Origin of the sequence: Denitrificimonas caeni, from assembly GCF_905120345.1 — a bacterium.
Lineage (GTDB): Bacteria > Pseudomonadota > Gammaproteobacteria > Pseudomonadales > Pseudomonadaceae > Denitrificimonas > Denitrificimonas caeni_A.
Genome location: NZ_CAJHOA010000002.1, coordinates 216,787 through 332,129, shown reverse-complemented (window position 1 = coordinate 332,129; position 115,343 = coordinate 216,787). Strand labels below are relative to the sequence as shown.

The 115,343-nt window shown below is 48.5% G+C and carries 102 protein-coding genes, 1 other RNA gene and 1 riboswitch (2 of these 104 only partly in view); of the genes, 60 read left to right on the top strand and 43 right to left on the bottom strand.

Annotation, left to right across the window (positions count from 1 at the left end; all coding sequences use genetic code 11):
* The 4 genes from JYJ62_RS05135 to JYJ62_RS05120 all read left to right on the top strand — a co-directional run.
* Positions 1-885 carry the 3' portion of a fatty acid--CoA ligase gene (locus JYJ62_RS05135; protein ID WP_205341121.1) on the top strand. The gene continues 798 nt to the left of window position 1, outside the view, so the window shows 885 of its 1,683 coding nt (coding positions 799-1,683); its start codon lies off the left edge, out of view; the stop codon is at positions 883-885.
* Positions 886-1,096: 211 nt separating this feature from the next.
* Positions 1,097-3,064: a DUF1302 domain-containing protein gene (locus JYJ62_RS05130; RefSeq protein WP_205341120.1), complete on the top strand. Its 1,968-nt coding sequence runs from the start codon at positions 1,097-1,099 to the stop codon at positions 3,062-3,064.
* A gap of 81 nt (positions 3,065-3,145) precedes the next feature.
* Positions 3,146-4,516 carry a DUF1329 domain-containing protein gene (locus tag JYJ62_RS05125; protein ID WP_205341119.1) on the top strand — a complete coding sequence of 457 codons (1,371 nt, stop codon included), beginning with the start codon at positions 3,146-3,148 and terminating at the stop codon, positions 4,514-4,516.
* 424 nt (positions 4,517-4,940) lie between these two features.
* Positions 4,941-5,264 carry a DUF1820 family protein gene (locus tag JYJ62_RS05120; protein WP_205341118.1) on the top strand — a complete coding sequence of 108 codons (324 nt, stop codon included), beginning with the start codon at positions 4,941-4,943 and terminating at the stop codon, positions 5,262-5,264.
* Positions 5,265-5,334: 70 nt separating this feature from the next.
* Here JYJ62_RS05120 and JYJ62_RS05115 read toward each other — a convergent pair whose 3' ends face one another.
* Positions 5,335-5,820, bottom strand: coding sequence for a phosphate-starvation-inducible protein PsiE (locus tag JYJ62_RS05115; RefSeq protein WP_205341117.1), 486 nt, complete (start codon positions 5,818-5,820; stop codon positions 5,335-5,337).
* A gap of 70 nt (positions 5,821-5,890) precedes the next feature.
* A complete protein-coding gene (locus tag JYJ62_RS05110; protein WP_205341116.1) occupies positions 5,891-8,557 on the bottom strand; it encodes a DEAD/DEAH box helicase in 2,667 nt (888 codons plus the stop codon).
* Between the two features lie 146 nt (positions 8,558-8,703).
* On the opposite strand from JYJ62_RS05110, the gene JYJ62_RS05105 reads away from it, so the two are divergent.
* Together JYJ62_RS05105 and tldD are read left to right on the top strand one after the other, a co-directional pair.
* Complete coding sequence (locus tag JYJ62_RS05105; RefSeq protein ID WP_205341115.1) at positions 8,704-9,558, top strand: carbon-nitrogen hydrolase family protein; 855 nt, start codon at positions 8,704-8,706, stop codon at positions 9,556-9,558.
* Complete coding sequence (gene tldD, locus JYJ62_RS05100; RefSeq protein WP_205341114.1) at positions 9,555-10,997, top strand: metalloprotease TldD; 1,443 nt, start codon at positions 9,555-9,557, stop codon at positions 10,995-10,997. The genes JYJ62_RS05105 and tldD overlap by 4 nt, the downstream gene beginning before the upstream one ends.
* 55 nt (positions 10,998-11,052) lie before the next feature.
* Here the strand turns inward: tldD and yjgA are convergent, their stop codons facing one another.
* Positions 11,053-11,580, bottom strand: a complete 528-nt coding sequence (gene yjgA, locus JYJ62_RS05095) for a ribosome biogenesis factor YjgA (RefSeq protein WP_205341113.1) — start codon at positions 11,578-11,580, stop codon at positions 11,053-11,055.
* 87 nt (positions 11,581-11,667) lie between these two features.
* Between yjgA and pmbA the strand changes: the two genes are divergently transcribed.
* Positions 11,668-13,014 (top strand): metalloprotease PmbA, encoded by a 1,347-nt coding sequence (gene pmbA, locus JYJ62_RS05090; RefSeq protein WP_205341112.1) that lies wholly within the window; start codon positions 11,668-11,670, stop codon positions 13,012-13,014.
* Positions 13,015-13,064: 50 nt separating this feature from the next.
* Here pmbA and JYJ62_RS15805 read toward each other — a convergent pair whose 3' ends face one another.
* From JYJ62_RS15805 to JYJ62_RS05070, 3 genes are all read right to left on the bottom strand, one after another.
* On the bottom strand, positions 13,065-14,201 hold the full coding sequence (locus JYJ62_RS15805) for a DUF3426 domain-containing protein (protein WP_232365718.1): 1,137 nt from the start codon (positions 14,199-14,201) through the stop codon (positions 13,065-13,067).
* A gap of 88 nt (positions 14,202-14,289) precedes the next feature.
* Positions 14,290-15,168, bottom strand: a complete 879-nt coding sequence (gene prmA, locus JYJ62_RS05075) for a 50S ribosomal protein L11 methyltransferase (RefSeq protein WP_205341111.1) — start codon at positions 15,166-15,168, stop codon at positions 14,290-14,292.
* A gap of 35 nt (positions 15,169-15,203) precedes the next feature.
* Complete coding sequence (locus JYJ62_RS05070; protein WP_205341110.1) at positions 15,204-16,364, bottom strand: 1-acyl-sn-glycerol-3-phosphate acyltransferase; 1,161 nt, start codon at positions 16,362-16,364, stop codon at positions 15,204-15,206.
* Between the two features lie 104 nt (positions 16,365-16,468).
* Here JYJ62_RS05070 and JYJ62_RS05065 point away from each other — a divergent pair, with 104 nt between their 5' ends.
* Positions 16,469-16,741 (top strand): putative signal transducing protein, encoded by a 273-nt coding sequence (locus JYJ62_RS05065; RefSeq protein ID WP_205341109.1) that lies wholly within the window; start codon positions 16,469-16,471, stop codon positions 16,739-16,741.
* 13 nt (positions 16,742-16,754) lie between these two features.
* Positions 16,755-17,372, top strand: a complete 618-nt coding sequence (locus JYJ62_RS05060) for an SOS response-associated peptidase (protein WP_205341108.1) — start codon at positions 16,755-16,757, stop codon at positions 17,370-17,372.
* Between the two features lie 29 nt (positions 17,373-17,401).
* On the opposite strand, the gene JYJ62_RS05055 is transcribed toward JYJ62_RS05060, so the two are convergent.
* The 10 genes from JYJ62_RS05055 to JYJ62_RS05010 form a co-directional block, all read right to left on the bottom strand.
* Positions 17,402-17,674, bottom strand: coding sequence for an HPr family phosphocarrier protein (locus JYJ62_RS05055; protein ID WP_205341324.1), 273 nt, complete (start codon positions 17,672-17,674; stop codon positions 17,402-17,404).
* Positions 17,667-18,548, bottom strand: a complete 882-nt coding sequence (gene rapZ, locus JYJ62_RS05050; protein WP_205341107.1) for an RNase adapter RapZ — start codon at positions 18,546-18,548, stop codon at positions 17,667-17,669. Before rapZ ends, JYJ62_RS05055 begins: the two co-directional genes overlap by 8 nt.
* A 12-nt stretch (positions 18,549-18,560) precedes the next feature.
* Positions 18,561-19,019 carry a PTS IIA-like nitrogen regulatory protein PtsN gene (gene ptsN / locus JYJ62_RS05045; RefSeq protein WP_205341106.1) on the bottom strand — a complete coding sequence of 153 codons (459 nt, stop codon included), beginning with the start codon at positions 19,017-19,019 and terminating at the stop codon, positions 18,561-18,563.
* A gap of 7 nt (positions 19,020-19,026) precedes the next feature.
* Entirely contained in the window at positions 19,027-19,335 is a 309-nt protein-coding gene (hpf, locus tag JYJ62_RS05040) for a ribosome hibernation promoting factor (RefSeq protein WP_205341105.1), read from the bottom strand.
* Between the two features lie 82 nt (positions 19,336-19,417).
* The gene (locus tag JYJ62_RS05035) at positions 19,418-20,911 is read right to left on the bottom strand and encodes an RNA polymerase factor sigma-54 (protein WP_205341104.1); all 1,494 of its coding nucleotides are present in this window, start codon (positions 20,909-20,911) and stop codon (positions 19,418-19,420) included.
* Positions 20,912-21,088: 177 nt separating this feature from the next.
* The gene (lptB, locus tag JYJ62_RS05030) at positions 21,089-21,817 is read right to left on the bottom strand and encodes an LPS export ABC transporter ATP-binding protein (RefSeq protein WP_205341103.1); all 729 of its coding nucleotides are present in this window, start codon (positions 21,815-21,817) and stop codon (positions 21,089-21,091) included.
* Positions 21,814-22,362, bottom strand: a complete 549-nt coding sequence (gene lptA / locus JYJ62_RS05025; RefSeq protein ID WP_205341102.1) for a lipopolysaccharide transport periplasmic protein LptA — start codon at positions 22,360-22,362, stop codon at positions 21,814-21,816. The genes lptB and lptA overlap by 4 nt, the downstream gene beginning before the upstream one ends.
* Positions 22,349-22,918, bottom strand: a complete 570-nt coding sequence (gene lptC, locus JYJ62_RS05020) for an LPS export ABC transporter periplasmic protein LptC (RefSeq protein WP_205341101.1) — start codon at positions 22,916-22,918, stop codon at positions 22,349-22,351. The genes lptA and lptC overlap by 14 nt, the downstream gene beginning before the upstream one ends.
* Positions 22,919-22,933: 15 nt before the next feature.
* Positions 22,934-23,470: a KdsC family phosphatase gene (locus JYJ62_RS05015; protein ID WP_205341100.1), complete on the bottom strand. Its 537-nt coding sequence runs from the start codon at positions 23,468-23,470 to the stop codon at positions 22,934-22,936.
* Positions 23,470-24,444 carry a KpsF/GutQ family sugar-phosphate isomerase gene (locus tag JYJ62_RS05010; protein WP_205341099.1) on the bottom strand — a complete coding sequence of 325 codons (975 nt, stop codon included), beginning with the start codon at positions 24,442-24,444 and terminating at the stop codon, positions 23,470-23,472. The genes JYJ62_RS05015 and JYJ62_RS05010 overlap by 1 nt, the downstream gene beginning before the upstream one ends.
* A 300-nt stretch (positions 24,445-24,744) precedes the next feature.
* Between JYJ62_RS05010 and JYJ62_RS05005 the strand changes: the two genes are divergently transcribed.
* Positions 24,745-26,091, top strand: coding sequence for a DEAD/DEAH box helicase (locus tag JYJ62_RS05005; protein WP_205341098.1), 1,347 nt, complete (start codon positions 24,745-24,747; stop codon positions 26,089-26,091).
* 75 nt (positions 26,092-26,166) lie between these two features.
* Here JYJ62_RS05005 and JYJ62_RS05000 read toward each other — a convergent pair whose 3' ends face one another.
* Complete coding sequence (locus JYJ62_RS05000) at positions 26,167-26,766, bottom strand: HAD family hydrolase (RefSeq protein ID WP_205341097.1); 600 nt, start codon at positions 26,764-26,766, stop codon at positions 26,167-26,169.
* 4 nt (positions 26,767-26,770) lie between these two features.
* Positions 26,771-27,658, bottom strand: a complete 888-nt coding sequence (tesB, locus tag JYJ62_RS04995; protein WP_205341096.1) for an acyl-CoA thioesterase II — start codon at positions 27,656-27,658, stop codon at positions 26,771-26,773.
* 152 nt (positions 27,659-27,810) lie between these two features.
* Between tesB and JYJ62_RS04990 the strand changes: the two genes are divergently transcribed.
* From JYJ62_RS04990 to JYJ62_RS04900, 19 genes are all read left to right on the top strand, one after another.
* The gene (locus JYJ62_RS04990; RefSeq protein WP_205341095.1) at positions 27,811-29,073 is read left to right on the top strand and encodes a TIGR03862 family flavoprotein; all 1,263 of its coding nucleotides are present in this window, start codon (positions 27,811-27,813) and stop codon (positions 29,071-29,073) included.
* 56 nt (positions 29,074-29,129) lie between these two features.
* Positions 29,130-29,485, top strand: an RNA gene (rnpB, locus tag JYJ62_RS04985) — RNase P RNA component class A.
* Positions 29,486-29,777: 292 nt separating this feature from the next.
* Entirely contained in the window at positions 29,778-30,233 is a 456-nt protein-coding gene (mraZ, locus tag JYJ62_RS04980) for a division/cell wall cluster transcriptional repressor MraZ (protein ID WP_205341094.1), read from the top strand.
* A 2-nt stretch (positions 30,234-30,235) separates the two neighbouring features.
* Positions 30,236-31,177, top strand: a complete 942-nt coding sequence (gene rsmH / locus JYJ62_RS04975) for a 16S rRNA (cytosine(1402)-N(4))-methyltransferase RsmH (protein ID WP_205341093.1) — start codon at positions 30,236-30,238, stop codon at positions 31,175-31,177.
* Positions 31,174-31,467, top strand: coding sequence for a cell division protein FtsL (gene ftsL, locus JYJ62_RS04970; protein ID WP_205341092.1), 294 nt, complete (start codon positions 31,174-31,176; stop codon positions 31,465-31,467). Before rsmH ends, ftsL begins: the two co-directional genes overlap by 4 nt.
* Positions 31,464-33,191: a peptidoglycan D,D-transpeptidase FtsI family protein gene (locus tag JYJ62_RS04965; RefSeq protein ID WP_205341091.1), complete on the top strand. Its 1,728-nt coding sequence runs from the start codon at positions 31,464-31,466 to the stop codon at positions 33,189-33,191. Before ftsL ends, JYJ62_RS04965 begins: the two co-directional genes overlap by 4 nt.
* A complete protein-coding gene (locus tag JYJ62_RS04960) occupies positions 33,191-34,660 on the top strand; it encodes a UDP-N-acetylmuramoyl-L-alanyl-D-glutamate--2,6-diaminopimelate ligase (RefSeq protein WP_205341090.1) in 1,470 nt (489 codons plus the stop codon). The genes JYJ62_RS04965 and JYJ62_RS04960 overlap by 1 nt, the downstream gene beginning before the upstream one ends.
* On the top strand, positions 34,653-36,029 hold the full coding sequence (locus JYJ62_RS04955; protein ID WP_205341089.1) for a UDP-N-acetylmuramoyl-tripeptide--D-alanyl-D-alanine ligase: 1,377 nt from the start codon (positions 34,653-34,655) through the stop codon (positions 36,027-36,029). The genes JYJ62_RS04960 and JYJ62_RS04955 overlap by 8 nt, the downstream gene beginning before the upstream one ends.
* Positions 36,029-37,111 carry a phospho-N-acetylmuramoyl-pentapeptide-transferase gene (gene mraY, locus JYJ62_RS04950; RefSeq protein ID WP_205341088.1) on the top strand — a complete coding sequence of 361 codons (1,083 nt, stop codon included), beginning with the start codon at positions 36,029-36,031 and terminating at the stop codon, positions 37,109-37,111. Before JYJ62_RS04955 ends, mraY begins: the two co-directional genes overlap by 1 nt.
* A 5-nt stretch (positions 37,112-37,116) precedes the next feature.
* Entirely contained in the window at positions 37,117-38,457 is a 1,341-nt protein-coding gene (murD, locus tag JYJ62_RS04945; protein WP_205341087.1) for a UDP-N-acetylmuramoyl-L-alanine--D-glutamate ligase, read from the top strand.
* Entirely contained in the window at positions 38,454-39,674 is a 1,221-nt protein-coding gene (gene ftsW, locus JYJ62_RS04940; protein WP_205341086.1) for a putative lipid II flippase FtsW, read from the top strand. The genes murD and ftsW overlap by 4 nt, the downstream gene beginning before the upstream one ends.
* Positions 39,664-40,734 carry an undecaprenyldiphospho-muramoylpentapeptide beta-N-acetylglucosaminyltransferase gene (gene murG, locus JYJ62_RS04935; protein ID WP_205341085.1) on the top strand — a complete coding sequence of 357 codons (1,071 nt, stop codon included), beginning with the start codon at positions 39,664-39,666 and terminating at the stop codon, positions 40,732-40,734. The genes ftsW and murG overlap by 11 nt, the downstream gene beginning before the upstream one ends.
* Positions 40,735-40,759: 25 nt before the next feature.
* A complete protein-coding gene (murC, locus tag JYJ62_RS04930; protein WP_205341323.1) occupies positions 40,760-42,181 on the top strand; it encodes a UDP-N-acetylmuramate--L-alanine ligase in 1,422 nt (473 codons plus the stop codon).
* Complete coding sequence (locus tag JYJ62_RS04925; RefSeq protein ID WP_205341084.1) at positions 42,178-43,113, top strand: D-alanine--D-alanine ligase; 936 nt, start codon at positions 42,178-42,180, stop codon at positions 43,111-43,113. Before murC ends, JYJ62_RS04925 begins: the two co-directional genes overlap by 4 nt.
* A gap of 4 nt (positions 43,114-43,117) precedes the next feature.
* Positions 43,118-43,969, top strand: coding sequence for a cell division protein FtsQ/DivIB (locus JYJ62_RS04920; protein ID WP_232365717.1), 852 nt, complete (start codon positions 43,118-43,120; stop codon positions 43,967-43,969).
* 14 nt (positions 43,970-43,983) lie between these two features.
* On the top strand, positions 43,984-45,231 hold the full coding sequence (ftsA, locus tag JYJ62_RS04915; protein WP_205341083.1) for a cell division protein FtsA: 1,248 nt from the start codon (positions 43,984-43,986) through the stop codon (positions 45,229-45,231).
* 51 nt (positions 45,232-45,282) lie between these two features.
* Positions 45,283-46,473, top strand: a complete 1,191-nt coding sequence (gene ftsZ / locus JYJ62_RS04910; RefSeq protein WP_205341082.1) for a cell division protein FtsZ — start codon at positions 45,283-45,285, stop codon at positions 46,471-46,473.
* Positions 46,474-46,577: 104 nt separating this feature from the next.
* Positions 46,578-47,489 (top strand): UDP-3-O-acyl-N-acetylglucosamine deacetylase, encoded by a 912-nt coding sequence (lpxC, locus tag JYJ62_RS04905; RefSeq protein WP_205341081.1) that lies wholly within the window; start codon positions 46,578-46,580, stop codon positions 47,487-47,489.
* A 199-nt stretch (positions 47,490-47,688) separates the two neighbouring features.
* Positions 47,689-48,939: an acyl-CoA dehydrogenase family protein gene (locus JYJ62_RS04900; protein ID WP_205341080.1), complete on the top strand. Its 1,251-nt coding sequence runs from the start codon at positions 47,689-47,691 to the stop codon at positions 48,937-48,939.
* Positions 48,940-49,002: 63 nt separating this feature from the next.
* Here JYJ62_RS04900 and JYJ62_RS04895 read toward each other — a convergent pair whose 3' ends face one another.
* The gene (locus tag JYJ62_RS04895) at positions 49,003-50,295 is read right to left on the bottom strand and encodes a uracil-xanthine permease family protein (RefSeq protein ID WP_205341321.1); all 1,293 of its coding nucleotides are present in this window, start codon (positions 50,293-50,295) and stop codon (positions 49,003-49,005) included.
* A 6-nt stretch (positions 50,296-50,301) separates the two neighbouring features.
* Positions 50,302-50,940 carry a uracil phosphoribosyltransferase gene (gene upp / locus JYJ62_RS04890; protein ID WP_205341079.1) on the bottom strand — a complete coding sequence of 213 codons (639 nt, stop codon included), beginning with the start codon at positions 50,938-50,940 and terminating at the stop codon, positions 50,302-50,304.
* A 142-nt stretch (positions 50,941-51,082) separates the two neighbouring features.
* Here upp and JYJ62_RS04885 point away from each other — a divergent pair, with 142 nt between their 5' ends.
* Positions 51,083-51,640 carry a hypoxanthine-guanine phosphoribosyltransferase gene (locus JYJ62_RS04885; RefSeq protein ID WP_205341078.1) on the top strand — a complete coding sequence of 186 codons (558 nt, stop codon included), beginning with the start codon at positions 51,083-51,085 and terminating at the stop codon, positions 51,638-51,640.
* 8 nt (positions 51,641-51,648) lie between these two features.
* On the opposite strand, the gene JYJ62_RS04880 is transcribed toward JYJ62_RS04885, so the two are convergent.
* A complete protein-coding gene (locus tag JYJ62_RS04880) occupies positions 51,649-52,101 on the bottom strand; it encodes a DUF721 domain-containing protein (RefSeq protein ID WP_205341077.1) in 453 nt (150 codons plus the stop codon).
* Positions 52,102-52,384: 283 nt separating this feature from the next.
* On the opposite strand from JYJ62_RS04880, the gene secA reads away from it, so the two are divergent.
* The 3 genes from secA to JYJ62_RS04865 all read left to right on the top strand — a co-directional run bounded on the left by secA (position 52,385) and on the right by JYJ62_RS04865 (position 57,449).
* Positions 52,385-55,117: a preprotein translocase subunit SecA gene (gene secA, locus JYJ62_RS04875; RefSeq protein WP_205341076.1), complete on the top strand. Its 2,733-nt coding sequence runs from the start codon at positions 52,385-52,387 to the stop codon at positions 55,115-55,117.
* Positions 55,118-55,240: 123 nt separating this feature from the next.
* Complete coding sequence (argJ, locus tag JYJ62_RS04870; protein WP_205341075.1) at positions 55,241-56,458, top strand: bifunctional glutamate N-acetyltransferase/amino-acid acetyltransferase ArgJ; 1,218 nt, start codon at positions 55,241-55,243, stop codon at positions 56,456-56,458.
* 40 nt (positions 56,459-56,498) lie between these two features.
* Positions 56,499-57,449, top strand: a complete 951-nt coding sequence (locus JYJ62_RS04865) for a Nudix family hydrolase (RefSeq protein ID WP_205341074.1) — start codon at positions 56,499-56,501, stop codon at positions 57,447-57,449.
* Here JYJ62_RS04865 and JYJ62_RS04860 read toward each other — a convergent pair.
* Positions 57,444-58,022 carry a cob(I)yrinic acid a,c-diamide adenosyltransferase gene (locus JYJ62_RS04860; RefSeq protein WP_205341073.1) on the bottom strand — a complete coding sequence of 193 codons (579 nt, stop codon included), beginning with the start codon at positions 58,020-58,022 and terminating at the stop codon, positions 57,444-57,446. The two genes, JYJ62_RS04865 and JYJ62_RS04860, sit on opposite strands and share 6 nt — an antisense overlap.
* Positions 58,023-58,046: 24 nt before the next feature.
* Positions 58,047-58,973, bottom strand: coding sequence for a putative 2-dehydropantoate 2-reductase (locus JYJ62_RS04855; protein WP_205341072.1), 927 nt, complete (start codon positions 58,971-58,973; stop codon positions 58,047-58,049).
* Between the two features lie 276 nt (positions 58,974-59,249).
* Here JYJ62_RS04855 and JYJ62_RS04850 point away from each other — a divergent pair, with 276 nt between their 5' ends.
* The gene (locus tag JYJ62_RS04850) at positions 59,250-59,729 is read left to right on the top strand and encodes a YajQ family cyclic di-GMP-binding protein (protein WP_205341071.1); all 480 of its coding nucleotides are present in this window, start codon (positions 59,250-59,252) and stop codon (positions 59,727-59,729) included.
* A gap of 75 nt (positions 59,730-59,804) precedes the next feature.
* Here the strand turns inward: JYJ62_RS04850 and mqo are convergent, their stop codons facing one another.
* The gene (mqo, locus tag JYJ62_RS04845; RefSeq protein WP_205341070.1) at positions 59,805-61,292 is read right to left on the bottom strand and encodes a malate dehydrogenase (quinone); all 1,488 of its coding nucleotides are present in this window, start codon (positions 61,290-61,292) and stop codon (positions 59,805-59,807) included.
* Between the two features lie 621 nt (positions 61,293-61,913).
* On the opposite strand from mqo, the gene JYJ62_RS04840 reads away from it, so the two are divergent.
* From JYJ62_RS04840 to JYJ62_RS04805, 8 genes are all read left to right on the top strand, one after another.
* Positions 61,914-62,498 (top strand): YajG family lipoprotein, encoded by a 585-nt coding sequence (locus tag JYJ62_RS04840; RefSeq protein ID WP_205341069.1) that lies wholly within the window; start codon positions 61,914-61,916, stop codon positions 62,496-62,498.
* 89 nt (positions 62,499-62,587) lie between these two features.
* A complete protein-coding gene (gene miaA / locus JYJ62_RS04835) occupies positions 62,588-63,550 on the top strand; it encodes a tRNA (adenosine(37)-N6)-dimethylallyltransferase MiaA (RefSeq protein ID WP_205341320.1) in 963 nt (320 codons plus the stop codon).
* 70 nt (positions 63,551-63,620) lie between these two features.
* Entirely contained in the window at positions 63,621-63,872 is a 252-nt protein-coding gene (gene hfq / locus JYJ62_RS04830; RefSeq protein WP_205341068.1) for an RNA chaperone Hfq, read from the top strand.
* Between the two features lie 12 nt (positions 63,873-63,884).
* The gene (gene hflX / locus JYJ62_RS04825; RefSeq protein WP_232365716.1) at positions 63,885-65,180 is read left to right on the top strand and encodes a ribosome rescue GTPase HflX; all 1,296 of its coding nucleotides are present in this window, start codon (positions 63,885-63,887) and stop codon (positions 65,178-65,180) included.
* A gap of 102 nt (positions 65,181-65,282) precedes the next feature.
* Complete coding sequence (gene hflK, locus JYJ62_RS04820) at positions 65,283-66,443, top strand: FtsH protease activity modulator HflK (protein ID WP_205341067.1); 1,161 nt, start codon at positions 65,283-65,285, stop codon at positions 66,441-66,443.
* Positions 66,443-67,312 carry a protease modulator HflC gene (gene hflC, locus JYJ62_RS04815; protein ID WP_205341066.1) on the top strand — a complete coding sequence of 290 codons (870 nt, stop codon included), beginning with the start codon at positions 66,443-66,445 and terminating at the stop codon, positions 67,310-67,312. Before hflK ends, hflC begins: the two co-directional genes overlap by 1 nt.
* Before the next feature lie 210 nt (positions 67,313-67,522).
* Entirely contained in the window at positions 67,523-68,704 is a 1,182-nt protein-coding gene (locus JYJ62_RS04810; protein WP_205341065.1) for an ATP phosphoribosyltransferase regulatory subunit, read from the top strand.
* Between the two features lie 72 nt (positions 68,705-68,776).
* Entirely contained in the window at positions 68,777-70,069 is a 1,293-nt protein-coding gene (locus JYJ62_RS04805; RefSeq protein ID WP_205341064.1) for an adenylosuccinate synthase, read from the top strand.
* Between the two features lie 81 nt (positions 70,070-70,150).
* Here JYJ62_RS04805 and rfbC read toward each other — a convergent pair whose 3' ends face one another.
* The 4 genes from rfbC to JYJ62_RS04785 all read right to left on the bottom strand — a co-directional run bounded on the left by rfbC (position 70,151) and on the right by JYJ62_RS04785 (position 73,479).
* Positions 70,151-70,681, bottom strand: coding sequence for a dTDP-4-dehydrorhamnose 3,5-epimerase (rfbC, locus tag JYJ62_RS04800; RefSeq protein WP_205341063.1), 531 nt, complete (start codon positions 70,679-70,681; stop codon positions 70,151-70,153).
* 18 nt (positions 70,682-70,699) lie between these two features.
* Positions 70,700-71,599: a glucose-1-phosphate thymidylyltransferase RfbA gene (gene rfbA / locus JYJ62_RS04795; RefSeq protein WP_205341062.1), complete on the bottom strand. Its 900-nt coding sequence runs from the start codon at positions 71,597-71,599 to the stop codon at positions 70,700-70,702.
* The gene (rfbB, locus tag JYJ62_RS04790) at positions 71,596-72,726 is read right to left on the bottom strand and encodes a dTDP-glucose 4,6-dehydratase (RefSeq protein WP_205341061.1); all 1,131 of its coding nucleotides are present in this window, start codon (positions 72,724-72,726) and stop codon (positions 71,596-71,598) included. Before rfbB ends, rfbA begins: the two co-directional genes overlap by 4 nt.
* 66 nt (positions 72,727-72,792) lie before the next feature.
* Positions 72,793-73,479, bottom strand: a complete 687-nt coding sequence (locus JYJ62_RS04785) for an energy-coupling factor ABC transporter permease (RefSeq protein WP_205341060.1) — start codon at positions 73,477-73,479, stop codon at positions 72,793-72,795.
* 212 nt (positions 73,480-73,691) lie between these two features.
* On the opposite strand from JYJ62_RS04785, the gene dxs reads away from it, so the two are divergent.
* Together dxs and JYJ62_RS04775 are read left to right on the top strand one after the other, a co-directional pair.
* Entirely contained in the window at positions 73,692-75,560 is a 1,869-nt protein-coding gene (gene dxs / locus JYJ62_RS04780; protein ID WP_205341059.1) for a 1-deoxy-D-xylulose-5-phosphate synthase, read from the top strand.
* Positions 75,561-75,649: 89 nt separating this feature from the next.
* Positions 75,650-75,851, top strand: a riboswitch (cobalamin riboswitch).
* Between the two features lie 97 nt (positions 75,852-75,948).
* Positions 75,949-77,859: a TonB-dependent receptor gene (locus JYJ62_RS04775; RefSeq protein ID WP_205341058.1), complete on the top strand. Its 1,911-nt coding sequence runs from the start codon at positions 75,949-75,951 to the stop codon at positions 77,857-77,859.
* Between the two features lie 94 nt (positions 77,860-77,953).
* Here the strand turns inward: JYJ62_RS04775 and trmA are convergent, their stop codons facing one another.
* The 3 genes from trmA to JYJ62_RS04760 form a co-directional block, all read right to left on the bottom strand.
* Positions 77,954-79,042, bottom strand: a complete 1,089-nt coding sequence (gene trmA, locus JYJ62_RS04770; RefSeq protein ID WP_205341057.1) for a tRNA (uridine(54)-C5)-methyltransferase TrmA — start codon at positions 79,040-79,042, stop codon at positions 77,954-77,956.
* Positions 79,042-80,334 carry an NCS2 family permease gene (locus tag JYJ62_RS04765; protein WP_205341056.1) on the bottom strand — a complete coding sequence of 431 codons (1,293 nt, stop codon included), beginning with the start codon at positions 80,332-80,334 and terminating at the stop codon, positions 79,042-79,044. Before JYJ62_RS04765 ends, trmA begins: the two co-directional genes overlap by 1 nt.
* 65 nt (positions 80,335-80,399) lie before the next feature.
* Positions 80,400-80,753, bottom strand: a complete 354-nt coding sequence (locus tag JYJ62_RS04760; protein ID WP_205341055.1) for a pentapeptide repeat-containing protein — start codon at positions 80,751-80,753, stop codon at positions 80,400-80,402.
* 173 nt (positions 80,754-80,926) lie between these two features.
* Between JYJ62_RS04760 and cpdA the strand changes: the two genes are divergently transcribed.
* The 8 genes from cpdA (at position 80,927) to JYJ62_RS04720 (ending at position 90,326) form a co-directional block, all read left to right on the top strand.
* Complete coding sequence (gene cpdA, locus JYJ62_RS04755; RefSeq protein WP_205341054.1) at positions 80,927-81,733, top strand: 3',5'-cyclic-AMP phosphodiesterase; 807 nt, start codon at positions 80,927-80,929, stop codon at positions 81,731-81,733.
* 108 nt (positions 81,734-81,841) lie between these two features.
* Positions 81,842-82,462 (top strand): YqiA/YcfP family alpha/beta fold hydrolase, encoded by a 621-nt coding sequence (locus JYJ62_RS04750; RefSeq protein ID WP_205341053.1) that lies wholly within the window; start codon positions 81,842-81,844, stop codon positions 82,460-82,462.
* Positions 82,463-82,473: 11 nt separating this feature from the next.
* The gene (gene parE / locus JYJ62_RS04745) at positions 82,474-84,369 is read left to right on the top strand and encodes a DNA topoisomerase IV subunit B (protein WP_205341052.1); all 1,896 of its coding nucleotides are present in this window, start codon (positions 82,474-82,476) and stop codon (positions 84,367-84,369) included.
* Between the two features lie 61 nt (positions 84,370-84,430).
* Positions 84,431-86,683, top strand: coding sequence for a DNA topoisomerase IV subunit A (gene parC / locus JYJ62_RS04740; RefSeq protein WP_205341051.1), 2,253 nt, complete (start codon positions 84,431-84,433; stop codon positions 86,681-86,683).
* Between the two features lie 68 nt (positions 86,684-86,751).
* Positions 86,752-87,870, top strand: a complete 1,119-nt coding sequence (locus JYJ62_RS04735) for an ABC transporter permease (RefSeq protein WP_205341050.1) — start codon at positions 86,752-86,754, stop codon at positions 87,868-87,870.
* A 2-nt stretch (positions 87,871-87,872) separates the two neighbouring features.
* Complete coding sequence (locus JYJ62_RS04730) at positions 87,873-88,643, top strand: ABC transporter ATP-binding protein (protein ID WP_205341049.1); 771 nt, start codon at positions 87,873-87,875, stop codon at positions 88,641-88,643.
* Positions 88,640-89,596, top strand: a complete 957-nt coding sequence (locus JYJ62_RS04725) for an MlaD family protein (RefSeq protein ID WP_205341048.1) — start codon at positions 88,640-88,642, stop codon at positions 89,594-89,596. The genes JYJ62_RS04730 and JYJ62_RS04725 overlap by 4 nt, the downstream gene beginning before the upstream one ends.
* 4 nt (positions 89,597-89,600) lie before the next feature.
* Positions 89,601-90,326, top strand: a complete 726-nt coding sequence (locus tag JYJ62_RS04720) for a PqiC family protein (protein ID WP_232365715.1) — start codon at positions 89,601-89,603, stop codon at positions 90,324-90,326.
* Positions 90,327-90,429: 103 nt separating this feature from the next.
* On the opposite strand, the gene JYJ62_RS04715 is transcribed toward JYJ62_RS04720, so the two are convergent.
* Complete coding sequence (locus tag JYJ62_RS04715) at positions 90,430-91,821, bottom strand: histidine kinase (RefSeq protein ID WP_205341047.1); 1,392 nt, start codon at positions 91,819-91,821, stop codon at positions 90,430-90,432.
* A 178-nt stretch (positions 91,822-91,999) separates the two neighbouring features.
* Here JYJ62_RS04715 and serB point away from each other — a divergent pair, with 178 nt between their 5' ends.
* Positions 92,000-93,217, top strand: coding sequence for a phosphoserine phosphatase SerB (gene serB / locus JYJ62_RS04710; RefSeq protein WP_205341046.1), 1,218 nt, complete (start codon positions 92,000-92,002; stop codon positions 93,215-93,217).
* A gap of 61 nt (positions 93,218-93,278) precedes the next feature.
* Here the strand turns inward: serB and JYJ62_RS04705 are convergent, their stop codons facing one another.
* On the bottom strand, positions 93,279-94,388 hold the full coding sequence (locus JYJ62_RS04705) for an NADH:flavin oxidoreductase (RefSeq protein ID WP_205341045.1): 1,110 nt from the start codon (positions 94,386-94,388) through the stop codon (positions 93,279-93,281).
* Between the two features lie 69 nt (positions 94,389-94,457).
* Positions 94,458-95,564: a PilT/PilU family type 4a pilus ATPase gene (locus tag JYJ62_RS04700; protein ID WP_205341044.1), complete on the bottom strand. Its 1,107-nt coding sequence runs from the start codon at positions 95,562-95,564 to the stop codon at positions 94,458-94,460.
* Between the two features lie 340 nt (positions 95,565-95,904).
* Here JYJ62_RS04700 and JYJ62_RS04695 point away from each other — a divergent pair, with 340 nt between their 5' ends.
* On the top strand, positions 95,905-97,194 hold the full coding sequence (locus tag JYJ62_RS04695) for a Glu/Leu/Phe/Val family dehydrogenase (RefSeq protein WP_205341043.1): 1,290 nt from the start codon (positions 95,905-95,907) through the stop codon (positions 97,192-97,194).
* A 188-nt stretch (positions 97,195-97,382) separates the two neighbouring features.
* Here JYJ62_RS04695 and JYJ62_RS15880 read toward each other — a convergent pair whose 3' ends face one another.
* On the bottom strand, positions 97,383-97,970 hold the full coding sequence (locus JYJ62_RS15880; protein ID WP_205341042.1) for a cold-shock protein: 588 nt from the start codon (positions 97,968-97,970) through the stop codon (positions 97,383-97,385).
* A gap of 437 nt (positions 97,971-98,407) precedes the next feature.
* Between JYJ62_RS15880 and aspS the strand changes: the two genes are divergently transcribed.
* The 3 genes from aspS (at position 98,408) to ruvC (ending at position 101,687) form a co-directional block, all read left to right on the top strand.
* Positions 98,408-100,183, top strand: coding sequence for an aspartate--tRNA ligase (gene aspS, locus JYJ62_RS04685; protein ID WP_205341041.1), 1,776 nt, complete (start codon positions 98,408-98,410; stop codon positions 100,181-100,183).
* Positions 100,184-100,288: 105 nt separating this feature from the next.
* A complete protein-coding gene (locus JYJ62_RS04680; protein WP_205341040.1) occupies positions 100,289-101,029 on the top strand; it encodes a YebC/PmpR family DNA-binding transcriptional regulator in 741 nt (246 codons plus the stop codon).
* Positions 101,030-101,162: 133 nt separating this feature from the next.
* A complete protein-coding gene (ruvC, locus tag JYJ62_RS04675; protein ID WP_205341039.1) occupies positions 101,163-101,687 on the top strand; it encodes a crossover junction endodeoxyribonuclease RuvC in 525 nt (174 codons plus the stop codon).
* A 30-nt stretch (positions 101,688-101,717) separates the two neighbouring features.
* Here ruvC and JYJ62_RS04670 read toward each other — a convergent pair whose 3' ends face one another.
* The 3 genes from JYJ62_RS04670 to JYJ62_RS04660 all read right to left on the bottom strand — a co-directional run bounded on the left by JYJ62_RS04670 (position 101,718) and on the right by JYJ62_RS04660 (position 104,325).
* On the bottom strand, positions 101,718-102,221 hold the full coding sequence (locus JYJ62_RS04670) for a hypothetical protein (RefSeq protein WP_205341038.1): 504 nt from the start codon (positions 102,219-102,221) through the stop codon (positions 101,718-101,720).
* A gap of 94 nt (positions 102,222-102,315) precedes the next feature.
* Positions 102,316-104,058, bottom strand: coding sequence for a sodium:solute symporter family protein (locus JYJ62_RS04665; protein ID WP_205341037.1), 1,743 nt, complete (start codon positions 104,056-104,058; stop codon positions 102,316-102,318).
* A 3-nt stretch (positions 104,059-104,061) separates the two neighbouring features.
* Positions 104,062-104,325: a DUF4212 domain-containing protein gene (locus JYJ62_RS04660; RefSeq protein ID WP_022965188.1), complete on the bottom strand. Its 264-nt coding sequence runs from the start codon at positions 104,323-104,325 to the stop codon at positions 104,062-104,064.
* Between the two features lie 553 nt (positions 104,326-104,878).
* Here JYJ62_RS04660 and clpB point away from each other — a divergent pair.
* The 3 genes from clpB to JYJ62_RS04645 all read left to right on the top strand — a co-directional run bounded on the left by clpB (position 104,879) and on the right by JYJ62_RS04645 (position 109,397).
* Positions 104,879-107,443 carry an ATP-dependent chaperone ClpB gene (gene clpB, locus JYJ62_RS04655; protein WP_205341036.1) on the top strand — a complete coding sequence of 855 codons (2,565 nt, stop codon included), beginning with the start codon at positions 104,879-104,881 and terminating at the stop codon, positions 107,441-107,443.
* A 207-nt stretch (positions 107,444-107,650) separates the two neighbouring features.
* Entirely contained in the window at positions 107,651-108,367 is a 717-nt protein-coding gene (locus tag JYJ62_RS04650; RefSeq protein WP_205341035.1) for a tRNA-uridine aminocarboxypropyltransferase, read from the top strand.
* A 154-nt stretch (positions 108,368-108,521) separates the two neighbouring features.
* Positions 108,522-109,397: a DMT family transporter gene (locus tag JYJ62_RS04645; RefSeq protein ID WP_205341034.1), complete on the top strand. Its 876-nt coding sequence runs from the start codon at positions 108,522-108,524 to the stop codon at positions 109,395-109,397.
* Positions 109,398-109,403: 6 nt separating this feature from the next.
* On the opposite strand, the gene JYJ62_RS04640 is transcribed toward JYJ62_RS04645, so the two are convergent.
* The 5 genes from JYJ62_RS04640 to dusB all read right to left on the bottom strand — a co-directional run.
* Positions 109,404-111,764 (bottom strand): response regulator, encoded by a 2,361-nt coding sequence (locus JYJ62_RS04640; protein ID WP_205341033.1) that lies wholly within the window; start codon positions 111,762-111,764, stop codon positions 109,404-109,406.
* 80 nt (positions 111,765-111,844) lie between these two features.
* Entirely contained in the window at positions 111,845-113,131 is a 1,287-nt protein-coding gene (gene purD / locus JYJ62_RS04635; RefSeq protein ID WP_205341032.1) for a phosphoribosylamine--glycine ligase, read from the bottom strand.
* A 24-nt stretch (positions 113,132-113,155) separates the two neighbouring features.
* On the bottom strand, positions 113,156-114,763 hold the full coding sequence (gene purH, locus JYJ62_RS04630) for a bifunctional phosphoribosylaminoimidazolecarboxamide formyltransferase/IMP cyclohydrolase (protein WP_205341031.1): 1,608 nt from the start codon (positions 114,761-114,763) through the stop codon (positions 113,156-113,158).
* 66 nt (positions 114,764-114,829) lie between these two features.
* Complete coding sequence (gene fis, locus JYJ62_RS04625) at positions 114,830-115,087, bottom strand: DNA-binding transcriptional regulator Fis (RefSeq protein ID WP_205341317.1); 258 nt, start codon at positions 115,085-115,087, stop codon at positions 114,830-114,832.
* Positions 115,088-115,139: 52 nt separating this feature from the next.
* On the bottom strand, positions 115,140-115,343 hold the 3' end of the coding sequence (gene dusB / locus JYJ62_RS04620) for a tRNA dihydrouridine synthase DusB (RefSeq protein ID WP_205341030.1). Its footprint extends 795 nt past the window's final position; 204 of the gene's 999 nt are visible here — the last part of the coding sequence; its start codon lies off the right edge, out of view; the stop codon is at positions 115,140-115,142.

Sequence of the window (115,343 nt, the reverse complement as noted above, 5' to 3'; positions counted from 1 at the left end):
TTTTTAGTTGAGTTGTGGGAGCGTGAAAAGGTTACTTTTTCCCATTGCGTGCCCACCATTGTGCAAATGATTCTTGGTGCAAAAGCGGCGCAAGGTAAAGATTTTAAAGGTTGGAAGCTGATTATTGGTGGTAGCGCCTTGCCTCGTGCTTTATATGATGCTGCCCTTGCTCAAGGTATTCAGTTGACCGCCGCATACGGTATGTCCGAAACCTGCCCGTTGATTTCTTGCGCGATGCTCAATGAGCAGCTACAAGCTGCCAGTGAAGATGAACGAACCACTTACCGTATTAAAGCCGGTATTGCTGTGCCTATGGTCGAAGCCGCTTTGATGGATGAAGAGGGTCAGTTTCTCGCTCATGATGGTGATCAGCAGGGCGAGTTGGTATTGCGCGCACCTTGGTTAACGCAAAACTACTGCCGAGAGCCTGAGCAAGGAGAAGCCTTGTGGGAGCATGGTTGGATGCATACCGGCGATGTCGCTACCATCTGTGAGATGGGCTTTATTGATATTCGTGATCGCATTAAAGATGTGATTAAGACCGGTGGGGAGTGGGTGTCATCCTTGGCGTTAGAAGACTTAATCAGTCGTCACCCGGCGGTGCGTGAAGCTGCGGTGGTTGGTGTGCCCGATCCGCAGTGGGGAGAACGGCCTTTTGCTCTGATTGTCTTGAAAACAGAGCAACAACTCGATGCGCGCGCCATTAAAGAGCACCTCAAACCTTTTGTCGAACAAGGGTTACTAAATAAGTGGGCGATACCGGTACAGGTAGCAGTTGTTACCGAAATACCCAAGACCAGTGTTGGCAAACTCGATAAGAAACGCATTCGGCAAGATATTACCCAGTGGCAAGCAGATGCTTCAGTTTTTTTATCAACCCTCTAGGCTACGTCTTTATGGGGGTGTAAATATGACTTATAGGTCATATATTTAATTGGCATGCTTGCTGCATTAAGGGTATAGATAGAGTGTGACAGAATATTTAAAACCGTCAGATTAGAGCGGTTAGTATGATTAATCAGTCTTTTGGTTGATTAGTCTGAAGAAGTGGTTGGTTATACTGCCAACAGCCAAAATAACATTCGGAGTTGCATCCATGACTATAAGAAATCAACATATATGGCGTTTGGCGAAATTGCCATTAGCCGTAGGCTTAGCATCAGTATTGGCTACGCCAGCCTCTGCAATCACTTTTGATGTAGGCGAAATTGAAGGATCATTTGATAGCTCTTTGTCAGTTGGTGCCAGTTGGTCAACCGCTAAACATGATCAGCGCTTTATTGGTAACGCGAATGGCGGAACCGGTTATACCCAGACTGGAGATGATGGTCGTTTAAATTTCCAGCGCGGTAAAACTTTTTCACAGATTTTTAAAGGTTTACATGACCTCGAATTAAAATACAAAGACACAGGGGTCTTTGTCCGTGGTAAATATTGGTACGATACAGAATTGCAAGATGGTAGCCGCCCGTTTAAAGATATTAGCAATAAAGGTCGTAAGGAAGGCGCTAAGACCCGTGGTGCGGAAATCTTAGATGCCTTTGTTTACCAAAACTATTCCATTGCTGACCAGCCCGGTACTGTGCGTTTGGGTAAGCAGGTGGTTAGTTGGGGTGAAAGTACTTTTATTATGAACTCTATCAACTCGGTTAACCCGATTGATGTATCCGCATTTCGTCGTCCAGGAGCTGAACTAAAAGAAGGTTTAATCCCTGTTAATATGCTGTTTGTTTCGCAGAACTTGACTGATCAGCTATCGATGGAAGCCTTCTATCAAATTGGCTGGAAACAAACTGTAGTGGATAACTGCGGGACTTTCTTCTCTAGTGCAGATGTTGCTGCTGATGGCTGTGATAATAATTACCATATTCTAGACCGTCAGTTGACTGATTTGTTGATGGGTATTGATGGTGCTAACGCAATGGGCGTTCCCAATATAATTAATACTGGCAGTGTTGGTATTAATTATTCTGAGAGAGAAGGGTTGTTGGTTGCACGAGGTAAAGATAACAAAGCTAAAGATGATGGACAGTATGGTTTAGCCTTACGTTGGCTTGGTGATAACACTGAGTACGGTGCTTATATGATGAATTATCATAGTCGTAACCCGTTTCTTAGTATGAAAAATGCGAATGCGAGTGCACTTAATCCATTAAGTATTGGTTCGGCTGCCGCCTCTATTCAAAATACAACCATCCTGTCTCAGGTGGCTAAGCAAACCGGACTCTCAGGACCTGCTCTAGTTGGCGCGTCTATGGCACAGCCAGGCTGGGTTAATGGACCTGCACAGTTCGGTAAATTAACTGGCCAAGCGAAAACCTTAGGTGGTGCCGCAGTTGCGGTGGGTAACGGTAATTACTTCATGGATTATCCAGAAGATATTCGCCTGTTTGGCTTAAGTTTCTCGACCACCTTACCTACGGGTACCGCGTGGCAGGGTGAGGTCAGCTACCGTCCGAATGCGCCGATTCAAATCAACACTCAAGAGATGACGTTGGCGTTAGCTACTGTGCTGACTGGCGGTTCTGTACCCGGTGCGATTCAAAAAGGTTATGCACGTAAAGAAGTGACGCAATTGCAAACCACCTTTACCCATTTCTTCGACCAAGTGTTGGGTGCCAGCCGTGCTACGGTTGTAGGTGAAGTGGGCTATACCTATGTCGCTGGATTAGAGAGTAAAGATAAAGTTCGCTATGGTCGTGATCCGATCTTTGGTGTGAAAGGTAGTGCTGTTGATCCAACAGGAAGCTCAGTGGCACGATATGGTGATCACGGCTTTGTAACCTCATCATCATGGGGCTATCGTATGCGCGGTATCCTAGATTATAGCGATGTATTTGCCGGCATTAACTTGCATCCCAATATGGCGTTCTCACATGACGTCGATGGTTATGGTCCTAATGGTCAGTTTAACGAAGGCTCTAAAGCGGTAAGTTTTGGTGTTGATGCTGATTACCAAAATACCTACACCGCAGGTTTGTCATACACCAACTTCTTTGATGGCCGTTATAACACCTTAAAAGACCGTGACTTTGTATCATTAAACTTTGGTATGAACTTCTAATAACTGCTCGCAGTGCTGGCGAGGGTCAGCACTGCGCACTGTGTGTCTCCCAATTTTTTTACTCTTAGGAAGACTAAAATAATGAAAACAAATAAATCTTTAATGCAAACTGGCGCAGTATTTTTATTGTCGTTGTTCGCTGCCAGTGTAATGGCTGCTGTTTCTCCAAGTGAGGCAGCAAAATTAGGTAGTACGTTAACCCCGTTTGGTGCAGAAAAAGCAGGTAACGCCGAAGGTACTATTCCAGAGTGGACGGGTGGTATCGCCACTAATGCTGCCTCTGTTGATAGCCGTGGTTTTTTAGGTAATCCGTTTGCTGGCGAAAAACCATTGTTTACTATTACTGCACAAAATGTGGAGCAATATAAAGACAAGTTAACACCCGGACAGCAGGCGATGTTTAAGCGCTATCCTGACACTTACCGTATACCTGTGTATACAACGCACCGCTCGGTGAATATGCCTGCGGATGTGGTTGAGGCTGCTAAGACCAATGCTTTAAATACCAACATGGTGCAAGGTGGTAATGGTCTAGAAAAATTCGGTGTGGCGAATGCATTCCCCATTCCACAAAATGGTTTGGAAGTGATTTGGAACCATATTACCCGTTACCGTGGCGGCAGCGTAAAGCGTTATGTCACGCAGGCAACGCCGCAAACCAACGGTTCTTATTCACTAGTGTACTTTGATGATGAGTTTGTGTTTCCCAACAAACTTAAAGACTACGACGCCAGTAAGCCAAGTAATATTTTGTTTTACTTTAAGCAAAAAGTTACTGCACCTTCACGTTTAGCAGGCAACGTGTTATTAGTTCACGAGACTCTAGATCAAATTAAAGAGCCACGTATGGCATGGTTATATAATGCCGGTCAACGTCGTGTGCGTCGCGCACCACAAGTGTCGTATGACGGTCCAGGTACTGCAGCCGATGGTTTACGTACCTCTGATAACTTAGATATGTATAACGGTGCACCTGATCGTTATGATTGGAAGCTTAATGGTAAAAAAGAAATTTATATTTCTTACAATAACTATGAGTTAGATTCACCGAAGCTTAAATATGCTGACATCATTAAAGCGGGCCATATCAATCAAGACTTAACGCGTTATGAATTGCACCGTGTTTGGCATGTGACGGCAACTCTGAAAGCAGGCGAGCGTCATATTTATGCAAAACGTGACTTCTATATTGATGAAGATACGTGGCAAGCTGCGGCAATCGACCATTACGATGGTCGTGGTAACTTGTGGCGTGTTGCTGAAGCGCACGCGTTGTATTACTTTAACAAGCAAGTGCCTTGGTATTCGCTGGAAGCCTTGTATGACCTGCAGTCGGGTCGTTACTTAGCTTTGGGTATGAAGAACGAAGAGAAGCAGTCGTATGACTTCGGATCAGTTGCGTCCTCGGGCGATTTCACCCCAGCAGCGTTGCGTCAAGCAGGCGTACGTTAATTAGACGTTAGCTAGCGGTGTCTGATGGTAGGCACCGCACCTCGCACAATCAAAAGCCAAGCTTAATGCTTGGCTTTATTGTTTCTATAATTCGAGGGTTATTTTTGCTGCGCTGTATTATCGACAAAAAAAGACCCGCACATGTGCGGGTCAAAACCGTGTTTAGCCTGATGAGAGATAACTTGAAAAACCGACCTGTTGATTTTTTAGTCATCCACTGATCTTGCGATCAGTTGAGTTAATAATAACAATTCTCATTCGCAAGTCAAGCATTGAATGATTTTATTTTGCAGTGAGTCGTAAGGGTTATGCGCAGGGAGATAGGACTCACGCATAATAGCTAATAAGCGTTATAGGATAAGACTACACAATTGAGTGAATATGTTAAGCTGCCACTCCGTTCGTTTATGAGTTTTATGCGGTTATGAGTAAAAGCGAAAACCCGATTTTTAAGGTGATCTTTGTCAATCAAGGCCAAGTCTTTGAAATGTATGCAAAAGCAATTTATCAAAGTGATCTTTGGGGCTTTTTAGAAATAGAAGAGTTTGTTTTTGGTGAGCGTACCCAAGTCGTAGTTGATCCCAGCGAAGAAAAGCTTAAGGCACAGTTTGAAGGTGTGATTCGTAGCTATGTGCCGATGCATGCGATTGTTCGTATTGATGAAGTTGAGCGCTTAGGCGTGGCGCGCATCAGTGAAGCTGCGGTCGGTAATGTGATGGCATTCCCTATGCCGGTCCCAACCAAATAAAGTCCTGTTTTATAGTGCTTAATTAGCCGCTGCTGTATCACTTATAGAATGCAGCGGCGACGTAAGTGGGTTACGGCTCAATACCTTCATGGCTTTCATCGCTCACCCTGTGAGTTTTAGTCGCAGGCGTAATAGCAGGGAACTGTGCTGACGCGTAGCGCACCACTAATACTGCGATGGCCAATAATAAAATGGCTCCAGATACGTAGACCACGCTCATATCGGGTTCTTGATGATGAGAAATATCAGAAATCATCAGCCGGGTTAATGCTGTAATTGCCACATAGATTAAAAAGCGTACCGGCATATGGTTGGTTTTAAAGTAAATACCGACCATAGCGCCCAACTCTAAGTAGATAAACAGTAATAAAATATCATCAATCGAGGCTGCGCCCTTGCTCAGCATTTCTAGCGCCGCCATGGTTCCCGCCCAAGCTGTCATCCCGCCGATAGCAAATAAGGCAAGGTAATGAAACGCTTCTACGAGAAGATTACCTGCTGATTCAGCGTGCTCATGTAAGCTATCGCGTAACTTATCTGCTCGATTTTTTTTCACCGTCAATACTCCTTAAGTCATGCGCGGAGCATAGCAAAACCGGTATGCAGTGAATATATTTGATTCGCTTTTAAGCGTTAAGCGGTGCGAGTAAGGCTTCAATCGTTGCGTCATCGAGGCTGGAGTTGACGCTAGAGCCGCCGTCAAGAATACTGCTAGCCAATGCCGCTTTATGCTCTTGTAGGTGTTGGATCTTTTCTTCAACACTGCCGCGTGCAATCAGCTTATAAATAAACACCGGTTTAGTTTGTCCGATACGGTAAGCGCGGTCGCTGGCTTGTGCTTCTGTAGCAGGATTCCACCAAGGATCAATATGGATGACGGTATCGGCTGCGGTCAGGTTTAAACCGACTCCGCCGGCTTTTAGACTGATTAAAAATACCGGTACTTCTTCCGCTTGGAAGCGCTCTACGGGTGTGCGGCGATCAACTGTTTGTCCAGTCAGTTGCACAAAAGAGATCTTGGCCTTATTGAGCTCGTCGGCGATTAAGGCCAGCATGCTGGTGAATTGTGAAAAGACTAAGATCCGCCGTCCTTCAGCAGTAAAAGTACGCAGCATTGCCAATAAATGCTGCATCTTCGCTGAGGCTTTGCTGGTGTGTTGTTTAGCATCTTCCTCGCTGAGAAGACGTAAGTCGCAGCATACTTGTCGCAATCTTAGCAGTGCTTCTAAAACGACAATATGACTGCGTGCAGCACCAACGCGCTGAATCGCATCGCGAACTTTTTTATCCATAGCCAAACGTAAAGTTTCGTAACGATCTCGTTGGGCGCTGGTTAAATTGATGTGATGGGTGATTTCTGTTTTTGCCGGCAGTTCGCTGGCCACTTGTTGCTTGGTGCGCCTTAAAATAAAGGGCTTAAGACGACCTTTAAGGTGAGCCAAGCGCTGCTCGTCGGCCTGCTTCTCGATCGGAGTACGGTATTGACGAGTAAAGCTTTTGTTATCGCCGAGCCAGCCAGGCATCAGAAAATTAAACAGCGACCAGAGTTCACCTAAGTTATTTTCCAAGGGTGTGCCGGTTAAACATAGACGTTGTTGTGCGCGCAGTTGGCTGACACACAGCGCCGCCTTACTGTGAGGGTTTTTAATGGTTTGCGCTTCATCGAGAATCACCATATGCCAATCGTGCGCGAGCAGATGCTGGCTGTCGCGTGATAACAAAGCATAGGTGCTAATAACAATATCAGCCTCGGTAATCTGGGTAAATAATGTCTTACGCTGTGGGCCATGCAAGCAGAGCACTTTAAGTTGCGGAGTAAAGCGTTGCGCTTCATCTTGCCAGTTGGCGATCAGGCTGGTTGGCATAATAATGAGTGCCGGCTGTTGCAGACGTTGCGCATTTTTCTCACTGAGAATATGCGCTAAAGTTTGCAGCGTTTTGCCCAAGCCCATATCGTCGGCCAAAATACCGCCCATACCGATCTGCATTAGATTTTGCAGCCAAGTTAGACCGTCACGTTGGTAGTCGCGCAAGGTGGCGTTGAGTCCGTCTGGTACTGGGCACAAGGATTGTAGTGGCTGAGAGAGTCGTTCGGCTAATGCTTGAATGCCTTCGCCGCCATGCCATTCAATACCTTGAGCTTGTAGCTCAGTTAAACGAGCAGCCTCTTGGCGCGGCAAGCGCAATGTATTGTCGTCAGTTAGCGCTTCACGGATATACAGTTCGCCCAGCGTCATCAGCACTGGACGAATACGTGCATAAGGTAAGGCTACGCGCTGGCCTAGCTTGCTGATATGCACTAAAACTACGTCTTGGTCGCTGCGTTGGGCAATATAGTCAGGATCGAGTAGCTTCGGCGATTGGCGAATCAGCTGTAATAAAATGGGTAGCAGGCTGATGGATTGGCCTGCCACTTCGATACCTAACTCTAAGGCAAACCAGTCGAGGCTGGGGGATTCTTCAAGCGTGGCGTACCACTGCTCAACCGGCAGTAGATTAAACTGAAACTGTGGCAGCATTAAAATCTGCCACTCTTGTGCACGCAAATCTTGTAACGGCTGCTGCATAAAAATCAGCCAAGCTTGCTCGCTAGCTAACTCATAGGCATCGCCTGCGCTCTCTGGCACCGCATCGCTACGTCGTAGAGAGATCTGCCAGCCGAACTTCTTCAATTGCTCACGGCAGCGATTTTCAAAATCTAAATCGCGGGTAATGCGTAAGCGTTGATAGGGGCCGGTACTCACGAGAAAATTGGCTGTTGCTTTGCCACTGCATTGATGACCGTGATAGTCGAAAGCCAAGGCTGCGCGGTGCTGGATTGTGGTTTGCATGCGTTTACTTCGGGCGTCGTAACGCTTCAGTGTGACACTGCCAAACGTCAGTTGCGGAGTCGGTCGCTGTACAGCTGCATCAGTGATTTTTAAGGCTTGTGTCACGTGTTGTGGAGCCGGTGCTTTGACTGAGCTGCTTAAACTGGGTGGGGGTTGTCCCTCTTTTTGCATCTGCTCAAGCGTCAGTAGCGCGGCGACGACATGTTTACAGTTGTAACCGACATAGCAAGAACAGCGGCCATTGATATCGTAGTGTGTATCTTGGGCCAGTAAAGTGATGGTTTGCAGATAGGTTTGCCCAGCCGAGCCTTTACACTGTGCGGTTAACGTCGAGTTCTGCAGCTGCAATACGCTACTGCGACCTCGTGCAGCGTAGTCTTTGCCGCGCTGAAAGTCGCCGAGTTGAATGGCTTGTCGCCATTGTGAGCACTGCAGATTTTGTATGTCGAGAAGCTTTGGCATAGGCACGTAAGATATTAATAAGCCTAATAGTATGGCATAAGCGGCGCAGCTGTTGTGCTCTGTGCTTGATACGGTAAAATTGTCTGCAGACTTGCTAACATCGCAAGTCTGCTTAAAGCATAACGAATGCGGAGTGTGTCGTTTCTATGACTGTTGCGGTAATTCAAATGGTATCGGGCGAAAATATTGCCGCGAACCTTGCCAGCGCACGCCGCTTACTCGAGCAGGCTGCAGCAGAAGGTGCGCGTTTGGCAGTGTTGCCAGAAAACTTTGCCGCGATGGGGCGGGTTAATACTGCACAAATCGCTGCCCTTGAAGCACAGCAACAAGGCCCCATCTTACCTTGGTTAGCGCAAACTGCGCGCGAGTTGGGTTTATGGCTGGTTGGTGGGACGTTACCGCTGCTGCCTGCAGGGCATCAGGACGGTAAGCCCTGCGCCAGCTCTTTGTTATTTAATGAATTTGGCGAATGCGTCGCGCGCTACGATAAGCTGCATTTGTTTGATGCTGCCGTCGATGATCAGCAGGGCCGTTATCAAGAGTCTGAGCGTTATGCCCAAGGGCAGAGTTGTACTGTGGTGGATACACCCGTCGGGCGCTTAGGTATGACAATCTGTTACGATTTGCGTTTTCCTGAGTTGTATAGCGCCTTGCGTGATGCTGGTGCTGAGTTGATTAGCGTGCCGTCGGCCTTTACTGCGTTGACTGGAGCGGCACATTGGCAAGTGTTATTACGCGCTCGTGCGATAGAAACACAATGCATGCTGCTCGCGGCGAATCAAGGTGGCGAGCATGGGCCGGGTCGTGAAACTTTTGGCCATTCAGCAATTATTGATGCATGGGGACGTGTGTTGGCTGAGTTACCGACAGGCGCAGGCTGTATCAGCAGTACTTATGCGTATGCTGAGCAAGCGGCCATTCGCCAACGTATGCCAATCTGGCAACATAAACGATTTTCTGTAGCGCAGTTACCGCGCGCAGACACAGAGGACACACCATGAGTGATTTGTTAGCCAGCGCCAGTTCTGTTTTGTTGGCACCCACGGGCTTAGCGTTAGAACAATTATCCACTGTATTCAGCGAGTTAGCTGGACCTGGGATTGATGCGGCAGATTTATATTTTCAAAACCGTATTTCTGAAGCCTGGGTGCTGGAAGAAGGTATTGTGAAAGAAGGCAGCTTCAGTTTAGATCAAGGCGTTGGTGTACGCGCCTTAGCCGGTGAAAAAACTGGTTTTTCCTATAGTAATGCTCTGACCTTACCGGCCTTATTACAAGCCGCGCAAGCCTCACGTAGCATTGCTCAATCGGGTCAGAACGTACAGCCAATCGCTATTCAAAGTGTCGCCCATACGCCTTTATACCCAGCGGATAATCCGCTTGAGGTGATCAGCCGCGAAGAGAAAGTAGCGCTACTGAAAAGAATTGATTTGGCGACTCGCGCATTAGATCCGCGAATTTGTCAGGTGACGGTGAGTTTGACTGGATCGTGGGAACAGATTTTAATCGCAACCCTCGACGGTCGTCTCGCCGCAGATGTACGACCACTGGTGCGTTTTAATGTCAGTGTGATTATTGAGCACAATGGTCGCCGTGAGCGTGGCAGTGCCGGCGGTGGTGGACGCAGTGATTACCGTTATTTCTTAGAGCAGGACCGAGCCTTAGAGTATGCCCGCGAAGCTGTGCGCCAAGCGCAGGTTAACCTGGAAGCAATTGCTGCACCTGCCGGAATGTTACCTGTGGTACTCGGCCCAGGCTGGAGCGGCGTATTGCTGCATGAGGCGGTTGGTCATGGCTTAGAAGGTGATTTTAACCGTAAAGGCAGCTCAGCTTATAGCGGCAAAGTGGGTCAGCAAGTGGCGTCATCACTGTGTACGATTGTTGATGATGGTACTTTAGCAGGCCGTCGTGGCTCTTTGAGTATTGATGATGAGGGCACACCGAGCCAATGCAACACCTTGATTGAAAAGGGTGTGTTGCGTGGTTATATGCAAGACAGCATGAACGCACGTTTGATGGGGGTTGCGCCAACCGGTAATGGTCGTCGTGAGTCCTATGCGCACGTACCAATGCCACGCATGACCAATACTTACATGTTGGCCGGTGAAAGCGAGCCGGATGAGATTATTCGTTCAGTGAAGCGCGGCATTTATTGCGCTAACTTGGGTGGCGGACAAGTGGATATCACCAGTGGTAAGTTTGTTTTCTCCACGAGTGAAGCCTACTTAATTGAAGACGGTAAAATTACCGCGCCAGTTAAAGGAGCCACCTTGATCGGTAATGGTCCAGAAGCTATGCGTCAAGTATCGATGGTCGGTAATGATTTAGAGTTGGACGGTGGTGTTGGCGTCTGTGGTAAAGCAGGGCAGTCAGTGCCGGTGGGTGTCGGTCAGCCGACCTTGAAGATTGATGGTATTACTGTGGGTGGTACGGGGAGTTAATTGAATACGATACATATCCGCTGTTGTTACGGCGGATATGTTGGCGGCTTGTTGGTTATTTTAAACCTAAGCGCTGCTCGTCAAGATCGCGTAGATACTTGAAAATTCTACGCGAGGCAGTCGGCGCTTTATTGCGAGCCAGTTCGTGCTGAGCATGACGAACTAAGCTGCGCAGATGTTGAATGTCGGTGCTTGGATATTCTTCAACAAAACCCTGTAGCGCCGTATCACCTTCGCTAATAAGGCGATTACGCCAGCGTTCTAAGGCATGAAAACGGTCATTGTATTCGCGGGTTTGGCTGTCAGTTAGATTAATGGGGCGCATAATGGCATCAATATCATGATTGCGCAGCAGCTTACCGAGAAATTGCGAATGACGTTTACGGGCAATATGTGCCGTATGCTTACAGGTTTCGGCCAAGGCTCTACGCAGCTCATCGCTGAGTGGCATTTTGTCCAGTAAGTCAGGTTTAAGGTCAGAAAGACGTAGACCCAGCTCTTGCAGAGCAAGCATTTCACGTTTGACTTGTGATTTGCTTTTTTCTTCGTCTTCGTCAAGTGAGTCATCGAGGTAGTCAGACATAACGGTGTTCCAATCAATTAGAACACCATGATAACAGAGCAAGGCTGGTACTTTGCTAGAGTCTTGTGAAAATGCTTTGGAGTAACTATGAGTTTAATTGAAAGTGTCGGTCCACAAGCGTTACCTGAGCTGAAAAGCCAGGTTGAAAAAATTCTTGCGACCGCCAAGCAGCAAGGCGCCAGTGCCTGTGAAGTGGCAGTCTCGGTGCAGCAAGGTTTGTCCACCAGTGTGCGTCAGGGTGAAGTTGAAACGGTTGAGTTTAATCGTGACCAAGGTTTTTCAATTACTGTTTACCACGGCCAACAGAAAGGCTCGGCGAGTACGACTGCGACCGGTGATGCTGCTATTCAAGAAACGGTGGCGGCGGCGTTGGCCATTGCTAAATACGCCTCGCCAGATGAGTTTTCTGGCTTAGCCGATAAGCAATTGATGGCGCAGGAGTTTCCTGATTTAGATTTATGGCATCCGTGGGATTTAAGCCCAACCCAAGCCATTGACTTGGCGCTAGAGTGTGAAGCCGCTGCGTTCGCGACGGATTCACGGATCAGTAATGCCGACGGCACCAGCGTGAACAGTGATGTAGGGTGCACAGTATATGGCAATAGTCATGGCTTGATTGCGGGTCATGCCGGTACTCGCCACAGTGTCAGCTGCGTGATGATCGCGGAGTCTGACGGACAAATGCAGCGTGATTACTGGTATGACTATGCCCGCCGTGCTGACCTGTTAACCGATGCGGCAACCATTGGACGTCTAGCTGCTGAGCGTACAGTCAGTCGCTTAGGGGCACGCTCAGTGCCAACCTGTGATGTCCCGGTACTGTTTGCTGCTGAATTGGCTGGCGGTTTATTCGGTAGCTTGTTGGGCGCTATTGCCGGTGGTAGCCAATACCGTAATTCCTCGTTTTTGGTGGGTGCGTTGGGACAGACGCTGTTTCCTGAATGGCTGACGTTAGATGAGCGTCCGTTACTCAAAGGTGGCTTGTCCAGCAGTGCTTTTGACGGTGATGGTTTGGCCACTTATGCCAAATCCTTTATTGAGAATGGCGTGCTGAGCAATTACATGCTCAGTACCTATTCTGGACGTAAGCTGGGCATGCCGAGCACTGCCAATGCGGGTGGCGCACGCAATCTCTTTGTCACTCATGGCGATGCTGATCAAGCAGCTTTATTGAAACAAATGGGCCGCGGCTTGCTGGTCACCGAGTTGATGGGGCAAGGTTTAAATATGGTCACCGGTGACTACTCGCGAGGTGCCAGTGGCTATTGGGTCGAGAATGGCGAGATACAGTTTCCTGTCGATGAAGTGACGATTGCCGGTAATATGCGCGATATGTTTAAGCAGATTGTTGCCATTGGTAATGACCTCGATCGACGTGGCAGTGTCTGTACGGGGTCCGTTTTGATTGAGCGAATGAAAGTTGCGGGCAGTTAGCGACTTGTTAAATACAGCGCTTAGAGGGTTTAAGCGCTGTTGTTTAATGATCAGTCAGGTGAGACAAAATTTAAGCTGTAGTTGGCGGCGCCACCTTTGGCTTCAAGTATTTCTAAGGCAATATGAATCGGCGTTTGTGGTGGCATTTGGCTTTGTCCAGCCAGTTCGCCGCTCAGGTATTCTGTAGGTTTAAATAAACGTTTGGCTAAAGGCTTGCCGTACGGATCAGAGAAGGTCAGCTCCAGCAGTGGGAAAGGTTGGCTAAATGGCGCACGGTTATAAATAATTGCATCCACTAGCAAGGCCGCGCTAAATTCAGGGTGCTTACGTACCACTAAGTTGCTGCTTTTAATTTTCTTTACATCCACTTTCGCGGGCAGCTGACAATCAAACAATGGGCAAAGTGCTGCCAGCCATGGGCGTGTGTTGTCGTCACGAGCCAGCTGGGTAAAGTTGTTATACGTGTATTGGCCGACTAATAGCAGTAGCGCTAAAGCGTTGACGAGTCCCCACGCTAGCCGGCGTTTCCAAGGCTTTTTTTTGCTCCGCCAGTCAAGACGTAATGGTTCGTCGCTAAAGTATTCCAGCTGCTTAACACGAGGCGTTATAGGCTCTTCTTGCAAGGGGGCTTGCGAGGTATCGCTGCGTCGCTCGGTAGGACTGACTGGCGTTTGCAGTCGCGCCTTTGCGACTGCCTCGTTCGCTAAAGGTGTTGCTGTCATAGGTTCTTCAACGAACAGTTCATGACTCCAATCATTCAGTGTTTCGATGCTGGTGTTATGCAGTGAGCTGGCCTGATCGGCAGCGCTGAGTCTGCTCTTGAGCCGCTCTGTGAGTAGTTGATGAGCGTGCTGCTGTTCTTGCGCTAAACCATTGAGCTGATGATCAAGCTCTAGCTCATCTAACCGATTTGGCGTTATTGACGGATCAGTTATTGCGGACTCTTTGTTTGAGTCAATCGCCTGTGTGTTGGGTTCAGACCGAGAGATAATGCTGATACTTGGGCTGGGTTTAATCGTTTGTTGTACGGCAGGCCGTGCTGTCTCGACGCTGAGTTGACTGATAGCGTTAAAGGATTGTAAGCAGGCGCCACAGCGTACTGAGCCTTGCGCAGCATCAAGTTGACTGCGCTTCAGATGAAAGCGCGTCTGACAATGCGGACATTGAGTGATTAACGTATCTGTCATGGTTGTATCAAATTCAAATGGCGCATGGATGCAGTACAGTTTAGCCTATATAGATCGCTAAACTGTACCGACTATCAGGCAATATTGATTACAGGCGTACCCCTGAGATGCAGACCCAGCCGTCTTTTTCTGCGGTAGGGGCTAAAGCAAAAGCGTTGCTATAAGCATCACGTACCTCTTGTGCTTGCTCGGCTAAGATACCCGATAAGGCAATGCGTCCACCTGCGCGCGTATGTTGAATCAGCTGTGGTGCCAGTTCGACCAGAGGACCGGCAAGAATATTGGCCAATACCACATCAAACTCACCCGCAGGCATGTCTTGCGGTAAGTACACCGGCATAGCCTCTTCGGCAATACCGTTACGGTTGGCATTGTCGCGCGTGGCGTCCAGTGCTTGAGTATCAATATCGGTGCAGGTCAGTTGTGCCGCGCCTAACAATTTAGCGGCAATGGCTAGAATTCCTGAGCCGCAGCCAAAGTCCAGTACATTGCAGCCCTCAAGCGGCTGACCATCCAGCCATTCAAGACATAATGCTGTCGTCGGGTGTGTGCCCGTACCAAACGCTAAGCCTGGATCAAGTAGTAAGTTCACTGCATCAGGTTCTGGGGCCGTATGCCAGCTGGGTACAATCCAGAGACGTTCGCCGAAACGCATTGGGTGAAAATTATCCATCCAGCTACGCTCCCAATCTTGATCTTCAATCTGCTCGATCTGCATCTCTGGCGCATCTGTACCACCGAGTAATTGCAGATGCTGGTGCAGAGCTTCAGAGTCAACATCGCCTTCAAATAGAGCCAGTAAGTGTGTATGCGACCACAGTGGTGTGGTGCCTAAATCAGGTTCATAAATAGGTTGATCTTCACCATCCATAAACGTAACTGAGACGGCGCCCAGTTCGAGCAAAGTATCTTCCCACTGCTCAGCTTGGTCGGGTTGAATGGCTAAGCGGACTTGTAACCAGGGCATAAAAACCTCAAAACATATGCAGTTATCTGCGAAATTTAAGCGTGAAGAGCGTTGCAGCGGTATTGATTTTGCAGCGGCATAGCGTATTGCATGATCAGATAAGGTCGGTGTTCTTCTGGGCATGCGGCTAAACGACGTTGCCACTCTTGTTTAGCGATTAAGACTTCCTGGCGGTTAAAAATGTCAGCAATCTCTGGTACGTCTAAACCGGTATCTTGCTGATCCCACATCGACCAAGCCAAGTAATGCACAGGGAATAAACGATAATCGCGCCAAATTTGCTGGTCAACTAAGTGAGCTAACTGTTTAGCGTCAGTAAAACCAGCATAAATCACTGGGCAAAAGTGCACATGTACTCGGCCTTTATAACCGGTAATGCCTTGCGCGATACTGGCATCATCTTCACCTACTTGTTTTTTATACTCACCTGTTGTCGCACGAATATACAGCTCGCGTGCTTTGGCAATATCACAAGGATCATATTCATAACTGATGGCAACCGGTGTCAAACGCAAAGAGGTGATAACGTCTTGAAAATCTTCATCTTTACGTGACAAATGAAACATTTTTAAGATAGCGCTTTCAGTACGGTCATCGCCATCTTTGGCGCGGCCTTCAGCTTGTGCAATCCAAATAGATTCATGATCGTTTAAAATTGAATGATTGATATAGGCTGATAGCAATTGAAATGCTGCCAGTTTCTCACGACGGTTGGTCAGTGAACGGTGCACAATAAAACTTTTGTTAATCCGCATCAGATCGCTAACAAAAGGGCGCTGCAATAAGTTATCGCCAATCGCGATACGAGGTGTCGTGTGTTTGGCCTGAAATAAAGCGTAATTAACAAAGGCTGGATCCATAACGATATCGCGATGATTGGCGAGAAAGAGATGGGGTTGGCCGGTATGTAAATGTTCAATTCCCGAAAAGCTAATACCGTCAGTCGCTTGGGTGATACTGCGCTCAACATAGGATTCAATACGTTGCTGTAGAGCCAGTACACTATTGACTGGACCCAGCTCATTACGTATTTTCCAAGCAATAATAGGGCGTAATAACCAGCTGAAATAGCGTGAAGCTGTTGGGAAGCGGTATTGAGTAATTATGGATAAAAAGTCTACATTAGCCAGTAAGCGTTGCAATACAGTCGCCACTTCATCGTCATTGTAGGGGCGAATGCTATCAAATTGATCCATGTGATTCTCTTATTCGGATGCTGGTCAGTGCTTTGGGCGCTGTAGGGTTGGACAAGTGGGGTATTATACCCGTATTAATGCATAACTTGCAGAGGAGATCTAAGGTGCAAAGAATTCATGAACCTATTGATTTAATCGAAGCGCAAATGTTGATCAGTATGCTGCGCAGTGAGGGTATTGAGGTGTATTTGCAGGGTGAGGACTTAGTGGGCGGTATGGGTGAACTGCCTGCTTTAGGCCTGCTGGGCTTAATGGTGGGTGATCAGTATGCGCAACAGGCGCGCGAATTGATCAGCAGTTATCAGCAAGCTACACCAATGATTGATGGTACTCCAGAGCTGCAGCATGTTGCCGCGCACGGTGTTTTAGAGTGTTAAAAGAGAGGCTGTAATGTCGGGACGCTATGCTTTATTTAATTGGCCTGAAACTCTAGCGCAGCTGCCTGGCTTTCCGCAGCAGATGCGTGCGCATTGGAATTTAGCACCGAAGTCTCAGGTACTGATGCTGTTGCAAAAGCAACAAGAGCCGCATGCGGCGATGGCGTTATGGGGTTTTACCTCGGAGTGGATGACGGATTTAACTCGCGCGGTAGCGCATGCTCGAGCAGAAACCGTCAGCACTCAGCCAATGTTTAAAAAAGCCTGGCGCAGTCAGCGCTGTGTCTTGCCTGCCAATGGCTTTTTTGAATGGCGCGGGACGCATCGCAAACATCCATTTTGGCTGTATGCCGACGATGCGTTGCTGTATTTTGCTGCGATTTGGGATGTCTATGCGCTGCCGGGGCGTGATTACTACAGTGTTGCGATGTTGACGCAACAAGCGGCCAATTTACGTCGACCTATTCTACTTAATCAGCAGCAACAAGCGCTGTGGCTTAATCCGCAGAGCAGTGATGCAGAGCTGTTAGAGCTGTTAGCCAGTCCACCGCCGCAATTACGTGAGCGCCGGGTTAGCACCTTGATTAATGATCCTTTGGTGGATGGTCCGCACTGCTTAGATATTGGCTAGCGATTGAGTTCGCTGCTGCAGTGTCTGGCCTAGCTTTCTTCGTGAAAGCGCTCAGCTATTAAAGCTTGTAACGCCACTAATGCCGCTTCGGCGTCTTCGCCTTCAGCGCTGATCGACAACGCTGTGCCTTTACTGGCGGCCAGCATCATCACTGACATAATATTTTTACCGTTGCAGAGGTTATTGGCGTCACGGCCAATGCTGATCTGACACGGAAAAGTATTGGCCACTGAAACAAATTTTGCTGCGGCTCTCGCATGTAAACCGAGTTTGTTAATAATAGTCACTTGACAGCTAGGCATCATTTTTCTCGTCAGTACGCACGACGTCACGGTGACGTATTTGCACATTGCTCAGCTCTTTGCCGAGCGCTTCACCGATGCGTTGTGCCATATACACAGAGCGGTGTTGACCGCCGGTGCAACCAATAGCGACGGTAACATAGGCGCGGTTACTGGCGGCAAAGCGCGGCAGCCACTTAGCTAGATAAGTATAAATGTCGCTGTACATTTCTGCCACGTCAGCTTGTTCGCCAAGGTAGTCGATAATGGGTTGATCAAGGCCACAGTAAGCGCGCAATTCAGGCTTCCAGTACGGGTTGGGTAGACAGCGAATATCAAAAACTACATCTGCGTCAACCGGTACACCACGTTTAAAACCAAAAGACTCAATCAAAAATGCAGTGCCAGGTTCGGGCTTATCCAGTAAACGTAGTTTAATGGTGTCACGTAGCTGGTACAAATTGAGATGCGAGGTATCAACGGTTAAGTCGGCTAGATCGATAATCGGTGACAGTAGAACTTTTTCATCACGAATAGCTTCAGCCAGTGAGCGTGAATCATTGGTCAGAGGGTGGCGTCTGCGGGTTTCTGAAAATCTTTTCAGTAGGGTTTCATCGTCCGCATCAAGATACAACACATCACAGATAATATGCCGTTCGCGCAGACCTGCTAATAGCTCAGGAAAGCGTTCCAGTTGATTCGGTGCGTTACGCGCATCAATGGATACGGCTATCTGCGGGTACACCAACTCAGTGGCGAGTAACGTACGCTCAGCCAGTTCAGGGAGGAGCATTGCTGGGAGGTTATCAATGCAATAGAAATCGTTATCTTCCAGTACATCCAAGGCTGTACTTTTACCTGACCCAGAACGGCCGCTAACGATAACTAAACGCATGGATCAGAACCTCTAGAGTTGAGCATCAAGCACTGCTTGGTATAAAGCGGTGCTATTTGGCGCATTACGCAAGCGTTCGCGAACATCATCTTGTTCAAAAATACTAGCAATTTGGCGCAATAATTCTAAGTGCTCATCGGTGGCTTGTTCAGGTACCAATAGTACAAAGAGTAGATCAACTGGCTCGCCATCAATGGCGTCAAAATCAACTGCAGTTTTTAAATGTAAAATTGCACTAACAGGGGCTGTGCAGCCAATTAGTCGACAATGCGGAATAGCAATGCCATTACCAAAACCTGTCGAGCCGAGCTTTTCACGAGCAACTAAGCTTTCGAAAAGAACGTCCTCATCAATTTCAGGTAAATCAGTGGCAATTAAGTGGGCAATGTATTCAAGTACACGTTTTTTACTGCCTCCCGGCACGTTCACTTGGGAACGCCCCGGGGTCAGTATATGTTCTAATCGAATCATATAAGTCTTAACGTTCCAGAACGCCTTTTTGACGATCCAGTTGCTTTTCTTTGTGTTTGATTAATTGGCGGTCCAGTTTATCAACCAAAAGATCGATAGCGGCATACATATCGTCATGTTCAGCGTTGGCAATAATTTCGCCACCAGCAATCAGTAAGGTGGCATCAATTGTTTGTTTAACTTTCTCAACGCCAAGTGTCACACGGATACTGGTGATTTTGTCGAAGTGGCGCTCAAGTTTAGCGAACTTACCATTAATGTACTCACGTAGAGCTTCAGTAACTTCCAGTTGATGACCTGTGATGTTGATTTGCATACCGTTCTCCTTAGTTTCACTGCTTGATGCGGTGTTTGCAGGATTGTACCGCCTGCGTAAATTAAGTGTTACTAACCAATGCCTATAATAGCTGTTTTCGCTCAGTTGACGAGGCAATACCTAATGACTCTCGGTATTTGGCAATGGTACGCCGTGCCACTTGAATCCCTTGTTCTTCCAGTAAAGCAGCGATCTTGCTATCACTCAATGGTTTTTTAGGATTTTCTGCTGCAACCAGTTTAGAAATAATGGCACGAATGGCTGTTGATGAACATTCGCCACCTTGTGCTGTACTGACATGGCTTGAGAAAAAATATTTTAACTCAAAAATACCACGTGGCGTATGCATATATTTTTGCGTAGTCACGCGAGAAATGGTTGACTCGTGCATACCGACCACTTCCGCAATTTCAGCCAATACCAAGGGTTTCATCGCTTCTGGGCCGTAATCAAAAAAACCGCGCTGATAATCGAGAATTTGCGTGGCAACTTTGAGCAAGGTTTCATTGCGACTCTGCAGACTTTTAATAAACCAGCGTGCTTCTTGCAGTTGTGTGCGTAAAAAGGTGTTATCGGCGCTATTGTCTGCGCGTTGAATAAAGCTGGCGTATTGTGCATTGACGCCTAAACGGGGGGCGATCTCCGGATTTAACTCAACAATCCAGCGGTTATTGGCCTTGCGTACAATAACGTCAGGTACGATATATTCAGGCTCTTTGCTTTCAATCACTGAGCCGGGGCGTGGATTGAGGGTTTGGATCAGCTGTACGATCTCTTTAAGCGCTTCTTCCTTAATTCGCATACGTCGCATCAGTTGATTGTAGTCACGGCTACCCAGCAGCTCTAAATGCTCTTTGCAGAGTACTTTGGCTTCAGCCAACCATGCCGTCTCACGTGGTAGATACTGCAGTTGCAGTAGCAGGCACTCACTTAGGTTGCGCGCAGCAATCCCTGTTGGCTCAAACTGTTGTACACGTTTGAGCACCATCTCCACTTCATCCATTTCAATGTGTTGCATCGGATCGAAAGAGGCGTGGATTTCCTCGAGGCTTTCTTGCAAATAACCATCGTTGCCGATGCTATCGATAATCACCGTAGCAATCATGCGATCACTGTCAGTCATTTTTGCAAGGTTAAGCTGCCATAACAGGTGAGTTTGCAGGTCAATGCCAGCGGATGTGGTGCTGGTAAAGTCCCATTCTTCGCTGTTACTACTGGGTAGATTGCTGGCGCTGGATTGGTAGATGTCTTCCCATGAGGTATCAATCTCTAGTTCGTTAGGGATTTGCTCGGTCCAATCCGTTGAGTCGGGTTGATTCTCAGCGCTACTCGCCGCCTCATCTTGGCCGGCTGATTGACCGCCGCTGCTGTTTTCCTGGGCTTTACTGGTACGCTCGTTGCTACTGTCAGCATTGTCGCCATCCTCTTGGCGTTCAAGCATCGGGTTACTCTCCAAGGCTTCTTGGATTTCTTCTTGCAGGTCTAATGTCGACATTTGCAGCAAGCGAATGGCTTGCTGCAATTGCGGGGTCATGGTCAGTTGCTGACCCATTTTTAAAACGAGTGAGGCTTTCATAATGGAAAGGCATAACTCCTAATCATCAGTGCGCCAAGAAATGGCTCTTCTAAGCAAGATATATGCCTGAAATTTTCTTGTTTGCCTAGTCTTGACAGACTAATGATGATGATAAAAGTGATGCGGTTCTGGTTGTTTAGGTCGCACAAAAGGGTGTGCGAGCCTGTTTACATAGGCTTACAAGTGAAATTCTTGACCCAGATAGACATCTTTCACTAATTGGTTGTCAAGGATGCTGCTGGGTGAGCCTGCAGCAATAATTTGACCGTCACTGACGATGTAAGCGGTTTCGCAGATGTCGAGCGTTTCGCGTACGTTGTGGTCAGTGATTAAAACGCCAATCCCTTTGTCTTTTAAGTGATTGATAATTTGCTTGATATCACCCACTGAGATGGGGTCGACCCCAGCAAAAGGTTCATCCAGTAGAATAAATTTAGGATTGGTCGCTAGCGCGCGAGCTATTTCTACTCGGCGCCGCTCACCACCGGATAAGCTCATACCTAGGTTGTTGCGTAAGTGAGTGATATTGAACTCTTGTAGGAGTTCATCCAATGCTTGCAGGCGGCCAGCGCGATCGAGATCTTTACGCAGTTCTAAAATGGCTAGAATATTGTCTGCCACGCTCAGCTTGCGAAAAATTGAGGCTTCTTGCGGTAAATAACCAATACCGGCACGTGCACGACCGTGCATAGGCTGAAAACTGACGTCGGTTTGATCAATAAAAATGCTACCTTTATCAGCTTTTACCAAACCAACAATCATATAAAAACAAGTGGTTTTGCCCGCACCGTTAGGGCCCAATAAGCCAACCACTTGTCCGCTATTAATGGATACGCTGACGTCATGCACCACTTTGCGGCCTTTGTATGCTTTGGCTAAGTTTTTCGCGGTTAAGGTACTGCTCATGGGGCGCTTGACTCTGTTGTGCTTTCTTTGTTTTTGGGCTGGATGACCATGTTGATGCGTGGCGAAGGCGTCGTGATAGTGCCTTGCTTACCGCGTCCAGCGGTGACAATTTGCTTTTTTGTATCGTAAATAATTTTTTCGCCGCGGAAAGTGTTGCCTTGTTGAATTACTTTAGCCTGATCAATAATGATGATTTTTTCATTATTGGCAAAGTACTGAATGGTCAGTCCGTAGGCTTGTACCAGTGCTTTATCAGTGGCGGGTTGTTGCTCATAGTAAGCCGGCTTGCCGACGGAGGTGAAGACATCAATATCACCGCTTTTATTCAGGGTGATGGTGACTGTATCACCGGTAATCTTTAGTGTGCCTTGGGTGATAATGACATCGCCACGATAAATCGCTACGCCACGTTTATCATCCATTTCCGCACTATCAGCCTGCACATTAATAGGTTGGCTGCTATCAGAGGGAAGGGCGTGAGCCAGTCCGCTGAGCAAGCTGATGCTGGTAGCAAGGAGTGCAGCTGTTATTCTAGCGAACGTCATGACGGCCTCTCACATTTGAAAGTAAATGCATTTTACTTTCATTTAAATAAGTTTGCATGCCAACGCCTGTAGTGACTCCGTTGGCCGCTTCAATTTTTACCGCAAGCGGTGTGTGTGCGTATTCAGTGTCTGGCACGTAAATCAGTTGTTCCGTGGTGAGTATGGTTGGGCGCCCTTTTTCATCGGTGCGCTCAATGCGAACGTTTTTGATCAGCTCAACCTCTTTACCTTCTGGGCTGATTTCGCTACGTTCGCTACTAATCTTCCATGGCAGTTCACCGCCGCGAAAGAGTAATAAATTCGGTTGTAATAATAACGTAATATCATCGCGCTGCGTATGCTCGATGCGCGGGCTACTCAGTTCATAATGCAGTGTGCCGTTCTCGGTAAATTGCAGGGTATGAGTCCCTTGTGCAAAAAAATCGATAGCATTCTCAGCTGCTGTTAAAGCGGATGGCTCGTTTGCTGTTGGGCTATTAATATTCCAATAACCCAATGCTGCGACTAAAACAGCGAAGGGTAAAAAGAATAAAGCCAAACGTAAGTTTGCGGACATAGGCACAACCAAAAATTATAAATAAGCACTTTGGGCGGCTTCAAGAGTACCTTGCGCCGCCATAATGAATTCGCAAAGCTCGCGTGCTGCGCCTTCTCCGCCGCGTAACAGAGTAACGGCTTGAGCGTGCTGGCGGACAAAACTGTGGGCATTGGCAACCGCTGTACCCAAAGCAACACAACGAATAGCTGCTAAATCAGGTAAATCATCACCTAAGTAGGCAACTTGATTATAAGAAAGTTGCAATATGGCCAATAGTTCATCTAATGCAGTGCGCTTATCTTCCCGGCCCTGCATAAGATGTTTAATGCCTAAGTTTGCTGCACGGCGCTCCACAATGCTAGAGCTGCGCCCAGTAATAATTGCAACATTGACGCCGGAGTTCATCAGCATTTTAATACCTTGGCCATCCAAAGTGCTAAAAGCCTTGGCTTCACCGCCGTCAGCGAGGAAATAAAGTTTGCCATCGGTTAGGACGCCATCAACATCTAAAACCAGCAAACGCACCGCGCGTGCCCGTTGTACTAAATCACTGTTCCCAAGGCTTAGCATTACATCACTCCTGCGCGTAATAAATCGTGCATATTTAATGCGCCAATGGCTTGGTTGTGCTCATTGACCACCGGCAGTGAGCTGATCTTATGATCTTCCATGATTTTTAACGCTTCGGCTGCGAGCATATCTGGGCGCGCCGTTTTGCCGCCATGGGTCATCAGTTCATCAATACTGGCTTCGCGCACATCGATGCCTTTATCGAGCGCGCGCCGTAAATCGCCGTCGGTGAAAATACCGGCTAAGGTTTGATCGGGTGCAAGGATCAGCGTCATCCCTAAGCCTTTTTGCGTCATTTCTAATAAGACTGCGCGTAATGAAGCGCCGTGCGCTACTGCGGGCAAATCATCGCCGCTGTGCATTACATGCTCCACTTTCAGTAGCAAGCGTCGACCCAGAGCGCCGCCTGGGTGGGAAAAAGCAAAATCTTCAGGGGTAAAGCCACGGGCTTCCAGTAGGGCAATCGCTAAGGCGTCACCCAATACTAAGGTTACGGTCGTTGAGGAGGTTGGCGCTAAATTGAGTGGGCAGGCTTCTTGCGCAACTTGAGTATCTAAATTGACCTGTGCGGCATTGGCCAGAGTTGAATCTGGGTTGCCAGTCATGCTGATCAGGATAATGCCCTGACGTTTAATCAAGGGCAATAAAGTGATGATTTCATTGGTGGTGCCAGAGTTGGATAAGGCTAAAACAACGTCATCTGTGGTGATCATACCCATGTCACCATGACTGGCTTCAGCTGGATGAACAAAAAAAGCAGGGGTGCCAGTGCTGGCCAAAGTTGCTGCAATTTTATGGCCGATATGCCCAGACTTACCCATGCCCACCACTACCACGCGACCCTTACAGGCTAAAATAAGCTCGCAGGCTTTAACAAAACTGGCGTCAATACGTGCCAGTAAGCTGGTGATAGCGTCTTGTTCAAGACTGATGGTGCGTTTGGCAGAAGCAATAAGAGCGTCAGGTGAGAACATAATAAATTATTCTTCAAGACAAAAAGTAATTATACGTGAAATTACTGGGCAACTCATCAGCTGTTATTGTGTGCCGATTGTGTTGAGAGAGGTATTGTCTAGACGCGCGCTAAACTATCTAAAAAGAGCTCATCTGGACGAGCTGTTGGCCGACGATAAAATTTAAAATAGCAGAGCAAGGCATCATCGCGTTTGGGGATAAGCGCCGCTTTGTTACTTTATTAAAGAGTCCGCTGAGCAAACACTGTAGAATATAAAATGTTCCCGCTAAGGGTTAGAAGAGTCAGGGTGGAAAAGTACATGTCTTTTGCAAGTTTAGGGTTAATGCCAGCGTTGCTTGGTAATTTACAGCGCCTCAATTACCAACAACCAACGGCTGTGCAGCAGAAAGCTATTGCGCCCATTCTTGCGGGTAAAGATGTCTTGGCCGCTGCGCAAACCGGAACAGGTAAGACTGCAGCATTTACTTTGCCAGTCTTACAACTGCTGCTGACCCAAGGGGGAAAAGTGACCTCGAACGGTGTGCGGACATTGGTGCTGGTGCCAACCCGTGAGCTGGCTGAGCAAGTGCATGAATCCATTCGTAGTTATTTAGACGAGCTGCCGTTGCGCACAGCCGTGGCTTATGGTGGTGTCAGTATTAACCCGCAAATGATGCAGCTGCGTCGTGGGGTCGATGTGCTCGTCGCCACGCCAGGACGTTTGTTGGATCTGTACCAGCAAAATGCGGTGCGCTTTCATCAAATGCAAATATTGGTGCTTGATGAAGCCGACCGTATGCTGGATTTAGGTTTTGCTGAAGAGCTCAATGCGCTGTTTTCTGTAATGCCAAATAAGCGCCAGACCTTATTGTTTTCAGCAACGTTTTCCGGACCTATCCGTACCTTGGCCGGCAACTTACTGCGTGATCCCATACGTATTGATGTCACGCCAAAACACTCGGCAGCTGAGACGGTTAAGCAGTATCTGCTGGTGGTTGATAAACACAATAAAACCGAGTTGCTTTTACACTTATTGAGCAGTCGTAAGTGGGGGCAAGTTCTGGTGTTTGTACGCACCCGTAAAGGTGCTGAGTCACTGCATAAAAAACTAATGGCGGCGCAGGTGACAGCGGATGCTATTCACGGTGATAAAACCCAGCCGGCGCGCTTACGTGCTTTGCAGGATTTTAAAAAAGGTCGTATTCAAGTCTTGGTCGCCACTGATGTGGCGGCGCGCGGACTGGATATTGAGCAGTTACCGCATGTGGTTAACTTTGATTTGCCGACTGTGGCGCAGGATTATGTTCACCGTATCGGTCGTACCGGTCGTGCTGGGCTCAGTGGTGAGGCGATTTCTTTAGTCAGCGCTGATGAAATAGAAAAATTAATTGCCATTGAAGAGTTGATGGGTATTAATTTACAGCGTTTTGATGAACCAGATTTTTATGCCGAACACCGCTTGCCAGAAACCATCCTCGGTGTTGGTAGCATTAAAAAGCCGAAGAAACTGAAAAAGAATAAAGTCGCCGCGGTGGCTGGGCAGATCCACTTAGGCGATATCTTATCGGCTGAATCACAGCCGCGCGTGGTAGCGGTACGCCCAGCACCACGATTGGCTGTGCCAGGTCGTCATAAGCCAAAGCCGAGTAATGCTAAACCTCGATAAGTTTACTCTGCAGGCAAACCCGTTCTGAAAAGGCTGGTTTGCTTTGGCTGATGGCCCTGGTGAACCTTTAAAGCGTTAGTCTATAACTGCCTGTAGCAGTTGCTGGCAATCCGAGGCATGAAAATCGGTCAGTTCAGGCCAGAGGTTATCTGCGTTATTGACCTGAATCGCATAAGCGCCAGCGGCGTGGGCTGTTTTTAAATCCATCTGAAAGTCCCCCACCATAATCAATTGCTGCGGTTTGACGTGCCAGCGTTCAGCTATTTTTAACAAGCCGTCTGGGTTGGGTTTGGGGATGGCTTGTTCGCGACCTAAAATCTGCTCATGCGCAAAGTAATCACTTAAACCAATGGCCCCTAGAGTCAGTAGTGCAAGCTCTTGTGCATTACGGGTGAGAATGGCTAGCTTACGTTGCTGCTGATGGAGGTGCTTGATCAGCTCAATTGCACCGAGTGCTGGCTGTGCATTCAGCGCCAGCTGACGCTCGTGATCCAACAACCAGGCATGTTTTTGTTGAGATTCAGCGCTCGGCAGTGAGGCCAGGTGTCCGAGTATGTCGGCATGCTCTGGAATTTCGAGCATGCGACGAATATACAGAAAGTCATGTACGGCAATGGTCAGTGTGCCGTCCATATCAAAAACCCAGTGCTGACAGTTTTTTAAATATGCTGACATAGCGTTAACCGATAATATCCTTATGTTGCCAATCGCCGCGGGTGCGAATAAGGCCTTCTTGGGCAACCGATGTTACTAAGCGGCCGTCACGCGTATAAATGCTGCCGCGTGTATAGCCGCGAGAGTTGCCCGCCCAAGGGCTATCGGTTGTGTAGAGCAGCCAGTCGTCTAAGCAGACGTCTTCGTGGAACCAAATCGAGTGATCAATGCTGGCAACTTGCATATGTGGCTGCCAGATCGTTGCGCCGTGAGGTATCAACGAAGTGGTCAGCAGGCTGAAGTCCGAAATATACGCCAAGAGATATTTATGTATGGCCGGTGATTGCGGTAATGTTCCAGCGGGTTTAAACCACACATGTTTAATCGGTGCACCTATTTCTGGGTTCAGCGGGTCTAAAACCTGCACGGGACGAGTTTCAATCGCTTTGGCGCGCAGCATTTTTTCACGATTTTCTTTGGTAAGCGCTTTAGCTAGATAAGGCGATAAGACTTCTTCCGGAGTTAGATCTTCAGGCGGTGGCACATCAGGCATATCTGTTTGATGCCTAAAGCCCTCTTCATGTTTATGAAACGAGGCGCTGCAGGTGAAAATTGGCTGACCATTTTGAATGGCCGTAACACGGCGTGTGCTAAAACTGCCACCGTCGCGTATACGCTCAACCTGATAAATTACCGGTTTTTTAGCATCGCCTGGGCGTAAGAAATAACCGTGTAAAGAGTTGGCTGGGCGAGAGGGGTCAACCGTTTGGCTGGCAGCAGAGAGCGCTTGCCCAAGAACTTGGCCGCCAAATAATTGCCGGAAACCGAGTTCTTGGCTCACTCCGCGGAATAGGTTTTCCTCGATTGTTTCCATACTCAATAACGACACTAACTGGTCAAGAATTGAATTCATTAGGTTCCTCGCCGGCTAACAGATAGGCCGTGAATAATAGGGTGACGATTGATTGTTGAGTTAGATGGTAAAGTTTTTTTCAGCTTTTGTCGGCTATCTATTGCTGGGCTGGTATTATTTTATTTTTAACTTTGAATAAAGGCGCCTGCTTTATGGCCGATTCGCAGCATAGTTTAACAGTAGCGCCCGTCTGCATTATTGGCGGTGGACCTGCCGGACTCATGGCAGCTGAAGTGCTCGCAGACGCGGGATGTGTGGTGCATGTGTTTGACGCTATGCCTTCGTTAGGGCGTAAGTTTTTACTCGCTGGGATTGGTGGTATGAATCTGACCCACAGTGAAGATAAGGAGGCTTTTGCACAGCGCTATCATGCTCAACAAGGTTGGGTGGCTGGCTGGCTGGCACAGTTTGATGCGCAAAGTGTACGTGATTGGGCGCAAGGTTTAGGTATCGAAACCTTTGTTGGCAGTTCCGGGCGGGTGTTTCCCAAAGATATGAAAGCTGCACCTTTATTGCGTGCTTGGTTACAGCGCTTGCGTGCTTTAGGGGTAAAGATTCATACGCGTAGCCGCTGGTTGGGTTGGGATGAACGGGGAGCATTGCGTATTGCAACGGCCGCTGGTGAGCAGCAGGTACGCGCGAGCGCTGTATTGTTGGCGTTAGGCGGGGGGAGCTGGCCGCGACTGGGTTCTGATGCGGCATGGTTGCCTATCCTTGAGCAGCAAGGGATTGCTGTCAGCGTATTACAGGCCAGTAACTGTGGGTTTGATGTGGCTGCCTGGAGTACAGTTTTTACTGATAAATATGCTGGTACACCGGTTAAAAATTGTGCGTTGAGCGTTGCTGGACAGGCGTTCCGTCAAGGTGAATGGGTGATCACTCGTAGCGGTATTGAAGGCAGTTTGGTCTATGCGCTCTCAGCGGCTATTCGTCAGCAAATACGCCAAGACGGGCGCTGTACTGTTTTGCTCGATTGCCTGCCCCATAAGTCATTAGCTCAGGTGCAAAGCGCTTTAGAAAAACCACGCGGCAAAAAAACGCTGAGCAAACATTTACAGGCGCAGTTGGGCTTGGGCGGTGTGCGAGCAGCATTGTTGCGTGAGTGCGCGCCGGCTGACTGCTTTAATGATATGCAGCAACTGGCCCAGTGGATTAAATCTCTACCCATTGAAGTGTTGCAGGCGCGACCGTTAGCAGAAGCTATTAGTACAGCGGGTGGTGTTGATGCAAAAATGTTAAATCAGGGCTTGATGCTTAACGCTAAGCCTGGAGTGTTCTGTGCTGGAGAGATGCTGGATTGGGATGCACCCACCGGTGGCTACTTATTAACCGCATGTCTGGCCAGTGGCTTTGTAGCAGGGCATGGCATGCTGGATTGGCTTGCTAAGGACTGTATTGTTGAACAAATTGTGTAAGTTTTTTATCACGAATGCTTGCGGTGCTAGGCAATGCACCGTAATCTTCGCCGCGGAGAGTCGATCGGACAGTCGCTGTTTCACTACTTCGGTAGTGAGAGGGAGGAAAGTCCGGGCTCCATAGGGCAAAGTGCCAGGTAACCCCTGGGAGGCGTGAGCTTACGGAAAGTGCCGCAGAAAATAACCGCCTAAGCACGCAAGTGCCGGTAAGGGTGAAAAGGTGCGGTAAGAGCGCACCGCACGGCTGGTAACAGTCCGTGGCTAGGCAAACCCCACTTGGAGCAAGACCAAATAGGAGTCCATTGGCGTGGCCCGCGCTGGACTCGGGTAGGTTGCTTGAGGTCGTCAGTGATGGCGATCCTAGAGGAATGACTGTTCACGACAAAACCCGGCTTACAGATTGACTCTCCGCTTTTTTTCCTGATTAACGACCGTTGGTCAGAGTGTGAAAAACACTATCTCTTAAGGAATCACTTTAACTTTTCTAGTTAAGGTGCTCATCCATCTATGATTATTTTTTTAAATCGCTATTTAAATAGAAACTGAATGAAGTAACTGTAGCTAAGTTCAAGACTTATAACGGTTTTTCTGTGTTTATTACTTGACGCTGGGTCGTTGTGATTTCTATAGTGTGCATAAGTGGCATGAAGTGGGGAAAAGTGGGTTTTTTTTGCTTGAGTACTGCATAATATAGGGGCACAGCGGTGTTTCGCGGATCTAGCGCTATTAATCTTGACGCCAAAGGGCGCCTTGCGATGCCCAGTCGGTATCGGGAGGAGTTGCTTGAGCGTTGTGACGGTCAGTTGGTTATTACCATCGATTTAGCCGATCCGTGCCTGTGTATTTATCCTTTGCCTGATTGGGAAAAAGTTGAAACCCAGCTCAGTCAAATGCCTTCTCTGCGGCCACAGACGCGCCAGTTGAATCGTTTGTTGATTGGTAGTGCAGTGGACTTAGAGTTGGACAGCAGTGGCCGCTTGCTAATCCCCGTGCGTTTGCGCGAGCAGGCTGGTTTGACCAAACAAGTGATGTTGGTGGGACAACTGAATAAGTTTCAGTTGTGGGATGAGACAAAATGGAATGAGCTACTTACTGCTGATCTTGAAGATATTAAAAACTCTGATCACCTGCCCGAAGAATTAATGAATCTGGTCCTATAATTATGAGTGAAGCGTTAAGTCACATCACCGTGTTACTTGATGAGGCGGTTAATGCCTTAGCCGTACGTTCGGCTGGCTGCTATGTAGATGGCACCTTTGGTCGTGGCGGTCACAGTCGGTTGATTTTAGAACAACTTGCTAGTGATGGTCAGCTATTGGGATTTGATAAAGATCCGTTAGCCATCGCCACCGGCTTGCAACTGCAGGAGCACGATGCGCGCTTTGCTATTGTGCAGCGCAGTTTTGCAGAAATGGACAGTGAGTTAAAACAGCGCCAGCTATTTAATCAAGTCGATGGAGTGTTGCTCGACCTCGGTGTGTCCTCACCACAAATTGATGATGGTGAGCGCGGCTTTAGCTTTATGCATGACGGCCCTTTAGATATGCGCATGAATCCTGCTGAGGGTATCAGCGCTGCGCAATGGGTCGCGCAGGTGAGCGCCGAAGAAATGGCGCGTGTTTTCAAAGAGTATGGTGAAGAGCGTTTTGCTAAACGTATGGCCAATGCTGTGGTTGCTCGACGTGCGCTGCAGCCTTTTACTCGAACCGGTGATTTGGCCGCTGTACTGACTGAAGCGAACCCAGCTTGGGAAAAAGGCAAAAATCCTGCAACACGTGCTTTTCAAGGCATGCGTATTCATTTGAATAATGAACTGGCTGACTTAGAAAAAGGCTTGGACGCTGCTTTGGCGTCATTAAAAGTTGGCGGGCGCTTGGTGGTAATTAGTTTTCACTCATTAGAAGATCGTATTGTTAAACAATTTATGCGTCGTCTGGCTAAGGGTGAAGCCGATCAGTTACCTCGTCATTTGCCGATTATTCCGGAAAAATTTGATCCTATTGTCAAATTACTTGGCAAGCCGCAATACGCCAGCCCCGCCGAGCTTAAAGTCAACCCGCGAGCACGCAGTGCCGTGATGCGTGTGGCGGAGAAGCTGCGGTGAGCAGAATCTATGCAAAACCATTACCGCGCCTCAGCGGTATTTTGCTGTTTTTGTTTGTTGCTAATTTAGCTTCAGCAGTCGCGGTGTCTTATGCCTCGCATAACAGCCGTAAATATTTAAATGAGCTGTTTGAGGTCACACAAATTCGCGATCGAATACAAGCCGAATGGGGACGCTTTATTTTAGAGCAGAGTACTTGGACCGCGCATAACCGTATTGAAGCCTTAGCCGTGCAGCAATTGAACATGCATATTCCTGAGCCAGCGGCGATAAGGATGGTGACCCCATGAAACGATTGCAAGGCGTTGAACACCCGAATCGTTTTATTATTATTCTGGTTTTACTCTCGGTGCTAGCGGCTGCTATTGCAGTGCGTATTGTTTATCTACATATTTTTAGTCATGAATTTTTAGCGATGCAAGGTGATGCGCGGGCGATGCGTCATATTCCTATACCTGCGCATCGTGGGGTGATTACCGATCGCAACGGTGAGCCCTTGGCTGTGAGCACACCAGTGCTGACCTTGTGGGCCAACCCGAAAGAATTACTGACAGTTAAGAGCCGTTGGAGTGAGCTCGCCGCAGCACTTAAAGTGCAACCGGCGGTGCTGGCTAAACGTATTGAGACTAATGCTACGCGTGAATTTATGTATTTGGAGCGTGGTTTAACCCCTGAAAACGGGCAAAGCGTACTCGATCTTAAAGTGACGGGTGTGTACGCTAAAGAAGAGTTTCGTCGTTTTTATCCGGCGGGTGAAGTGACCGCGCACTTGGTTGGCTTTACTGATATTGATGAGCAGGGTCAGGAAGGTATTGAACTTGCGTTCAATGATTGGCTGACTGGTGTACCGGGTAAACGACAGGTCATCAAAGACCGCAAAGGCGATTTGATTCGTGATGTGCAGGTTAAGGAAAATGCTAAACCGGGCAAGCAATTAGCATTATCCATTGATTTGCGTCTGCAGTATTTAGCCCACCGTGAATTGCGTAAGGCCTTGCTCGAGTTTGAGGCTAAGGCTGGTTCTTTAGTGATGATTGATGTGCGCAGCGGTGAGATTTTGGCAATGGTCAATCACCCAACCTATAACCCGAATAATCGTCGACATTTAAACCCACAAGCAATGCGTAATCGCGCCATGGTTGACGTGTTTGAACCGGGCTCAACGGTTAAACCATTTTCAATTGCTGCGGCGTTAGGTACTGGGCGTTGGACGCCAGAGTCGACAGTCGATACTGGTAATGGCCAGCTGAGAATAGGCCGCTACACCATTCGTGATGTGTCGCGCGGTGGGCTATTGGACTTAACCGGTGTCTTGAAAAAATCCAGTAACGTGGCAATCAGTAAGATTGCTTTAGATATTGGCGCGCAGCCTGTCTATAACGTCATGCAAAGTGTTGGTTTTGGTGCCGATACAGGTCTCAGTTTTCCGGGTGAACGGGTGGGACAGTTGCCTATGCACCGCAAATGGGGACAGGCTGAAACAGCTACTTTAGCGTATGGCTACGGCTTATCTGTGACTGCAGTACAGCTGGCGCATGCCTATGCGGTGCTGGGTAATCATGGCCGTAATATGCCTCTGTCGCTGATCCGCCAAGATCGTAAAGCCGATGACGGTGCGCAAGTGATTGATGCGGATATTTCCAACTCGGTGATGGGTATGCTGCGGGCTGTGGTTGAAGAGGCTGGCGGCGGCGGTGCACGAGCACAGGTGCCGGGTTACCACGTCGCGGGTAAAAGTGGTACGGCTAAGAAATTAGCAACCGGCGGTGGTTACACTAAAAGTTCGTATCGTTCATTGTTTGCCGGTGTTGGGCCTGTCGATAACCCACGTGTTGCCGCTGTGGTGGTGATTGATGAGCCCAGTAAAGGCGGTTACTACGGTGGTTTGGTCGCTGCTCCAGTCTTTGGACGGGTGATGGCCGGCGCGTTGCGCATGCTCAATGTGCGTCCAGATAACTTACCAACTGAAACGCCAAGCGTTGTGGTTGGCACTGCACAAGGAGGGCGCGGCTAATGGCAATGCCCCTGAATCAATTATTTGCGCAAGCACCCAGCTCTACATTAATTCGTGAGCTGACTCTGGATAGCCGTAAGGTGCGTCCAGGTGATTTATTTTTAGCGGTAGACGGCATCGAGCAGGATGGCCGTGATTATATTGGTGATGCTATTGCGCGTGGCGCCTCAGCCGTCGTTTACGAAGCACGTGATGCGTTAGCGATGCAAGACAGTGAGGCTTTATTGCTGCCTGTGCACGACTTGCAAGCACAGTTATCTGAAATCGCTGGGCGTTTTTATGGTGAACCCAGTCGCGCCATGCGAGTGGTTGCAGTGACCGGTACCAACGGTAAAACCAGTGTTACTCAGTTACTTGCGCAAGCATCCGATCTGCTGGGGCAACACTGTGGTTTGATTGGCACCTTAGGCAGTGGTTTTTATGGCAATTTGACCCTTGGGCATTACACCACGCCTGATCCTTTGACAGTGCAAGCAACTCTAGCTGATTTGAAAAATGCCGGTGCTAAAGCCGTGGCGATGGAAGTGTCCTCGCATGGTTTGGCACAGCATCGCATCAGTGCAGTGAGTGTTACCGTTGCGGTGTTAACAAATTTGACCCGTGATCATCTTGATTACCATGGTTCCATGCAGGCTTACGCAGAGGCTAAGGCGAGCTTATTTAGCTGGCCTGGATTGCGCGCTACGGTATTGAATCTCGACGATGCTTTTGGTCGTGAACTGGCCGAACAGACCTCGTCTGCGCGCTTAATAACCTACAGTCTTACGGACACCAGTGCCACTATTTACTGCCGTAATATTCGTTTTAGTCCGTCAGGGATTCAGGCTGAAGTGGTTACTGCACAAGGTGAGGGCAATTTATCCAGTGCTCTCATTGGCCGTTTTAATTTAAGTAACTTATTAGCGGTGATTGGCGCGCTATTGGGTTTAGGTTATTCCCTCGAGCAAACGCTTGCGGTGCTACCAAAACTGCAAGGTCCAGTAGGGCGTATGCAGGTGTTGGGTGGGCAACAACGGCCTGTGGTGGTCGTTGATTATGCCCATACACCGGATGCTCTCGAGCAAGTGTTGACAGCGTTACGCCCGCATGTGGCGGCTAACGGGCGTTTGTTGTGCTTATTTGGCTGCGGCGGTGAGCGTGATGTGGGTAAGCGTCCCTTGATGGCTGAAGTGGTTGAACGCTTGGCGGATGCTGCAGTGGTGACGGATGACAACCCGCGCGGTGAAGATCCTGCCAGTATTCGCGCTGACATTTTAAATGGCTTCAGTGCGGGTGCTGCTGTGACTGAGGTTAATGAGCGTGGTGCCGCAATTGCTCAGCTGATTGCTCAATCCAGTTGCCATGATGTGATCGTTTTGGCCGGTAAAGGTCATGAGAATTACCAAGAAATTAATCAATTGCGTCAGCATTTTTCAGATATTGAACAGGCCGAGCAGGCGTTAGCTGTATGGCAGGTGAGCGATGTTTAAACCTTTGCAGTTAAGTCAATTGCTAGAACCACTTAAGGCCACCTTGCAGGGTGCTGATCTTGAGTTTCATGCCCTCAGTACTGACAGCCGCAAGGTCAGTCGCGGGCAATTGTTTGTGGCTTTGCGCGGTGAGTTTTTTGATGGGCATCTGTACTTAGCCGATGTGGCTAAGCGCGGAGCGGTGGCAGCAGTCGTTGAAGAGTTTCAGCCTGAGGTCAATATCACTCAGCTCTGTGTGGCTGATACGCGGATTGCGTTAGGGCAAATAGCTTTAATCAACCGTCAGCAGTTTAACGGTCAAACCGTTGCCGTTACAGGCTCCAGTGGCAAGACCACGGTTAAGGAAATGCTTGCTAGCATCTGTCGTTGTGAATTAGGTGAAACGGCGGTGTTGGCCACGCGTGGTAATTTAAATAATGAACTGGGCGTGCCTTTTACCTTACTGGAGCTTAATCAACAGCACCGCGCTGCGGTGGTTGAGCTGGGTGCTTCGCATGCCGGTGAGATTGCCTATACCGCTGCCTTAGTACAGCCGATGGTGGCCGTGATCAGTAATGCTGGGATGGCTCACGCCGGTGAGTTTGGCGGTCCTGAGCATATTGTTTTAGCCAAAGGCGAGATTCTTGATGGTCTAGGCGCTGAAAATACTGCAGTGCTGAACCTTGATGATCCTGCCTTTGCACAGTGGCGAGCGCGTAACAGTGTGTGTCAAGTCTTAAGTTTTTCCACCAATAACTCGGCAGCTGATGTCTACGCCAGCGGTATTGTCAGTAATGCGCAAGGCCGTATGGGCTTTAACCTGCACGGCGTTGCCGGTGAGTGCTTTATCCAGTTAGCGGTATTGGGTTTACATAATGTGAGTAATGCCTTGGCCGCAGTTGCTGCAGCACATGCTTTAGATTTGCCATTGCCAGCTATTAAGCAAGGTCTCGAAAACATGAATGCTATTTCAGGGCGCAGTGTGGTCTATGAATGTGCCAACCATGTGCAGTTGATTGACGACAGTTATAACGCCAACCCAGCCTCAATTCGAGCGGCTATTGATGTCTTGCAGAACATGCCTGGCCAGCGCGTATTGGTGTTGGGTGATATGGGTGAGTTGGGTGAGTGGGCCGAGCAAGAACACGCACAGATTGGTACATATGCCAAAGGTAAAGTGGATGCGGTTTTTGCAACAGGTCCGTTGATGCAGCATGCCATTGCACAATATTGTGGTATTTCAGGGCACTTTCTCGAACAAAGTAGTCTGATCGAAGCGCTACTCACACAAGTGAGTGGGCCAGCAACACTTTTAATTAAAGGTTCACGCAGTGCGGCAATGGAGCATGTTGTTAATGCACTGCGCACACGTTTAGGGGACGCACTCTGATGTTGCTTTTATTGGCGGAGTACTTACAGCAGTACTACAAAGGCTTTGCAGTCTTTCAGTACCTGACTCTGCGCGGGATTTTTGGTGTGCTCACTGCATTGGTGATGTCGCTGTGGCTCGGTCCGAAAATGATTCGCCTATTACGCAATTTACAGATTGGCCAATCTGTGCGTACCGATGGACCGCAGTCGCACTTGTCTAAATCCGGTACACCAACGATGGGCGGCGCCTTAATAATCGCCTCTATTACTATCAGTACTTTACTTTGGGCTGATCTAAGCAACCGCTATGTATGGATTGTATTGCTGGTCACTATCCTCTTTGGTGCGATTGGTTGGGTGGATGATTATCGTAAAGTCGTTGAGAAAAACTCGCGTGGCTTACCGGGACGTTGGAAGTATTTCTGGCAGTCCGTGTTTGGTTTAGCGGCAGCCTTGGTGCTCTATTTTACCGCGCAAACACCTGCTGAAACCGCGCTGATTGTACCGTTTTTAAAGGACATCAGTATTCCGCTTGGCGCAGGTTTTGTGCTGCTGACTTACTTAGTGATCGTCGGTACCAGTAATGCCGTCAACTTGACTGATGGCCTTGATGGCTTGGCGATTTTGCCCACGGTATTGGTCGGTGGGGCGCTGGGTATCTTTGCTTATGTTTCTGGGCATATCAGCTTCGCACAGTATTTGTTTATCCCTTATGTGCCGGGTGTCGGTGAGCTGATTATTTTCTGCGGTGCCTTGGTTGGCGCAGGTCTAGGCTTCTTATGGTTTAACACCTACCCAGCACAAGTGTTTATGGGTGATGTCGGCGCTTTAGCTTTAGGTGCTGCACTCGGCACTGTAGCGGTGATTGTGCGCCAAGAAATTGTTCTGTTCATTATGGGCGGTGTGTTTGTCGTGGAAACCTTATCGGTGGTGATTCAAGTGGCCTCCTTTAAGTTAACCGGTAAGCGCGTGTTTCGCATGGCGCCCATTCACCACCATTTTGAGTTAAAAGGCTGGCCAGAGCCGCGCGTGATTGTGCGGTTTTGGATTATTACCGTGGTGTTGGTTCTGGTGGGACTTGCCACCTTGAAACTGAGGTAGATAACGTGCAAAGCATTGATCAGCAAACACAGGTCGTGGTTGGCCTGGGTAAAAGTGGCTTGTCACTGGTGCGTTTTTTAGCGCGCCACGGGCAGACTTTTGCCGTGGCTGATAGCCGTGAAAATCCACCTGAATTAAGCACGCTGCAGCGTGATTACCCACAGATTACTGTGCACTGTGGACCGTTATCGTCTGAGTTACTCAGCGCGGCGCAAGTGCTTTATGTCAGTCCAGGGCTCGCGCTGAGCACCCCAGCAATTCAAACCGCCATTGCCAATGGCGTGATCATCTCCGGTGATATTGATTTATTCGCCCAGCATGCGCGTGCGCCCATTGTGGCGATTACCGGCTCTAACGCGAAAAGTACGGTGACCACTTTGGTCGGTCAAATGTGTGCCGCAGCAGGCTTAAAGGTGGCTGTCGGCGGTAATTTAGGTGTCCCTGCATTAGACTTATTAGATGATGCGGTGGATGTCTATGTGATGGAACTGTCGAGCTTTCAACTGGAAACCACGTCACATCTACAGGCACGCGTGGCGGTGTGCTTGAACATCAGCGAAGACCATATGGATCGCTACGTTGATGTGGATGGCTATATTGCCGCCAAGCAGCGCGTCTTTAATCATGCGCAAACGCTGGTGATCAATCGTGACGATCGCCCTTCACAGCCACAGCAGGCTCAGAGTCCAACCATTAGTTTTGGTTTGTCGACCCCAGCTGCAGGCGAGTTTGGTTTGTCGGAGCAAGAGGGGGAAACGTATTTAGCCTATGGCGACCAGCATTTGTTAGCAGTCAGTGCGCTAAAAATTCGCGGTAGCCATAACTATGCTAATGCGTTATCAGCCTTAGCCATCGGTACTGCAATCAATCTACCTATGGCGGCGATGCTCTCGGCATTGCAAGAATTTCCAGGGCTTGAGCATCGCTGCCAGTGGTTGCGCAATGTCCATGGTGTGGATTGGTATAACGATTCCAAAGCCACCAATGTTGGTGCTGCTTTAGCTGCGATTGAAGGTTTGGGTACAGGTAACGTCGGCAAGTTGATTTTGATTGCCGGTGGCGATGGTAAGGGTGCTGATTTTTCTAGTCTCAAAGCGCCTGTTGCGCAATATTGTCGCGCGGTGATTGTTTTAGGGCGTGATGCTGAACGTGTTGTTCAGGCGTTAGGCGGTGCAGTTGCTATTGAGCATGTCACCAGTCTTGAGGAGGCGGTATTAGCCGCAGCAAAACGTGCGCATGAGGGTGATAGCGTGTTATTGGCTCCAGCTTGTGCCAGTTTGGATATGTTCAAAAGCTTTGAGCAGCGTGGTGATCTCTTCGCCCAAGCGGTCGGGAGGTTGCTATGAACATACGTGATGCGCTAGCGCTACCGTCCCCTTGGCGGCATAACAACCAAGTCGATATCGATTTCCCCTTGCTGACTGCTTGCGCGTTACTGATGGGGATCGGTTTGGTGATGATTGCTTCTGCGTCATCAGCGGTAGCGGATACCAATACCGGTAACACCTTTTACTATTTTATTCGGCATATGATTTACATCACGATCGCCTTAATTGCCGGAGGCGTCACTTTGTTTGTGCCAATGTCTACTTGGCAGCGTTACAGCGGCTGGCTGCTGCTGGTGGCTTTTGTGGTGCTGACTCTGGTGTTGATTCCAGGCATCGGGCGTGAAGTAAATGGCTCAAAACGCTGGATCGGAGTAGGGGTTTTTAATATCCAGCCGACCGAACTGGCTAAGTTGTTTATGGTGATTTTTATTGCTGGGTTTCTTGTGCGACGCAAGACTGAGGTCAAACAACGGTTGCGTGGCTTGCTAAAACCTTTGCTACTGGCTGCGGCCATGGCCGTGTTGATTTATTTCGAGCCGGACTTTGGTGCCATGGTGGTGATGCTCGGCAGTGTGATTGTGATGCTCTATCTGGGCGGTGTGCGCTTGTTATTGTCATTGCCATTGTTAGGTATCCTGCTCTCGGGACTGGTCTATGTGGTTCGTTTTGAAAGCTATCGAATGGCGCGCTTGACCAGCTTTACTAATCCTTGGGAGGACCAGTACGGCTCTGGTTATCAATTAACTCAAGCGTTGATTGCTTTTGGTCGTGGCGAATGGTTTGGCTTAGGTTTAGGTAACAGTATTCAGAAACAGTTTTTTCTTCCCGAAGCACATACCGACTTTGTATTTTCGGTGTTGGCTGAAGAGCTTGGAATGTTGGGCGCCTTGACCACTCTCGCTTTATTTGTCTTTGTCAGTGTGCGCGCGCTGTTTATCGGAGTTTGGGCGGAGCAGGCGAAACAATATTATTCAGCCTATGTTGCCTATGGCTTGGCTTTACTGTGGATTGGGCAGGTCATTATTAACCTCGGCGTGAATGTCGGCCTGTTGCCGACCAAAGGATTGACACTGCCCTTTATCAGCTATGGCGGGAGTTCATTAGTGGTCTGCTGTATCAGTCTGGCAATTTTATTGCGTATTGAGTGGGAGCGTCGTACCCAATTGCTCTCAGCCAACGCCATGAGTAAGGCACAAATTTCTGCCATGGCGAAGGAGGTGCGTGATGCGCGGTAATATTTTGATTATGGCGGCAGGCACCGGTGGTCATGTGTTTCCAGCCTTAGCTTGTGCTGAAGAGTTTAAAGCTCAGGGCTATCAAGTGCATTGGTTAGGAGCGGGACGCGGTATCGAAAATGAACTGGTGCCCGCCGCAGGTTTTTCTTTGCATACGCTCAAGGTCACCGGCTTGCGTGGCAAAGGTTTGCGTTCGCTATTGACTGCGCCTTTTAAACTACTGGCGGCTTTATGGCAGGCCAAGCGCTTAATGACAGAGCTGCAACCTGCTTGTGTCTTGGGTTTCGGCGGTTATGTGACGGGTCCTGGTGGCTTGGCTGCCAAGCTGTCATCGGTTCCTTTGGTGATCCATGAGCAAAATGCAGTGGCAGGAACGGCCAATCGAGCTTTAGCAACTTTTGCGACTCGTATTTGTGAAGCCTTTCCAAACACTTTTAAGAACGCTAAAAACTGTATTACCACCGGTAATCCCGTGCGCCAAGAGTTATTTTTAGTCACCGAGCGGCAGGATTTAGCGCTGCGTCCGCTGCATGTATTAGTGCTGGGTGGCAGCTTAGGTGCCGAGCCGCTGAATAAACTGCTACCTGCCGCTTTAGCTAAAATCCCTCAAGAGTTGCGCCCGCAAGTCATTCATCAGGCTGGGCGCGAGAACGATCAAGTCACTCGTGAGCGTTACCAAGCTGTGGCTGTAGAGGCGCAAGTACAACCTTTTATTAGCGATATGGCCCAAGCGTATGCATGGGCTGATTTAGTGATTTGTCGGGCGGGTGCACTAACGGTGAGTGAGTTGGCTGCAGCAGGATTGGCGTCGTTTTTAGTGCCATTGCCGCATGCGATTGATGATCACCAGACACGCAATGCAGAATTTTTGGCTGAGCAGGGCGCTGCCGTGCTGTTGCCACAACATGCTACTGATGCAGATCGTTTAGCTGCACAGTTAACTGAGGTATTGATGAACAAGCAACGGATTAAAACCATGGGTGAGCAAGCGCGATTATTGGCGCAGCCCGATGCTACGCAGCGTGTTGTTGCTGCGTGTTTGGAGGTGGCCCGTGGTTGATTTATTACAGCCGACATCCGCTGAAATGCGCCGCATGCGCCGTATTCGTCGTATCCATTTTATTGGCATTGGTGGTACCGGCATGTGTGGTATCGCCGAAGTATTACGCAATCTGGGCTATGAAGTGTCTGGCTCAGACCTGAAGCCTTCAGCGGTGACTGAGCGTTTGCAAAGTCTCGGCGTCCACGTGGTGTTTGGTCACCATGCGGAAAACGTTGAACATGCGGATGTTTTGGTGGTCTCCAGTGCGATTAATCCCAGTAACCCTGAAGTGGCGCGTGGTTTAGAGCGTCGTATTCCAGTGGTGCCGCGTGCGGAAATGCTGGCTGAGTTGATGCGCTACCGTCATGGTATTGCTGTCGCTGGCACACACGGCAAAACTACCACCACTAGTTTGCTTGCGTCAGTGTTTGCAGCGGCGGGTTTGGACCCAACTTTTGTCATTGGTGGCCGTTTAAATGCTGCTGGCAGTAATGCTCAGTTGGGTGGTGGTTGCTATCTCATTGCTGAAGCGGATGAAAGTGATGCCAGCTTCTTGCATTTACAGCCGATGGTTTCGGTTGTAACCAATATTGATGCTGACCATATGAGCACCTATGGTGGCGACTTTAATAAGCTGAAAAAGACCTTTGTCGATTTCCTCCACAACTTGCCGTTTTATGGTTTAGCTGTGCTCTGTGTTGATGATCCCTCAGTGCGCGATATTGCCAAACACGTCAAGCGTCCGATGCTGACCTACGGGTTTTCTGATGATGCTGATTTACGCGCGATTGATGTCTCGCAAGAGGGCATGCGTACCTCCTTCACTGTCTTGCGTAAGGGTCGTGAGCCGTTGCCGGTATCGGTGAATATGCCGGGTAAACATAACGTGCTGAATGCTTTGGCGACCATTGCCATTGCCACTGATGAAGGCATTGCTGATTCGGCAATTATTGCCGGTTTATCAGGTTTTGAAGGCGTGGGCCGTCGTTTTCAAATGTACGGTGAGTTGCCGGTCGAAGGCGGTAATGTGATGCTGGTGGATGATTATGGTCATCACCCGAGTGAGGTCGCTGCAGTGATTAAAGCGGTGCATGATGGCTGGCCGGGCCGTCGCTTAGTGATGGTATACCAGCCGCATCGTTACACTCGTACCCGCGATTTATACGAAGACTTTGTGCAAGTGTTAAGTGATACCAGTGTGTTGTTACTGCTTGAGGTCTATCCCGCTGGTGAAGAACCGATTCCTGGCGCGGGAAGTCGTCAACTGTGCCATAGCATTCGGCAGCGCGGTCGTTTAGACCCCTTGTATGTCGAGCGAGGTGCTGACCTGGCCCCGCTGCTCAAGCCTTTATTGCAACCTGGCGATATTTTACTGTGCCAAGGCGCAGGTGATGTCGGTGGGATTGCACCCGGCTTGCTTAAGCATCCCTTATTTAGCGTTAATCTTCAGGAGCAGCCGACATGAGTCAGTCCGTTAATGTACAAGCGTTCGGTCGTGTTGCCGTGCTCTATGGCGGACATAGTGCGGAGCGCGAAGTATCGCTTAAATCAGGCGCAGCAGTCTTAGCCGCGTTGCAGCAAGCGGGTGTCGACGCCTTCGCTATTGATGTCGGTGCTGATGTTCTGATGCGCTTATCTGAGCAGCCGATTGATCGTGCTTTTATTGTTTTGCATGGTCGTGGTGGTGAAGACGGTACCGTACAAGGTTTACTCGAGTGCGCGGGGATTCCTTATACCGGCAGTGGCGTGTTGGCCTCGGCCTTGGCGATGGACAAGCTGCGCACTAAGCAAATTTGGCACAGTGTCGGCTTACCAACACCACGCCATGCCGCACTGGTCAGCGCCGAGGATTGCCATCAGGCTGCTACAGAGCTGGGCTTTCCGTTGATTGTTAAGCCTGCGAGCGAAGGCTCCAGTATTGGCATGGCCAAAGTTGATGATTTACCAGCCTTGTTAGCGGCCTGGCAAGAGGCGTGTCAGTTTGATCCGCAGGTGCTGGTTGAACAGTGGATCTCAGGCCCAGAATTTACTATCGCGATGCTCAATGGTGAAGTACTGCCGCCGATTCGTTTAGGTACCAGTCACGCTTTTTACGATTATGACGCCAAGTATTTATCGACCGATACCCAGTATCAGATTCCTTGTGGTTTAGACGCTGACAAAGAAGCAGAGTTGCGTGAGTTAACTGCGCGTGCTTGTCAGACGCTTGGTGTAACAGGTTGGGGTCGTGCTGATGTGATGCAGGATGCGCAAGGTGATTTTTGGCTCTTAGAAGTCAACACCGTACCCGGCATGACTGACCACAGCTTGGTACCCATGGCGGCGCAAGCGGCGGGAATCGATTTTACTGCTTTAGTGTTGAGCATTCTAGCGGGCACTTTGCAGGCGCGAGGTTAAAATTTTGAACAGTGCACAGCGACCGGCTAAGACAGCACCTCGACGGGGTGCAACGCGACAAGCGCCTGCGCGTGGGGCGAGTCGTGCTGCTGTGCAGAAAACGCCACGGCAGTGGCCAAAACCGAACTGGACAATGATCAATCTTCTAGTCTTGAGCGTTTTAGTGGTGGCACTGTTGCTGAACTTTGAGCGTTGTAAAACGTTTTTACAGCCTTATGTTAATCCGCCGATTTCAAAAATTCGTGTTCTGACCGAGTTGAGTACGGCAAAACAACAGGTGCTAGAGCAGCAGCTGATGCCGTATGGCGATGGTTTGTTTTTTTCAGTAGATCTTGAGGCTGTACGCCGAGCCTTGGAAGAGCTGCCTTGGGTGGTCAGTGCTGAGGTCAGTCGGATTTGGCCTGACCAGCTGCAGGTGATTATTCAAGAACAATTGCCCGTTGCGCGTTGGGGACAGAATGCCTTACTGAGTACGCAAGGTTATTTGTTTACTGCGTTAGATGTGGAGGCTTATCGGCACTTACCGCAACTTTCGGGGCCTAAAGATACACAAGGTCGTGTCATGCAGCAGTATTTAACGTTTAGTCAAGCGCTGCGACCTTTGGGCTATTCGATTAAACAGCTGGAAATGCGCGAACGTGGCAGCTGGTTCGTGACCACGCAAACAGGCCTGCAGTTGCTGTTTGGGCGTGATCATTTGATAGAAAAAATGCGTCGTTTTGCTGTAGTTCATGAGAAAGAATTGCAAGGGCAGATTGATAAAGTTGAACGGGTTGATTTGCGCTATGCCAATGGTTTGGCAGTGGCTTGGCGCGCCCCGACAGAAGCTGAAACTACAGCAGTGGTGGCACAGTGAAGGAGAGAAAGTTAATGGCACTTGAAAATAACCACAACATGATTGTTGGTCTTGATATAGGTACCTCCAAGGTTGTGGCGCTGATCGCCGAAGTCACTCCTGAAGGTGAGTTGAATATTGTTGGCATCGGCACGCACCCCACGCGCGGCTTAAAAAAAGGCGTAGTGATTAATATTGAGTCAACGGTGCAATCGTTACAGCATGCCATTGAAGAAGCCCAGAAAATGGCGGCTTGCCATGTCCACTCGGTATTTGTTGGGATTGCGGGTAGTCATATTCGCAGTCAAAACTCGGATGGCATTGTTGCGATCCGTGAGGGTGAAGTTAGCCGTGCTGATTTAGAGCGTGTCTTGGATGCTGCGCAAGCAGTAGCGATACCTGCTGATCAAAAAGTTTTGCATACCTTGGCGCAGGACTATGTGATTGACAATCAAGAAGGTATCCGTGAGCCGTTGGGTATGTCCGGTGTGCGTCTGGAAGCTCGTGTGCATGTGGTCACCTGTGCGACTAATGCTGCACAGAATATTGAAAAATGTGTGCGTCGTTGTGATTTAGAAGTTGAAGACGTGATTCTGGAACAGTTGGCTTCAGCTGATGCGGTCTTGACTGAAGACGAGAAAGAGCTGGGCGTGTGCTTGGTTGATATTGGTGGCGGTACGTCAGATATCGCCATCTTCACTGAAGGTGCCATTCGGCACACGGCAGTGATCCCAATTGCTGGCGATCAAGTGACCAATGATATCGCCATGGCTCTGCGTACACCCACACAGTACGCTGAAGAGATCAAAATTCGCTACGCCTGTGCCCTGGCAAAATTAGCCGGTCCAGGCGAGATGATTAAAGTGCCAAGTGTCGGTGATCGTCCGCCACGCGAATTATCACGCCAAGCGTTGGCTGAAGTAGTGGAGCCGCGTTACGACGAACTGTTTAGCCTGATTCTGGCTGAGTTGCGTCGTAGCGGCTACGAAGACATGATTCCTGCTGGCATTGTCCTTACCGGCGGCACCTCGAAAATGGAAGGTGCAGTTGAGCTAGCAGAAGAAATTTTCCATATGCCGGTGCGCCTAGGATCGCCCCAAGGCATTAAAGGTATCGGTGATGTAGTGCGTAACCCAGTGTATTCAACCGCGGTTGGCTTACTGATCTACGGACTACGCAAACAAACCTATGGCGCAATCGTCGCAGGGACCGGCAACGATCAAGTAGAAATAAAGCCAGCGATGTATCTACGTGTTAAGCGCTGGCTGCAAAATCAATTGTAATTAAAAGCGCCAGTGCAAACTGGACTATAACGAGAAAGGTAGGAGAGAGCCATGTTTGAATTAGTTGACCAGACTCCGCAGAGTGCTGTGATTAAAGTTATTGGTGTGGGCGGCGGCGGCGGTAATGCTGTTAACCACATGGTAGCGAACAGTATCGAAGGCGTTGAGTTTATTTGTGCGAACACTGACGCTCAAGCATTACGCGATATTACTGCGCGTACTATATTGCAATTAGGCACTAATGTGACTAAAGGCTTGGGTGCAGGAACGAACCCAGAAGTAGGCCGTAAAGCGGCTGAAGAAGATCGCGAGCGCATTGCTGAAGTACTGCAAGGCACCGATATGGTATTTATCACCACTGGCATGGGGGGTGGTACCGGTACTGGCGCTGCGCCAATTATTGCGCAAGTGGCAAAAGAGATGGGTATTTTAACCGTTGCTGTGGTCACCCGTCCGTTCCCTTTTGAAGGCCGTCGTCGTTTGCAAATTGCTGACGAAGGTATTCGCTTATTAGCTGAGCATGTTGACTCATTGATTACCATTCCTAACGAAAAGCTGCTGACCATCTTGGGCAAAGATGCCAGCTTGTTGTCAGCGTTTGCTAAGGCAGATGATGTTTTAGCCGGTGCAGTACGTGGTATTTCTGACATTATTAAGCGCCCAGGCATGATTAACGTTGACTTTGCTGACGTTAAAACTGTGATGAGTGAAATGGGCATGGCCATGATGGGAACCGGTTGCGCAAGCGGCCCGAATCGTGCTCGTGAAGCCACTGAAGAAGCGATTCGCAATCCATTGTTAGAAGATGTCAACCTCAATGGTGCGCGCGGTATTCTAGTCAATATTACTGCAGGCCCAGACTTAACCTTGGGTGAGTACGCTGAAGTCGGCAGCATTATTGAAGCTTTCGCTTCTGATGAAGCGATGGTTAAAGTCGGAACAGTGATTGATCCTGAAATGCGTGATGAATTACATGTCACGGTTGTTGCGACAGGCTTAGATCCGCGTGTTGAAAAACCAGTAAAAGTGGTAGATAACACCAGTTCTCTGAAAATGAGCGCAGCAGTGCCGGTGATGACAGCCGTTATTGAAGACACTAACGAGGTTAATTACGACAAGTATGACCGTCCTGCGGTACATCGTCGTGCTGCGGGTGGTGCTGCAACCGCGAGCAAGCCGAATAATCAAGAAGAAATGGACTACTTGGATATTCCAGCGTTTTTACGACGTCAAGCAGATTGATAAGGGCTGTGATTGCGAGTTGATTTCTTTATTCGTTCAGCATCTGTTAAGATGCGGGCAATTATTGAAAACTATTCGCAACCAGTATAGCAGCGGCCTAAGTCATGATTAGACAACGCACCTTGAAAAATATTATCCGTGCCACTGGTATCGGTTTGCACTCAGGCGAGAAAGTTTACCTGACTTTGCGCCCGGCATCAGTGGACACAGGTATTGTGTTTCGCCGTATGGATTTAGATCCTGCGGTGGAAATACCTGCTTTAGCAAAAAATGTGGGTGAAACCACCATGTCAACTACGCTGGTTAAAGGCGGGGTTAAAGTTGATACGGTTGAGCACCTGTTATCTGCCATGGCTGGCTTGGGAATTGATAACGCTTATGTTGAGCTTTCGGCTCCTGAAGTGCCAATTATGGATGGCAGCGCAGGACCTTTTGTATTCTTGATTCAGTCCGCAGGATTAGAAGAGCAAGATGCACCTAAAAAATTCATCAGGATTTTGCGGGAAGTAACGGTTGAAGATGGAGAAAAGCGCGCTACTTTTGTGCCTTTTGAAGGTTTTAAAGTAGGCTTTGAAATTGAGTTCGACCACCCTGTGTTTGCCGGTCGTACGCAAAAAGCGAGTGTCGATTTTTCCAGTACCTCCTTTGTTAAAGAAGTCAGTCGTGCACGCACCTTTGGCTTTATGCGAGATATAGAGTTTTTACGCACACATAATCTAGCCTTAGGTGGCAGCGTTGACAATGCGATTGTGGTTGATGAAAACTCAGTGCTTAATGAAGACGGTTTACGTTACGAAGATGAATTTGTTAAACACAAAATTCTCGACGCGATTGGCGATTTATATTTGCTCGGCAAAAGTTTGATTGGTGAGTTCCGTGGCTACAAGTCTGGACATGGCCTGAATAACTTATTGTTAAGAACCTTACTTGAGCAACCAGATGCTTGGGAAGTGGTGACTTTTGAGGACTCGAGTTTAGCTCCTATTTCCTATATGCGCCCTGCGGCGGCGGTATAGGCTAAGTGTAAACGTCTTAAACCACCCTTTATGGGTGGTTTTTTTTGTCTTTTTATTGCTGGTAAAATGATCAGAACTCTCTGCCTATCATTATTAATGATGATGCCACTTCATTTAAATCAATAAAGCTTCAGCTTAACGTACAGCTCCCCTAATCTCTCTATAACGCCTGAGCACACCGGCACTTTTGGAGGATCGCATGGACTTTTCTTATAGCGCAAAAACCCAAGCTTTACGCGAGCAGCTACGCAGTTTTATGGATCAGCATGTTGTGCCGCGCATTGGCGCTTGGCAGCAAGAAGTGGCTGCAGGTATTTATCCAGTCTCCTTTATGGACGACCTTAAAGCCTTAGCTCGCTCTGAAGGTTTATGGAATTTGTTTTTACCGTCGTTGCGGGACGATGAGCCGGGCAACGGTTTGAGCAATATTGAATATGCACCTCTGGCAGAAATTATGGGCCGCGTCAGCTGGGCCTCGGAAGTGTTTAACTGTAATGCGCCAGACACCGGCAACATGGAGTTGCTGCATATGTTTGCAACCCCAGAGCAGCGTGAGCAGTGGCTTAACCCTTTGTTGGACGGCAAGATACGTTCGGCCTTTGCCATGACTGAACCGGATGTAGGGTCATCGGATGCAAGTAATATTCAAACCTTGATCCGTCGTGAAGGTGATGAGTATGTGATTAATGGGCGCAAATGGTTTATTACCAATGCCTCGCACCCTAATTGCAAGCTACTGATCGTGATGGGTAAAACCGATCCTGATGGTGATGCTAAGCGCCAACAAAGTATGATTATTGTGCCAATGGATACACCGGGTGTCGTGGTTGAGCGCAATATTCCGGTGATGAACCATATTGCTCCTGAAGGCCACTGTGAGTTGGTTCTACGTGATGTGCGGGTGCCAGTCAGCCACTTACTGGGTAGCGAAGGCGATGGTTTTATCATGGCGCAGGCGCGTTTAGGGCCGGGTCGTGTACACCACTGCATGCGTTCGATTGGTATGGCAGAACTGGCGCTAGAGCTGATGGTGGAACGTTCACAAGAGCGTAAAACCTTTGGCCGTTACTTACACCAGCATGGCAGCGTATCGGAATGGATTGCGCGCTCGCGGATGGAAATTGAGCAAGCACGTTTGCTGGTATTAAAAACGGCATGGATGATCGATGCCGTCGGCGCGCGTGCCGCACGTAAAGAAATTGCGATGATTAAAGCGGTGATTCCAACCATGCACACGCAAGTGGTTGATCGCGCGATACAAGTGTTTGGGGCAATGGGCTTAACCCCAGATACGCCATTGGCTGACTTGTGGATTGGTGGCCGTTGCTTACGTTTTGCAGATGGCCCAGATGAGGTGCATTTACGTAGCATTGCGCGGATGGAGTTACAGGACAGTGAAGCCAGGCGAGGTCATACTGTCGCTTATTTAACACCGCATCAACGCAGCTAAAATGATCCTGTAGAAAGGTAAAAAGCCCTGGTTTATACAGGGCTTTTTACTCTAGTGCTGCTGTTAATCTTTCTTGATCGAGTACTGCGGTGTTGACGCTTCATCTTCTTCAGGTAATTTTGTTTTCCAGCCTTTATTGCCAGGCAAAATCACATTCAGCAGCAAGGCAATCACTGCGCATAATGAAATACCCGAAAGCGTAAAATCACCGCTGCCAATGCTCATGCCACCAATACCAAACACCAAAGTGACCGAGACAATAATTAGATTGCGTGCTTCGGACAAGTCGACTTGGTTACGGATTAAGGTATTTAAGCCCACTACCGCAATCGAACCAAACAACAAACACAAAATTCCACCCATTACCGGTACGGGAATACTTTGCAGGGCGGTACCAAACTTACCGATAAAGGCTAAGAGAATAGCGAATACTGCGGCCCACGTCATAATCACTGGGTTGTAGTTTTTGGTCAGCATCACTGCGCCGGTCACCTCAGCGTAAGTGGTATTGGGGGGGCCGCCAAGCATCCCTGCGGTAGTGGTGGCAAGGCCGTCACCCAGTAAGGTGCGATGCAGCCCTGGCTGTTTAATATAGTTCTGCCCCGTCACACTACCAATCGCAATCACACCGCCAATATGTTCAATGGCGGGCGCTAAAGCGACTGGCAGCATAAATAAAATAGCACCGAGGTGAAACTCGGGTGCGACAAACGCAGGCAGAGCAAACCACGGGGCCAGAGCAATTGCATCAAGGTTGACTTCGCCGAGGATTACCGACAACGTGCAGCCGACAGTAATCCCTGCCAGAATCGGTACCAGACGAAATAAACCACGACCTAAGGTGGCGACCGCAAGTGTGGTGACTAACGCCGACATCGAGATGATCATCGCCGTTGGATAGGCAATTAACTGCGTCGCACCATCACCTGATTTACCCATGGCCATATTCACCGCTACCGGTGATAACGCCAGACCGATGCACATAATGACTGGAGCAATCACTACGGGTGGCAATAGCTTGTCAATAAAACCAGTACCTTTCAGGCGTACCGCTGCACTGAGCAACACATACACCATGCCCGAGGCCATAATCGCACCGAGTACTGCAGGCAAGCCAAAATTGGTTTTTGCGTAAAGAATCGGAGCAATAAAAGCAAAGCTTGAGGCAACAAACACCGGTACTTGGCGTTTAGTGACCAGTTGGAACACCAAAGTGCCCAAGCCTGCGGTAAACAGGGCGACGTTGGGATCCATCCCAGTAATCAGCGGCATCAGGACCAGCGCACCAAAGGCGACAAATAACATTTGTGCGCCGGCTAGCGCCTGTCGCCAAGCGGGTTCAGGAGGATGAGACAGCATTAATCAGCTCTCCTTTTGCTTGGTGCCGAAAATCTTATCGCCCGCATCGCCGAGGCCCGGCACAATATAGCTGTTGCTGTCTAAGCCTTGATCAATCGCTGCGGTATAAATATCGACATCAGGGTGCGCATCGTTAACTGCTTTAATGCCTTCTGGCGCGGCGACTAACACCATGGCGCGAATTTCTTTGCAGCCGGCTTTTTTCAATAGGTTGATGGTGGCAATCATCGAGTTACCAGTAGCCAGCATTGGATCAATAATCAATGACAAACGTGACGGCATATCGGGTGCAAGTTTTTCTAAATAGGTCTGTGCTTCAAGGGTGGTTTCGTTACGCACCACACCGACTGCACTGACTTTGGCGCTGGGGATCAGACTTAATACCCCTTCGAGCATACCGATACCTGCGCGTAGAATAGGCACTACGGTGATTTTCTTGCCAGCAATTTTTTCAACTTCAACCACGCCACTCCAACCATCAACCGCGTAGGTTTCTAAGGGCAAGTCTTTGGTTGCTTCGTAGGTGAGTAATGTGCCAATTTCTTGGGCTAATTCGCGGAAATTTTTCGTGCTGACATCAGCGCGACGCATTAAACCGAGTTTGTGACGAATCAGAGGGTGACGGATTTCATGGGCGGACATGAAAAACTCCAAAAGCTAGAAAGTAGGCGCCTAGATTAAACGAAATCAAGCTAAAGCGGCACTTTGTTTGCGATCACTACTTGCCCTCACGCGCCTGTAGCAGTACCTTTTGCGTCTTGAGTTTTTAACGATGAGTCTTGTGATGCCTGCTAATCTTGAACATATCCAGCAAATAATGGCTGAAGCCGATATTTTATTCACTAGCGAGGAGGTTGAAGCAGCGATCGATCGGGTCGCACTGCAGATCAATCAGCAGTTGTTTGCGAGTAACCCTGTGGTATTTTGTGTGATGAATGGCGGCTTGATTTTTTCTGGGAAATTACTGACCAAGTTAACCTTTCCGCTCGAGCAGTCTTACTTGCACGCCAGCCGTTATCGCAATGAAACCAGTGGTGGTGAGCTGTTTTGGAAAGCTAAGCCAGAAGTCTCTTTTATGGATCGAGAAGTGCTGATCATTGATGATATTCTTGATGAAGGGCATACGTTGTCAGCCATTATGGATTTTTGTAAGCGTTCCGGCGCCACTAAAGTGCATAGCGCAGTGCTAATGGACAAAAAACATGATCGTAAAGCCAGTCCTAATTTAAAAGCCGACTTTGTTGGACTGTATTGTGAAGATCGCTATATCTTTGGTTATGGGATGGATTATAAAGGCTACTGGCGCAATGCCGCCGGCATTTATGCGGTGAAGGGATTGTAAAACTGCTGTTATGATTTTTTAGCATGCTGAGCTAAACGTTCTAGGGCTTCACGCAGTGCTGGGTCGCGAGTAGCATCTGCGCTGGCCTGAATGGCTTGGCCTGCTTGCTCAGACAGTGCAATGCTCCGTGTTGCTGGCTGCTCTGACTGCATCGGCGGACGAACTTTAAACTGAATACGTGATATCTCGTTGAATTCTGCTATACCTTGCAGTTGTTCCAGTAAGCGTTTTTGCTGGTAGCGTAAACGAGTCGCCCAGTGCCCATTGGTGACAATTAGAGTCAGTGTCCCTGCTTGATAGCTTGCCAAAATACAATGCTCGCGTGCCGCTGGCTGTAAGTATTGGTTGAGTAATTGTTGCAAGTGGTCAACGGATTGCGCACGCGCTATTAAACGCTGCAGAGATACACTTTTAAGCAGTACATTGTTGCTGTTTTGCGCTTTAATGGGACGGTAGCTCATCGATCACCTCACAAAAAACGAATAGCCTGAGCGATAGGTGTATAGTTTTTGCCAAAATATGCTTGAAATATACGCAGTGCAGTACAATGTTACTTAAATAGTATAGCCCACAATAAACGGGTGGCTATGCGCAGCAGCTTAGATTTAGAGCGCCTGTAAGCAAAGTTGTCGACTAAGGTTGCTTTATTCAGCAGCAAATACGGGTAGAATGAACTTTTTGTGCGGGTGAGTACTGTATGTCTTACGCGCCTTCACCCCCCCAAAAATGGAAGCGTTATTAATTATGTTTGCGCCTTTATTCAGAAAACTTCTTGGTAGTAAAAACGACCGTGATGTCAAGCGTATGTACAAAACGGTGAGTGCCGTTAATGCGTTTGAAGAACAAATGGTGGCTCTATCGGATGAGCAGTTACAAGCTAAAACCAATGAGTTTCGCGAGCGTTTGGCGGGTGGTGAAAGCTTAAACAAACTCCTACCAGAAGCCTTTGCTGTCGTTCGTGAATCCGGCAAGCGCGTGATGGGTATGCGTCACTTTGATGTGCAGTTGATCGGTGGGCAAACCTTGCATGAAGGCAAAATTGCTGAAATGCGTACCGGTGAAGGTAAAACTTTGGTGGCAACTCTGGCGGTGTATCTAAACGCCTTGCCCGCTAAAGGTGTGCATGTGGTCACAGTCAACGACTACCTTGCTCGCCGTGATGCCAATTGGATGCGTCCACTGTATGAGTTCTTAGGCTTGTCTGTGGGCGTTGTAGTACCCTTTCAAGATCCAGAAGACAAGCGCGCTGCTTATGCTTGTGATATTACCTACGGTACCAATAACGAGTTTGGTTTTGACTATTTACGCGACAATATGGCGTTTAGTGTTGAAGAAAAATTCCAACGCGAACTGCATTTTGCCGTGATCGATGAAGTGGACTCCATCTTAATTGATGAGGCGCGCACGCCTTTAATCATCTCCGGACAAGCTGAAGACAGCTCTGAGCTGTATAAGAAAATCAATCTAATTATTCCAACGCTAAAGCGTCAGTTGGAAGATGAAGAAGGTGAAGTGCTGGAAGAAGGGCATTACACCATTGATGAAAAAATGCGTCAGGTGGAGCTCAATGAAGCAGGTCACCAATACATTGAAGAAAAACTGACTGAGCTGGGTTTGTTGGCCGAAAACGAATCGCTGTATTCTTCCAGCAATCTGAGCCTACTGACGCACGTTAACGCTGGTTTACGTGCGCATACCTTATTTAATCGTAACGTTGAGTATATTGTGCAAGATGGGCAAGTGGTGCTGGTGGATGAGCACACCGGTCGTACCATGCAAGGACGACGCTTGTCTGAAGGTCTGCACCAAGCTATCGAAGCCAAAGAAGGTGTGCATATCCAACCTGAGAGCCAGACTATGGCCTCTACCACCTTTCAGAACTACTTCCGGCTGTATGAAAAGCTGTCCGGGATGACCGGTACGGCAGACACTGAAGCTTTTGAATTCCGTCAAATTTACGGTTTGGATGTGACGGTTATTCCAACTCATCGTCCGGTCGCGCGTAAAGATTTTAATGACTTGGTGTTCTTAACTCAGCCAGAAAAATACTTAGCAATTATTACTGATATCCGTGAGTGTCAAGAACAAGGTCGTCCGGTATTGGTTGGTACGGCATCGATTGATAGTTCCGAGCATATTTCTGAGGTGCTTAAAGCTGAAGGTATTGAACATAAAGTACTGAACGCTAAGCATCACGATTTAGAAGCCGATATTATTGCGCAAGCTGGACGTCCTGGTGCGGTCACCATCGCGACCAACATGGCTGGACGGGGTACGGATATTGTTTTAGGCGGCAGTTGGGAAGCAGAAGTGGCTGCGCTCGAAAATCCCGATGAAGAGCATGTCGCAGCATTGAAAACCGCTTGGCAAAAACGCCATCAGCAGGTGATTGAAGCCGGTGGTTTGCACGTGATTGCTACTGAGCGTCATGAGTCACGCCGAATTGATAACCAGTTGCGTGGCCGTTCCGGTCGTCAAGGTGACCCAGGTTCGACCCGTTTTTACTTGTCGCTTGAAGACAATCTGATGCGTATCTTTGCTTCAGATCGTGTGAAAAACTTTATGAAAGCGCTCGGTATGAAAGAAGGCGAAGCGATTGAGCATCGCATGGTCAGTAATGCTATTGAAAAAGCGCAACGCAAAGTTGAAGGTCGTAACTTTGATATGCGTAAGCAATTGCTTGAGTACGATGACGTTGCTAATGAACAGCGTAAAGTGATCTATCATATGCGTAATACGTTGCTGTCATCGACTGATGTCGGTGATGTCGTGGCTGAGTTTAGACATGAAGTATTAAGCAGCACTATTGAACAGTTTATTCCGCCACAGTCATTACCTGAACAATGGAATATTGCTGAACTCGAGCAAGCGATCGTTGAAGGTTTTGGCACGCAGTTGCCTATTCAGCAGTGGCTCGATGCTGATGATTCCTTATATGAAGACACGCTGCGTGAGCGCATTTATCAGCAAGTCACTGCAGCCTATACTGAAAAAGAACACATGGTTGGTGCTGAAGGCTTACGTGCTTTTGAGAAGCAAATTATTCTGCGCGTGTTGGATGATTTGTGGAAAGAGCATTTATCAGCGATGGATCACTTACGTCACGGTATTCACTTACGTGGCTATGCGCAAAAGAATCCTAAGCAAGAATACAAACGTGAATCCTTTAACTTGTTCCGTGATTTACTTGACTCGATTAAGCGCGATTCGATTCGTGTGCTGTCAAATGTGCAGATTCGCCAAGAAGATCCAGAGGAAGAGGAAGCACGTTTGCGCCAACAAGCGCAAGCGATGGCTGAACGTATGCAGTTCCAGCATGAGGACGCAGCAAGTTTTGACGGCGCTGAAGAGGATGCTGCAATCGCTGAACCGGTTGCCGTTGCACAAGTACGTAACGAACCTAAAATTGGTCGTAATGAGTCGTGCACCTGTGGTTCAGGTAAAAAATACAAACATTGCTGTGGACGTATCAGTTAATGTTTTAAGGCTGCTTTGAAGTTTTAGAGTGGTTGCTAGTTTTAGCTTTACGCCGTACCAGAAAAAATCTGTGTGCGGCGTTTCTTTTCGCGCGTAGCGCATTTGATTGGCGGGAGAATTATTATGGCGGTTGGCTTAGGTGATTTACCAGTAATGCACCCAGTAGCAGGTTTTGAATTAGGTATTGCTAGTGCCGGTATCAAAAAGCCAGGCCGTCGCGATGTTGTGCTGATGCGCTGTGCGCCGGGCAGTACAGTTGCGGGTATTTACACGCAGAATGCCTTTTGCGCGGCACCTGTGGTGCTCTGCAAGCAGCGCATGCAGTCTTCACCGCGTTACTTGGTGGTTAATACCGGCAACGCCAATGCCGCCACTGGTGAGCTAGGCTTGCAAGCAGCCAATGCTGTTTGTCAGCAACTAGCTGCTTTGCTTAAGTGTCCTGTTGAGCAGGTTCTACCTTTTTCAACGGGCGTGATTGGCGAGCCGTTACCCGTCGATAAAATTGTTGCGGCTTTACCCGCAGCGCTGGCTGACTTAGCTGAAGATAACTGGGCATTGGCCGGTGAAGGTATTATGACCACCGACACTCTACCCAAGGGCGCGAGTGTGCAATTTCAGCACGAGGGTGTGACTTTAACCGTAACGGGTATCAGTAAAGGTGCCGGCATGATTCGTCCGAATATGGCGACCATGCTGGGTTATATCGCAACAGATGCGGCAGTCAGTCAGGATATTTTGCAAAATATTTTGCATGATGCGGCCAATAAATCTTTTAATCGCATCACTATTGATGGCGATACTTCAACCAACGATTCTTGCATCTTGGTCGCTACCGGACAAGCTGCGCTGGCGCCGATTACTGCAGCAACGGGTGCGCTGTACGAAGCCTTGCGTGATGCCATTCATCAGGTCGCCATGCAATTAGCACAAGCGATTGTGCGCGACGGTGAAGGCGCCACTAAATTTGTCACGGTGCAAGTGCAGGGTGGAGCGAATCAGCAAGAATGTCTTGATGTCGCCTATGCTGTTGCTCACTCACCGTTGATTAAAACTGCGTTATTTGCTTCTGACCCGAACTGGGGACGAATTGTCGCGGCAATTGGTTATGCTGGGGTTAAAAATTTAGACACTGAACAAGTCAATGTGTATTTAGATGATGTTTGTATTGTTGCTCGAGGTGGTCGTGCTGCCAGTTACACCGAAGAGCAGGGCGCTGCGGTGATGCAGCAAGCGGAAATTTTAATTCGTATTGAGTTGGAACGTGGCGGTTGCGCTGAAACCATCTGGACCACTGACTTGTCTCATGAGTATGTGCGCATTAATGCTGAATATCGCTCATAAGATTATGGCTATAGAAGCAGGTGTTGCTAGGTGACTGTCGATGACTAAGCGTGTACATGTGGTGGCTGCGGTGATTCGCAATGCTCAAGACGAAATTCTGCTGGCGCTACGCCCTAAAGATAAGCATATGGGTGGTTTGTGGGAGTTTCCTGGCGGCAAGTGTGAAGTCGGTGAAAGTCCGCCACAAGCCTTAGCACGTGAACTGCATGAGGAGTTGGGGATTGTCATTGATAATCCTCGACCGCTGATACAAGTGCGTCATAATTATCCTGATTTGCATGTGCTGCTGGATGTCTATGAGGTGCTCAGTTTTACTGGGCAAGCACATGGTGCTGAAGGACAAGAAGTACGGTGGGTTACGCCTAAAGCTCTATCTGCTTACCAGTTTCCCGCGGCTAATCGTACCATTGTGAGTGCGGCACAATTGCCGCAGCAGTATTTGATTACCCCAGAGCAGCTGGGCGCTGAGCAATTGTATGTCGGCGCTGAGCAGGCGTTAGCAGCAGGCTGTCAGTTGTTGCAGTTGCGCGCCTCGCACCTATCCGAGAGTGAGTACAAAAGCCTTGCGCAGCGGTTACAGATGCTGTGTGCTAGGCGTGCGCAGTTGATGCTTAAAGGTGATTTGACTTGGCAGGCAGATTTTCCTGATGCCGGTTGGCATCTAACCGCACAACAATTGCGTGAACTGGCTGGGCAACAACGGCCTCTGGCAGACGGCCGCTGGTTAGCAGCGTCGTGTCATAGTGCCGAGGAATTAAAACTGGCCAGTGCGTTACAGGTCGACTTTGTCACTTTGTCACCGGTGTTGCCGACGCAGACACATCCTGGTGCGCCAATCTTGGGTTGGGATGCTGCGCAAGCGTTACTGCTCGAATTTAATGCACCAGTCTTCCTGCTCGGTGGTTTAACCGAACAGGATACTGATAAAGCACAGGCTATTGGCGGCCAGGGTGTGGCAGCTATTCGTGGTTTTTGGCCGCTGGCGTCATAGCGGCTTTTCTGCTGCTTGCCAGAGAATTTCAGCACAGCCTTGGTACTGGGCAATCAAACGTGCTGCAACAAACAGCAGATCAGATATTCGGTTAATATAGGCGAGCACTTCTGGGCGTAAAGCTTCGCCGCTGTGCAATGCTTGGCAGCGTCGCTCGGCGTTGCGTGCACTACCACGACAGATATGCGTTTGTGCAATTAAGCGAGAGCCGCCCGGTAAAATGAAATCTTTTAGCGAGCCAACCTGTACATTCCAAGCATCAATGGTTTGTTCAATTCGAGCGATTTCAACCGCTTGCAACGCTTGATACTCGGGCATGGCCAACTCGCCACCTAAATCAAATACACGGTGTTGGCAGGGTGCTAGAACATCAATAATAATCTGTAAGGCAGGAGTGGTTTTGAGTTGCTCTTGCAGGTCAGCTAATAATAAGCCCAGCTGGCTATTGAACTCATCTAAAGCACCAATGGCTTCAATCCGTGGGTGGCTTTTATTGACGCGGCGGCCATCGGCTAAGCCCGTTTGTCCATCATCACCGGTACGTGTGTAAATTTTACTAAGTCTATAGCCCATGTGCAGTCTCCGTGAACAGGTTATTTAAACGGTTGGTAGTCCTTGCGCCAGTAAAGCGTCTTGTAACTGCGTATGCAGTGCATGCAAGGTTGGTGTGTGACAGCTCAGCGCACGGCTTTGCGTGCATGCAAAGCCGATGATATAGCTGATTTCAGTGCGGCGCTGATTGAGTACATCTTGACGCATGGATGACGAATTGGCTGCTGTTTTATCAATCACTGCCCAAACGTGTTCTTGCAATGCCTGCGCTGCCTCAGATTGCCCTGCGCCACATAACAGAGAGTGTAACTCATCGCATAGCGTATTGATCAGCTCTGGATAATTGCGTAGCTCACCATTTAAACAGTTATAAATGACCGTCAGTGGGTTAATTGCACAGTTGATCGCTAATTTACGCCACAGTTGAGTGGCGATATCTGCTGACCATAGACAAGGAATCCCTGCCGCGTTACATGTCTCTAGCAGCTGTTGTGGCTGGGGTCGTGCGTTAGTGTCTAAGTCGCCGAGGATAACTTGTCCTTGCCCAGCAAGGACACTGTGAAACGGCGCAGCTAGATAAGCACCCTCGGTGCTGGAGGCGGCAATGCAGCGTGTGTTTGGTAAGCGCTTTTGCACCGCTTGCTGACTGCCTAAACCGTTTTGCAGCAGAATGACTAAGCTGTCGCTGTTGAGACGTTGCGTAACTTGGGCAATTGCAGCTTCTGCGTCATAGGCTTTGCACGCCAAGAGCAGATGCTTAATCGGTTGCGGATCATCGGCTAATTGTGCGCTGACAGGATAATAGACCGTGTGCTGATGTTGTGCATCGCTGAGGCCGACGCCAGGCGCTTGCTGATAACCGGCTATGGTTTCGGTATTGCGTAAAATTAACTGTACAGTATGCTGTTGAGCGGCTAAACGCGCGGCCCATAAGCAGCCTAAACTACCCGCGCCGAGGATATGCCAGATCATGACGCTATTACTGCACGGCTGCTAAGGTGTATCTCTGTATAATCAGCAGGCTGCTGTAGAGGATTTATCATGCGACTTAAACGCTTGGCATCATCTGCCGTGATGATATTGAGGTGCGAGTTTGACATGGCTTAATTATGGCTCATAAAAGCATCGGAACCTTGAGGTAATGTGGCTCTTTATACCGAGTCGTCTAGGGCAATGGCAAGCGCTCTGACCTGCAGTAGCAATTAAAATATTTTTTATTTCAATCTAGAATAATTTTGGAGGATAACAATGCCCTCATTTGATGTTGTTTCAGAGCTTGATGCTCATGAATTGACCAATGCCATGGATAACGCAGGCAAAGAGCTTGAGCGTCGTTATGACTTGCGCGGTAAGGCCAGTATAGAGTTTAAAGATAAAACCGTGACCTTAACCGCCGAGGCTGATTTTATGCTCGAGCAGTTGATTGAGATTATAAAAATGTCACTGGTCAAACGTAAAATTGACGTGCAGTGTTTGGAGTACAAAGACGCTTACGGGTCAGGTAAGGTCGTGAAGCAAGAGATAGTGTTGCGCGAAGGCATCGATAAAGAGCTCGCGAAGAAAATTGTCGCTGCGGTCAAGGATGCTAAGCTTAAAGTGCAGGCCTCGATCCAAGGTGAGCAAGTGCGTATTACCGGTAAGAAACGTGATGATTTGCAAGAAGCCATTGCTTTGCTACGCAGTCAAGATCTGGGTTTACCGCTGCAGTTTGATAACTTTAGAGACTGATGGTGTAGTCAAATTAAGCGCTTAAGGTGCTGGATCAATAAAAAATGCCCGCTGAGTGAGCGGGCATTTTTTGTTTTAACGTAACTTTAATAACGTGTCGGAGCGGTCTTGCGTACTGCGATACAGTTCTGCATTGGTTTCCAGCTCTTTCAATGGTGCTGGGAAAATAGCAGAAAGTTTTTCTTTCCACTCAGCAGAGGCGCTTTGCTCTGGGAAGCAGCGTTTAAGCAAGTCAAGCATGATTGATACGGTCACTGAGGCACCAGGTGATGCGCCGAGTAATGCCGCTAATGAACCGTCAGCAGAGCTAACCAGTTCAGTACCGAACTGCAAAACACCGCCTTTCTCTGCGTTTTTCTTGATGATCTGTACACGTTGGCCGGCAATTTCTAGTTTCCAATCGGCAGGATCCAATTGCGGGTAGAAACGACGTAAAGAGTCTAAGCGTTGCTCCATGGACTGCATTACTTCGCTCACCAAGTAGCGAGTCAGATCCATATTGTCGCGACCGACTGCCATCATTGGCCAGATATTGCTAAAACGCACGGATAAGGGTAAATCAAGAAATGAACCGTACTTTAAGAACTTAGTGGTAAAGCCTGCGTAAGGTCCAAATAGCAACGATTTTTTGCCATCAATCACGCGGGTATCTAAGTGTGGAACTGACATTGGCGGCGAACCTACCGCTGCCAAGCTGTACACTTTGGCTTGATGCTGTTCAACAACTTTAGGGTTATCGCAACGCAACCATTGACCGCTGACTGGGAAACCACCGTACCCTTTGCCTTCAGGAATACCTGATTTTTGCAGCAATGGCAGAGCGGCACCGCCGGCACCTAAGAACACAAACTTAGTGGTGACTGTGCGACGTTGGCCATTCACTAGGTTTTTGATCGTGACTTTCCAGCCTTGTGCACAGCGCTCAAGTCCGACCACCTTATGCTTGTAGCTCAGGGTGCTGTTGTCCTGCTGGTCTAAATAAGTCAGCAATTCACAGGTCAGTGCGCCAAAGTTAACGTCGGTACCGTTACTGATATGGGTAACCGCAATTTCTTCATCATCTTTACGTGCCGCCATCATCAAGGGCAACCACTGCGCCATGACACTTTTATCTGTAGTGAACTCCATGTCGGCAAAGGCATGGTGAGCTTTTAATAGCTCAGCTCGTTTTTTCAAAAAGTCCACATTCGCTTTACCTTCAACAAAGCTTAGGTGTGGGACCGAATGAATAAAAGTTTCAGGGTTGCCAAAGGTACCTGTTTCGATGAGGTGAGCCCAGAATTGCTTGGACTCTTCAAACATCGCATTGATATTAATAGCTTTCTTAATATCAATAGAGCCATCAGCTGCTTGCGGAGTGTAGTTGAGTTCACAGAGGCCGGCGTGACCGGTGCCTGCGTTATTCCATGGGTTGGAGCTTTCCATCGCTCCACCTTCCATTTGCTCAACAATTTCTAAGCGAAGGCTTGGATCCAGCTCTTTTAGCATGACTGCTAAAGTTGAGCTCATAATACCGGCTCCCACCAGCAATACATCCAAGTGTGCTTGATTATCTTGTGCCATCAGTGTGTCTCCAAAATGCAGCTTTTGAGCTGTACAGTACGACTGTAGTCAGCCAAGGTCAGGGTTAGATTATTGTGAAATAGCCAATGCTTTAACCACTGCAAGAAGGGGGGCTGTTGGTGCATGGAACTGTAAACGCCAAACTATTCATTGCTTGCCACACTCTTGTGAAGTTGTGAAACACAGTTTCCCGCCATCTTTTGGAGTAGCGGATCTTAAAAATGCTTTTGCCGCAGGCGCCAGAACAGGTTTTGCATGAATGCTACATCGCTACAAAAAGAGCATTGATCATCATTCATCGTGGGTCTGTGCGTCATTAAATGGAGCACTTAGCAACCTCTTGGCTTTAAAAATAAACGCTGCAAAAGTGCAGGTTAAAGCGTCAATTAGAGGTTGCCGTACATAGTTGGTTGACAATTATAACGATGAAATTAGAAAAAACGATCATTCACGTTAAATTTCTTTAGTCGAAAGGAATTGAAAAATACAGTCGAACCCTAATCTAGTCGCAATTCTATAGGTGTAAATGAGGTATTTTAGAGACTTGTGCTTGGTGCTGTGCAAGTGTGCAGCGCTTGGTTAAACTTGAACCTGTTCAGATATTTTTAAAGGATCTCAATTATGTTGCGTTATGTCTTAGTCGGTGCTGCAGTTATTTTGACTGGGGTTTTAGCCGGTTGTGGTCTGAGTCCACAGTATTTAAAGCCAGAACCCCGCTTTACTGGACAATTGGTAAAAGTCGGGCAGGGTCAGCCGGTCACGGTCACGGTCAATGATGCACGGCCTTCGCCGGTGATTGGTACACGTGGCGGTTTATATGCGCAGAGCAGCGCCATCAGTGTTAGCGGGCCAGCATTCTTGCCGCGCTTACAAGCAGAAACCGATGCTGCAGTGCGTATGATGGGCTTTACGCCGATGGCTCAAGGCGCGGGTAATGCGCAAATTACTTTAACGCTGACTGAGCTCAGTTACCGCTCCACAGAAAAAAATCCCCTCGCGAAAGAAGCACAATTACAAGCGGTCTACAAGCTCGAAGCAAGAAATGGCACGCGTCACTACAGTGGTCGTTACGCCGCAACCCTAAATCAGGGGTATGCAAGCGCGCCGAATGAGCAAGCCAATACAGACTTGGTCAGTCAAGTGCTGAGTGAAGCGCTGCAGCGAGTCTTTAATGACCCCGCTATTGGACAATTATTAGCTTACTAAGCTTTTTTTTGCTCTGCTGGTCTACAGCCATCACCCGCGACAAACGGTGTCTCGGGTGGTTGGCTTAGGTGAGTAAGGGGGTTATTTTGATAAACAACTTGCCGCCGGCCATTTTTTTAATGGGTCCGACAGCGTCCGGGAAAACTGATTTAGCGCTGCAGTTAGTGCATCAGTTGCCTTGTGAAATTATCAGTGTCGACTCGGCACTGATTTATCGTGGGATGGATATTGGTAGTGCCAAACCCAGTGCTGATATTTTACACACTTACCCGCACCATCTCGTGGATATTCTCGATCCTGCGCAGAGTTATTCGGCAGCGCAGTTTCGTGATGATGCGCTGGTTGCTATGGCCGACATTACTGCACGTGGACGTATTCCCTTGCTGGTGGGTGGTACCATGTTGTATTACAAGGCGCTCATTGATGGTTTAGCCTCAATGCCAGCTGCCGATGCTAGGGTTCGAGAAGTGCTTGAGCAGCAAGCAGCTGCGCACGGCTGGGCTGCATTGCACGCTGAGTTGCAGAGTGTTGATCCGGTGTCAGCACAGCGCATCCATCCCAATGATCCGCAACGCATTATGCGAGCCTTAGAGGTGTGGCGGGTCAGTGGACAAAGTATGACTGAACTGCGCGCACATCAAGCGTTACAAAAACAAGCATCTAACAACAGTCATTTACCGTATAATGTTGCGACATTTGCTATTGCACCGCAGCAGCGCAGTATTTTACATCAGCGTATTGCCCAACGATTTCATTTGATGTTGGAACAAGGTTTTATGGCTGAGGTCGAAGGGTTGTGGCAACGCGGTGATTTACATGCAGATTTGCCCTCAATACGAGCGGTCGGTTATCGACAAGCGTGGGCGTACTTGCAAGGAGACTACTCGTACGATGAGATGATTGAGCGCGGCATTATTGCCACGCGTCAGCTTGCTAAGCGGCAGTTTACTTGGTTGCGCAGTTGGGCAGATGTTGAATGGCTGGACAGTTTAGCGTGTGACACGCTGTCACACACCTTGAAAAAGTTAGAACAGCTCACCATATTGAAATAACTGAAGTTTTTTATTTGCCTGTGTACAGACACAGAGCAAATTTTTATTTTATTGAATTGGAGTACACCACATGTCAAAAGGGCACACGCTACAAGACCCTTACTTAAACCTCTTGCGTAAAGAACGCGTACCCGTATCAATCTACTTGGTCAACGGTATTAAGCTGCAAGGGCAAATTGAATCTTTTGATCAGTTTGTTATCTTGCTGAAGAATACTGTCAGCCAAATGGTTTATAAGCATGCTATCTCAACAGTCGTACCAGGTCGTCCAGTACGCTTGCCGAGTGATGATGACAGCAATGCTGATTTGGGTGATGACTAGTTGGAGCATATTTTGATCAATGAACATCCGGGTGAGCGCGCCATTCTTGTGCATTTAGACGGCCGCGAACCTGATGTGCGAGAAGATCCTTATGAGTTTCAAGAGCTTGCAGTGTCAGCCGGAGCTGTCATTGCCAGCTTTGTTAATGTCTCTCTGCATCAACCCAACGCGCGTTTTTTAATTGGCTCCGGCAAAGTTGAAGAGCTGCGTCAGTTGGTGGCTGCTGAACACGCCGACTTAGTTATTTTTAATCACACTCTGACCCCTAGCCAAGAGCGTAACCTAGAGCGTGCTCTAGAATGTCGCGTGTTGGATCGTGTCGGTTTGATTCTGGATATTTTCGCCCAGCGTGCACAAACCTATGAAGGTAAGTTGCAGGTTGAGCTGGCTCAGTTGGAACACATCGCGAGCCGTCTGGTGGGTAGCCGCGCTGATCTAAGTGGTCAGTTGGGCGGTATTGGTTTGCGCGGGCCGGGTGAAACTCAGCTTGAATCAGACCGTCGTTTATTGCGTGTACGGGTTAAGCAAATTAAAAACCGTCTGGTAAAAGTGCGCAATCAACGGCAATTAGCGCGTCGCAGTCGTCAGCGTGCAGAAATACCGGGCGTGTCGCTAGTGGGCTATACCAATACGGGCAAGTCTACGCTGTTTAATTTTCTGACTGAGTCGAAGGTGTTTGCTGCTGATCAGTTGTTTGCGACATTGGACCCAACGGTTCGACGTGTTGAAATACCGAAGTTAGGTGCAGTAACACTGGCTGATACGGTCGGCTTTATTCGGCACTTGCCACATAAACTGGTTGAGGCCTTTCGTGCAACATTGGAAGAGTCGGTTAACGCAGATTTATTATTGCATGTGATTGATGCGCAATCGCCGGAGCGTGATGAGCAAATCAAACAAGTGCATACTGTCTTACAAGACATTGAAGCGGATGATGTGCCGATGCTGGAGGTCTACAACAAAATCGACTTGCTTGATAATGTTGAGCCGCATATTCAGCGTGATGAGCAAGGTAAGCCGGTACGAGTTTGGATCTCAGCTGCTAAGCAACAGGGCATCGCCTTGCTGCAACAAGCGATTGCTGAGCTGTTGGAAGAAGAAATATATATTGCTACAGTGCGTCTCGATCAACAGCAGAGTCGGCTACGTGGTAAATTATTTGATTTAAATGCTGTGCAGCAAGAAAGCCATACTGAAGACGGTTCGAGCGTGCTAAAACTGCGTGTGGCGAAAATAGAGTTGGATAAGCTGTTAAGTCATGAAGGAATAACCGCTGCTGACTTTTTTGCACAGTATACTGAGGATTGATCGTAGCAAGTTAAGCAGCTAACACTGCACTTGCTGCGTTGATTAAATATAATATAGTGCACGTTGATGTGCATTTTGCCTTTCAAATAGATGGAGAACACTATGGCCTGGAATGAGCCGGGTGGTAACTCAAATAATCAGGATCCTTGGGGCGACCGCAAACGCGGTGGCAAAAAACAAGGACCGCCTGATCTTGATGAAGCCCTCCGTAAACTGCAGGACAATCTAAGTAGCTTGTTTGGCGGAAAGAAAAAACCGGGAGCGACTGGCTCTGGTGGTGGTTTTGGCCTCGTAGCAGTGGTTTTGGCTGCTTTAGCTGCAATGTGGCTGTACACCGCGGTTTATTCGCTTGATGAGCAAGAGCAAGCAGTGATTTTGCGTCTAGGTAAGTATCACGAGACCGTGGGTCCGGGTTTGAATATTTATTTCCCGCCAATGGATCGTAAGTACGAGCAAAACGTCACCCGTGAGCGTGCTTATACACGTCAAGGGCCGATGCTGACTGAAGATGAAAATATCATCGAAGTGCCATTGACCGTGCAGTATAAAATCAATAATTTACAAGATTTTGTACTCAATGTTGATAGTCCTGAAATGAGCTTACAGCATGCCACCGAGAGTGCCTTGCGCCACGTTGTAGGTTCTACAGCAATGGACCAAGTGCTGACCGAGGGTCGTGAAGTATTAGCGGTTGATGTTAAAGAACGTTTACAACGTTTTTTAGACACGTATCGTACCGGTATTACCGTGACGCAGGTGAACGTGCAGAACGCGCAAGCACCACGTGAAGTGCAAGAATCCTTTGATGATGTGATTCGTGCCCGTGAAGATGAACAGCGTGAAAAGAACCAAGCAGAAACCTATGCTAATGGCGTCGTTCCAGAAGCGCGTGGTCAAGCCCAGCGTCTACGTGAAGAAGCGAATGGTTACCGTGATGAAACTGTTTCACGTGCTGAGGGTGAGGCTGATCGCTTTACTAAACTCGTCACTGAATACCGTAAAGCGCCTGAAGTGACTCGTCAGCGCTTGTATATCGAGACGATGCAAGAGGTGTTCAGTAGCACCAGTAAAGTATTGTTAAGCAGTGATAAAGGCCAAAACAGTATGCTGTATTTGCCACTGGATAAAATGCTAGAAGGGCGCACTGCAACATCACAGAAATTGTCCGGCACTGCAGAGAGCGATAGCAGCTCTATTGAAAGCAGTGTGCGTTTAGGTGGCGATGCGCTGTCTCGTGACTTACGTGCCAGAGGTAGCCGTTAATGAGCAATAAATCGACATTTGTTTTAATTATAGCTGCAGTATTGGGCTTGGTTGCTTGGAACAGTTTCTATATTGTTCAGCAAACAGAGCGCGCGGTACTGTTGCAATTCGGAAAGGTAGAGCAAGCGAATGTGCAGCCGGGTCTGCATGTGAAAATACCTTACGTCAACCAAGTGCGTACCTTTGATGCGCGCTTATTAACTCTGGATGCGCCGACTCAACGTTTTCTAACTCTCGAGAAGAAAGCGGTGATGGTGGATGCCTTTGCTAAGTGGCGTGTGGCTGATGCTGACCGTTACTACACCGCAACTTCAGGTATTAAACAGGTTGCTGATGAGCGTTTAGCGCGCCGTCTCGAAGCCGGTTTGCGTGACCAGTTTGGTAAGCGTACTTTGCATGAAGTGGTGAGTGGTCAGCGTGATGAGTTAATGGCTGATATTACGACGTCTTTAGATCGTATGGCACGTAAAGAACTAGGCATTGAAGTGATCGATGTGCGGGTTAAATCTATCGACTTGCCGAAAGAAGTTAACCTCAGTGTGTTTGAGCGTATGAGCTCTGAGCGGGCGCGTGAAGCGCGTGAACACCGAGCTAAAGGTAAAGAGTTGGCAGAAGGGATTCGAGCCGATGCTGATCGTCAACGTCGGGTTTTATTGGCTGAAGCCTACCGCGAAGCTGAAGAGATTCGAGGTGATGGTGATGCGTTAGCGACGGCGATTTATGCTAAAGCGTACGGCGCAGACCAAGAGTTCTATGCGTTTCACCGTAGCTTAATGGCGTACCGTGAAAGCTTTGCTGATAAAAGCGATATCATGGTGTTATCACCTGATCACGAGTTTTTTAAGTATATGGAACAAGCAAAACCTTAAGTGGGTTGAGTTGGCGCGCGCTACCTTTGTCGTAGCGTGCGCCGTTTAGGCCTTGTAAAGGCTCGGCTCGACATGCTGTATGGAAAAGCTAGGGGCATGCACAGAATAATCTGTGGTATCATGCGGCAGCCGGGGAACTCCCGGCTTTTTTGCGCCTGTGGCCATGTAAAATGCCCAACAGGCAACTGTATTTATAATGAGGAAGGCGCAATGGCAACGGTAGACCGCTGGCTGCTGCCAGATGGCATCGAAGAAGTACTGCCGCCGCAAGCGGCGCAGATTGAAGCATCCCGTCGACAGGTACTGGATATGTTTGAGGCATGGGGCTACGAGTTTGTAGTCACGCCACATATCGAGTTTCTTGAGTCGTTATTAACCGGCGCGGGCCAAAAGCTCGATCTGCGTACTTTTAAAGTTACCGATCCGCAATCAGGTCATTTAATGGGCTTTCGTGCGGATATTACTCCACAAGTCGCACGTATGGACGCACACAGTTTGCGCCGCGAAGGCCCATCACGTCTGTGTTATGCCGGTAGCGTTGTACACGCGCGCCCGCGTTCTTTATCGCGCTCGCGTAGCCCAATTCAGCTGGGTGCTGAGTTGTACGGCGATGCCAGTCCTGCGGCTGATATTGAAGTGATCAGTTTAATGCTGGCCACCCTTGAACAAGCCGAAATTGCTGATATCCATATGGATTTAGGCCATGTTGGTGTGTACCGTGGCTTAGCCCGTGCAGCAGAGTTATCAACTGAGTTGGAAGCACAGGTTTTTGATGCGCTACAACGCAAAGCAGTGGATGAAGTGGCCGCTCTGACCGAGCAGCTGCCTAAAGATTTAGCGACCATGCTCAATGAGCTCAGCCATCTGTGCGGTGGTCGTGAAGTGCTAGATCAGGCCAAAATAGTTTTAGCGGCAGCGCCGAGTGGTGTCTTAGCCGCGCTGGATCAGCTGATTGTGATTGCTGATGCGCTAATGTTGCGTTACCCGCACTTACCATTCTATTTCGATTTGGGTGAGTTGCGTGGCTACCATTACCATACGGGTGTGGTATTTGCGGCGTTTGTGCCGAGCGTCGGTCAGTCCATCGCGCAAGGTGGACGTTATGATGACATTGGTGCGGTTTTTGGCCGTGCGCGTCCGGCAACAGGATTCTCTACCGATTTAAAAACCTTGGTTAATCTAGGTCAGCGCGCGCCCGTCGTCTTAGGCGGTGGCGTCTGGGCACCTGCCGGTGCGCAAGCAGATTTGTGGCAGGCGATTTGTGATTTACGCAATGATGGTCAGCGTGTTGTCCAAGCTCTGCCAGGTCAGAGTGTTAGCGCTGCTGCTCAAGCGCATTGTGATCGTCAGTTAGTACAGAATTCTTCAGGTTGGCAGGTTCAACCGCTATAAGTTTACGCCGCACTTGCGGCCACGTTTCGTCGGTCATACCGACCTCCTATTTGCGTGAAGAGGGCAAGGGTTATGGGTAAGAATGTTGTCGTTTTAGGCACTCAATGGGGTGACGAGGGCAAAGGCAAAATCGTTGATTTATTGACCGATCAAGCTGCTGCTGTTGTCCGCTTCCAAGGTGGCCATAATGCCGGTCACACCTTAGTGATTGATGGTGAAAAAACTGTCCTGCATCTGATTCCATCGGGTATTTTACGTGCAAACGTAGAGTGCTTGATCGGTAACGGCGTAGTGGTTGCACCGGATGCACTGATGCGCGAAATCATTAAGCTGGAAGAAAAGGGCGTGCCGGTACGTGAGCGTTTACGCATCAGCCCAGCCTGCACCTTGATTCTTCCTTACCATGTTGCTTTGGATCAAGCGCGTGAAGCATCACGTAACGAAGGTAAAATTGGTACGACTGGACGTGGTATCGGTCCAGCCTACGAAGATAAAGTTGCTCGTCGTGGTTTGCGTATTGGTGACTTATTTAATGCTGAGCGCTTTGCGGTAAAGCTGCGTGAAGTATTAGAACAGCATAACTTTATGCTGGAGCATTTCTACAAAGTTGAGCCCGTGGATTACCAGACAACTTTGGATGAGGCACTCAGCTATGCTGAAATCCTTAAGCCTTTGATGACTGACGTGACTGCACGTCTGCACACCCTGCGTAAGCAAGGTGCACGCATTATGTTTGAAGGCGCACAAGGTTCATTGTTGGATATTGATCACGGTACCTACCCGTACGTCACCAGCTCCAGTACCACTGCTGGCGGTACGGCAACCGGTTCAGGTTTTGGTCCGCTGTACTTGGATTACATCTTGGGTATTACCAAGGCCTACACCACGCGTGTTGGTTCAGGTCCGTTCCCAACTGAATTGTTTGATGAAACCGGTGCGTACTTGGCTGAGAAAGGTCATGAGTTCGGTTCAACCACAGGCCGTGCGCGTCGTTGTGGTTGGTTTGATGCGGTGATTTTGCGTCGCACTTCAGAAATCAACAGCATCTCAGGTATTTGCTTAACTAAACTCGACGTTTTGGACGGTTTAGAGACAGTTAAAATCTGTGTGGCTTACAAAAACGCCGAAGGTGTTGAAATTGAAGCACCAACTGATGCTGACAGCTATGTTGGCTTAGTGCCTGTCTATGAAGACATGCCCGGCTGGAGCGAATCAACGATTGGTGCGACGACCCTTGAGCAGTTGCCAGCCAATGCTCGTGCGTATGTTAAGCGCATTGAAGAATTAATTGGCACGCCGATTGATATCGTTTCAACCGGTCCTGACCGTAATGAAACCATCGTATTGCGTCACCCGTACGCGTAATAACGATGCTGTATGCCAAGTCCGCTGGTGCGTGAGCTTGGCATAACAGACCTATAAAAAACCGACCTGAGTGTCGGTTTTTTATTTTATTTCGCGCAGGCGCGGCAATTGTTGATCTTTGGCTGACAGTAAGGGGGAATGCAAAGGCCAAGCGATATTGACATCGGGATCATTCCAGATCAGACCTGTCTCATCGGTTGGATCATAAAAATCTGTGCATTTATATTGGAAGTCAGCCACGTCACTGAGTACGCAAAAGCCGTGAGCATAACCCGGTGGTATCCACAGTTGCAGGTGGTTATCGTCATTTAGTTCAATTCCGACATGTTCACCGAAGGTGGCCGATTGCGGATTGATATCTACCGCGACGTCAAAGACCGCGCCGCGGCTGACGCTGACTAATTTGCCTTGCGGACGGCTGCGTTGTAAATGCAGGCCACGCAGAACACCGCGTTGTGAGCGAGAGTGATTGTCTTGCACGAAAGGCTGAGTAATACCTGCTCGGGCATAACGCTCGCTTTGAAAGGTTTCAAGAAAGAAGCCGCGAGCATCGCCAAATGCTTTTGGTTCGATAATTAACACGCCAGGCAGTGCAGTAGTGGTTATTTTCATTCAAGGATCACCCGTTGGTTAATTGTGCGCAGTGTGTGTTTCATTGGCTAAGCGCAATAGGTATTGACCGTAGCCCGTTTTGCTCAGGGCTTCACCGCATTCGCGTAGCTTTTGATTGGTGAGCCAGCCATTACGGTAGGCAATTTCTTCAAGACAGGCCACCTTTAAACCTTGACGGGTTTCAATGGTTTGTACGTAGTGGCCTGCTTCCATGAGCGAGTCATGGGTTCCCGTATCGAGCCAAGCAAAACCGCGGCCGAGTACGGCAACCTGTAAATCCCCACGCTGTAAGTAGGCGTTGTTGATGTCAGTGATCTCCAGTTCGCCACGGGCTGAAGGTTGTACCTGCTTAGCCATTGCAATCACATCATTGTCGTAAAAGTATAGACCGGTTACGGCATAATTTGATTTTGGCGCAGTGGGCTTTTCTTCAATGGACAGCGCTTGTCCACTGGTAGAGAACTCGACCACACCAAAACGTTCAGGATCGGTGACATGGTAACCAAACACTGTTGCCCCCGTGCGCTGCTGAGCGGCGTGTTTGAGCATGCCGGTAAAACCATAACCATAAAAAATATTGTCGCCGAGAATCAGGCACACATTGCTGTCAGCAATAAAGTCTTCGCCAATGATAAAGGCCTGCGCTAAGCCGTCGGGAGTGGGCTGTTCGGCATAACTCAATTGAATACCAAACTGGCTACCGTCACCTAACAGCTTTTTAAAGTTAGGCAAATCTTCGGGAGTGGAAATAATTAAAATTTCACGAATACCGGCCAGCATCAATACTGACAGTGGGTAGTAAATCATAGGTTTATCGTAAATGGGTAGCAGCTGTTTAGAGACCCCAAGAGTAATAGGATGTAAACGTGAGCCGGAGCCACCCGCTAAAATAATACCTTTTGTCGAATGTGACGTCATTTTTGTGCTCCTAAGCGTTCACGTTGGTAGCTGCCATCTTGAACGCGCTGGCACCATGCTTGATTATCTAAATACCACTGTACGGTTTTTCTTAAGCCCGACTCAAAGGTTTCGGCAGGTGACCAGCCTAATTCACGTTGAATTTTGCTCGCATCAATCGCATAGCGACGGTCGTGCCCTGGTCGATCTGCAACATGCGTTAGCAAGCTGTTGTAGCTAATTAGTGGTCGTCCTTCAGCGGTTTTAAGATTGCGCGCAGCAGCGGGCGCTAACTCATCGAGTACGCTACAGATGGTGCGCACCACATCAATATTTTGTTTTTCATTATGCCCGCCGATATTGTAGGTTTCACCGACTTGTCCCTCGCAAATCACCTTATAGAGCGCGCGAGCGTGGTCTTCAACATACAGCCAGTCACGGATTTGATCACCGCTACCGTAAATCGGTAAAGGTTGAGCTTCTAAAGCATTAAGAATCACCAGTGGAATCAGCTTTTCCGGAAAGTGATACGGACCGTAATTGTTTGAGCAATTAGTGATCAGTACTGGCAAACCATAGGTGCGTTGCCATGCCCGCACGAGATGATCGGAGCTGGCTTTGCTGGCGCTATAGGGAGAGCTTGGAGCGTAGGATGTTTCTTCGGTAAATAATGGCAGATCGACAGGGTCGCAGGCGTCATGTAAGTCGACATTATCGCTTGGGTGCGGTAGGTCGCCGTAGACTTCATCAGTACTGATATGGTGAAAGCGGAACGCTTGTTTACCTTGGCTATCCAGCGTATTCCAATAAGCGCGAGCTGCTTCGAGTAATTGGTAGGTCCCGACAATATTCGTTTGAATAAACTCTGCGGGACCATCAATGGAGCGATCAACGTGCGACTCTGCTGCTAGGTGCATCACCACGTCGGGCTGGTGCTCAGCAAAGACTTGATCTAATGCTACACGGTCACAGATATCCACTTGAGCAAAGCTATAACGTGGGCTGTCACTAATTTCGATGAGCGATTCAAGGTTGCCGGCGTAGGTGAGTTTGTCCACATTCACTACTGAATCTTGGCTGTGCTGAATAATATGACGAATCACCGCGGAACCAATAAAACCAGCGCCGCCGGTAACCAAAAGTTTCATTGCCCACTCCTATGTTTGATAAATAGCTAATTAGGTTAACAAAAATACACCGCTCTGACTGCAAATCTATTGCTCAGAATCATCTTTCCAAGGTGCTTGTAAGTAGCGGCTGTAATTAAAAGTTTCTAACCATTCTGGTTTAAACACGACAAATGCAGTGACGGCCATACCGTTAATAAAGGCTTCAGGAAAAGCCACCAGTAGCAGCATGCCGAAAAAATCTTCAAGCTCGGGTGAGAATTGATAAATACCACTGCTCCAGAGCAGCAGTGTGCCGCTCACAACGCACAGTGCAGCGGTCAGTGCTGCTGGGAAGAAGCCAGAAAAAAAGATGTACATAAATAAGTTTTCAGGCCGCAAACGTTCAATCGCTTTAGCACAGCAGTGAGCAATAAAAACCGGTAGGATAATCAGTAACAGGCCATTGACTCCTAAGGCGCTCAACTCTTGTTTGCCCAGTGCCAGTAAGGCCAGTTGTGCAATAAAGCCGGCCAACAGTGCTAATGGCCAATCCAGTAGCAAGGTTACGGCGGTCATGCCGATAAAGTGAAAAGATAAGCCGCTAGGAAAGTCGCGACGCAATAACCATAGCGCGCAAAGTACCAGAACAGTGCCAAATACGAGGTGTTGGCGGCGGCTGTCGCTAAACAGCTCAACCCAGGGTGCGCGCCAGATAGCATAAAGCAGCAGCGGGCCATACAATAGCCAACCCCATAGTAGAAAGGTTTCATTTAATAACATGCTTGCAATCATGGTATGACCTGTTAGCAATCAGAGTTTTTAGCGTGACTTGCCACTCAACAATACTTTAACAGAGTTGTGTTGTTTGGCAGGCAAGCGCTTATTAAAAAGCAGATTAAAAGCGGATAAAAGCGACTAAATTCTCGAATGCGCAGTGCAGCGCTGTGGACTTTGTTTACTTTGGGGTAAACTTCACCCTCTTGATGAATTAACACGACATTTCAATGCCTAAAACTTTTCATGAAATCCCTGCTGAGCGCCCTATTACGCCATTGCTAGACCGTGCCCTGACGCCGACAGAGTTGCGTCTGTTGTCTGAAACTGAGCTGGTTACCTTAGCCGATGAGTTGCGTTTATTTCTCTTGTGGAGTGTGGGCCAAACCGGCGGACATTTTGCTGCAGGCTTAGGGGTGATTGAGCTGACCGTGGCGTTGCACTATGTGTTTGATACGCCGGATGACCGTGTCGTGTGGGATGTCGGCCATCAGGCCTACCCGCATAAAATCCTCACGGGTCGACGTGAACAGATGCTGAGTATGCGCCAGAAAGATGGCCTCGCTGCATTTCCACGCCGTTGTGAAAGTCAATACGATACCTTTGGTGTGGGACATTCAAGCACCTCGATCAGTGCTGCCTTGGGGATGGCGATTGCCTCGAAGTTGCAAGGCAGCAAGCGTAAAAGCGTGGCAGTGATTGGCGATGGTGCCATGACGGCGGGAATGGCCTTTGAAGCATTGAATCATGCGCCAGAAACCGGTGCCGATATGTTGGTTATCCTGAATGATAACGATATGTCGATCTCCAATAATGTTGGCGGTTTATCCAATCATTTGGCGAAGATTCTCACCAGTCGTACGTATTCGACGATGCGTGAGGGCAGTAAGAAAATTCTGTCGCGCCTACCAGGTGCGTGGGAAATTGCGCGCAAAACCGAAGAGCATGCCAAGGGTATGTTTGCACCGGGCATTATGTTTGAAGAATTAGGCTGGAATTATATTGGTCCGATTGATGGCCATGATTTGCCGACGCTGTTGACCACGTTACGCAATATGCGTGAGCTAGAAGGGCCGCAGTTTTTACATGTGGTGACCAAAAAAGGTAAGGGTTTTGCACCCGCAGAACAAAGCCCAATTGTTTATCACGCGATGACGAAAAAAGCCTCTGCTCCCAGTCAGCCAGCAGGCCCGCGTTACTCTGCTGTATTTGGGCAATGGCTGTGTGATATGGCCGCGCAGGATGAGCGTTTGCTCGGTATTACTCCAGCTATGAAAGAAGGCTCGGATATGATTGCTTTCAGTGAGCAGTATCCAAAGCGTTATTTTGATGTGGCGATTGCTGAGCAGCATGCGGTGACATTAGCGGCAGGAATGGCGTGTGAAGGTGCGAAACCAGTGGTCGCGATTTACTCAACGTTTTTGCAGCGTGCGTATGATCAGTTGATTCATGATGTAGCGGTGCAGAATCTGGATGTGTTGTTTGCCGTGGATCGTGCCGGTTTAGTCGGTGAAGATGGCCCGACTCATGCGGGAAGTTTTGATCTGTCTTATCTGCGCTGTATTCCGAATATGCTGGTGATGACGCCCAGCGATGAAAACGAATTACGTCTGCTGCTCAATACCGGCTATCACCATGTTGGTCCAGCAGCAGTGCGTTACCCGCGCGGTACGGGGCCTAACGCTGAGATCAGTGCCAGTTTAGAGGCTGTGCCAGTGGGTAAAGGTATTGTGCGTCGTCAAGGACAAGGTGTCGCATTTTTGGTGTTTGGTGTGCAGTTGGCAGCGGCTTTAGAGGCTGCTGAGCAATTGGATGCGACAGTGGTGGACATGCGTTTCGTCAAACCGCTGGATGAGGCGCTGATTCAGCGTTTAGCTGCAGAGCATAGATTGTTTGTCACGCTTGAAGAAAATGCGGTGATGGGTGGCGCGGGCAGCGCAGTGGGCGAGTTTTTGGCGGCCGCACAACTTGCTGTACCCTTACTGCAGCTCGGTTTGCCTGATTTATATGTCGAGCATGGACAGCCCGCGCAAATGTTGGCTGAGTGTGGTTTAGATGTCGACGGTATTCTGTATGCAGTGCAACAGCGCTTAGCTTAATCCGCTCTAATTTGAAACTTTTAGCGTAATAATTGTCTGCCTTATATTTTCCTAAACTTGACCTGCAGCATCGGTGCGTTTATTGTGCGCGCACTTTGATTCTGTAAGGTGCGCTGGTTATGCCAGCCTGAAAAGGGAAGTTAAGAGGCATAAGCCTACTTACGCTGCCCCCGCAACGGTAAACGACGCGTTTTCTCCGCACGTTTGTTCAATGACCACTGGCTCTTAAGCTGGGAAGGTGAACAGATGCATTCGTTAGCCCGTAGACCTGCCTTATGGATTTCGACGGGTGTTGCGGAGGGCGGCACCGTCAAGTGCCGTGCTCGTTTTGTGCGCTTGTTCCTGCCCTCCTCAAAAGTTTGTTTTTATTTTTGAGGATTTAATCTAAATGAAATTGTCCCGCCTCGCGCTTGCCGTAGCGTTATTACCTGCCGCAAATTTGTATGCTGCTGAAACAGAACCTTATGAACTAGAACCTTCGGTTGTCACGCGAGCGACCCGCTTGAGCAGTCCTGTGCCTGCAAGCGTACAAGTCATTACGCGTAACGATATAGAAAAGAGTGTTGCTACTAATTTATTAGATGTTTTACGTGGCAAAGCCGGTATTCAAGTGCATGACACCATTGGTAATGGCAGTCGTGCTACGTTTAGTTTGCGTGGCTTTGGTGAGAACTCTGTTAATAACACGCTGTTATTAGTTGATGGCCGTGCTCTAAATCAGCCGTTTATGGGTGGGGCAGATTTCAATAGCGTTCCTTTGTCAAATATTGAGCGTATTGAGATTATTCGTGGTGCCGGTACTGTGTTGTATGGCGATCAAGCGGTTGGTGGTGTCATTAATATTATCACCCGTCAACCTTTACAGAATTCAGCATATATCGAGGTTTCGCGAGGATCGCAAGATACCGAGGCGTATCGAGGTAACCTATTTGCACACCTAGGGGCGGGTTTCTCCGCGTATATGAGTGGCGAGTCAAATAGCTCTGATAACTATCGTAAACATAATGAATCAAACTACGATAATGTTTTTTCACGATTAAGATTTGATCATGAAAATGGATGGGCATTATATGAGTACAGTACGATTGATGATGAACTGAAATACCCAGGCACGCTATCAGCTGCTCAGAAAGATCAGAATAGAAAACAAGCCAATAGCAGTGACTGGAATGACACTAAGACGCAGGTTCATCGCTTTGCGTTAGAGCAAAAAATTAATGATATTTTTAATTTTAATTTTGACTATTCCAATACAGATCAAGATGGGCTTTTTTATTCGTATGGCAGAAATAAACAGTCGATACGTACCGATAGTTTTAATCCAAGGCTGACCGCGAGATTTGACTCTGGCTTAGGTTTGTCTGAAGTGTTGCTCGGCTATGACCAAATAGAAAGTGATTATCAAGCGTGGGGCTCTAAGTATGATCAAGTCCGTCGCGACTGGTATACCAGTATGAGTCAAGGCTTAGGTGACGACGTCACGGTTAGTTTGGGTTACAGAACCAGTCAGGTTAAAGAAGATTTCAAAAACTCGAGCAAGCATAATGATCGCGAAGAAAGCACGAGTATCGGCGTGTCTTGGCAGATTAGCGAGCACGTGCGTAGCTTCGTGAAGCGTGAAGATGTTCTGCGTTGGGCTAACGTCGATGAGAACGGATTTACGCTACCTAGCGTGGACTTTCTTAAGCCGCAACTCGGTACGTCTTGGGAGACAGGTGTTGAGTGGAAAGATGCGTTGCAGAGTTATCAGCTGAGTGCGTTCCGTCTCGATCTTGATGATGAATTAATGTACGACTCTGAAATAAATAATATTAATTCGTGGAATGGCAAGGGTGCGAACATCAACCTTGATAAAACCCGTCGCCAGGGATTTATGTTAGAAGCCAATAGACAGATTATCGATGACTTGTCTGTCAGCGCTCAGTATACGTTAACTGATGCACGATACCGTGCGGGCAGCTTTAAAGATAAAGAGGTGGCTTGGGTTTCAAAACATATGGCCAGCGCTCAAGTTAATTATACGGTTTTTGAGCGTATGACTGCGCAGTTAGAGGCGAACTACACAGGCCCACGTTATTTGTCGAGTGATGATAAGCACGAGCAAGAGAAAGAAGGTGGCTTTACAGTTTTCAATGCTGCTCTTAAGTATGAATATAAGCATGTCGTAACTAAGTTACGTGTTAATAACCTAACGGGTAAAAAGTACGATAGCCATGCAGGTTTGAGTCCTTTTGCTGGCCCGTATTATTATCCGGCGGCTGAGCGCGTTACAGTATTATCTGTAGGCTATAATTTTTAATATCCTCAGTTAATGCTGTGGCAAACAAAAAACGGCTTTTGTGCCGTTTTTTGTTTTTCAGGCTTAGCCATATCACTGCCGCAGAGCAATAGAACTATTTACGTTCCAGCAGCACACCACTTTCCATGTGCTCGGTCCACGGGAACTGGTCAAACAGAGCTGTTTGTGTAATGCGGTGAGTATCGCTGAGTTGGCGGATATTCTCGGCCAAGGTCTCTGGGTTACAGGAAATATACAGAATCCGCGGGAAACGCCGCACCAATTCACAGGTATCACTGTCCATACCTGCACGCGGTGGATCGACAAATACTGTGCCAAACTGATAGCTGTCTAAATCAATGTTGGCCAAGCGGCGAAACTCACGTACAGCATTTAAGGCTTGGGTCAGCTCTTCTGCAGACAAACGCACCAACTCGATATTATCAATCTGATTGTCAGCCAAGTTCGCTAATGCCGCGTTGACTGAGCTTTTACTGATTTCAGTGGCTAATACTTTGCGCACCCGCGTCGACAGAGGCAGAGTGAAGTTGCCGTTGCCACAGTACAGCTCCAGCAGATCATCTGTTTGCTCGCCCAGTGCGTTATACGCCCAATTTAGCATGTGCGTATTGACTGCGCCGTTGGGCTGAGTAAAGGCTCCTTCAGGCTGACGGTAGCTAAAGACGCGATCGGCCACCTTGAGCTTTTCGACCACATAATCGCGACCAATAACGTTACGTTTGCCACGTGAGCGGCCAATAATACTGACATTAAGTTCTGCAGCCAACTGCTCAGCAGCGGCTTGCCAAACATCATCCAGCGGGCGGTGATAGCAGAGGGTGATTAACGCCTCGCCGGATAATGTGGTTAAAAATTCCACCTGAAACAATCGTTCCGAGATCGCGGTATTGTTACTCCAAGCGCTTTTTAAACGCGGCATCAGTTGATTGATTCGCTCACTGGCAATCGGAAAGTCTTCGACGAAAATAGGCGTGCGATTATCACCCGGTGCAAACATCGCGTAGTGACGCAAGCCGTCCTCACGCCATAAACGGAACTCTGCGCGTAAGCGATAGTGTTGCTCAGCCGAGGCAAACACCTGCGGCGCTGGCGCATTAAACTCGCTGAGTAAGTTGTGTAAGCGTGCTTGCTTGGCGTTCAGTTGCGCTAAATAAGCGGCAGAAGAGTCGTCGGTATGTGGCATCAGGCAAAGAAACCCAGTTTAATGATAAAGAGAATGGATAAAATCCACATGGCGCTATTGAGGTCTTTCCAGCGTCCGCTGAGCAGTTTAATCGCAGTCCAGCTGATAAAACCAAAGGCGATGCCGTTGGCAATAGAAAATGTAAGAGGCATAGCTAATGCAGCGACTACCACAGGTGCAGCAACGGTGAGATCATCCCAATCGATGGTGGCCAGACCACTGGTCATCAAAACTGCGACAAAGAACAACGCAGGCGCGGTGGCGTAAGCAGGAATCGCTGAGGCTAAGGGCGCAAAGAATAAACTCAGTAGAAATAACCCAGCCACGACGCAGGCCGTCAATCCGGTACGACCACCAACGGCGATGCCTGCGGCAGACTCAACAAAACTGGTGGTGGTCGAGGTGCCCATACAAGCCCCGGCCATAGTGGCGGTGCTATCTGCTAATAAAGCGCGACCGAGACGTGGCATATTACCGTCTTTATCAATCAGGTTGGCGCGTTGCGCCACACCAATAAGCGTGCCAGAGGTATCGAATAAATCAACAAACAAAAAAGCAAAAATCACACTGACTAAACCAATATCAAACGCACCGGCGATATCCAGTTGCAGCAACGTCGGTAGCATACTTGGCGGCATACTGACAAAACCGTCCATCCTGGAAAACCCTAGGCCAATCGATAAACTGGTCACTAGGAGGATACCAATCATGACTGCGCCAGTGACTTGTCGATAAGCCAACGCGACAATCACGGCAAAGCCCAGTGCAGCGAAGATGGGCGCCGGTTGCGCTAAATCACCTAAGGCCACCAAAGTGTCAGCATTACCGACCACTATCCCCGCATTTTTTAACGCAATTAATGCGAGAAATAAACCAATACCGGCACTAATCGCTGAGCGTAACGGGATTGGAATGCTATTAATAATCCACTCACGGATTTTAAAAATCGACATCGCGAAAAATAAGAAGCCGGAGATAAATACCGCACCCAACGCGACTTGCCATGAGTAACCCATGGTGCCCACTACGGTATAGGTAAAGAAGGCATTCAGGCCCATGCCGGGGGCTAGGGCGATCGGGTAGTTGGCGAGCAGGCCCATGATGGCCGAGCCAATGGCCGCAGCTAAGCAAGTGGCGACAAATACCGCACCATGATCCATGCCGATTTCTGCCAGCATATTGGGGTTAACGAAGAGGATGTAGGCCATGGTCAGGAAGGTGGTAATACCTGCCAAAACTTCGGTACGGAAAGTGGTGTTGTTGGCCTGCAACTGAAAGAGTCTTTCAAGCATGGGATAAACTGCCTGCATAAAACGCGAATAATAGCAGTCTGCGCTCAAAAAAGCAGGGGTCGCGCTTATTGTGTATTGCAGCGCATCCGAGTTCCAGTGGTTAAGGACATCACAATTTCTTCAGCGCTTAAATTGTTGGCAAAATAGCAACCTGATATTTTTGCGCGATTCATGCTCGCGCCCTCCAGCTGAGCCTCTCTAAAATCAATGCCACGCAGGTCGCAACTGCGAAAGTAAGCGTCTCTAAAATCAATGCCCGCAGCATCCAGTCCGCGCAAATTTAAACCGCGTAAGTCCGCGCCTTGAAAGTTTAAAAGCCCAGAGCTGACATAGTCTGCTTTCTGGCTATTAAAACTGTCGATTTTTTCCTCAGTCAGCAACAAGAAAAGAGGGTGGTCGAGTTTTCTTGGACGGCTCATGGCGACTCTCCAGTAGGACGCAATCGGCTCTCAGTATAGGCATTGTTTTTAGATTTTATGCAAGCAAACTGTTTTGGTCTAAGCTTAACCTAAGTGCGGGGATTGGATTTGCTCCAGATGCGAACTGTACGCATACTTGCACAGGTTTAATTTTATGTTGAGTGGACTGGTTGATGGATGTATTGCAAACAATTCCCTATGCCGCGGTTGTGCAGTTGACCGACAGCCATCTGTTTGCCGATTTGCAGAGCCGCTTATCGGGCATGGATACAAACCATAGTTTACAGCAGGTGATAAAACAGGTGGCGACCGAGCAGCCGCAAATTGATTTATTATTATGTACCGGTGATATTTCACAAGATGGCTCGATCGCTTCGTATCAACGTTTTGCTGAAATGGCTGGCAGTCTTGGTGCGCCGATGCGCTGGTTTGCCGGTAATCATGATGAGCGCTTAGCGCTGCAGCAGGTGTGTGCAGACACCCAGCGGCTTGAACCTGTTTATGATATCGGCGCTTGGCGTATCGTCTTGCTGGATTCGTCTGTGGCCCAGCACGTCTACGGCCAGTTGGCGCCAGATCAGCTTGAGCTTTTGGAGCAGGCCTTGGCTAGTGCCGGAGATCGGCATATTCTGGTTGGCTTACATCATCATCCTGTGCCGATTGATAGTGTGTGGATGGATAAAATTGGCTTACAGAATGCTGTCGATATGTTGTCGATTATCAATCGCTACCCTAATGTCAAAGCCGTTATTTGTGGGCATGTGCATCAAGAGTTCGATCAGCAACAGCATGCTGTGCGCTGGTTGGCGGCGCCCTCGACTTGTATGCAGTTTACCCCGTACAGTGATGACTTTGCTCTGGATGATAAAGCGCCTGGCTACCGTTGGTTGCATTTATACGATGATGGACAATTGCACACAGGCATATCACGCGTAGAAAATATTAATTTTGACATTGATTACAGTGGTGAAGGTTATTGAGATATCTATGAACTGCCGCGTAGTATCGGCCTGCTTTGCTGTTACAGATCGAGCAGCAATGCAGGCATAATGGTATTCTAATCGGCTGTTTTGAGTCTGTGGTTACGTATGCGTAAGAGTCCCAGTGTTGTTTATATTCATGGTTTTAATAGCTCGCCTGCGTCTTTAAAAGCGCAGCAATTGCGCAGAGCTTGGTTGCAAGTGGCTTTGCCTGCAGAGCAGTTGCAGATTCCTGCGCTGCATCATCATCCCGAGCGGGCGATTGCGCAGTTACAAGAGCTGATTGCGCAACTGCAAGAACCGGTATTAATCGGCAGTTCACTGGGCGGCTATTACGCCACCTACTTGGCGCAACAGCATCATTTAAAAGCCTTGCTGATTAATCCTGCCGTACGTCCACAACACTTATTTGATGGCTTTTTAGCTGAGCAAGAAAACCTCTATACTGGTGAGCGTTGGCTGCTCACTGACTCGCATTTACAGACCCTTGCTGCATTGGAAGTTGCACCACCGAATGATGCCGAACGCTTTTGTGTGTGGTTGCAAACTGGTGATGAAACGTTAAACTACTGTTTAGCTGAACAGTACTATGAGGGTTGCTCTGTGCATATTGAACAGGGCGGCGATCACGGTTTTCAGCGTTTTGCTGAGCATCTTCCAGCATTATTTGCTTTTGTGGGCGTGTCTTCTTCAGCCCTGCAATCACTCGATTTTTCTGCTTTTGAGTAACGATATTACCCATGACCAATTCGACCTATACCGCTGATGCCATTGAGGTTCTATCTGGGTTAGATCCGGTGCGTAAGCGCCCAGGAATGTACACTGATACCACTCGACCGAATCACCTTGCCCAAGAAGTGATTGATAACAGTGTCGATGAAGCGTTGGCCGGGCACGCACGCAATGTGCAAGTGATTTTACATGCTGATCAATCATTGGAAGTGATTGATGATGGGCGTGGCATGCCGGTGGATATTCACCCTGAAGAAGGTATTTCAGGGGTTGAACTGATCTTTACCCGTTTGCATGCTGGCGGTAAATTCTCCAGTAAAAACTATGAGTTTTCTGGTGGTTTACACGGTGTTGGTATTTCCGTCGTGAATGCCTTGTCTACCTTGGTTGAGGTGCGCGTGCGCCGTGATGGCCAAGAATACCAAATGAGCTTTCGCGATGGTTTTAAAGCCAGCGAGTTGGAAGTGATTGGTACGGTAGGTAAGCGCAATACGGGCACCAGTATCCGTTTTTGGCCGGATGCAAAGTACTTTGATACCGGTAAATTCTCGGTGAGTCGTCTCAAGCATATTTTAAAAGCTAAGGCCGTGCTTTGCCCAGGTTTGACGGTGCAGTTTGACGATAAAAATAGCAAAGAACAGGTCACTTGGTTTTATGAGGATGGTTTGCGTTCCTATTTAACCGATGCCGTGGCGGAGTTTATTAGTCTGCCAGATGAGCCTTTTTGTGGACAGTTTGCCGCGCAAACGGAGCGAGTTGATTGGGCGGTGTTATGGTTGCCTGAGGGCGGTGAGTTGGTGCAAGAAAGTTACGTTAACTTGATCCCCACCGCGCAGGGCGGCACCCACGTCAATGGCTTCCGGCAAGGCTTGCTCGATGCGTTGCGTGATTTCTGTGAGTTCCGTAATTTACTGCCGCGTGGGGTCAAGCTGGCGCCGGAAGATATTTGGGAGCGCATCAGCTTTGTCCTCTCGATGAAAATGCAAGAACCGCAGTTTTCTGGACAAACCAAAGAGCGTCTTTCTTCACGGACTGCAGCAGGCTTTGTTGCTGGCGTAGTCAAAGATGCCTTTAGTTTGTGGCTCAATGCTAACTCTGAGTTGGGTTTGCAGTTAGCTGAACTCGCCATTAGTCATGCCGGTCGTCGCTTAAAAGCGGGGCGTAAAGTTGAGCGCAAACGCATCACCCAAGGTCCAGCCTTGCCGGGTAAGTTAGCCGACTGTGCGGGACAAGACCCCATGCGCGGTGAATTGTTTTTAGTCGAAGGAGATTCGGCGGGCGGCAGTGCTAAGCAAGCACGCGATAAAGAGTTTCAAGCGATTATGCCGCTGCGCGGTAAGATCCTTAATACCTGGGAAGTCGATGGCAGTGTGGTGCTGGGTTCGCAAGAAGTTCATGATATTGCTGTGGCGATGGGTGTCGATCCAGGCTCTGCCGATATCAGCCAGTTGCGCTATGGCAAGATTTGCATCTTGGCCGATGCTGACTCGGATGGTTTGCATATTGCCACGCTATTGTGTGCGCTGTTTATGCGCCACTTTAGACCCTTGGTTGAAGCAGGCCATATTTATGTAGCGATGCCACCATTGTATCGTGTCGATATCGGTAAAGAAGTGCATTACGCGCTGGATGAAGATGAACTCAATAGTATTCTTGAGCGTTTGCAAACGGAGAAAAAACGCGGCAAACCACAGGTCACACGCTTTAAAGGTCTGGGTGAAATGAATCCGCCGCAACTGCGTGAAACCACCATGGACCCTAATACTCGCCGTTTAGTGCAGCTGACTCTCGATGATTACAGCGGCACTCAAGAATTGATGGACATGCTGTTAGCGAAAAAACGTGCCAGTGACCGTAAGGCTTGGTTGGAAAGCAAGGGTGATTTAGCTGAGGTACAAGTCTAATGCGCCAGTTCCATCACGCTAACTCTGTGGTTAGCGCAAACCTATTCACTAGAGGCTGGGCATGAAGCAATCCTTTGATTTAAGTCTTGAGGGTGTTGAACGCCGCTCAATGGCGGATTTTACCGAGCAAGCGTATTTAAACTATTCCATGTACGTGATTATGGACCGTGCTTTGCCACATATCGGTGACGGCTTAAAACCGGTGCAAAGACGCATTGTTTACGCCATGAGCGAGCTGGATTTAAGTGCCGACTCCAAGCATAAAAAGTCCGCACGGACGGTCGGTGATGTGTTGGGTAAGTATCATCCACACGGTGACAGTGCCTGTTATGAAGCGATGGTATTGATGGCGCAGCCGTTCAGTTACCGCTATCCATTGGTGGATGGACAGGGCAACTGGGGTGCACCGGATGATCCAAAGTCTTTCGCCGCGATGCGTTATACCGAAGCGCGTTTGGCGCGTTATTCAGAAGTGCTGCTGGCCGAGCTGGGGCAAGGTACGGTGGATTGGGTGCCGAACTTTGACGGCACGATGAATGAGCCATCGGTGTTGCCCGCGCGCTTACCGAATTTACTTCTCAATGGTACGACTGGTATTGCCGTGGGTATGGCTACCGATGTACCGCCGCATAACTTGCGTGAAGTCGCCGCCGCCTGCGTGTTGTTGTTGGATAAACCAAAATCTACCTTAGATGAAATATGTGAGCATATTCAAGGTCCGGATTACCCGACCGATGCCGAGATTATTACCCCGCGTGCCGATATTCTAAAGATTTATCAAAGTGGACGCGGTTCTGTACGGATGCGCGCGATTTACCATGTTGATGATGGCGATGTCGTGGTCACCGCACTGCCACATCAGGTCTCTGGCGCTAAAGTGATCGAGCAAATCGCCGCGCAAATGCAGGCAAAGAAACTGCCGATGGTGGCAGATTTACGCGATGAATCGGATCACGAAAACCCCTGCCGTATTGTGATTATTCCGCGTTCTAATCGTGTCGATGCGGCGGAGTTGATGCAGCATCTGTTTGCTACCACTGATTTAGAATCCAGCTATCGGGTCAACACCAACGTGATTGGTCTGGATGGCCGTCCACAAGTCAAAGATTTGCGCAGTATGTTGGTCGAGTGGTTGGTGTTTCGTGTGCAAACCGTGCGCAAACGCTTGCAATTTCGTTTGGATCGAGTGGAAAAACGCCTGCATTTATTAGAAGGCCTGCTGATTGCCTTTCTAAATATGGATGAAGTGATTGAAATCATCCGTACTGAAGATCAGCCGAAACCGGTGTTAATGCAGCGTTTTAGCATCAGTGAGATTCAGGCCGATTACATTCTAGATACGCGTTTACGTCAATTAGCCCGTCTCGAAGAAATGAAAATCCGTGGTGAGCAAGATGAGCTGGCTAAAGAGCAAGCATTGCTACAAGGCTTACTCGGTAGCGAAACCAAACTGAAAAACTTGGTCCGCAAAGAGCTGATTGCCGATGCCAAAACCTATGGCGATGAGCGTCGCTCACCTTTGGTTGAACGTGGTGAAGCCAAAGCCTTGTCAGACACTGATTTGCTACCAACTGAGCCAGTCACCGTGGTGATGTCGGAGCAAGGTTGGGTGCGCAGCGCTAAAGGCCATGATATTGATCCGACAGGTCTATCCTACAAAGCCGGTGATGGCTTTAAGCAAGCTGTCGCTGGACGTTCCAATCAGTTTGTGGTGTTTTTAGACAGCACCGGTCGTAGTTATTCGCTCCCTGCACACACTTTACCGGCGGCGCGCGGTCAAGGTGAGCCGCTTTCTGGGCGCTTAACCCCACCGGCTGGTGCCACCTTTGAGTGTCTGTTGATGCCCAGCGATGAGCAGTTGATGGTCATCGCCTCCGATGCCGGCTATGGTTTTGTGGTTAAAGGCGAAGATATGCAGGCGAAAAACAAAGCTGGTAAAGCCTTGCTGACTTTACCTAAAGCTGCAAAGGTACTCGCGCCGCAATTGCTCAATAACTTTGAGGATGATTGGCTGGCTGCCGTCACCAATGAAGGTCGACTGCTGGTATTTAAAGTCTCTGACTTGCCGCAGTTGAGTAAAGGTAAGGGCAATAAACTGATTGGTATCCCCGTCGATCGCGCCGCTAAGCGTGAAGAGTGGCTGGTGGGTTTTGCCGTCTTGCCAGGACAGGCTACCTTGGTGTTAGTGGCCGGTAAGCGCACCTTGTCACTTAAATTCAGCGACCTTGAATATTATCAAGGTGAGCGTGGCCGCCGCGGTAATAAGCTGCCTCGTGGCTTCCAGCGCGTGGACGAATTGCGAGTTGAGCCTTAGAGTGTTGTCAGTCGGTTTATGCTGCAGCGCGATAAGATACTGTTCGAAGGCTGTTAAAGGATAACCAAATGAACAAGGTACCCTCGTTAGATTGGGATCACAGCCGTGAGGCGTCCGTGCTACAAGTGACCGGCAGTTGGACCTTAGAACAGCGTAAGCCTGAGCTGAACGACGTCTGGCGCGAGGGTGGACGTTTGCCGCAACAGGTGATGGTGCAAGTAGCGGTTGAGGCCTGGGACAGCAGTCTCTTGGCCTTATTGCGCCGTATGCAACGCCTGGCAACGCAGCAGCAGGTGACGCTTGATTTGCAGGGACTGCCGGATGGCGTTGCGCGCTTATTAGAAATGGCTGCTAGCCCATCCACTCAAGCTGCAAAAGCCGAGCCGCCAGAGTATGGTTGGATTGCACGCGTTGGTCTGCGTGCACAAAGTGTGGCTACAGCATTAACAGAGTCGTGCATCTTTATTGGCCAAGTGATACAAGCGCTGGGACGTTTGTTGACTGGCAAAGCACGTATGCGCGCTAGCGATTTCTGGATGGCCTTTCAACAATGTGGCCCTGGTGCTTTACCGATTGTGGCGTTGATCGCCAGCCTGATTGGTTTGATTCTAGCTTTCGTGGGTGCCGCGCAACTGCAAGCCTTTGGTGCACAACTCTACATCGCCAACATGGTGTCGATTGGGATGACCCGTGAAATGGGCGCGTTGATGACCGCCGTCATTATGGCCGGCCGCACCGGTGCGGCTTATGCGGCGGAACTGGGTAGTATGCAAGCCAACGAGGAAATTGATGCGTTAAAAACCTTTGGATTTCCGACCTTGGAATTTTTGGTTCTACCGCGCTTATTGGCTTTATTGATCAGTATGCCAATCTTAACCGTATTTGCTGATGCCTTAGGTGTATTTGGCGGCTTTGTGATTGGCTCAGGTTTATTTGATATTTCTGCACAGCAATATATTAATCAAAGTTTAACAATGCTGACCTTGACTGATTTTTTAATCGGCCTATTTAAAAGTCTAGTTTTTGCTGTGTTAATTGGTCTGATTGGTTGTTACTACGGCTTATCCTGTGGACGTAATGCGCAAGCCGTTGGTCAGGCCACCACCAAAGCGGTGGTCAGTATTATTGTTGCGCTGGTGGTCAGTGATGCAGTGATTACGCTTATTTGCACGCAGTTGGGGATCTAAGCATGAGTGAGGCCATCTTAGTTGCAGATAATCTCAGTGCCGGTTATGGCTCGCTGGTGATTCAGCGTGACCTGAATTTCAGCATCAAGAAAGGCGAAGTATTTGTCATTATGGGTGGCAGTGGCAGTGGTAAAAGTACGGTGCTACGCCACTTAATAGGTTTGCATGCGCCCTTGGCTGGACGTGTCTTGTTTCAAGGTGAAGACTTTTGGGCACAGGATGCCAATAGTCGCGCCAATTTGCAGCAGCATTTTGGTGTGCTCTATCAAAACGTTGCGCTCTGGGGAGGGATGACCCTCAGAGAGAATATTTGTCTACCAGCGAGTACTTGGCGGCCAGAGCTTAGCAAGGCTGATTTGTATGAATTGGCTGCAATTAAATTGGCGTGGGTAGGTTTGGCGGGCTGTGATGAATTGTATCCTGCGGAAATATCCGGCGGTATGCGCAAACGTGCCGCCTTGGCGCGGGCGTTAGCTTTAGACCCCCAAGTATTATTTTTTGATGAGCCGTCCGCAGGGCTTGATCCGCTCAGTTCGATGGCGCTAGATGAGTTAATTTTGCAGCTGCGTGATAGCTTAGGTGCAACTATTGTTTTGGTGACGCACGAACTGCCCAGTATTTATGCGGTGGCTGATACCTGTTTATTTTTAGATAATAAAACCCATACGCAAATCGCTCTAGGACCACTGGCTGATTTATTAGAGCATGGCCCTGAGACAGTGCAGCGCTTTTTACGGCGCGGTGAAGCGGTAACACACGAGGTAACAAGATGACTGAATCGCGCAAGCCTTTTTTGATCGGAGCCTTTTTACTCGGAGGTGTCGCGTTGTTGGTGGCGGGCTTATTATTGCTAAGCCGTGACAGCCTACTCAGTCGACCGGTTGAGTATGTGGTGTACTTTACCGGCGCTCTAGATGGTTTAGATGTCGGAGCGGATGTCACCTATCGTGGTGTTAAGGTTGGTAATGTACGGCAGATTAATTTGTCCTATGATCGTACTTTAAATGATGTGGTGATGCCGGTTACCATACGAATTAGCGCGGAAAGTGCGCACAGTAAAGATAGTAAACGAAGTTTTGATCGCTCGATTCAACCTTTAATTGAGCGTGGTTTGCGTGCGCAATTACAAACGCCTAGTTTGTTAACAGGTAAAGCCATTGTTGCCTTAGATTTTTTTGACGGCCAACAAGGGTATATTCGTGAACCGCATATTATTGATTTACCCGCCATTCCAACAGTACCATCACGGATTGACCAAGTAGCGGATGTGTTGCGTGACTTAGTCGCTGGTTTGAAAGAAATGCCGTTAAAAGAAACCTTAGAGGCCGCCAATAAAACCTTGATGGCTTTTGAACGCTTGGCCACTGCACCGGAAACACAAGCCGGCATTAACAGCTTAAGTGCTTCTTTGGCTAACTTTGAAAAAATCAGTGAGCAAATCCAACAACGCTTACCTGGAATGTTAGATAATGTGCAAAGCGGCAGTGTAGAACTCAAAGATGCTTTGGTTGATGTGCGGCATGCTGCACAAAGTGCGCGCGATGCCTTACAGCAAATGGATGGCATGGTCAGTGACGGTCGTCGTAGTTTGGGTCCGCAATCAGAATTACAATATGAGTTGTTACAGTCCTTACGAGATTTAGGGCAGGCCAGTAAAGCCTTGCAGCGTACCGCGGAAAGTCTAGAACAGCAGCCGCAATCGATTATCTTTGGCAAGAAACGGTGAACAGATGAAACGTGTAATGTGCTTGCCATTGGGTATAGCTATGCTTGGGGTTTTAGCTCTAGGGACAGCAGGTTGCAGTGTTGCGCCGCCGACTCAATTTTATCAATTACAACAATCCAATACTGATGTTGTCAGCCGCGAAAGCAACGTGACAGTGCTTTTAGGGCCGTTAAAAATTGCTGATTATTTACAGCGCGAAAATATGATGCAACGTGAAGTTGATGGCAGTTTAAGCTTAAGCCAACAAGCACGTTGGGCGGGTAGCTTACAAGATGATATGGGCCAGTTTTTAATGCGCCAGATGTCTGCACAGTTGGGCAGTAGCCGCATCTCTTTATACCCCGATCGTGTTGGTATAGAGGCGCAAGCTCAAGTGGTATTGAGTATCAGTCGCTTAGACTCGGGTGTTAATCAGCCAGCAGTCTTAGAAGCACAATGGCGTTTGCTCGACGTTAAAGGCAACTTACGTAGCAGTCGCGTAGAGCATTTTGAAGAAGTACACAATGGTGACTTCAGCGATCAAGTGCGCGCGCAGAGCGAGCTACTGAATCGGTTGTCGAAACAGTTAGTGCAGGCTATACAAGACGTATTACCAGCGGCAACGGTGAAGAAAAAACCACCTACTTTGAGCACACAAAGCGACAAAGGACAGTCATCTCAAGGCGATATTGTGCCACTGAAAATTCCAGTGGTAGAGCCCGTACGCGAGCTGGATGTGTATCGTTTTTGACTGACCGATCTGGCGCCTAAGGCTCAGGCCTCGGCGCTATAGATAACGTCTGCTGCTATTTATTGATCATCTAAGCCTCGATTAACAACAGTCTTGTTGATCATTACACGGATAGATGACGTAGCTGTTTCTGCAGTAGCGCAGGGTAAGGTTGTAGCATTGATTCTAAACAGCTGGCTTCTGCAGGTTGCGCGATAGCACGGATGCGAGAGTAGGCTGCGATGCCGCTGTGCTTGGCTAAGCTATTGCTTAATAGTAATAAGTTGCGACTGTGTTGGCTCAGGCTTAGAGCGGTCTGGGCACTTTCGCTTAATAGTAGTTCACCCAGCGACATATCCTTCACGCTGGGGCCTTCACTCAACCCTAGCTGTACATGTAGAGTAATGCCACTATCTGCGATCTCAGCTTGTAAAGCATGGCCAAAGGCACGTAGCAGTTCTCCGCAGCACAGTGCGTTACGAGGGTACTCTCCGTTATCAGAATCAAAAGCAATTAAACTGCGACCATCAGCGAGAGTGTGCAAAACACCATTGTATAAGGCTGCTGATTGCTTAACTGCATTGCGGTATTTTTTCAGTAGCGCCATTAAGCGTTCGCTGGGCAATTGGCGCAGTTGCTCCATGCTACCAAAACTGACCGCCAAAATAGCGGTACGAGCCGGCAACGATGACGATGCAGTGGTGGGTGTTTCATCTAGAGCATAAGCATCTAGATTGTCGATCAGCGGATCGAAAGGTCGTGACTGATGGTCGCTGACCACTGAGGTTGACACCTTTGGAGTGCTCTGCGCAGCGGCTGTGTGCGTGACTATTTCACCTTGATCAAGTGTCGGTATGTCGTCGACGGGTGTGTCGTCAATAAAGTACTCATTCAGTTGGCGTGCTAATAAACCAATTTCATCAGAACGTTGCGTGTGTGGTGCAGGCGCTGCAGGATTAATCAACCAGTTGCTTAAATTTTGCAACGGTAAAGCAATAGAGCGGGCTAAATGTAACGCTAGGAAAATAGCGAGCAACAGCAAAGCAGCGCCTAAGATACCCATGGTTTGCATGCTGGTGGTGAGTGGTTGTTGCAGTTTAGTCATATCAATCTGTATTTGCAGTGAGCCAGCGATAACGTCCTGCAAAGACAGTTGTTGTGAGTGCATGCCAGACTCTAGACTGTTTGATTTTGGTCGCTGTCCTGCTTCTGCAAGAATACGTTTCTCGACGCTGTAGAGGGCGGCATAGGACACGTAAGGGTTGCTGACTAAATCACGCAATAACACTGCGACGCTCAATGTGTCGTCGGCTGATAAAGCATCTTCGACAGGGCTGCGGGTTTGCTGCAGTAAGCTTTGCCCCAAGGCCTGTGCTTGCTGTTGTATCGACCATTGCAGTTGCGTATGTACCATCCAGGTAAACGCTAACAGACAGAGGGTAATCACTAAAAAAACATAACCTGTTATACGCGAAGCAATACTGGTGCGTCGTGAATGTGCAGAGTCGAGCGGCATAGACAAGATTTTCCAAATAAAAAGGGGTGCTGAAAATACTAATAGGCAAGCAAATGAATTGTTAACAGCCACAACAACAGTAAAGTATAACGGTCGTAAAGCATAGAACAAGCAAAAGGACTGCCCGTTGTGCGATTAAATGGCTAGAATGGCTTTTTTTATCTGCGGAGAAAGCACCGTGCGCGAAATTGTCCTGATTAACATCACAGGTGAAGACCGTCCGGGGTTAACCGCCGCCATTATGGGCGTGCTGGCGCACAGTGGTGTGAATATTTTGGATATTGGCCAGGCTGTGATTCATAACACCTTGTCCTTTGGTATTTTGGTCGAGATTCCTAGTACTGATCAAGCATCGGCAGTGCTGAAAGACGTGCTGTTTACCGGCTATAAACTGGATCAGCAAGTACGCTTTACGCCTGTTTCTGAGGACGACTATCAGCAATGGGTCGCTGGACAAGGGAAAACGCGTTATATCGTTACCCTATTAACGCGACAGGTCACAGCTGAGCAGTTACAGCGAGTCAGCGCCATTACTGCGCAATATGGCTTAAATATTGATCATATTGATCGGTTATCGGGGCGTATGCCGCTGGACACGCCTGAGAGTCAAGGAAAGGGCTGTATTGAGTTTTCAGTGCGTGGTGAGCCTGCTGATGCGGCGGCTTTGCGTGCTGATTTTCTAAGCGTGGCACAAGAGTTGAATGTCGATATTGCCTTCCAGCGTGATACCGTTTTTCGTCGTAACCGTCGCCTGGCTGTCTTTGATATGGACTCCACCTTAATTGAAGCAGAGGTGATTGATGAATTAGCCAAAGCTGCTGGGGTGGGTGAGCAAGTGGCGGCAATTACTGAGCGCGCAATGCAGGGCGAGCTGGACTTTAAAGCCAGTTTTAAAGAGCGCTTAGCCTTGCTCGAAGGGTTGTCTGAAGACGTACTAGCAGAAATTGGCGCCTCACTACGTTTGACTGAAGGGGCTGAAATGCTGTTTACCGAGCTCAAGCGTTTAGGGTATAAAACAGCGATTTTATCGGGCGGGTTTACTTATTTTGCCAAGCAGCTGCAGGCGCGCTTAGGTATTGATTATGTGTATGCCAACGAGCTGGAAATTGTCGATGGCAAACTCACCGGGCGTGCTATTGAACCTATTGTTGATGCGCAGCGTAAAGCGGATTTGTTACGTGAGTTGACTGCAATGGAAGGCTTACGTTTAGAGCAAACTATTGCTGTGGGCGACGGTGCTAATGATTTACCGATGTTGGGGTTGGCCGGTTTGGGTGTGGCTTTCCGAGCTAAACCGATGGTGAAGAAGTCCGCACGCCAAGCCATTTCAACCCTAGGCTTAGATGGTATTTTGTACTTGTTAGGCTACCGTGACCGCGAAGGCGCGGACGAGTAAGAGTCGTCCGCTAAAAGTCATTTGCTGTGCGGGCAGAGTGCCGCACAGCAAACATGGCCTCTTAAGAAAGACTGCCTAAGGCACTACGACTGAAGGGTAGAATCTCATCTTGACGATCATCGCGTACTTTTGCAGCCCACTCTGGGTCGACCAGTAAAGCACGGCCAACGGCCACTAAATCAAACTCCTCTGCGGCAAAGCGAGTCAACAAGCCCTCTAAGCTGGCCGGCTGCGCAATTTCATCAGTATTACCCAAGAATGTCGTAAACTCACTGCCTTCTAAACCAATACTACCAACGGTAATGGTAGGTTTACCGGTTAGTAGACGGGTCCAGCCTGCGAGATTGAGATCTGAGTCGGCGAATTCAGGTTCCCAGAAACGGCGTGTTGAGCAGTGGAACATATCAACTCCGGCATCCACGAGCGGCTGTAAGAACGCTTTCAGTTCGTCTGGGCTCTGCGCCAGACGCGCGGTATAATCTTGTTGTTTCCATTGCGAGAAGCGAAACACAATTGGATAGTCAGGGCCTACAGCTGTACGTACGGCTTGAATGATTTCAACGGCAAAACGACCACGGTTGGCCATGTTACCGCCGTAGTTATCCGTGCGCTGATTGCTGACTTCCCAGAAAAACTGATCAATTAAGTAACCATGTGCACCGTGTAACTCAACGCCATCCATGCCAATCGCTTGCGCATCTTTCGCTGCTTGGGCAAAAGCAGCAATCACATCGTCAATATCGGTTTGCGTCATGCCGTGGATAATTTCTTTACCGTCTTTAAATTTCTGCATCGGACCGTAGCCAGGTACGCTGGCATCCGGTTCAGTGCCTAAACGGCGTACATTACCCACATGCCAGAGTTGCGGCATGATTTTTCCGCCAGCGTTATGCACTGCTGCAACAACGCTTTTCCAGCCACTTAACGCATCTTCGCCATAAAAACGCGGCACATTGGGGTAGCCATTCGCTGCGCAGTGATTAACTGTCGTGCCTTCTGTAATAATAAGTCCTACACCCTCGGCGGCACGCTTACGGTAGTACTCAATAACCTGTGCATTAGGGACGCCGCCAGGTGAGAAAGAGCGGGTCATAGGGGCCATTACTATACGGGTAGGAACACTTAAAGGGCCTAGCTGGAAAGGTTTAAATAATGATTTTGCATCGTTCATTAAAAGCTCCGACTTGATTGTTTTTGGATAGAATGTGATCGATGTTGCCAGGTTTAGTCATAAAGCGATCTATTTGATTTCTAAAGTATCAGATACTTCATCGTTAAAGCCACGCTCTAATTTTATTTTTAAAGTCAGGTCAGTTTTTGAGTCGGCAAACTTTAAAGCTTCTTCGAGGGTAATGCGCTTGCTGCTGAATAATTTAAATAATTCTTGGTCAAAGGTTTGTAAGCCTTGTTCTTGTGAGCGGGCAATCGCACTTTTCAACTCATCCAGCTGATCACGTTGGATTAGGTCTTTAATATAAGGTGTCCCCAGCATCAGTTCGATGGCCGCCACACGTTTTTGCAGGATTCCCGGAATTAAGCGCTGACCGATAATTGCGACGAGGTTTTGTGACACATCGGCAAGAATTTGACGGCGTGCATCTTCAGGGAAAAAACGGGCAATACGCTCAAGGGCATGCGGGGTGCTGGTGGCATGTAGGGTCGCCACACATAAATGACCCGTTTCAGCATAGTGCAACGCATGTTGCATGGTGTCTTTGTCTCGAATTTCCCCAATCATGATCACATCTGGCGCTTCACGTAAAGCGTTGTGCAATGCTGCGGAAAAACTATGAGTATCCAGTCCGACTTCACGTTGGTTGACGACCGACTGCTTATGTTTATGTAAAAACTCAATCGGGTCTTCAATGCATAGAATATGGCCACCAGCATGGCTGTTGCGGTAATCCAACATGGCCGCCAAAGTGGTTGATTTACCCGAGCCAGCAGCTCCAGTAACTAAAATTAAACCGCGACTGAGCATCGCTAAGCGCTCTAGCATTACCGGTAAACCGAGGGTGGTAAAGTCAGGAATAGTATTTTTAATATGCCTGACCACCATGGAGACTTCGCCGCGTTGGTAAAACACATTGACTCGAAAGCGTCCAGAACCCTGTATGCCAACCGCCAAGTTCATTTCTAGGTCGCGTTCAAAATCTGAAATTTGTTTTTGCGTCATCAGTTGATACGCCATTTGTTGCACGGATGACGGCGGCAGCGGTTGTTTGCCGATGGATCGAGACGCTCCCTCTACTTTCATTTGCGCAACAGCGCCTACACTAAAATACATATCCGAACCGCCTTGTTCATACAGTAGGCTCAGATAAGGAAATACATCATGGTCGGACATTGTAGACCCTTGAGTTTTATAAAAAGATAATAGAGAGGAGAGAATAAAGAACATTGCTTTTGTCTTTGATCTTAGCCTGTTCATTGTCGATAAAGTAGCTTGAAAGCAGCTTTTATTGAGCGGGATTGGCCTTTTTAAATATTTATTAAAAATATTTTCATTGGCAGACAGGCCTATTATTGCGCGGCTTACAGAGGGTTTTTATTCATTTTGTGATGAGGGATTTAAATAAATAGTCCGTTGTGACGAGCCAGTCACGTTGCAATCCGCTAAAATCGGCTGTTTTGCACGGCCACACTTTAACGTATGGCCTACACTTTTAATGACCAAGGTTTAAATCATGCCACAACAAGAAACCCAGCATATACCCTCGTATTTAGACTCTGAGAATCCAGGTCCATGGGGTATTTTCCTCGAGCAAGTTGATCGAGTTGCACCTTACTTGGGCGACTTAAGTAAGTGGACTGACACCTTAAAGCACCCAGAGCGTAGCTTGATTGTCGATGTTCCTGTGCGCTTGGATGATGGCACTATTGCTCATTTTGAAGGGTATCGTGTGCAGCACAGCCTGAATCGTGGCCCCGGTAAAGGTGGTGTGCGTTATCACCAAGATGTCACCTTGTCTGAAGTGATGGCGTTATCGGCATGGATGTCAGTAAAAACAGCTGTTGTCGGACTGCCTTTTGGTGGTGCCAAAGGTGGGATTCGTGTTGATCCCCGTAAGTATTCACAAGGTGAGATGGAGCGTATTACCCGTCGCTACACCAATGAGATCAGTTCGATTATTGGTGTGAATAAAGATATTCCAGGTCCGGATGTGAATACCAATGCGCAAACTATGGCATGGATGATGGATACCTACTCCATGCATGCCGGCGCGACACAGCCGGGTATCGTCACTGGCAAACCCATTGCTTTGGGCGGTAGTTTAGGTCGTGTTGAAGCAACCGGTCGTGGTGTGTTTATTGTTGGTATGGCTGCGGCTAAAGATGCGGGTATCGATTTGCAAGGTGCACGTATCAGTATTCAAGGGTTTGGTAACGTCGGCGGTACGGCCGCGCATTTGTTCACCGAAGAGGGTGCCAAAATTGTCGCTGTACAAGACCACACGGGCACCATTTATGATGCCAATGGTTTGGATGTTGAAGCATTACTTCAGCATGTTAAACAAACCGGCGGTGTCGGTGGTGCGGCGAACACCACAGCCATTGCTGCCGATGAGTTTTGGAGTATTGACACAGATATTCTGATTCCTGCTGCTTTAGAAGGACAGATTACTAAGCATAATGCCGAGGCCATTCGTGCCCGCATTATTGTTGAAGGGGCCAATGGACCCACAACGCCTGAGGCCGATGATATTCTGACGCATAAAGGTGTTGTCATTGTTCCTGATGTGTTGGCCAATGCTGGCGGCGTCACTGTGAGTTATTTTGAGTGGGTGCAGAACTCATCGAGCTTCTACTGGAGTGTTGAAGAGATTAATCAGCGTCTGGAAAAAATCATGCTGGATGCTTACCTGTCGATCTCGACCACAGCAGCAGAGCATGCCGTGTCTTTGCGTACCGCAGCCTTTATTACTGCCTGTACGCGTATCTTGGAAGCACGTCAGTTGCGTGGTCTCTACCCGTAATTGCTCAGCCAAGTTGCTTGATATAAAAACATCGGCATTATGCCGATGTTTTTATAGGTGGTATGAGCATTAGCTTTGAGTGTGCGTGATGGGCTGCTGAGCGCTGATATAATGCGGCTCAATGGTCTTGTTTTGCGATGAAAAAGCCCGCTATCAAGCGGGCTTTTATTGTGTATCGCACTGATCAGTTAGTCGCGCTCATCCGGCAGCGCAGCAATCACATCTTCTGCTTGTAAACCTTTGTCACGGTCCATTACCGTAAACTCAACGCGCTGGCCTTCGACCAAAACGCGGTGTCCTTCACCACGAATGGCACGAAAATGCACAAAAATATCATCTCCAGAGTCACGTGAAATAAAACCAAAACCTTTTGAAGTGTTAAACCATTTAACAGTACCTGTTTCACGGTCACTGAGGTCTTGTGAGAGAGGAGCACTTTTACTGCTAACCTTGCGCAGGTTTAATGCTAAATGCAAAATCACTGCGGCAAATAATGTAACAAGGCTTAATGATGAGGCACTTTGGTTGTCAATCTGCTCAACACCGTTGAGCATAAAGTACGCTTGCAGAACTGTGGCTAAGACTATTAATGCTGAAACTAAGCCTTGCAGTTGACGACGACCGCCGCGCGCCCATATGGGTACTATTGGAGCAACCAATAAGTTAGCTAAGGCAAATGACCCTAATAGTAAGGCAGCTGGTTGGTTTTGGCTGGCCAAAATAAGCGAGAGAAGTAGGGCGCTAACACCCGTAAACAAATGGACAATTTTTAACATACGTAATGGACTCACCTTGATAAGAATTACAATAAATAAGAGGATCGACTACAAGTACAGCATTCTGTGCCAGCAACGCTGCTGTCGTGTCCAAATGGCTGCGGATAAAAACCTCAACCACCATTTGCTTATTAAACAGCAAAGAACGCAATGACTCAAACAACTAAAGTCTCTATTAGGTGCTCGCGCAGTAAAGATTCACCACTAAGTTACAGATATTGCAGTTGTCAATAGGATGGCGAGTGATGATCAGTAAGAGCTCTTCGAGCGGTGTAATAGCGGTGTGCTGTCAAGTGATTCGACATGGCATAGCCGTCAGCGCTGTTAGGCTATATAATCAGGGTTTTCTGCGATGGCTTTGCGCGTACGCTGCTAACTAGCGTTTTGAGTGCAACGGCTATCGATTATTTCAAATCTTCTAGGAAGCGAACGCTATCATGATGCGCAGCCACTATTGCGGACACTTAAACGAATCCCTCAACGGGCAGACCGTTACTCTTTGCGGTTGGGTACACCGTCGTCGCGACCACGGTGGAGTTATTTTCCTCGATATCCGTGATCGTGAAGGTCTCGCTCAAGTCGTTTTTAATCCTGAACAAACCGAAATTTTTGCCACCGCCAACCGGGTGCGCAGCGAATATGTGGTTAAAGTCACCGGTGTGGTGAACCCTCGTCCAGACGGTGCAGTGAATCCAAACATGCCGAGCGGTGGCATTGAAGTGATTGCCACTGAGTTCGAAGTACTCAACCAAGCCGAAACGACACCGTTCCCGTTGCATGAGCATTCGGATGTCGGTGAAGAGACGCGCTTGCGTTACCGTTTCATTGACTTGCGTCGTCCAGAGATGGCCGCTAAGTTGAAATTGCGTTCACGCGTGACCACCAGCATCCGCCGTTACTTAGATGACAACGGCTTTCTTGATGTGGAAACGCCGATTCTGACCCGTGCGACTCCAGAAGGCGCGCGAGACTATTTAGTGCCAAGCCGTACCCACCCAGGCAGCTTCTTTGCGTTGCCACAATCGCCACAGCTGTTTAAGCAACTGCTCATGGTGGCGGGTGTTGATCGCTACTATCAAATCGCGAAATGTTTCCGTGATGAAGATTTACGTGCTGATCGCCAGCCTGAATTTACCCAGATTGACATTGAAACCAGCTTTATGGATGAAGCGGACATTATGTCCATCACTGAAACCATGGTGCGTCAGCTGTTTAAAGAAGTGTTGGATGTGGAATTCGCTGAATTTCCACATATGACTTATGAAGAGGCGATGCGTCGCTTTGGTTCTGATAAGCCTGACTTGCGTATTCCGCTGGAATTAGTCGACATTGCTGATCAATTGACTGGCGTTGATTTTAAAGTATTCAGTGGTCCTGCTAATGATCCTAAAGGTCGTGTGGCAGCACTGCGTGTACCGGGTGCTGGCAGCATGCCGCGTGGCAAGATTGACGAGTACACCAAATACGTCAGCAACTACGGTGCACGTGGTTTGGCGTATATTAAAGTCAATGAGCGTGCGAAAGGTGTGGAAGGTTTACAGTCGCCGATTGTTAAATTTATCCCAGAAGATAACCTCAATACTATCCTGGATCGTGTGGGTGCGGTTGATGGTGATATCGTTTTCTTCGGCGCTGATAAAGCGCAGATTGTTAGTGATGCCTTGGGTGCGTTACGTATCCGCATCGGTCACGATCTCGAGTTGCTGACCTGTGAGTGGGCGCCGATGTGGGTGGTTGATTTCCCCATGTTTGAAGCCAATGACGACGGCTCACTGACGGCGATTCACCATCCCTTTACTGCGCCGAAGTGCTCAGCAGAGGAGTTGCGTGCTAATCCGGCTGTGGCGTTATCACGAGCCTACGATATGGTTTTGAATGGTACTGAGTTGGGCGGTGGTTCGATTCGTATTCATGATCGCACCATGCAGCAAACCGTCTTTGAGATTTTAGGTATTGACGCCGCTGAGCAACAAGAGAAATTTGGCTTCTTGCTCGATGCGCTGAAATACGGTGCACCACCACACGGTGGTTTAGCCTTTGGTTTAGACCGCTTAGTGATGCTGATGACCGGTGCGCAGTCGATTCGTGAAGTGATTGCCTTCCCGAAAACCCAAAGTGCCGCCTGCGTGATGACGCAAGCACCCGGTACAGTGGATGCAACTGCATTGCGTGATTTGCATATACGTTTGCGTGAGCAGCCAAAAGCTGAGTAAAGTGATTTAAGTAGAGCGCAGGGTTATCTGCGGTAGCCTTAGTGCTGCAACAGATAACCGACAGCGTATTGTTAACTACAGTAAAGAGATAAAACGGGAGTTGTTATGGCTGGTCATTCCAAGTGGGCGAATATCAAACACCGCAAAGAGCGTCAAGATAATAAGCGCGGTAAGATTTTCACCAAGTTAATTCGTGAGTTAACGGTAGCAGCGAAGCAGGGTGGCATTCCTGCTGATAACCCACGTTTACGTTTAGCCGTTGATAAAGCGCTTTCTGCGAACATGACCCGCGATACGATTGACCGTGCGATTGCCCGTGGTGTGGGCGGTGGCGATGGCGATAACGTTGAAGAGTTGGTGTATGAGGGCTATGCACCCAATGGTGTTGCTGTCTTTGTGGAAACCATGACTGACAACCGTAACCGTACTGCCGCTGAGATTCGTCACGCTTTTAATAAATACGGTGGCAACTTAGGCACTGATGGCTCGGTTGCTTATCTATTTGAGCGCAAAGGTCAGATTTGTTATGCGCCAGGCGTTAATGAAGAAGCCTTGATGGATGCAGCGCTGGAGTTGGGTGCGGATGATATCGTAATTAACGATGACGGCTCAGTAGAGGTATTAACCACCTTTGCTGACTTTATCACCGTCAGTGAAGCGCTCACTGCCGCAGGTTTTACTGCAGAAGAAGCTGAAATCACGATGATTCCAACTATGACCACTGAGCTGGATTTAGATGGCGCAGAAAAAGTCATGCGTTTGATTGATATTTTGGAAGATCTAGATGACGTACAAAACGTCTATTCCAATGCTGAAATTCCAGATGATGTGATGGAGCAACTGTAAGCTTAGGTTTACGCTGCGAGTCAATAAACCTCTGGCTGCTTGTAAACACAGGCCCAGAGGTTTTTTATGTGTGCGGGATATAGATTTGCGCGCTTAATGCACTGCATCTACACACTAACTAAAGGATGCCAAGGTGACGCTTATTTTAGGCATTGACCCAGGTTCTCGAATCACGGGTTACGGGATTATTCGTGATACAGGACGCGGCTGCGAGTACGTTGCCTCTGGCTGTATCCGTACGGGGACAGGTGAGTTGCCAGAACGTCTCAATGCGGTGTTTGCTGGGGTGAGTGAGATTATTCAAACCTATCACCCAGTGACCATGGGTATTGAGCAAGTCTTTATGGCGCGTAATGCCGATTCAGCACTTAAGCTGGGACAGGCGCGCGGTGCCGCCATTGTTGCGGGTGTGCAAGCGAATTTGACGGTATCCGAATACAGCGCGACGCAAGTTAAATCTGCTATCGCCGGTAGTGGCCGAGCGGCGAAAGAACAAGTGCAAATGATGGTGATGCACTTATTAAAACTCACCAAGAAACCACAGATTGACGCCTCTGATGCGCTAGCTATAGCTTTATGCCATATGCATCATCGACAAACGTTACTGCCGCACGGTTTGTCCGCCGCTAAGCTGCGTGGAGGGCGCTTAGCGCTCTAAACTGCTCCTTGGTCGGGGTAAGCTAATGGTTTAGCGGCACAGCTGCTTATACAGAAGGCTGTCGTGCGCGACAAATTCTACTGTGCTCGCTGCACGGTTGCCGTTTTGCGGAACCTGTAGTTGCTCGCCAGTTGTGCAATTAAGTATGTAAGGTTGGCTGTCTAAGCGCTCGATATAATCGTTGATAAACTCATAGCGGATATACTCAACCAAAGTTTCGCCATCCTGCTGAGTCGTTCTGACTTGGCCATCTAATACTACAAACGATGAGACAGATGGCAACACATAGCTCCAAGGTCTAAAGAAATTACTGGCTCGGCCTTGCTCGATCACCACCGATTCGGCGGGGAGCTGGCTGCGTTTTAAGCTGAACCAATTGTAATCGTAATAGGCTAAATAGCTGAGCATGCCGATACCTGCGCACACAGGAATAATCCATGAAGGCAGCTTGTTGCGACTGAGTTTTCTCAGTGCAAAAGCAAAAGCGCCTACACACAAACCGATAATAAAAACTGCAAGCAAATGCCAAATCATACACAGTACTCTAGATAAAAAGAGGGCCTCCATAAGGAAGCCCACTTTGTTGTTGATCACCAATAACTAATTGATCAGTGTATTCATTGCCTTATTAAGGGTAACGAACACTTTCAACCATTTTTTGGATCTCTTCTGAAGGTTCTTCTGTTGCATAGGATACAGAGATTGCAACGATAAAGTTGATCAATGCACCGATACAACCAATGGACAGTGGGGAAATACCCATGATCCAGAACTCAGGTGTGTTCGGAAAGGTGTTGGTGCCCGGAATAAAGAACCAGCCAAGGTACATAAAGATATAGCAGATGGTGAATAGTGCACCAATGCTCATACCGGCTACCGCACCTTTAGCGTTAATCCGCTTGAAGAAAATACCCATCATCAGCGTTGGGAAAATGGAAGAAGCCGCCATTCCGAACGCTAGAGCCACCGTTTGCGCGGCGAACCCAGGCGGATTAATTCCCAGCCAGGTGGCAATCAAGATCGCCCCCACCATCGAGATCCGTGCTGCCAGCATTTCTGCTTTATCGGAAATGTGTGGATACAGGGTGTTCTTAATCAAGTCATGACTGACTGCGGAGGAGATTGCTAAGAGCAAGCCCGATGCTGTGGACAGTGCTGCAGCAATACCGCCCGCTGCCATCAGACCAACAATCCAGCCTGGCATATTACCAATTTCAGGCAGCGCCAAAACCAAGATATCGTTGTTGATGGTTAACTCGTTACCTTCCCAGCCACGCTCAACAGCCGTGGTTTCGTTGAACTCAACGTTTTTGTCATTGTAGTACTGAATACGACCGTCGTTGTTTTTGTCTTCGAAAGTCAGTAAGCCTGTGTGCTCCCACTTTTCGAACCACTCAGGACGTTCAGCGTAAACTAGAGAACCTTCTGAAGTCTCGCCAGGGTAAATGGCATCAAGTAGGTTCAAACGAGCCATGCCTGCCAATGGTGGCGCAGTGGTATAGAACAGAGCGATAAACACCAGAGCCCAACCTGCAGACCAGCGCGCATCAGAGATCTTCGGAACAGTGAAGAAACGAATGATTACGTGTGGTAAGCCAGCAGTACCCACCATTAAGGTTAAGGTGAACAGGAACATGTTCCATTTGTTTTCTACGTCAGCGGTGTAATCTTGGAAACCAAGGTCACGTACCACAGCATTTAGCTTATGCAACAAAGGCTCACTTGTACCAGCCACATCACCGACAAAACCGACTTGTGGTAGGAAATGTCCTGTCATTTGTAGCGACAGATAAATAGCAGGAATGGTGAAAGCAAGAATCAATACAATGTACTGAGCTACTTGTGTGTAAGTCACCCCTTTCATGCCGCCCAATACTGCGTAGAAGAACACTACCACTGCCGAGATGATCAGTCCCATCGTGCTGCTTACTTCTAAGAAGCGAGCAAAAGCAACGCCGGCACCGGTCATTTGACCGATCACATAGGTCAGTGAAATCATAATCAAGCAAACCACCGCCACTAAGCGCGCAGTTTTACTGTCATAACGTGAACCGACGAAATCCGGTACCGTATATTTACCGAAACGACGCAGGTAAGGCGCTAGTAAAGTAGCTAATAGTACATAGCCACCGGTCCAGCCAAGGATAAAGGAAGAGTTGACGTAACCGACTGAAATCAGACCGGCAACCGAGATAAAGGATGCTGCTGAAAGCCAGTCCGCTGCGGTAGCCATGCCGTTCATTACCGGGTGCACTTCACCACCGGCGATATAAAACTCGCGAGTAGATTTGGCACGTGCCCAAATCGCAATCCAAGTATAGATTGCGAAAGAGCCGGCAACAAACAGCATGTTGATCATGAATTGACTCATAGTTTACTCCTCCAAGCCGAATTTTTTATCGAGCCTGTTCATTTTCCAAGCATAGAAAAAGATCAAAACTACGAATGTGTAAATTGAGCCTTGCTGGGCAAACCAGAAGCCCATGTCTGCGCCACCGATATGAATACCCATGAGCCAGGGACGCAGTAGCATTCCGAAACCATAGGACACCGTAGCCCAGATACAGAGCGTGATAATAATCAGCCGCACGTTAGCCGACCAATAGGCTTTGTTTGATGCTTCTTTAGAATCAGTCATGACAACTGCTCTCCATTTATTGTATTTAGAATATGGATAATTCTCATTACAGAGAAATATACGACTTCCACTATGCTAAAAATAAAATAAAACGGAAGACTGGACTTTGGTATAAGGTTTATTCTTTATTTAAATGGCTATAAGAATCAATGACTTATAATGTTCTTATTGTTCTGTTTCGAGGTTTTTTTATTTCAATACAACCAACGTATAGGCGTTCTTGTGAATAAAGCTTTGAATAATGCTCAAAAATAAAAGTTTTCACCTGTTTTATTCTGTTTTTATAGCTTTTATATTGTTAAATAAAGCAGGAGTTTAATCTTATGTAGTGTTTTGAGATTTTTATATATTTTAAAAATACTGTTATTTTATATTTTAAAGCCATTGGCTGAATTTTCATTTATAGGCGGGAGGGCAACGCTAAATTTATTGTTGAGCAGTGCTTGAAAAGTATCGCGTTGACCACATTATACAAAGCATAAGAGTGAGTGAGGGTTGTAGTGTAGAGTGCTGATAAGCCGACTCACCATATTGACTATAAGGAAGAGCTATTATGCGTATTGATCGTTTTACCAGCCAGCTGCAGCTGGCGTTATCGGATGCACAGTCATTAGCCATTGGCCATGACCATGCTTCGGTGGAGCCATTGCATCTCATGTCTGCGTTATTGGACCAGCAGGGCGGAGCGATTCGTCCCTTGTTGATGCAAGTCGGCTTTGATGTAAAAAGCTTGCGTGATGCATTGACTAAGGGATTAGATCAGCTGGCTAAGCTACAACATCCCACCGGCGATATGACCATGTCGCAAGAGCTGGCGCGCCTGCTCAACCAAGCTGACCGCTTATCCCAACAAAAAGGCGATCAGTATATTTCCAGCGAGTTGGTGCTGCTGGCCGCGATGGATGCCAATACCACGCTGGGTAAAATTCTCTTGGCGCAGGGCGTTAGCCGTCAGTCATTAGAAAATGCCATTACCAACCTGCGCGGCGGCGATAAGGTCGATGATCCGAATGCTGAACAATCACGTCAAGCCCTGGACAAATACACCATTGATTTAACCAAGCGCGCCGAAGAAGGCAAGCTCGACCCAGTGATTGGTCGTGATGAAGAAATTCGTCGCACGATTCAAGTACTGCAACGTCGCACGAAAAATAACCCGGTATTAATCGGTGAGCCGGGCGTGGGTAAAACCGCGATTGCTGAAGGTTTAGCGCAGCGCATTATTAATGGTGAAGTGCCAGATGGGCTGAAAAGCAAACGATTGTTGTCGTTAGATATGGGCGCTTTAATTGCCGGTGCTAAATACCGTGGTGAGTTTGAAGAACGCCTAAAAAGTTTACTCAATGAAGTGGCCAAACAAGAAGGCCAGATCATTCTGTTTATTGATGAGCTGCATACCATGGTCGGCGCCGGTAAAGGCGAAGGCGCAATGGATGCCGGTAATATGCTGAAACCGGCGCTAGCACGCGGAGAACTGCACTGTGTCGGAGCTACCACCTTGGATGAGTACCGCCAGTACATTGAAAAAGATGCGGCGTTGGAGCGTCGTTTCCAGAAAGTGCAGGTGGATGAGCCAACAGAAGAAGACACTATTGCTATCCTGCGTGGCCTTAAAGAACGTTATGAAGTGCACCATGGTGTCACCATCACTGATGGCGCGATTATCGCCGCAGCGAAGCTCTCACACCGCTACATTACTGATCGTCAACTGCCGGATAAAGCTATTGACTTGATCGATGAAGCAGCCAGCATGATCCGCATGGAAATTGACTCTAAGCCTGAGGCATTGGATCGCTTGGAGCGTCGTTTAATTCAGTTGAAAATTGAACGTGAAGCACTGAAAAAAGAAGATGATGCGGCGACCAAAAAACGTCTTGAAAAACTCAAAGAAGAGATCGTTGAGTTAGAGCGTGAGTACGCTGATCTAGAGGAAATCTGGAAGGCTGAAAAATCGGAAGTACAAGGTTCTGCACAGTTGCAACAAAAAATTGAACAAGCCCGTCAAGAAATGGAATTGGCGCGACGTAAGGGTGATCTCAACCGCACTGCAGAATTGCAGTATGGAATTATTCCTGATCTAGAACGCAGCTTGGAAATGGTTGACCAAAACAGTAAACCGCAAAACCAGTTGTTGCGTAACAAAGTTACCGATGAAGAAATTGCTGATGTGGTCTCCAAGTGGACCGGTATTCCTGTATCGAAAATGCTCGAAGGTGAGCGCGATAAACTGCTGAAAATGGAAGAGTTGCTGCATACGCGCGTGATTGGCCAGAATGAAGCGGTGACCGCGGTAGCCAATGCGGTACGTCGTTCACGCGCGGGACTGTCTGACCCTGATCGCCCCAGCGGCTCGTTCTTGTTTTTAGGCCCAACCGGTGTCGGTAAAACTGAGCTGTGTAAAGCACTGGCTGAGTTCCTATTTGATAGCGAAGATGCCTTGATCCGGATTGATATGTCGGAGTTTATGGAGAAGCATTCGGTTGCGCGCTTAATCGGTGCGCCTCCGGGTTATGTGGGTTATGAAGAGGGCGGTTACTTAACTGAAGCCGTGCGTCGCAAGCCGTATTCTGTGGTGTTGATGGATGAGGTGGAGAAAGCCCACCCGGATGTGTTTAACGTGCTGCTGCAAGTGCTGGATGATGGTCGTTTAACTGACAGTCACGGCCGTACTGTGGACTTTCGCAACACCGTGGTAGTGATGACGTCAAACTTAGGCTCAGTCCAGATTCAAGAGCTGATGGGCGATCGTGAAGCACAACGTGCGGCGGTGATGGATGCGGTCGGTACACATTTCCGTCCTGAGTTTATCAACCGGATTGATGAGTTGGTGATCTTTGAACCACTGGGTACTGAGCAGATTGCCGGTATTGCACAGATTCAATTGGGCCGCTTACGTCAGCGTTTAGCCGAGCGTGAGTTGCGCTTTGAGTTAACCCCAGAGGCCTTAGAGAAACTGGTCGCTGAAGGGTATGATCCGATCTATGGTGCGCGTCCGTTAAAGCGGGCGATTCAGCGCTGGATCGAAAACCCGCTGGCGCAACAAATTCTTTCTGGGGAGTTTGAGCCAGGCACCGTCATCCACGCCTTGGTTGAAGAGGGCGAGATTGTGTTTAAGTAAGCATCGCTTAAATTGTGACAGGCAGAGCGCAACCTTCGGGTTGCGTTTCTGTTTGTGCAGCCGTCATATTTTTGCATGCTGCGCCAGCATAAGGCGTCGCACTGACGTTCCATAGTTTTATCCGTTGCTGAATCAGACGCAGAGCCGGCAACAGACGGCAGACGACATCTGTTAAACTGCACCCTTTATTATTGTAGGTAGTTATCCATGCCACACGCCGTAGCGCGTTTGCGTCATCAACGCTTGGCACGCAGTGAAAAACCGTTTTTAGCTCGTGGTGCGTACTTAGTCCGTTGCCCGCGTTGTCGTGTGGGAGTTGAGTATTGCATGTGTGCTTGGCAGCCGAAGGTGAGCGCGCAGAGTGCGGTGTGTTTGCTGATGTACGATGCTGAGCCGCTGAAACCGACCAATACTGGCTGGCTGATTGCCGATGTAGTGCCGGATACTTTTGCTTTCAGTTGGTCGCGTACTGAAGTGAATGAAGCTATTTTAGCTGTATTAGCTGATCCGCAGTGGCAACCTTACTTAGTTTTTCCCGAAGAATATGTGCCGACTGAACGCGTAGTGCATGACGTACCGCATGCTGAACTCCAAGCGGCGGGCAAGCGCCCATTGTTTGTCGTGTTGGATGGCACTTGGACTGAAGCGCGTAAAATGTTTCGTAAATCTGCTTATCTTGCCGATTTGCCGGTACTGAGTTTGCAGCCTGACGATATCTCTCGTTATCGCTTGCGCCGTTCCACTCGTGAAGAGCATTTATGCACCGCTGAAGTGACTGCGCTGTGCTTACATTTGGCCGACGATACTTGCGCCGCTCTGGCGCTTGAGCAATGGTTTGCGCGCTTTAGTCGTCATTACCTCGCTGGACGCAAACCACCTTCAGTGGCTGAAAAAGAAGCCTTGCGCAATGGTACAGCCCTGTAAATTTTGCCAATCTAAGCCCCATCAAACCATGCATTGACTGAGACAGTGTGGACGACTCGTCCATACTGCCAAGCAGGTTACAAACAAAAATAGCTATACATTTTAAATTCTTTTTAGATATAGTTAGCAAGCTAACTAATTTAATGAAGGTGTCATGAGTACCACGAAAAAACCACTTTATGGTGTTCTTTTGATTCTTTGTGCAGGCTTACTCTTAGCCTCACACGATGGTGTATCGAAATATCTGACGCATACCTATCCGCTAATTATGGTCATTTGGATGCGTTATTTTGTGCAAACACTGGTCATGCTGTTGTTATTTTTACCACGCATGCGTTGGGCTATTGTGCGCACGCGGCGGCCTTGGTTACAGTTGTTGCGAGCCATCAGTTTGTTGAGTATCAGTGTGCTGTTTATCGGCGGCTTACGCTATATTCCCTTGGCTGAAGCCACTGCTGTGATGTTTCTAGCACCACTGATCGTCACTGTGCTGTCAGCGTTGTTATTGCACGAAAAAGTCAGCAAAGGTCAGTGGATTGCAGTCAGTGTTGGCTTTTTAGGCGTACTCTTTATTGTTCGCCCGAGAGGCGCATTATTTACCCCAGCAATTTTATTACCAGTATGTGCTTCATTTTGTTTTGCGGTTTATCAGCTGATTACGCGACGCTTATCCAGTACTGATCACGCAGTGACCAGTAATTTTTTATCAGGCTTATTTGGCACCGTTATACTCACAGCCTTACTTCCAGGTCACTATAGGTTAGACGTTGCGCATGTGGATTTGCTGTTTATGTTGCTGCTCGGCGTTTTGGCAATGACCGCGCATATGTTGCTGACCATGGCTTTAAAATATTCCACAGCAGCGACGTTAGCGCCCTTTACCTATGGGCAAATTATCTTTGCTGGGCTGGTGGGCTATCTAGCTTTTGCTACTCTGCCTGATGCGTGGTCGATGTTGGGGGTGCTTATTATCAGTTGTAGCGGTTTAGCCGTAGCGTATTTGCAACACCATGCACAGTCGCGCGTGTAGTTGTGCTTAGTTGTTATTTAAGATGGCTTGCAGTTTAGCCAGCTCAATAGGCTTGGCTAAGTGGCCGTCCATCCCCGACTGTTTAGCGCGCAACTGATGCTCTTCGAGCACATGCGCCGATAGTGCAATAATTGGTACTGCGGTTAAGCCATGCGCCGCTTCATACTCGCGATGTTTTCGTGCTGCAGTAAAGCCATCCATTACCGGCATTTCGCAATCCATCAGCACTAAATCGTAGTGATTCTTTTGCAGCATTTCTAAAGCGATGAGCCCGTTGACAGCGATATCAACACTGACACCTAGTTTGTTTAATAAGGCGCTGATGACTTTCACCGAGATCGCATTGTCTTCTACGACAAGCACGTGTTTATCGCTCACATGCTGAGGGCTATGGGGCGTCGTGCTGCTCTGTTGCAGCGCATTGATCAGTGTGGTTTTTAACGTGGAACCGCTGATAGGCTTCATCAGTACGTGGCTAATACCGGCATTACGTGCGGCAATATGATCGATATGACTGCTACTGGTCAGCATGATTAACGCTGTGTTTGCGCTAAGAAGCGGATCTTCTTTAATGCGTACAGCGAAATCGATAACGCTGGGTTTATGGATGGTTTCACTGATTAAAACAGCTGAGAAAAGCTGACCTTGAATGGCTTTATTGCGCAGTAAAGCCACCGCATCGACTGTTGAGGAGCGGGTGCTCACCACTAAACCCCATTCGCTGCATTGCTGCGCGAGGACTTTTTGCGAGAGCGTATTGCTGTCAATAATTAAGATGTTTTTTTGACGTAAGACGGTGTCCGCTTCTATGCGTGTGACTTGACTCTGCTGTGGGTTAAAGGGTGTGCTAAAAGTAAATAAGGTGCCTTTAAAACTGTTCTGAATCGTGAATGTACCGTCCATCAAGGTGACCAGCTGGCGCGCAATAATGATGCCGAGATTACCACCAATAAAAGAGGCGCTGAGTAAGTCTTTACTGTGCAGTTGTGCGGTGCTGAGAATATAACGTTCGTCATCACTTAAAGGGGTGCCGCTGTCTTCTATATTAAATATCAACTGCGCTCGCGGGCTTTGTTGATTGACTGTTACGCTAAGAATGACCTCGCCTTGATGAGTGCGTTGGAACGCACTTTTAAGAATACTGAGTAACACTTGTCGTAAACGCACGGGGTCGCCCAATAGGGTCTCGGGTATCTGCGGTTGTAAGAATACGCTGAACTCTACTTGCTGCTCATGAGCACTATTAGAAAAAGCTTGGTTACACTCTTGGAGTAAGCCAGCAAGATTAAACTGCGTATGTCCCAACACAATCTCGTTGGATTCTAAACGTGAAATATCTAATATTTCATTAATTAGACCGAGTAACTCATTACCGGAGCCTTGAATAGTTTGTGCGTAATCACGCTGCTTGCTAGAGAGCGGCGTGTCTAGCAGTAATGTCGTCATGCCCAGTACCCCGTTTAAAGGGGTACGTATTTCATGACTTATTTTTGCTAATAGTTCAGACTTGGCACGGCTTTCTGCCTCTTCAGCTGCAGACTGACGGGACAGGCGGCTGGTTTGGGCAATCTCGTAATGATGGTTTCTATTGACACCGATGCTCAGGATAACTGCGCTGATTGGCAGGCTAATCAAGGTAAATAGGGCAGTAGTGTCGACGGGTAAGAACGATTCATTGATAAAGGATGGCCAGACCGCAATCAGCGTTAGAAAGAAAATGCTTAGACCAATAAATAGCATGCGTGCCGGTGGGTAGTTGTTTTGCCACAGGTGCAGTGTGCTGCCGAGCAAAATAACTGCGGAGCTGATTAGCAGATAGAAGGTGAAGATATGCGCGTAGGAGGTGGACAGTATGAGTAAGCCAATACCACTTAAGCTGAGTAACCCTATATGACGAATAAGCTGCTTAGGTAATCGTTTAAACTGTGCGGATTGTGGTGTGCAGCTGAGGCAGAGTGCATGTAAAAAGAGTAGCCCTAGCACCACTGGAATATAGATAAAGTCATTGTTGCGGTGTAGGTAAAAACTGCTTTGTGGTGCCAGTATTTCGGCTAAAAAAAGCAAAAATATTAAAAAAAAGCTTAACGCTATACTCAGTAGAGCATTACCGTAGTAGCGCGTATAGATAAAACGTAAGAGGTTGTAAAGAACAATGCTGATCGTGCCACCCAGCAGCATACCGAGCAGTAGCGGATGAGCGGTATTTAAATTTAATTCAGTGAAAGATTGTTGAGTAAAAAAGCTTAAATGAGGAGCGTTCTCTACAGGAAACAGGAGGCCATAATAACGTGGCACGCTGATAAGCAAAAATAATGAGCCTAAAACTAGGCTCATTATTAAGGCGGCGGTTAAGCGTATAGGATTCACGTCAGTACTCAGCGCCTCTAGATAGCTAAACAAGCGCCCAGCATGCAGTCAGCAGCGGGACGCTTTAGTGTTGGTTTAGCTTACTGCTGTTCGCGCGCAATAGCACGGTAACCTATGTCTTTACGGTAAAAGCTACCTTCCCAGCTGATTTTTTCAGCCAGTTTGTAGGCGTTAGCTTGTGCTTCAGCGACTGTATTACCCAGCGCTGTAGCGCACAGTACACGCCCTCCAGTATTGATTATTTTACCGTCTTTCAGGCTGCTACCGGCATGGAATACTTTACCGTCGAGTTGTGCGGCGGCGTCTAAACCTTTGATCTCATGCCCCGCACTGTAATCGGCAGGATAGCCGCCTGATGCCAACACCACACCAAGGCTTGGACGTGGATCCCACTGTGCTTCAACTTTGTCTAAGGCCTTGGCCAATGCAGCTTCAATCAACAAGATTAAGCTAGACTCTAAGCGCAGTAGAATTGGCTGAGTTTCTGGGTCGCCAAAGCGGCAGTTGTACTCAATAATTTTTGGTGCGCCGTTTTTATCAATCATCAAACCAGCATACAAGAAACCGGTGTAGACGTTGCCTTCAGCCGCCATACCGCGCACGGTTGGGTAGATAATTTCTTCTAGCACACGCTGGTGTACCGCATCGGTCACTACTGGTGCAGGAGAATAAGCACCCATGCCGCCGGTGTTTGGGCCGGTATCGCCATCGCCAACACGTTTGTGGTCTTGGCTGGTGGCCATTGGTAGAACGTTTTCACCGTCGACCATGACAATAAAGCTGGCTTCTTCACCGTCCAGAAACTCTTCGATTACAACACGTGAACCGGCATCACCAAAGGCATTACCAGACAGCATATCAATCACCGCTGCCTCGGCTTCTGCCAAGGTCATAGCAACAATCACACCTTTACCTGCCGCTAAACCGTCGGCTTTAACTACGATTGGCGCGCCTTGCTCGCGCAAGTAGGCCAGAGCAGGCTCAACTTCAGTAAAGTTAGCGTAGTTACTGGTGGGGATATTGTGGCGTGCGAAGAAATCTTTAGTGAAGGCTTTTGAGCCTTCCAGCTGTGCTGCTGCGGCAGTTGGGCCGTAGATATCTAGATGACGCAGACGAAACGTATCGACAACGCCCGCTACTAAAGGGGCTTCAGGGCCAACAATAGTCAGCGCAACATTGTTTTGCTCAGCAAAATCGGCCAGCTGCTCAATCGCGAGGACATCAATGGCGATATTTTCGCATTTTGCTTCAGTGGCCGTGCCGGCGTTACCTGGGGCAATAAAGATTTTTTCAACACGTGGGTCTTGCGCGACTTTCCACGCCAAGGCGTGTTCGCGTCCACCATTACCGATAATTAAAATATTCATAGAAAACGGTCCTTAAAAGAGCAATTAATGACGGAAGTGACGCATGCCAGTAAACACCATAGCAATATCAGCTTCGTCAGCTGCAGCAATCACTTCAGCGTCACGCATTGAACCACCCGGTTGGATCACTGCACGAATACCGACTTTCGCAGCATTATCTAAACCATCACGGAAGGGAAAGAACGCATCAGAGGCCATCACTGCACCGGCCACTGCTAAGTTGGCTTGTTCAGCTTTAATCGCAGCAATACGCGCCGAGTTAACGCGGCTCATTTGGCCTGCGCCAACACCGATAGTTTGACGGTTTTTTGCATAGACGATGGCGTTGGATTTAACAAATTTGGCGACTTTCCAAGCAAAGATTAAATCGTGGATTTCTTGTTCAGTGGGTGCGCGACGGGTAACGACTTTTAGATCGTCAGCGGTGATCATTTGAATATCACGGCTCTGTACTAACAGGCCGCCATTGACACGCTTGTAATCCCAACTGGCGCTGCGCTCAGCTGGCCACTGGCCGCACTCTAATAAGCGCACATTGGCTTTGCTGGCAACGATATCGCGCGCTGCTTGGCTGATACTGGGGGCAATAATCACTTCAACAAACTGACGGTCAACAATAGCTTGTGCAGTCTCTGCATCCAGTTCGCGGTTAAAGGCGATAATACCGCCAAAGGCTGACTCGCTATCGGTGGCGTAGGCTAAATCGTAGGCCTTACGGATACCGCCTTCTGCGTCAGTCGCAACAGCAACACCGCACGGATTGGCATGCTTAACAATGACACAGGCCGGTTTGACAAAACTCTTTACGCACTCAAGTGCAGAGTCGGTATCAGCAACGTTATTAAACGACAGCTCTTTACCTTGCAGCTGTATAGCACTGGCAATGCTGGCCTCTTGTGGATTTGTTTCGGTATAAAACGCCGCGGTTTGGTGCGGGTTTTCACCGTAACGCATATCTTGCGCTTTAATAAACTGGCTATTAAAGGTATTTGGGAAGGCGTGGCGTTGTTCAGTGCTGAGAGTTTCAGCCGCTTGGTCAATAGTACCCAAGTAGTTGGCAATCATGCCGTCGTAGGCAGCTGTATGCTCAAACGCTTTCAGCGCGAGGTTAAAGCGTTGTGCGTAGCTTAAGCCGCCTTGCTTTAGGCCTTCAATAATAGTGTCGTAGTCGCTGCTGTTAACGACAATGGCGACGTCTTTATGATTCTTCGCCGCGCTGCGCACCATGGTCGGTCCGCCGATATCAATATTTTCAATGGCATCAGGCAAAGTACAACCCGCCTTAGCTACGGTTGCGGCAAAAGGGTAGAGGTTGACCGCCACTAAATCAATCGGCTTAATACCGTGCTCAGTCATGATAGCGGCGTCAATGTCACGACGGCCTAAAATACCACCATGGATTTTTGGGTGCAGAGTTTTCACTCGGCCATCCATCATTTCTGCAAAGCCGGTGTAATCGGCCACTTCAATCGCAGGAATAGCGTTATCTTTGAGTAATTTAAAGGTACCGCCTGTTGAGAGAATCTCCACGCCTAAGGCGTCTAGCGCTTGCGCGAATTCAACGATACCCGTTTTATCAGAGACACTGATCAGTGCGCGACGAATAGGCGTTTTTGAAGTGTGGTCAGTCATTAGGTTTCCTAGCTATAAACGGCAAGCTGCACAACGCCTCACAGATGAGGTGGGCAGGGTTATATTTTAAAGAAGGTTGTATTGCTTAAGTTTTTTACGCAGTGTACCTCGGTTTAACCCGAGCATTTCTGAAGCGCGTGTTTGATTGCCTTGCACATGCTGCATCACTGAGGCAAACAATGGTGCTTCAACTTCGCTTAATACTAAGTTGTAGACGTCATTGACATGCGCACCATCTAAATGTGCAAAGTAATCTTGCAAGGTTTTTTCAACACATGCACGTAGCGTCAGGTGTTCAGTGTTGTTGATGGTCGCAAGCGGCATAGTATGTTTTGTCACGGCAAATATCTCATAGCTGAACGTTTTATCATTAGGATCATGCAGCGTCTTTTAAGCCTAGTGAGCGAAGATAATTAAAGAACATTTGGATGTTGTCTTTTTGGGCGTCTTCGCAATCAAGCTGATTAAACGTTGTACGGAATTGTTGTGCCCCTGGTAGTGATATTAGATACCAGTGCGCGTGTTTTCTGGCGATACGCACACCCATTGGTTGACCATAGAACGCATGTAGGAGCTCAAT

What these genes read in the sequence shown, in the direction of transcription:
- JYJ62_RS04750 (WP_205341053.1), top strand. Translation starts at nt 81,842, where the DNA reads ATGCGTAAGAGTCCCAGTGTTGTTTATATTCATGGTTTTAATAGCTCG.
- JYJ62_RS04955 (WP_205341089.1), top strand. Translation starts at nt 34,653, where the DNA reads ATGTTTAAACCTTTGCAGTTAAGTCAATTGCTAGAACCACTTAAGGCC.
- JYJ62_RS05070 (WP_205341110.1), bottom strand. Translation starts at nt 16,364, where the DNA reads ATGGATCAATTTGATAGCATTCGCCCCTACAATGACGATGAAGTGGCG.
- JYJ62_RS04960 (WP_205341090.1), top strand. Translation starts at nt 33,191, where the DNA reads ATGGCAATGCCCCTGAATCAATTATTTGCGCAAGCACCCAGCTCTACA.
- pmbA (WP_205341112.1), top strand. Translation starts at nt 11,668, where the DNA reads ATGAGTTTAATTGAAAGTGTCGGTCCACAAGCGTTACCTGAGCTGAAA.
- JYJ62_RS04885 (WP_205341078.1), top strand. Translation starts at nt 51,083, where the DNA reads ATGCCTGCTAATCTTGAACATATCCAGCAAATAATGGCTGAAGCCGAT.
- lpxC (WP_205341081.1), top strand. Translation starts at nt 46,578, where the DNA reads ATGATTAGACAACGCACCTTGAAAAATATTATCCGTGCCACTGGTATC.
- JYJ62_RS04965 (WP_205341091.1), top strand. Translation starts at nt 31,464, where the DNA reads ATGAAACGATTGCAAGGCGTTGAACACCCGAATCGTTTTATTATTATT.
- JYJ62_RS04695 (WP_205341043.1), top strand. Translation starts at nt 95,905, where the DNA reads ATGCCACAACAAGAAACCCAGCATATACCCTCGTATTTAGACTCTGAG.
- fis (WP_205341317.1), bottom strand. Translation starts at nt 115,087, where the DNA reads ATGCCGCTTGCGACCATCAACAACACTGAACACCTGACGCTACGTGCA.
- JYJ62_RS04900 (WP_205341080.1), top strand. Translation starts at nt 47,689, where the DNA reads ATGGACTTTTCTTATAGCGCAAAAACCCAAGCTTTACGCGAGCAGCTA.
- JYJ62_RS04810 (WP_205341065.1), top strand. Translation starts at nt 67,523, where the DNA reads ATGGCAACGGTAGACCGCTGGCTGCTGCCAGATGGCATCGAAGAAGTA.
- JYJ62_RS04670 (WP_205341038.1), bottom strand. Translation starts at nt 102,221, where the DNA reads ATGATTTGGCATTTGCTTGCAGTTTTTATTATCGGTTTGTGTGTAGGC.
- rfbC (WP_205341063.1), bottom strand. Translation starts at nt 70,681, where the DNA reads ATGAAAATAACCACTACTGCACTGCCTGGCGTGTTAATTATCGAACCA.
- JYJ62_RS04665 (WP_205341037.1), bottom strand. Translation starts at nt 104,058, where the DNA reads ATGAGTCAATTCATGATCAACATGCTGTTTGTTGCCGGCTCTTTCGCA.
- JYJ62_RS04805 (WP_205341064.1), top strand. Translation starts at nt 68,777, where the DNA reads ATGGGTAAGAATGTTGTCGTTTTAGGCACTCAATGGGGTGACGAGGGC.
- JYJ62_RS04650 (WP_205341035.1), top strand. Translation starts at nt 107,651, where the DNA reads ATGCCACACGCCGTAGCGCGTTTGCGTCATCAACGCTTGGCACGCAGT.
- ftsA (WP_205341083.1), top strand. Translation starts at nt 43,984, where the DNA reads ATGGCACTTGAAAATAACCACAACATGATTGTTGGTCTTGATATAGGT.
- rsmH (WP_205341093.1), top strand. Translation starts at nt 30,236, where the DNA reads ATGAGTGAAGCGTTAAGTCACATCACCGTGTTACTTGATGAGGCGGTT.
- JYJ62_RS04730 (WP_205341049.1), top strand. Translation starts at nt 87,873, where the DNA reads ATGAGTGAGGCCATCTTAGTTGCAGATAATCTCAGTGCCGGTTATGGC.
- JYJ62_RS05035 (WP_205341104.1), bottom strand. Translation starts at nt 20,911, where the DNA reads ATGAAAGCCTCACTCGTTTTAAAAATGGGTCAGCAACTGACCATGACC.
- JYJ62_RS04880 (WP_205341077.1), bottom strand. Translation starts at nt 52,101, where the DNA reads ATGAGCTACCGTCCCATTAAAGCGCAAAACAGCAACAATGTACTGCTT.
- JYJ62_RS04855 (WP_205341072.1), bottom strand. Translation starts at nt 58,973, where the DNA reads ATGATCTGGCATATCCTCGGCGCGGGTAGTTTAGGCTGCTTATGGGCC.
- JYJ62_RS04925 (WP_205341084.1), top strand. Translation starts at nt 42,178, where the DNA reads ATGAGTCAGTCCGTTAATGTACAAGCGTTCGGTCGTGTTGCCGTGCTC.
- JYJ62_RS04645 (WP_205341034.1), top strand. Translation starts at nt 108,522, where the DNA reads ATGAGTACCACGAAAAAACCACTTTATGGTGTTCTTTTGATTCTTTGT.
- JYJ62_RS04700 (WP_205341044.1), bottom strand. Translation starts at nt 95,564, where the DNA reads ATGTCCGACCATGATGTATTTCCTTATCTGAGCCTACTGTATGAACAA.
- JYJ62_RS05010 (WP_205341099.1), bottom strand. Translation starts at nt 24,444, where the DNA reads ATGTTCTCACCTGACGCTCTTATTGCTTCTGCCAAACGCACCATCAGT.
- JYJ62_RS04785 (WP_205341060.1), bottom strand. Translation starts at nt 73,479, where the DNA reads ATGATTGCAAGCATGTTATTAAATGAAACCTTTCTACTATGGGGTTGG.
- upp (WP_205341079.1), bottom strand. Translation starts at nt 50,940, where the DNA reads ATGTCCGCCCATGAAATCCGTCACCCTCTGATTCGTCACAAACTCGGT.
- JYJ62_RS04680 (WP_205341040.1), top strand. Translation starts at nt 100,289, where the DNA reads ATGGCTGGTCATTCCAAGTGGGCGAATATCAAACACCGCAAAGAGCGT.
- JYJ62_RS05055 (WP_205341324.1), bottom strand. Translation starts at nt 17,674, where the DNA reads ATGCCTAGCTGTCAAGTGACTATTATTAACAAACTCGGTTTACATGCG.
- parE (WP_205341052.1), top strand. Translation starts at nt 82,474, where the DNA reads ATGACCAATTCGACCTATACCGCTGATGCCATTGAGGTTCTATCTGGG.
- JYJ62_RS04715 (WP_205341047.1), bottom strand. Translation starts at nt 91,821, where the DNA reads ATGCCGCTCGACTCTGCACATTCACGACGCACCAGTATTGCTTCGCGT.
- JYJ62_RS05015 (WP_205341100.1), bottom strand. Translation starts at nt 23,470, where the DNA reads ATGCTAAGCCTTGGGAACAGTGATTTAGTACAACGGGCACGCGCGGTG.
- prmA (WP_205341111.1), bottom strand. Translation starts at nt 15,168, where the DNA reads ATGCCCTGGTTACAAGTCCGCTTAGCCATTCAACCCGACCAAGCTGAG.
- ftsW (WP_205341086.1), top strand. Translation starts at nt 38,454, where the DNA reads ATGAACATACGTGATGCGCTAGCGCTACCGTCCCCTTGGCGGCATAAC.
- hfq (WP_205341068.1), top strand. Translation starts at nt 63,621, where the DNA reads ATGTCAAAAGGGCACACGCTACAAGACCCTTACTTAAACCTCTTGCGT.
- cpdA (WP_205341054.1), top strand. Translation starts at nt 80,927, where the DNA reads ATGGATGTATTGCAAACAATTCCCTATGCCGCGGTTGTGCAGTTGACC.
- argJ (WP_205341075.1), top strand. Translation starts at nt 55,241, where the DNA reads ATGGCGGTTGGCTTAGGTGATTTACCAGTAATGCACCCAGTAGCAGGT.
- JYJ62_RS05060 (WP_205341108.1), top strand. Translation starts at nt 16,755, where the DNA reads ATGTCGGGACGCTATGCTTTATTTAATTGGCCTGAAACTCTAGCGCAG.
- ptsN (WP_205341106.1), bottom strand. Translation starts at nt 19,019, where the DNA reads ATGATTCGATTAGAACATATACTGACCCCGGGGCGTTCCCAAGTGAAC.
- hflC (WP_205341066.1), top strand. Translation starts at nt 66,443, where the DNA reads ATGAGCAATAAATCGACATTTGTTTTAATTATAGCTGCAGTATTGGGC.
- tldD (WP_205341114.1), top strand. Translation starts at nt 9,555, where the DNA reads ATGAGTGATTTGTTAGCCAGCGCCAGTTCTGTTTTGTTGGCACCCACG.
- JYJ62_RS04850 (WP_205341071.1), top strand. Translation starts at nt 59,250, where the DNA reads ATGCCCTCATTTGATGTTGTTTCAGAGCTTGATGCTCATGAATTGACC.
- JYJ62_RS04735 (WP_205341050.1), top strand. Translation starts at nt 86,752, where the DNA reads ATGAACAAGGTACCCTCGTTAGATTGGGATCACAGCCGTGAGGCGTCC.
- hpf (WP_205341105.1), bottom strand. Translation starts at nt 19,335, where the DNA reads ATGCAAATCAACATCACAGGTCATCAACTGGAAGTTACTGAAGCTCTA.
- JYJ62_RS04765 (WP_205341056.1), bottom strand. Translation starts at nt 80,334, where the DNA reads ATGCTTGAAAGACTCTTTCAGTTGCAGGCCAACAACACCACTTTCCGT.
- trmA (WP_205341057.1), bottom strand. Translation starts at nt 79,042, where the DNA reads ATGCCACATACCGACGACTCTTCTGCCGCTTATTTAGCGCAACTGAAC.
- JYJ62_RS04840 (WP_205341069.1), top strand. Translation starts at nt 61,914, where the DNA reads ATGTTGCGTTATGTCTTAGTCGGTGCTGCAGTTATTTTGACTGGGGTT.
- JYJ62_RS04720 (WP_232365715.1), top strand. Translation starts at nt 89,601, where the DNA reads ATGAAACGTGTAATGTGCTTGCCATTGGGTATAGCTATGCTTGGGGTT.
- JYJ62_RS05000 (WP_205341097.1), bottom strand. Translation starts at nt 26,766, where the DNA reads ATGTCAGCATATTTAAAAAACTGTCAGCACTGGGTTTTTGATATGGAC.
- JYJ62_RS15805 (WP_232365718.1), bottom strand. Translation starts at nt 14,201, where the DNA reads ATGACAGATACGTTAATCACTCAATGTCCGCATTGTCAGACGCGCTTT.
- murG (WP_205341085.1), top strand. Translation starts at nt 39,664, where the DNA reads ATGCGCGGTAATATTTTGATTATGGCGGCAGGCACCGGTGGTCATGTG.
- clpB (WP_205341036.1), top strand. Translation starts at nt 104,879, where the DNA reads ATGCGTATTGATCGTTTTACCAGCCAGCTGCAGCTGGCGTTATCGGAT.
- rapZ (WP_205341107.1), bottom strand. Translation starts at nt 18,548, where the DNA reads ATGCGTTTAGTTATCGTTAGCGGCCGTTCTGGGTCAGGTAAAAGTACA.
- lptB (WP_205341103.1), bottom strand. Translation starts at nt 21,817, where the DNA reads ATGAGCAGTACCTTAACCGCGAAAAACTTAGCCAAAGCATACAAAGGC.
- JYJ62_RS05110 (WP_205341116.1), bottom strand. Translation starts at nt 8,557, where the DNA reads ATGCCAAAGCTTCTCGACATACAAAATCTGCAGTGCTCACAATGGCGA.
- purD (WP_205341032.1), bottom strand. Translation starts at nt 113,131, where the DNA reads ATGAATATTTTAATTATCGGTAATGGTGGACGCGAACACGCCTTGGCG.
- mqo (WP_205341070.1), bottom strand. Translation starts at nt 61,292, where the DNA reads ATGGCACAAGATAATCAAGCACACTTGGATGTATTGCTGGTGGGAGCC.
- JYJ62_RS05125 (WP_205341119.1), top strand. Translation starts at nt 3,146, where the DNA reads ATGAAAACAAATAAATCTTTAATGCAAACTGGCGCAGTATTTTTATTG.
- rfbB (WP_205341061.1), bottom strand. Translation starts at nt 72,726, where the DNA reads ATGAAACTTTTGGTTACCGGCGGCGCTGGTTTTATTGGTTCCGCGGTG.
- tesB (WP_205341096.1), bottom strand. Translation starts at nt 27,658, where the DNA reads ATGAATTCAATTCTTGACCAGTTAGTGTCGTTATTGAGTATGGAAACA.
- secA (WP_205341076.1), top strand. Translation starts at nt 52,385, where the DNA reads ATGTTTGCGCCTTTATTCAGAAAACTTCTTGGTAGTAAAAACGACCGT.
- JYJ62_RS04660 (WP_022965188.1), bottom strand. Translation starts at nt 104,325, where the DNA reads ATGACTGATTCTAAAGAAGCATCAAACAAAGCCTATTGGTCGGCTAAC.
- JYJ62_RS05105 (WP_205341115.1), top strand. Translation starts at nt 8,704, where the DNA reads ATGACTGTTGCGGTAATTCAAATGGTATCGGGCGAAAATATTGCCGCG.
- JYJ62_RS04865 (WP_205341074.1), top strand. Translation starts at nt 56,499, where the DNA reads ATGACTAAGCGTGTACATGTGGTGGCTGCGGTGATTCGCAATGCTCAA.
- lptA (WP_205341102.1), bottom strand. Translation starts at nt 22,362, where the DNA reads ATGACGTTCGCTAGAATAACAGCTGCACTCCTTGCTACCAGCATCAGC.
- hflK (WP_205341067.1), top strand. Translation starts at nt 65,283, where the DNA reads ATGGCCTGGAATGAGCCGGGTGGTAACTCAAATAATCAGGATCCTTGG.
- yjgA (WP_205341113.1), bottom strand. Translation starts at nt 11,580, where the DNA reads ATGTCTGACTACCTCGATGACTCACTTGACGAAGACGAAGAAAAAAGC.
- JYJ62_RS04990 (WP_205341095.1), top strand. Translation starts at nt 27,811, where the DNA reads ATGGCCGATTCGCAGCATAGTTTAACAGTAGCGCCCGTCTGCATTATT.
- ftsZ (WP_205341082.1), top strand. Translation starts at nt 45,283, where the DNA reads ATGTTTGAATTAGTTGACCAGACTCCGCAGAGTGCTGTGATTAAAGTT.
- lptC (WP_205341101.1), bottom strand. Translation starts at nt 22,918, where the DNA reads ATGTCCGCAAACTTACGTTTGGCTTTATTCTTTTTACCCTTCGCTGTT.
- JYJ62_RS04775 (WP_205341058.1), top strand. Translation starts at nt 75,949, where the DNA reads ATGAAATTGTCCCGCCTCGCGCTTGCCGTAGCGTTATTACCTGCCGCA.
- JYJ62_RS04705 (WP_205341045.1), bottom strand. Translation starts at nt 94,388, where the DNA reads ATGAACGATGCAAAATCATTATTTAAACCTTTCCAGCTAGGCCCTTTA.
- JYJ62_RS15880 (WP_205341042.1), bottom strand. Translation starts at nt 97,970, where the DNA reads ATGTTAAAAATTGTCCATTTGTTTACGGGTGTTAGCGCCCTACTTCTC.
- JYJ62_RS05130 (WP_205341120.1), top strand. Translation starts at nt 1,097, where the DNA reads ATGACTATAAGAAATCAACATATATGGCGTTTGGCGAAATTGCCATTA.
- rfbA (WP_205341062.1), bottom strand. Translation starts at nt 71,599, where the DNA reads ATGACGTCACATTCGACAAAAGGTATTATTTTAGCGGGTGGCTCCGGC.
- JYJ62_RS05005 (WP_205341098.1), top strand. Translation starts at nt 24,745, where the DNA reads ATGTCTTTTGCAAGTTTAGGGTTAATGCCAGCGTTGCTTGGTAATTTA.
- JYJ62_RS04860 (WP_205341073.1), bottom strand. Translation starts at nt 58,022, where the DNA reads ATGGGCTATAGACTTAGTAAAATTTACACACGTACCGGTGATGATGGA.
- aspS (WP_205341041.1), top strand. Translation starts at nt 98,408, where the DNA reads ATGATGCGCAGCCACTATTGCGGACACTTAAACGAATCCCTCAACGGG.
- JYJ62_RS04725 (WP_205341048.1), top strand. Translation starts at nt 88,640, where the DNA reads ATGACTGAATCGCGCAAGCCTTTTTTGATCGGAGCCTTTTTACTCGGA.
- mraY (WP_205341088.1), top strand. Translation starts at nt 36,029, where the DNA reads ATGTTGCTTTTATTGGCGGAGTACTTACAGCAGTACTACAAAGGCTTT.
- JYJ62_RS05120 (WP_205341118.1), top strand. Translation starts at nt 4,941, where the DNA reads ATGAGTAAAAGCGAAAACCCGATTTTTAAGGTGATCTTTGTCAATCAA.
- dxs (WP_205341059.1), top strand. Translation starts at nt 73,692, where the DNA reads ATGCCTAAAACTTTTCATGAAATCCCTGCTGAGCGCCCTATTACGCCA.
- parC (WP_205341051.1), top strand. Translation starts at nt 84,431, where the DNA reads ATGAAGCAATCCTTTGATTTAAGTCTTGAGGGTGTTGAACGCCGCTCA.
- murC (WP_205341323.1), top strand. Translation starts at nt 40,760, where the DNA reads ATGCGCCGCATGCGCCGTATTCGTCGTATCCATTTTATTGGCATTGGT.
- JYJ62_RS04760 (WP_205341055.1), bottom strand. Translation starts at nt 80,753, where the DNA reads ATGAGCCGTCCAAGAAAACTCGACCACCCTCTTTTCTTGTTGCTGACT.
- purH (WP_205341031.1), bottom strand. Translation starts at nt 114,763, where the DNA reads ATGACTGACCACACTTCAAAAACGCCTATTCGTCGCGCACTGATCAGT.